Annotated in this window: 110 protein-coding genes and 1 tRNA gene (1 of these 111 running past the window's edge); 35 read left to right on the plus strand and 76 right to left on the minus strand. The window is 54.4% G+C overall.

Features of this window, described 5'->3' with window-relative positions:
- Positions 1-599 precede the first annotated feature (599 nt).
- The 3 genes from H7848_RS08015 to H7848_RS08025 all read left to right on the plus strand — a co-directional run bounded on the left by H7848_RS08015 (position 600) and on the right by H7848_RS08025 (position 3069).
- Entirely contained in the window at positions 600-1385 is a 786-nt protein-coding gene (locus H7848_RS08015) for a transporter substrate-binding domain-containing protein (RefSeq protein WP_208349868.1), read from the plus strand.
- A gap of 30 nt (positions 1386-1415) precedes the next feature.
- A complete protein-coding gene (locus H7848_RS08020; RefSeq protein WP_208349869.1) occupies positions 1416-2207 on the plus strand; it encodes an amino acid ABC transporter permease in 792 nt (263 codons plus the stop codon).
- A 139-nt stretch (positions 2208-2346) separates the two neighbouring features.
- Positions 2347-3069 (plus strand): substrate-binding periplasmic protein, encoded by a 723-nt coding sequence (locus H7848_RS08025; protein WP_208349871.1) that lies wholly within the window; start codon positions 2347-2349, stop codon positions 3067-3069.
- A 62-nt stretch (positions 3070-3131) separates the two neighbouring features.
- On the opposite strand, the gene H7848_RS08030 is transcribed toward H7848_RS08025, so the two are convergent.
- Complete coding sequence (locus tag H7848_RS08030; protein WP_208349873.1) at positions 3132-3806, minus strand: YiaD family glycine zipper/OmpA-like lipoprotein; 675 nt, start codon at positions 3804-3806, stop codon at positions 3132-3134.
- Between the two features lie 175 nt (positions 3807-3981).
- Here H7848_RS08030 and arfB point away from each other — a divergent pair, with 175 nt between their 5' ends.
- Genes arfB through H7848_RS08045 form a run of 3 tightly spaced genes read left to right on the plus strand, consistent with a single transcriptional unit; the run spans position 3982 to position 6604 of the window.
- Complete coding sequence (gene arfB, locus H7848_RS08035) at positions 3982-4401, plus strand: alternative ribosome rescue aminoacyl-tRNA hydrolase ArfB (protein WP_208349874.1); 420 nt, start codon at positions 3982-3984, stop codon at positions 4399-4401.
- Positions 4398-5666 (plus strand): aspartate aminotransferase family protein, encoded by a 1269-nt coding sequence (locus tag H7848_RS08040; RefSeq protein WP_208349877.1) that lies wholly within the window; start codon positions 4398-4400, stop codon positions 5664-5666. Before arfB ends, H7848_RS08040 begins: the two co-directional genes overlap by 4 nt.
- Positions 5663-6604, plus strand: a complete 942-nt coding sequence (locus H7848_RS08045; protein ID WP_208349882.1) for a phosphotransferase enzyme family protein — start codon at positions 5663-5665, stop codon at positions 6602-6604. Before H7848_RS08040 ends, H7848_RS08045 begins: the two co-directional genes overlap by 4 nt.
- Before the next feature lie 74 nt (positions 6605-6678).
- Here H7848_RS08045 and pncB read toward each other — a convergent pair whose 3' ends face one another.
- Positions 6679-7968, minus strand: a complete 1290-nt coding sequence (gene pncB, locus H7848_RS08050) for a nicotinate phosphoribosyltransferase (RefSeq protein ID WP_208349883.1) — start codon at positions 7966-7968, stop codon at positions 6679-6681.
- 63 nt (positions 7969-8031) lie between these two features.
- A complete protein-coding gene (locus H7848_RS08055) occupies positions 8032-8868 on the minus strand; it encodes a Bax inhibitor 1 family protein (RefSeq protein ID WP_208349886.1) in 837 nt (278 codons plus the stop codon).
- A 266-nt stretch (positions 8869-9134) separates the two neighbouring features.
- Between H7848_RS08055 and lon the strand changes: the two genes are divergently transcribed.
- The 3 genes from lon to H7848_RS08070 all read left to right on the plus strand — a co-directional run bounded on the left by lon (position 9135) and on the right by H7848_RS08070 (position 13542).
- A complete protein-coding gene (gene lon / locus H7848_RS08060) occupies positions 9135-11546 on the plus strand; it encodes an endopeptidase La (RefSeq protein ID WP_208349887.1) in 2412 nt (803 codons plus the stop codon).
- A 108-nt stretch (positions 11547-11654) separates the two neighbouring features.
- Positions 11655-12584, plus strand: a complete 930-nt coding sequence (locus tag H7848_RS08065) for an alpha/beta hydrolase (RefSeq protein ID WP_208349888.1) — start codon at positions 11655-11657, stop codon at positions 12582-12584.
- A 127-nt stretch (positions 12585-12711) separates the two neighbouring features.
- Complete coding sequence (locus tag H7848_RS08070) at positions 12712-13542, plus strand: methylated-DNA--[protein]-cysteine S-methyltransferase (protein WP_208349891.1); 831 nt, start codon at positions 12712-12714, stop codon at positions 13540-13542.
- 59 nt (positions 13543-13601) lie between these two features.
- Here H7848_RS08070 and H7848_RS08075 read toward each other — a convergent pair whose 3' ends face one another.
- From H7848_RS08075 to purM, 4 genes are all read right to left on the minus strand, one after another.
- On the minus strand, positions 13602-16745 hold the full coding sequence (locus H7848_RS08075; RefSeq protein WP_208349894.1) for a hypothetical protein: 3144 nt from the start codon (positions 16743-16745) through the stop codon (positions 13602-13604).
- Between the two features lie 139 nt (positions 16746-16884).
- Positions 16885-18048: a ribonuclease D gene (rnd, locus tag H7848_RS08080; protein WP_208349896.1), complete on the minus strand. Its 1164-nt coding sequence runs from the start codon at positions 18046-18048 to the stop codon at positions 16885-16887.
- A 94-nt stretch (positions 18049-18142) separates the two neighbouring features.
- Positions 18143-18730, minus strand: a complete 588-nt coding sequence (gene purN / locus H7848_RS08085) for a phosphoribosylglycinamide formyltransferase (protein WP_208349898.1) — start codon at positions 18728-18730, stop codon at positions 18143-18145.
- The gene (gene purM / locus H7848_RS08090; RefSeq protein ID WP_208349900.1) at positions 18727-19773 is read right to left on the minus strand and encodes a phosphoribosylformylglycinamidine cyclo-ligase; all 1047 of its coding nucleotides are present in this window, start codon (positions 19771-19773) and stop codon (positions 18727-18729) included. Before purM ends, purN begins: the two co-directional genes overlap by 4 nt.
- Before the next feature lie 174 nt (positions 19774-19947).
- On the opposite strand from purM, the gene H7848_RS08095 reads away from it, so the two are divergent.
- Together H7848_RS08095 and H7848_RS08100 are read left to right on the plus strand one after the other, a co-directional pair.
- Positions 19948-20024: transfer RNA gene (locus H7848_RS08095), tRNA-Ile, on the plus strand.
- A 102-nt stretch (positions 20025-20126) separates the two neighbouring features.
- Entirely contained in the window at positions 20127-21335 is a 1209-nt protein-coding gene (locus H7848_RS08100) for a 3-deoxy-D-manno-octulosonic acid transferase (protein ID WP_208349902.1), read from the plus strand.
- On the opposite strand, the gene H7848_RS08105 is transcribed toward H7848_RS08100, so the two are convergent.
- Both H7848_RS08105 and H7848_RS08110 read right to left on the minus strand, forming a co-directional pair.
- Entirely contained in the window at positions 21332-22426 is a 1095-nt protein-coding gene (locus H7848_RS08105; RefSeq protein ID WP_237072654.1) for an acetoin utilization protein AcuC, read from the minus strand. The genes H7848_RS08100 and H7848_RS08105 overlap by 4 nt on opposite strands.
- A gap of 20 nt (positions 22427-22446) precedes the next feature.
- Positions 22447-22986 carry a glutathione peroxidase gene (locus H7848_RS08110; RefSeq protein ID WP_336512075.1) on the minus strand — a complete coding sequence of 180 codons (540 nt, stop codon included), beginning with the start codon at positions 22984-22986 and terminating at the stop codon, positions 22447-22449.
- Positions 22987-23116: 130 nt separating this feature from the next.
- Here H7848_RS08110 and H7848_RS08115 point away from each other — a divergent pair, with 130 nt between their 5' ends.
- The 3 genes from H7848_RS08115 to H7848_RS08125 are packed head-to-tail and all read left to right on the plus strand — an operon-like array spanning position 23117 to position 24743.
- Positions 23117-23602 (plus strand): NUDIX hydrolase, encoded by a 486-nt coding sequence (locus H7848_RS08115; RefSeq protein ID WP_208349904.1) that lies wholly within the window; start codon positions 23117-23119, stop codon positions 23600-23602.
- A 53-nt stretch (positions 23603-23655) separates the two neighbouring features.
- Positions 23656-24090 carry a DUF1178 family protein gene (locus tag H7848_RS08120; protein ID WP_208349906.1) on the plus strand — a complete coding sequence of 145 codons (435 nt, stop codon included), beginning with the start codon at positions 23656-23658 and terminating at the stop codon, positions 24088-24090.
- A complete protein-coding gene (locus H7848_RS08125) occupies positions 24090-24743 on the plus strand; it encodes an SDR family NAD(P)-dependent oxidoreductase (protein ID WP_208349913.1) in 654 nt (217 codons plus the stop codon). Before H7848_RS08120 ends, H7848_RS08125 begins: the two co-directional genes overlap by 1 nt.
- A gap of 6 nt (positions 24744-24749) precedes the next feature.
- Here H7848_RS08125 and cysG read toward each other — a convergent pair whose 3' ends face one another.
- The 13 genes from cysG to H7848_RS08190 form a co-directional block, all read right to left on the minus strand.
- A complete protein-coding gene (gene cysG / locus H7848_RS08130; protein WP_208349914.1) occupies positions 24750-26138 on the minus strand; it encodes a siroheme synthase CysG in 1389 nt (462 codons plus the stop codon).
- 12 nt (positions 26139-26150) lie between these two features.
- Complete coding sequence (locus H7848_RS08135) at positions 26151-27134, minus strand: glycosyl transferase family protein (protein ID WP_208349915.1); 984 nt, start codon at positions 27132-27134, stop codon at positions 26151-26153.
- Positions 27131-29737 (minus strand): nitrate reductase, encoded by a 2607-nt coding sequence (locus H7848_RS08140; RefSeq protein ID WP_208349918.1) that lies wholly within the window; start codon positions 29735-29737, stop codon positions 27131-27133. The genes H7848_RS08135 and H7848_RS08140 overlap by 4 nt, the downstream gene beginning before the upstream one ends.
- Positions 29734-30066: a nitrite reductase small subunit NirD gene (nirD, locus tag H7848_RS08145; RefSeq protein WP_208349920.1), complete on the minus strand. Its 333-nt coding sequence runs from the start codon at positions 30064-30066 to the stop codon at positions 29734-29736. Before nirD ends, H7848_RS08140 begins: the two co-directional genes overlap by 4 nt.
- Positions 30063-32498 carry a nitrite reductase large subunit NirB gene (gene nirB / locus H7848_RS08150; RefSeq protein ID WP_208349923.1) on the minus strand — a complete coding sequence of 812 codons (2436 nt, stop codon included), beginning with the start codon at positions 32496-32498 and terminating at the stop codon, positions 30063-30065. The genes nirD and nirB overlap by 4 nt, the downstream gene beginning before the upstream one ends.
- Positions 32495-32917: a globin family protein gene (locus H7848_RS08155; protein ID WP_208349925.1), complete on the minus strand. Its 423-nt coding sequence runs from the start codon at positions 32915-32917 to the stop codon at positions 32495-32497. Before H7848_RS08155 ends, nirB begins: the two co-directional genes overlap by 4 nt.
- A 6-nt stretch (positions 32918-32923) precedes the next feature.
- Positions 32924-34606, minus strand: a complete 1683-nt coding sequence (locus H7848_RS08160) for an ABC transporter ATP-binding protein (protein ID WP_208349926.1) — start codon at positions 34604-34606, stop codon at positions 32924-32926.
- 6 nt (positions 34607-34612) lie between these two features.
- On the minus strand, positions 34613-35698 hold the full coding sequence (locus tag H7848_RS08165) for an ABC transporter permease (protein WP_208349927.1): 1086 nt from the start codon (positions 35696-35698) through the stop codon (positions 34613-34615).
- Positions 35699-35784: 86 nt separating this feature from the next.
- Positions 35785-37155, minus strand: coding sequence for a CmpA/NrtA family ABC transporter substrate-binding protein (locus tag H7848_RS08170; RefSeq protein ID WP_208349928.1), 1371 nt, complete (start codon positions 37153-37155; stop codon positions 35785-35787).
- A gap of 240 nt (positions 37156-37395) precedes the next feature.
- A complete protein-coding gene (locus tag H7848_RS08175; protein ID WP_208349929.1) occupies positions 37396-38574 on the minus strand; it encodes a CmpA/NrtA family ABC transporter substrate-binding protein in 1179 nt (392 codons plus the stop codon).
- Positions 38571-39155 carry an ANTAR domain-containing response regulator gene (locus H7848_RS08180; protein WP_208349930.1) on the minus strand — a complete coding sequence of 195 codons (585 nt, stop codon included), beginning with the start codon at positions 39153-39155 and terminating at the stop codon, positions 38571-38573. Before H7848_RS08180 ends, H7848_RS08175 begins: the two co-directional genes overlap by 4 nt.
- Positions 39156-39321: 166 nt before the next feature.
- Positions 39322-39528, minus strand: a complete 207-nt coding sequence (locus tag H7848_RS08185) for a cold-shock protein (protein WP_208349933.1) — start codon at positions 39526-39528, stop codon at positions 39322-39324.
- A gap of 224 nt (positions 39529-39752) precedes the next feature.
- The gene (locus H7848_RS08190) at positions 39753-39959 is read right to left on the minus strand and encodes a cold-shock protein (protein ID WP_208349936.1); all 207 of its coding nucleotides are present in this window, start codon (positions 39957-39959) and stop codon (positions 39753-39755) included.
- Positions 39960-40166: 207 nt separating this feature from the next.
- Here H7848_RS08190 and H7848_RS08195 point away from each other — a divergent pair, with 207 nt between their 5' ends.
- Complete coding sequence (locus H7848_RS08195; RefSeq protein ID WP_208349939.1) at positions 40167-40490, plus strand: arsenate reductase family protein; 324 nt, start codon at positions 40167-40169, stop codon at positions 40488-40490.
- On the opposite strand, the gene H7848_RS08200 is transcribed toward H7848_RS08195, so the two are convergent.
- From H7848_RS08200 to thrS, 5 genes are all read right to left on the minus strand, one after another.
- The gene (locus H7848_RS08200; protein ID WP_208349941.1) at positions 40487-41059 is read right to left on the minus strand and encodes a DoxX family protein; all 573 of its coding nucleotides are present in this window, start codon (positions 41057-41059) and stop codon (positions 40487-40489) included. The two genes, H7848_RS08195 and H7848_RS08200, sit on opposite strands and share 4 nt — an antisense overlap.
- A complete protein-coding gene (locus H7848_RS08205; RefSeq protein ID WP_208349945.1) occupies positions 41056-41805 on the minus strand; it encodes an HvfC/BufC N-terminal domain-containing protein in 750 nt (249 codons plus the stop codon). The genes H7848_RS08200 and H7848_RS08205 overlap by 4 nt, the downstream gene beginning before the upstream one ends.
- The gene (bufB, locus tag H7848_RS08210) at positions 41805-42662 is read right to left on the minus strand and encodes an MNIO family bufferin maturase (RefSeq protein ID WP_208349947.1); all 858 of its coding nucleotides are present in this window, start codon (positions 42660-42662) and stop codon (positions 41805-41807) included. The genes H7848_RS08205 and bufB overlap by 1 nt, the downstream gene beginning before the upstream one ends.
- Positions 42663-42727: 65 nt before the next feature.
- Positions 42728-43033, minus strand: a complete 306-nt coding sequence (locus H7848_RS08215) for a BufA1 family periplasmic bufferin-type metallophore (protein WP_208349949.1) — start codon at positions 43031-43033, stop codon at positions 42728-42730.
- Between the two features lie 316 nt (positions 43034-43349).
- Positions 43350-45299, minus strand: a complete 1950-nt coding sequence (gene thrS / locus H7848_RS08220; RefSeq protein WP_208349951.1) for a threonine--tRNA ligase — start codon at positions 45297-45299, stop codon at positions 43350-43352.
- A gap of 304 nt (positions 45300-45603) precedes the next feature.
- On the opposite strand from thrS, the gene H7848_RS08225 reads away from it, so the two are divergent.
- A complete protein-coding gene (locus tag H7848_RS08225; RefSeq protein WP_208349952.1) occupies positions 45604-46050 on the plus strand; it encodes a hypothetical protein in 447 nt (148 codons plus the stop codon).
- Positions 46051-46095: 45 nt separating this feature from the next.
- Here the strand turns inward: H7848_RS08225 and H7848_RS08230 are convergent, their stop codons facing one another.
- From H7848_RS08230 to ilvD, 4 genes are read right to left on the minus strand one after another with little or no spacing between them, the layout of a single operon-like run.
- The gene (locus H7848_RS08230; protein ID WP_237072655.1) at positions 46096-46425 is read right to left on the minus strand and encodes a hypothetical protein; all 330 of its coding nucleotides are present in this window, start codon (positions 46423-46425) and stop codon (positions 46096-46098) included.
- Between the two features lie 46 nt (positions 46426-46471).
- Positions 46472-47236 (minus strand): DUF6478 family protein, encoded by a 765-nt coding sequence (locus H7848_RS08235; protein ID WP_208349956.1) that lies wholly within the window; start codon positions 47234-47236, stop codon positions 46472-46474.
- A 34-nt stretch (positions 47237-47270) separates the two neighbouring features.
- Entirely contained in the window at positions 47271-47936 is a 666-nt protein-coding gene (locus H7848_RS08240; protein ID WP_208349958.1) for a hypothetical protein, read from the minus strand.
- 13 nt (positions 47937-47949) lie between these two features.
- A complete protein-coding gene (gene ilvD, locus H7848_RS08245; protein WP_208349960.1) occupies positions 47950-49683 on the minus strand; it encodes a dihydroxy-acid dehydratase in 1734 nt (577 codons plus the stop codon).
- Positions 49684-49771: 88 nt separating this feature from the next.
- Here ilvD and H7848_RS08250 point away from each other — a divergent pair, with 88 nt between their 5' ends.
- The 6 genes from H7848_RS08250 (at position 49772) to H7848_RS08275 (ending at position 55993) form a co-directional block, all read left to right on the plus strand.
- The gene (locus tag H7848_RS08250; protein WP_208349963.1) at positions 49772-50668 is read left to right on the plus strand and encodes a CPBP family intramembrane glutamic endopeptidase; all 897 of its coding nucleotides are present in this window, start codon (positions 49772-49774) and stop codon (positions 50666-50668) included.
- A 5-nt stretch (positions 50669-50673) separates the two neighbouring features.
- Entirely contained in the window at positions 50674-51567 is an 894-nt protein-coding gene (locus H7848_RS08255) for a CPBP family intramembrane glutamic endopeptidase (protein WP_208349966.1), read from the plus strand.
- A 56-nt stretch (positions 51568-51623) separates the two neighbouring features.
- Entirely contained in the window at positions 51624-52577 is a 954-nt protein-coding gene (gene accD, locus H7848_RS08260; RefSeq protein ID WP_208349969.1) for an acetyl-CoA carboxylase, carboxyltransferase subunit beta, read from the plus strand.
- Positions 52577-53842, plus strand: a complete 1266-nt coding sequence (locus H7848_RS08265; RefSeq protein WP_237072656.1) for a bifunctional folylpolyglutamate synthase/dihydrofolate synthase — start codon at positions 52577-52579, stop codon at positions 53840-53842. Before accD ends, H7848_RS08265 begins: the two co-directional genes overlap by 1 nt.
- A gap of 109 nt (positions 53843-53951) precedes the next feature.
- The gene (gene sseA, locus H7848_RS08270; RefSeq protein ID WP_208349973.1) at positions 53952-54809 is read left to right on the plus strand and encodes a 3-mercaptopyruvate sulfurtransferase; all 858 of its coding nucleotides are present in this window, start codon (positions 53952-53954) and stop codon (positions 54807-54809) included.
- Positions 54809-55993, plus strand: coding sequence for an amino acid aminotransferase (locus H7848_RS08275; protein WP_208349976.1), 1185 nt, complete (start codon positions 54809-54811; stop codon positions 55991-55993). The genes sseA and H7848_RS08275 overlap by 1 nt, the downstream gene beginning before the upstream one ends.
- Positions 55994-56026: 33 nt before the next feature.
- Here the strand turns inward: H7848_RS08275 and H7848_RS08280 are convergent, their stop codons facing one another.
- From H7848_RS08280 to H7848_RS08295, 4 genes are all read right to left on the minus strand, one after another.
- Positions 56027-57157, minus strand: coding sequence for an MFS transporter (locus H7848_RS08280; RefSeq protein ID WP_208349978.1), 1131 nt, complete (start codon positions 57155-57157; stop codon positions 56027-56029).
- A gap of 86 nt (positions 57158-57243) precedes the next feature.
- A complete protein-coding gene (locus H7848_RS08285; RefSeq protein WP_208349980.1) occupies positions 57244-58728 on the minus strand; it encodes a heme biosynthesis protein HemY in 1485 nt (494 codons plus the stop codon).
- 11 nt (positions 58729-58739) lie between these two features.
- On the minus strand, positions 58740-60218 hold the full coding sequence (locus tag H7848_RS08290) for a hypothetical protein (RefSeq protein ID WP_208349982.1): 1479 nt from the start codon (positions 60216-60218) through the stop codon (positions 58740-58742).
- A gap of 77 nt (positions 60219-60295) precedes the next feature.
- Positions 60296-60919, minus strand: coding sequence for a uroporphyrinogen-III synthase (locus tag H7848_RS08295; protein ID WP_208349984.1), 624 nt, complete (start codon positions 60917-60919; stop codon positions 60296-60298).
- A gap of 144 nt (positions 60920-61063) precedes the next feature.
- On the opposite strand from H7848_RS08295, the gene tsaD reads away from it, so the two are divergent.
- The 4 genes from tsaD to H7848_RS08315 are packed head-to-tail and all read left to right on the plus strand — an operon-like array spanning position 61064 to position 63800.
- Positions 61064-62158, plus strand: coding sequence for a tRNA (adenosine(37)-N6)-threonylcarbamoyltransferase complex transferase subunit TsaD (gene tsaD / locus H7848_RS08300; RefSeq protein WP_208349988.1), 1095 nt, complete (start codon positions 61064-61066; stop codon positions 62156-62158).
- Positions 62155-63111, plus strand: a complete 957-nt coding sequence (locus tag H7848_RS08305; protein ID WP_208349990.1) for an NAD(P)H-dependent glycerol-3-phosphate dehydrogenase — start codon at positions 62155-62157, stop codon at positions 63109-63111. The genes tsaD and H7848_RS08305 overlap by 4 nt, the downstream gene beginning before the upstream one ends.
- Before the next feature lie 3 nt (positions 63112-63114).
- A complete protein-coding gene (locus H7848_RS08310; RefSeq protein ID WP_208349993.1) occupies positions 63115-63387 on the plus strand; it encodes a YciI family protein in 273 nt (90 codons plus the stop codon).
- Positions 63387-63800, plus strand: coding sequence for an EVE domain-containing protein (locus H7848_RS08315; protein ID WP_208349996.1), 414 nt, complete (start codon positions 63387-63389; stop codon positions 63798-63800). Before H7848_RS08310 ends, H7848_RS08315 begins: the two co-directional genes overlap by 1 nt.
- Before the next feature lie 79 nt (positions 63801-63879).
- On the opposite strand, the gene H7848_RS08320 is transcribed toward H7848_RS08315, so the two are convergent.
- On the minus strand, positions 63880-65646 hold the full coding sequence (locus H7848_RS08320; RefSeq protein WP_208349998.1) for a PQQ-dependent methanol/ethanol family dehydrogenase: 1767 nt from the start codon (positions 65644-65646) through the stop codon (positions 63880-63882).
- A gap of 216 nt (positions 65647-65862) precedes the next feature.
- On the opposite strand from H7848_RS08320, the gene H7848_RS08325 reads away from it, so the two are divergent.
- The gene (locus tag H7848_RS08325) at positions 65863-66828 is read left to right on the plus strand and encodes an ABC transporter substrate-binding protein (RefSeq protein WP_208350175.1); all 966 of its coding nucleotides are present in this window, start codon (positions 65863-65865) and stop codon (positions 66826-66828) included.
- Positions 66828-67520, plus strand: coding sequence for an ABC transporter ATP-binding protein (locus H7848_RS08330; protein ID WP_208350001.1), 693 nt, complete (start codon positions 66828-66830; stop codon positions 67518-67520). The genes H7848_RS08325 and H7848_RS08330 overlap by 1 nt, the downstream gene beginning before the upstream one ends.
- Here H7848_RS08330 and H7848_RS08335 read toward each other — a convergent pair.
- The 6 genes from H7848_RS08335 to H7848_RS08360 form a co-directional block, all read right to left on the minus strand.
- Positions 67460-68005 carry a tetratricopeptide repeat protein gene (locus H7848_RS08335; protein ID WP_208350011.1) on the minus strand — a complete coding sequence of 182 codons (546 nt, stop codon included), beginning with the start codon at positions 68003-68005 and terminating at the stop codon, positions 67460-67462. The two genes, H7848_RS08330 and H7848_RS08335, sit on opposite strands and share 61 nt — an antisense overlap.
- Before the next feature lie 111 nt (positions 68006-68116).
- Positions 68117-68908 (minus strand): ABC transporter permease, encoded by a 792-nt coding sequence (locus H7848_RS08340; protein WP_208350012.1) that lies wholly within the window; start codon positions 68906-68908, stop codon positions 68117-68119.
- On the minus strand, positions 68905-69627 hold the full coding sequence (locus H7848_RS08345; protein ID WP_208350014.1) for an ABC transporter ATP-binding protein: 723 nt from the start codon (positions 69625-69627) through the stop codon (positions 68905-68907). The genes H7848_RS08340 and H7848_RS08345 overlap by 4 nt, the downstream gene beginning before the upstream one ends.
- Positions 69620-70060 (minus strand): hypothetical protein, encoded by a 441-nt coding sequence (locus H7848_RS08350; protein WP_208350017.1) that lies wholly within the window; start codon positions 70058-70060, stop codon positions 69620-69622. The genes H7848_RS08345 and H7848_RS08350 overlap by 8 nt, the downstream gene beginning before the upstream one ends.
- Entirely contained in the window at positions 70057-71028 is a 972-nt protein-coding gene (locus H7848_RS08355; RefSeq protein WP_208350019.1) for a YVTN family beta-propeller repeat protein, read from the minus strand. The genes H7848_RS08350 and H7848_RS08355 overlap by 4 nt, the downstream gene beginning before the upstream one ends.
- Entirely contained in the window at positions 71025-72188 is a 1164-nt protein-coding gene (locus H7848_RS08360; RefSeq protein ID WP_208350021.1) for an ABC transporter substrate-binding protein, read from the minus strand. Before H7848_RS08360 ends, H7848_RS08355 begins: the two co-directional genes overlap by 4 nt.
- Before the next feature lie 144 nt (positions 72189-72332).
- Here H7848_RS08360 and pedF point away from each other — a divergent pair, with 144 nt between their 5' ends.
- Complete coding sequence (gene pedF / locus H7848_RS08365) at positions 72333-73028, plus strand: cytochrome c-550 PedF (protein WP_237072657.1); 696 nt, start codon at positions 72333-72335, stop codon at positions 73026-73028.
- A gap of 4 nt (positions 73029-73032) precedes the next feature.
- Positions 73033-73932 (plus strand): substrate-binding periplasmic protein, encoded by a 900-nt coding sequence (locus tag H7848_RS08370; RefSeq protein ID WP_208350024.1) that lies wholly within the window; start codon positions 73033-73035, stop codon positions 73930-73932.
- Here the strand turns inward: H7848_RS08370 and H7848_RS08375 are convergent.
- Together H7848_RS08375 and H7848_RS08380 are read right to left on the minus strand one after the other, a co-directional pair.
- Complete coding sequence (locus tag H7848_RS08375) at positions 73907-74803, minus strand: FAD:protein FMN transferase (protein ID WP_208350029.1); 897 nt, start codon at positions 74801-74803, stop codon at positions 73907-73909. The two genes, H7848_RS08370 and H7848_RS08375, sit on opposite strands and share 26 nt — an antisense overlap.
- Complete coding sequence (locus H7848_RS08380; RefSeq protein WP_237072658.1) at positions 74800-76830, minus strand: 4Fe-4S binding protein; 2031 nt, start codon at positions 76828-76830, stop codon at positions 74800-74802. Before H7848_RS08380 ends, H7848_RS08375 begins: the two co-directional genes overlap by 4 nt.
- Before the next feature lie 148 nt (positions 76831-76978).
- Between H7848_RS08380 and H7848_RS08385 the strand changes: the two genes are divergently transcribed.
- Positions 76979-77749, plus strand: coding sequence for an ABC transporter permease (locus H7848_RS08385; protein ID WP_208350030.1), 771 nt, complete (start codon positions 76979-76981; stop codon positions 77747-77749).
- Positions 77750-77759: 10 nt separating this feature from the next.
- On the opposite strand, the gene H7848_RS08390 is transcribed toward H7848_RS08385, so the two are convergent.
- From H7848_RS08390 to H7848_RS08405, 4 genes are all read right to left on the minus strand, one after another.
- Positions 77760-78029, minus strand: a complete 270-nt coding sequence (locus tag H7848_RS08390; RefSeq protein ID WP_237072659.1) for a hypothetical protein — start codon at positions 78027-78029, stop codon at positions 77760-77762.
- Positions 78030-78186: 157 nt separating this feature from the next.
- Entirely contained in the window at positions 78187-80541 is a 2355-nt protein-coding gene (locus tag H7848_RS08395) for a TRAP transporter large permease (protein ID WP_208350044.1), read from the minus strand.
- A gap of 15 nt (positions 80542-80556) precedes the next feature.
- The gene (locus H7848_RS08400) at positions 80557-81552 is read right to left on the minus strand and encodes a TRAP transporter small permease subunit (protein ID WP_208350047.1); all 996 of its coding nucleotides are present in this window, start codon (positions 81550-81552) and stop codon (positions 80557-80559) included.
- Between the two features lie 88 nt (positions 81553-81640).
- Entirely contained in the window at positions 81641-82723 is a 1083-nt protein-coding gene (locus tag H7848_RS08405) for a TRAP transporter substrate-binding protein (protein ID WP_208350051.1), read from the minus strand.
- Between the two features lie 243 nt (positions 82724-82966).
- Between H7848_RS08405 and H7848_RS08410 the strand changes: the two genes are divergently transcribed.
- A complete protein-coding gene (locus tag H7848_RS08410; protein WP_208350055.1) occupies positions 82967-84370 on the plus strand; it encodes a cache domain-containing protein in 1404 nt (467 codons plus the stop codon).
- Positions 84367-85008, plus strand: coding sequence for a response regulator transcription factor (locus tag H7848_RS08415; protein WP_208350057.1), 642 nt, complete (start codon positions 84367-84369; stop codon positions 85006-85008). The genes H7848_RS08410 and H7848_RS08415 overlap by 4 nt, the downstream gene beginning before the upstream one ends.
- On the opposite strand, the gene H7848_RS08420 is transcribed toward H7848_RS08415, so the two are convergent.
- The 26 genes from H7848_RS08420 to H7848_RS08545 form a co-directional block, all read right to left on the minus strand.
- The gene (locus tag H7848_RS08420; protein ID WP_208350060.1) at positions 85009-86013 is read right to left on the minus strand and encodes a substrate-binding domain-containing protein; all 1005 of its coding nucleotides are present in this window, start codon (positions 86011-86013) and stop codon (positions 85009-85011) included.
- 32 nt (positions 86014-86045) lie between these two features.
- The gene (locus H7848_RS08425) at positions 86046-87623 is read right to left on the minus strand and encodes an FGGY-family carbohydrate kinase (protein WP_208350061.1); all 1578 of its coding nucleotides are present in this window, start codon (positions 87621-87623) and stop codon (positions 86046-86048) included.
- Between the two features lie 11 nt (positions 87624-87634).
- Positions 87635-88447 (minus strand): sugar phosphate isomerase/epimerase family protein, encoded by an 813-nt coding sequence (locus tag H7848_RS08430; RefSeq protein WP_237072660.1) that lies wholly within the window; start codon positions 88445-88447, stop codon positions 87635-87637.
- 35 nt (positions 88448-88482) lie between these two features.
- Complete coding sequence (locus H7848_RS08435; protein ID WP_208350067.1) at positions 88483-89469, minus strand: ABC transporter permease; 987 nt, start codon at positions 89467-89469, stop codon at positions 88483-88485.
- Positions 89466-90473 (minus strand): ABC transporter permease, encoded by a 1008-nt coding sequence (locus H7848_RS08440; protein ID WP_208350069.1) that lies wholly within the window; start codon positions 90471-90473, stop codon positions 89466-89468. The genes H7848_RS08435 and H7848_RS08440 overlap by 4 nt, the downstream gene beginning before the upstream one ends.
- Complete coding sequence (locus H7848_RS08445; RefSeq protein WP_208350072.1) at positions 90466-91980, minus strand: sugar ABC transporter ATP-binding protein; 1515 nt, start codon at positions 91978-91980, stop codon at positions 90466-90468. Before H7848_RS08445 ends, H7848_RS08440 begins: the two co-directional genes overlap by 8 nt.
- 72 nt (positions 91981-92052) lie before the next feature.
- Positions 92053-93039, minus strand: a complete 987-nt coding sequence (locus H7848_RS08450) for a substrate-binding domain-containing protein (RefSeq protein ID WP_208350074.1) — start codon at positions 93037-93039, stop codon at positions 92053-92055.
- Between the two features lie 196 nt (positions 93040-93235).
- A complete protein-coding gene (locus H7848_RS08455; RefSeq protein WP_208350077.1) occupies positions 93236-94003 on the minus strand; it encodes an amino acid ABC transporter ATP-binding protein in 768 nt (255 codons plus the stop codon).
- Positions 94004-94018: 15 nt separating this feature from the next.
- A complete protein-coding gene (locus H7848_RS19800; protein ID WP_237072661.1) occupies positions 94019-95560 on the minus strand; it encodes an amino acid ABC transporter permease in 1542 nt (513 codons plus the stop codon).
- Between the two features lies 1 nt (position 95561).
- Positions 95562-97082 carry an amino acid ABC transporter permease gene (locus tag H7848_RS08465; protein ID WP_208350081.1) on the minus strand — a complete coding sequence of 507 codons (1521 nt, stop codon included), beginning with the start codon at positions 97080-97082 and terminating at the stop codon, positions 95562-95564.
- A gap of 120 nt (positions 97083-97202) precedes the next feature.
- The gene (locus tag H7848_RS08470) at positions 97203-98219 is read right to left on the minus strand and encodes an amino acid ABC transporter substrate-binding protein (RefSeq protein WP_208350084.1); all 1017 of its coding nucleotides are present in this window, start codon (positions 98217-98219) and stop codon (positions 97203-97205) included.
- A 219-nt stretch (positions 98220-98438) separates the two neighbouring features.
- Complete coding sequence (locus H7848_RS08475) at positions 98439-99149, minus strand: ATP12 family chaperone protein (RefSeq protein WP_208350086.1); 711 nt, start codon at positions 99147-99149, stop codon at positions 98439-98441.
- A complete protein-coding gene (locus H7848_RS08480; RefSeq protein ID WP_208350088.1) occupies positions 99146-99823 on the minus strand; it encodes an HAD-IA family hydrolase in 678 nt (225 codons plus the stop codon). Before H7848_RS08480 ends, H7848_RS08475 begins: the two co-directional genes overlap by 4 nt.
- A complete protein-coding gene (locus H7848_RS08485) occupies positions 99823-100866 on the minus strand; it encodes an RluA family pseudouridine synthase (protein WP_208350090.1) in 1044 nt (347 codons plus the stop codon). The genes H7848_RS08480 and H7848_RS08485 overlap by 1 nt, the downstream gene beginning before the upstream one ends.
- Entirely contained in the window at positions 100863-101240 is a 378-nt protein-coding gene (gene crcB / locus H7848_RS08490; RefSeq protein WP_208350092.1) for a fluoride efflux transporter CrcB, read from the minus strand. The genes H7848_RS08485 and crcB overlap by 4 nt, the downstream gene beginning before the upstream one ends.
- A gap of 32 nt (positions 101241-101272) precedes the next feature.
- Entirely contained in the window at positions 101273-102580 is a 1308-nt protein-coding gene (locus H7848_RS08495; RefSeq protein ID WP_208350093.1) for a replication-associated recombination protein A, read from the minus strand.
- A 53-nt stretch (positions 102581-102633) separates the two neighbouring features.
- On the minus strand, positions 102634-103452 hold the full coding sequence (locus tag H7848_RS08500; protein WP_208350096.1) for an SMP-30/gluconolactonase/LRE family protein: 819 nt from the start codon (positions 103450-103452) through the stop codon (positions 102634-102636).
- Positions 103449-104054 carry a 2-dehydro-3-deoxy-6-phosphogalactonate aldolase gene (locus tag H7848_RS08505; protein WP_336512076.1) on the minus strand — a complete coding sequence of 202 codons (606 nt, stop codon included), beginning with the start codon at positions 104052-104054 and terminating at the stop codon, positions 103449-103451. Before H7848_RS08505 ends, H7848_RS08500 begins: the two co-directional genes overlap by 4 nt.
- Complete coding sequence (locus H7848_RS08510; protein WP_208350104.1) at positions 104051-104968, minus strand: 2-dehydro-3-deoxygalactonokinase; 918 nt, start codon at positions 104966-104968, stop codon at positions 104051-104053. Before H7848_RS08510 ends, H7848_RS08505 begins: the two co-directional genes overlap by 4 nt.
- Complete coding sequence (locus H7848_RS08515) at positions 104968-105732, minus strand: SDR family NAD(P)-dependent oxidoreductase (RefSeq protein ID WP_208350107.1); 765 nt, start codon at positions 105730-105732, stop codon at positions 104968-104970. The genes H7848_RS08510 and H7848_RS08515 overlap by 1 nt, the downstream gene beginning before the upstream one ends.
- A complete protein-coding gene (locus tag H7848_RS08520; RefSeq protein WP_208350109.1) occupies positions 105732-107438 on the minus strand; it encodes an IlvD/Edd family dehydratase in 1707 nt (568 codons plus the stop codon). Before H7848_RS08520 ends, H7848_RS08515 begins: the two co-directional genes overlap by 1 nt.
- Before the next feature lie 45 nt (positions 107439-107483).
- On the minus strand, positions 107484-108824 hold the full coding sequence (gene melA / locus H7848_RS08525; protein WP_208350110.1) for an alpha-glucosidase/alpha-galactosidase: 1341 nt from the start codon (positions 108822-108824) through the stop codon (positions 107484-107486).
- On the minus strand, positions 108821-109669 hold the full coding sequence (locus H7848_RS08530; RefSeq protein WP_208350112.1) for a carbohydrate ABC transporter permease: 849 nt from the start codon (positions 109667-109669) through the stop codon (positions 108821-108823). Before H7848_RS08530 ends, melA begins: the two co-directional genes overlap by 4 nt.
- 1 nt (position 109670) lies before the next feature.
- On the minus strand, positions 109671-110030 hold the full coding sequence (locus H7848_RS08535) for an MmcQ/YjbR family DNA-binding protein (RefSeq protein WP_208350119.1): 360 nt from the start codon (positions 110028-110030) through the stop codon (positions 109671-109673).
- Positions 110027-110968 carry a carbohydrate ABC transporter permease gene (locus H7848_RS08540; RefSeq protein WP_208350121.1) on the minus strand — a complete coding sequence of 314 codons (942 nt, stop codon included), beginning with the start codon at positions 110966-110968 and terminating at the stop codon, positions 110027-110029. The genes H7848_RS08535 and H7848_RS08540 overlap by 4 nt, the downstream gene beginning before the upstream one ends.
- Before the next feature lie 65 nt (positions 110969-111033).
- Positions 111034-112302: an ABC transporter substrate-binding protein gene (locus tag H7848_RS08545; protein WP_208350131.1), complete on the minus strand. Its 1269-nt coding sequence runs from the start codon at positions 112300-112302 to the stop codon at positions 111034-111036.
- 145 nt (positions 112303-112447) lie between these two features.
- On the opposite strand from H7848_RS08545, the gene H7848_RS08550 reads away from it, so the two are divergent.
- Positions 112448-113251, plus strand: coding sequence for an IclR family transcriptional regulator (locus H7848_RS08550; RefSeq protein ID WP_208350133.1), 804 nt, complete (start codon positions 112448-112450; stop codon positions 113249-113251).
- Between the two features lie 4 nt (positions 113252-113255).
- On the plus strand, positions 113256-114311 hold the full coding sequence (locus H7848_RS08555; RefSeq protein WP_208350135.1) for an ABC transporter ATP-binding protein: 1056 nt from the start codon (positions 113256-113258) through the stop codon (positions 114309-114311).
- A 115-nt stretch (positions 114312-114426) separates the two neighbouring features.
- Here the strand turns inward: H7848_RS08555 and H7848_RS08560 are convergent, their stop codons facing one another.
- Complete coding sequence (locus H7848_RS08560; protein WP_208350146.1) at positions 114427-115299, minus strand: dimethyl sulfoxide reductase anchor subunit family protein; 873 nt, start codon at positions 115297-115299, stop codon at positions 114427-114429.
- Positions 115300-115302: 3 nt separating this feature from the next.
- On the minus strand, positions 115303-115343 hold the end of the coding sequence (locus tag H7848_RS08565) for a 4Fe-4S dicluster domain-containing protein (RefSeq protein WP_208350148.1). 706 nt of this gene lie beyond the right edge of the window; the window shows 41 of its 747 coding nt (coding positions 707-747); the start codon falls outside the window, past its right edge; the stop codon is at positions 115303-115305.

Consider the following 115343-nt stretch of genomic DNA (forward strand, 5'->3'; position numbering starts at 1 on the left):
GCCAAGTCACGCTTCATGCGATTGCTGACGGCCCAACCGATCACACGTCGGGAATGCAGATCAAAGAGCACGGCCAAATACAGCCAACCCTCCCGCGTCCAGACATAACTGCCAACACGGCGGTGGCTTCCCAAGCCTGCCAGCCAGAGCGGCCTGCAAAAGGCCAGCCGCTTTTCGCGCCTCGATCAATGCACCGAGGACGGCTTTGTTCGCAGAGCAAATCTGGAACAGAGAGAGGCGATCAAACGAAAAACCATGAATAAACGGCGCTTGCGTCACAAAACTGAAAACGCATAAACTCAATCAAGGACGAGCAAGAGCCTCCGATCAAAAAACGCTCAGCTGTCCCAAATTATCTGACGAAGGACAGGGTCAAAGTTATCTGACGTTCCACAACTTCGCAAATAACGTATGCTGGACTTCACCCTGACCCCATTCATCACGTCAAGTCGTTGCGGGTCCTATTTTAGGGGCTGTAAATCGCCCGTTTTTCGGGCGTTCGTCCACTTTCGCAGCAGCTATTGTAAAAGAGGCTCATCACACGCCTTGAACATCCCATTTGCCGCGCCATAATCCGTCCAAACAAGAGGGAGATATAGATGAAACGGCTTGCCATCCTTATTGCGGCCTTTGTTGCAACCATCGGTTTTGCCTTTGCTGATTTGCCCGATCTGCAAGGTCGCGAAATTGTCGTCGTGACCGAAAACGCCTATCCTCCGTTACAGTTCGTCGATCCGGCTTCAGGCAATGCGATTGGCTGGGAATATGACGCCATGGCCGAGATCGCCGAGCGTCTAAACATGACCATCACCTATGAAAACATAAGCTGGGATGCGATGATCGCGGCCGTCAGTGAAGGTCAGTTTGATCTGGGGATGACCGGTATCACGATCCGTGAAGATCGCGCCGAAATGGTCGATTTTTCAGATGCTTACATGCGGTCCGAGATGGTGATGCTGGTGCGTGGCGATGAAGATCGCTTCACCGACGCCGCCAGTTTTGCCGTCGATGATGACCTGCTGATGGCAGCCCAGCCCGGCACGACGCCCTTCTATGTCGGCGTCTACGACGTGCTGGACGGGGATGAGGCGACCCCCCGTATCAAACTGTTTGAAACCTTTGGCGCAGGCGTTCAGGCACTTCGCACGGGCGATGTCGATCTGGTTCTGACCGACGGCACCGCGGGCGAAGGATACGTCAGTGCCAGCGATGGCGGGCTGAAGATCATTGGTGAAAAACTGGGGACCGAAGATTTCGGGTTCATCTTCCCCAAGGGCTCGGATCTGGTCGAACCGATCAACGCAGCCATTGCCGAAATGAAGGCGGACGGCACCATCGACGCGCTGAACACAAAGTGGTTTCTGGACTATAAAATTGGCGGCTAGACCAGTTCGGCCCCCAACCATGGGGGCCACATGATCCCCACACCTCCTCACGATAAGGATTTCCCCTACTGGCTGATCATAGCCGGTGCCATAGGGTTCTACTTTCTATACCGCATCATCGCGGATGATCTTTATTTTCAGGTCCTTACGACTCTTTCGCGTGGTGTCTGGATCACTATCTTCGTGACGCTTGCGGGCTTTGTCATGGCTTCAGCTCTGGGGCTTTTGCTGGCCATGGCATCCCTGTCGCGCTTCATTGTCCTGCGCCAGATTGCGCGGTTTTATATCGAGATTATCCGCGGCGTTCCGATCATCGTTCTGTTGCTTTATGTGGCCTTCGTATTGGCCCCAGCCCTGGTCGCCGGATGGAACTGGGTCGCTGAAATTGTTGGTTTCGATCCCATCCGCACCCGTGACTTCACCATGCTATGGCGGGCGATTGTGGCGCTGGTCATTGGCTATTCAGCTTTTATCGCGGAAGTCTTTCGCGCAGGCCTTCTGTCAGTCGACCCCGGTCAGATCGAAGCGGCCAAGGCTTTGGGCCTGCGCCCGTGGCATCGCTTTCGCCACATCGTCTTTCCCCAGGCCATCCGCACGATCATGCCGCCCCTAGGAAATGATTTCATCGCGATGATCAAAGATTCCAGCCTGGTTTCCGTCTTGGGTGTGCTGGATGTTACGCAGCTGGGTAAAGTCACTGCAGCAGGTAACTTTCGATATTTTGAGACCTATAACGTCGTGGCGCTGATCTATCTTTTCATGACAGTTACATTGTCGATTCTGCTGCGTAAACTTGAAACACGGCTTCGCGCAAAATATTGAAACGAAGCATATTTTTACGTATGCATCAAATTCAGTTCTAATTGAATATATATTTGTCCAGCTCTTTCTGCAGCGATTCATCTCAGCTTAACTGCCTACACCATATCGTCGCAAACCGATGGAGTTACGGAGCACAGTTATGCGAATTCTCAATATTTCTCTGATGGTACTGACTATTGGTCTTAGTGCCGCAACATGGGCCAAGGCATCGGAACTACGAGCTGTGGCTGCAAACCTGCCGCCTTACGCGATTGAAGATGGCGCTAAGGGTTTTAACCTTGAGCTGTCACGCTTGGCCGCCGAACGTGCGGGATACACGCTTGAAGTCGAGTTTTTACCATGGAAGCGCGCCCAAAAGATGGTGCAAGAGGCAGACGATCTTCTTGCTTTCAATCTGACGCGCACGGAAAAGCGTGAACCACTATATAAGTGGATCACGCCGCTGATCGAATATTCGAACGTTTTTGTGACAACGACAACATCAATTGATACGTTCGAAACTGCAGCAGAGCGTGGCGAAACACTGGCCCGCAGTGGAACACCGCAAGAGCGACGCATTTCGGGATCAGGAATTCCATACCGCGAAATCGGATCACCGGAACAAGCAGTCCGCATGTTAGACGCGGGGCGCGCTTCGGCCTGGTTCACCCACGATCGCCGTGCGGAATGGGTTTGGAAACAAGAAAAGCGCAGTAATCAGCTGGTTCTGGGCGCATCACAGGGTAGCGGGACGATTTATTTGGCTGCAAGCCCGAATTTCCCGGCTGACAAAGCAGATGCGTTGCGGGCTGCCGTCGAAGAACTGCGCGCAGACGGCACATATGACGCGCTGATGGAAAAATACTTTGGCCCAGTCCGATAAAAATGAAACGCCGCCTTGGTATGCAAGGCGGCGTTCACCATTTTTCCGTGAGTGACAGTGATTTACTGACCTGTCGGTTGGATCACAATCTCAACACGGCGGTTTTGCTGACGGCCTTCAGGCGTAAGGTTGCTGGCAACGGGCTGGTCTTCACCGCGACCAATTGACCGCAAACGCCCACCTCTGACACCATTGTTGATCAACACCGATGACACGGCACGCGCGCGACGCTCGGACAGGTCCTGATTATAGCTGGCGCTACCGACGTTATCTGTGTGACCAATGACAATCACATTGCTGTTTGGATAACGGTTCAAACTATCGGCCAGAACACCCAAGTCACGACGCAAGCTGGATCTTACAGCCGTACTGTCAAAATCAAACAGGATGTCTTGCGGCATCGTAACGATCAGTTGTTCGCCGGTATTCACCACGTCGATCGCGCCATTGTTGAAATCCTGTCGCAGTTCGGCCGCCTGCTTGTCAAGCTGACGTCCAATCAATGCGCCACTTCCCGCGCCGACAAGACCGCCAATAACAGCGCCACGACGGCGTTCATCTGCGTCGTCACCGACCGCTACGCCGATACCGGCGCCAACCAGACCACCAATCAGCGCGCCTTGCTTTGTATTCCGGTTCGGGTCATCACTGGCAGACGGTGAAGATGTATCCATACAGGCCCCCAGAAAAATCAGGGATGCCATTGCCGCCAGTGCTAAAGATTTACGTTTTATCATTTTTGCCTCGCTCATATCATCGCAGCGCGTACGCTGTCTTATTCACATATCGCCTATATTGCTTCTGTTATCCAATATCACCAGCTTTCTAAGCGAAGTTTTGCTGCGCTATCGGATAACAAGGTGCCGTCTAAACCGTTGTCTTCCGGCAGACGATACTGTCTATGATGGTGATATGCTACGCATAAATGATAATATCACGTTGCAAGACTGGGAGCTAAGCGAAAGTTTCAGCCGCGCTTCTGGGCCCGGTGGTCAAAATGTCAACAAGGTCGCAACGGCGGTCGAATTGCGGTTTGAAGCGCAGCGAAGCCCGCACCTGCCACCCCCGGTTAAACAGCGCCTGAAGCGCATCGCAGGTCGTCGTTGGACCACCAACGGTGCAGTTGTCATACAGGTCCAGGACACACGAAGTCAGGCCCGCAACCGAGATATCGCACGGGCGCGCTTGACCGAACTTATTCAAAAAGCGCTGATTGCACCGAAACGCCGTATCGCCACACGCCCCACTCTTGGAAGCCAAAAGCGCAGATTGGCACAAAAGACCCGGCGAAGTGAGGTGAAGGTCCTACGCAACAAAGTCACCGACGAATGACCAAAACTCTGACGGAACGCCGCGCCCGGCTGATGGGACCCAATGTCCCAACATTTTACGATGACCCCGTGCACATTGTCCGGGGTGAAGGTGTTTGGCTGTGGGATGCACAAGGGCGTAAATACCTGGATTGCTACAACAACGTGCCCCATGTGGGTCATTGTCACCCCCATGTGGTCGACGCGATTTCCCGACAAGCCGCCAGGCTGAATACGCATACGCGCTATCTGCACGACGGCATTCTAGACTATGCAGATCGGCTGACCGCAAAGTTTAATCACGACTTATCGCAGGTTATTATGGTCTGCACCGGTTCGGAAGCCAATGATATTGCCCTGCGCATGGCACAGGCCATAACTGGCAAGACCGGCATTATTGCGACCGACAACACATACCACGGCAACACAACGGCAACAGCGCAGCTGTCCACGCGACGCCCGCCTATTGGCGGCTATCCTGATCACGTGCGCCTTGTTCCCGCGCCCGATACTATCGGTTCACTTGGTGGAAGTTTGGCAAAACAACCCCAAGTCTTCGCGGAAAATATCGCCCGCGCCATCGGTGAACTTGAGCGTGCGGGGCACGGATTTTCTGGATTTATGCTCTGCCCGACATTCGCGAATGAAGGGTTTCCGGCCTTAAAACCGGGCTTTTTGGAGGAAACAGCCAAGCTGATCCGCGACACGGGCGGTCTCATCTTATGTGATGAGGTACAGCCCGGCTTCGGCCGTACCGGCCAGGGCTGGTGGGGGCACGATTGGCTTGGGTTTGCTCCCGATGTGGTGACACTCGGCAAACCGATGGCCAACGGACACCCCGTTGCTGCCGTTGTGACACGCCCCGATATCATGGCCGCGTTCCGCAACGCTTTTGGGTACTTCAATACGTTTGGCGGCAATCCCGTCAGCGCGGCGGCTGCATTGGCGACATTGGACATCATAGAACAGGAAGGATTGATCAAAAATGCAAAAAAAGTCGGAGCCTATGCATTGGAACGCCTGCGGGAAATCGACCACCCTTTCATCGCGCAGATCCGTGGTCTTGGGTTGTTCTTTGGGATCGAGTTCACACTGCCCGATGGCGCGCCTGCGATTGATTTCACAGCCCGTGTTGTTGAGGGCATGCGCCAAAACGGTGTGCTGCTGAACCGTATTGGTCGGCATATGAACACCCTGAAAATGCGCCCGCCAATGCCTTTTTCCCGCGGTAACGCGGATTTGGCTATTGGCACACTTAAGCAGGTGATAAAGGAAACAGCTCTTTGACCGATTGGACCAAAAGAGCTCAGCAGGCAGCCGCGGCATGGGGCGGTTTAATCGATCAACCGCGCCTTGTTGCACAGCGGGAAAACACCATCTTCGACGTTAGGTTACAGAGTGGAACCCGCGCCGCCCTGCGTTTTCATCGGGCAGGTTATCAGGACGCAGATGCGATCGAAGCTGAACTGCTCTGGACCGAGGCACTGGCAGATCAAGGCTTTCCCTGCCCGCGCCCCATTCGCACAACGTCCGGGCAGCTGACCAACGCACAGGATGTGATCATCAGTGTGGTCGAATGGATTGATGCGCCGATGTTGGCCAAGATCAACGACCCACGCCAACAGATCGAGTGCTTCTTAAAATTGGGCCGCCTGCTGGCCGATCTGCATAATCTAACTGACAGCGGCGCCAATCTTCCCGCAGAGAAACGCCCTGAATTGCAATGTGAGGTAATGACCGGGCCCAATCCACTGTGGGGGCGGTACTGGGAACATCCTATTTTAACATCAGATCAAAGCAACGCCCTCATCACGGCGCGGGACACTGCGCGTGATTGGCTGTCATCGCTTCAAAACGCGGATACGGGTGCAATCCACGCTGATGCGATCGGTGAAAATGTCCTGATAGATGACAATCACCTATGGCTGATTGACTTCGATGATGCCGGACACGGGTACCGCCTTTATGATCTGGGCGTCGCGCTGGTTCAGCACTGGGACGCGTCGCATTTACCCGAACTGATGCAGGCCATTTGCAGCGGCTACGCCCAAAAGCGCGCTGTTAACCTTGCACTACTTCTCGACGCTGTTCCCCGCTTTATGGCATTACGCGCGCTTCAATCCGCAGGCTGGATTATCTCTCGCGCACAGCCAGAGGACCGCCGACACACCTATTACGTAACTCGTGCTCTGCAGTGTGCAGAACGATACATCTTAAAGGATTAACCCCAACCTCATTGTTCCCCAAAATACTCCCGGGGGTGTGGGGCAGGCAGCCCCCACGTTCAGATCATCGAAGTCTATACAATTACTTCTAACGCTTCCTGCTGACCAACACCGAAAACACTCTTGTATCGCTGGATTTCGTCGTCCGGGCCCATGGCTTTGCGCGGGTTGTCACTCAGCTTGACTGTGGGTCTTCCATTCGCGCTAACGGCTTTGCAAACCAATGAAAATGGTGCCAGCGCGTCCCCGGGCACCAACCCGCGAAAATCATTGGTCAAAAGTGTACCCCAACCAAATGACACCCGTACGCGCCCGGCAAAGCGTATGCTTAATTCCTCAATCTTCTCAACATCCAGACCATCGGAAAAGATCACCAGCTTCTGGGTTGGATCTTCACCACGATCCTGCCACCATTTGATGGCAATCTCGGCGCCCTGAACGGGGTCGCCGCTGTCGATGCGGATGCCCGTCCAACCCGCCAGCCAGTCCGGGGCGTGCTGCAGGAAACCTTCGGTGCCATAGGTGTCAGGTAGGATGATGCGCAGATTGCCGTCGTGTTCGTCATGCCAATCCGCCAGAACCCTATAGGGCGCATCGCGCAAGGCGTCATCACTTTCAGCCAAAGCCGAATACACCATCGGCAATTCATGGGCATTGGTCCCGATGGCCTCAATATCCCGCTTCATCGCGATCAGGCAGTTTGAAGTTCCGACAAAACTGTCGCCAAGCCCCTCCATCATTGCCTGCACACACCAGTCCTGCCATAGATAGCCGTGACGCCGACGCGTTCCGAAATCGGCGATGCGCAGGCCGTTTACTTCACGAAGGCGTTCGATTTTACCCCACAGTTTTGTCATGGCCCGCGCATAAAGCACCTGCAACTCAAACTTGCGCAGGTCTTTCAAAACGGCGCGACTGCGTAGCTCCATCAGCACAGCCAAAGCCGGGATTTCCCAAAGCATCACCTCGGGCCAGCTTCCTTCGAATGTCAGCTCATATTGCCCGTCCCGCTTTTCCAGATAATAGGGCGGCAACCTAAGTGCTTCGAACCATTCCATAAAGTCCGAGCGGAACATCTGGCGTTTACCATAGAACGTGTTCCCGCGCAGCCAGGTGCTTTCACCGCGGGCCAGGGACAAGGACCGGATATGATCCAGTTGTTCGCGCAACTCGCCTTCGTCAATCAGATCAGCCAGACGAATGTCTTTCGTGCGATTGATCAGGCTGAATGTGACCTGAGTGTCCGGCTTATTGCGGAAAACAGACTGACACATCAACAGTTTGTAGAAGTCTGTATCGATCAGCGACCGCACGATCGGATCGATTTTCCATTTGTGGTTCCAAACGCGCGTTGCAATGTCCAAAGGCCTACTCCCCCATAGCGGCAACAGCTTTACGCGATTGCATCAGCCGGGCAAAGAGTTGTTTTAATAGGTATTTCTGATGGACCAGTCACTGCTTCCCAGAATATGCGCGCGGAAACTGTCATTGTCGTCACGGAAACTGTCATCCAGCCAGTAATCCAAAACCTCACGCGGGCGCATGGCAGTATGTTGCAGTTGCGTATCCACGCGTGACTTGCCGGATCTTAACTCACTGATCTCAATCTGAAATATCCCTTCGTCAAAGCTACGCGCATCTTCGACCCCGTCACCAACGAAATAGTATCTGCAGGAATTCGGCGGATCCTGATCCAGGAACGTAATCGACATATTTTCAAAACTGTCTTCACCCACCTGAAAGCGTAAATTGACCGTATCGGGATCTTCACGATCCTGATGAAACCCCGCCAGATTGCCCGTCCAATATTCATCGGGCGGGGCCGCACCTGGCACAATGGCTGACCATATCTCTTCGACACTGCGGCGCAATTTATATCGATGCCTGTTGCTGACACTCATGGTGATGCCCAGCCAATCCGACCAGCGCCCGTATAGCAGGACATAGGCAAGCAGTGTGGATAAAACAAAAACCGATCCGCCGATCAAAGTTTCGGACACATACTGATATTGTGACGGGAAAAAGTAATTCACCATCGACTCGGCCAAAAGGCCGATTCCTGTCAGTTCCAACAACCGCCGCCACCGCGGCAGCAGAATAATAAACAGCGAACCGATCAAAAAAACGGCACCAAAGACGATGGCGGCCGTGATCAGTCGTAACGTCAAAGCCTGCGCCTGGGTAAAGGCCAGAACACCTGCCAATGTGACAAGAAACGCAAATAAAATCAGACGACGCCTTTGGCGGAAAATACGTCTTATCATAGCCTTATCAGCCCCCTGATCCGGCTGGTTGGCCTGTTAATGTGGCATACTTTTGACAGCCTGTGGATAATACTGTGTCGCATTTTCATAATTTTCTTTGCACTTGTTGCCTTGTGCACGACACAGGCACCGTTATGCTAGAGGCAAATTCGATGCTGCGCTTGAATCTTAGCGGTCGATACCCCAAGTTACGCATCTTACCGGAGAAGGCCTTTATGTTGCCGCCAAGCGGGACCGGCGCCTTCTTGCAAAATCGAGGAATGAGCATGCAAGAGCCACTCAATCAGTCTTATCCCGTTCTGCCACTGCGCGACATTGTGGTCTTTCCACACATGATTGTGCCGCTGTTTGTCGGCCGCGAAAAATCAGTGCGCGCGCTGGAAGATGTGATGCAGGACGACAAGCAGATACTGTTGTCCAGTCAGATCGATCCAAGCGTTGATGATCCCGAAATTGACGGCATTTACAAAGCCGGTGTTCTGGCAAATGTGCTGCAGCTGCTCAAGCTGCCCGATGGCACTGTGAAGGTGTTGGTCGAAGGCCGTGCGCGTGTCCAAATTACAGAATTTCTGGAAAACGACAGCTTTTTTGAAGCCAGCGCCGAATATATGGAGGAATCCATTGGTGATGAAGCCGCTGTTGAGGCGCTGATCCGTTCTGTCGGCAAAGAATTCGAACGGTATGCAAAGATCAAGAAAAACATCCCTGAAGAGGCCCTGGCCGCAGTTGCCGAAACCAACGAACCTGCCAAACTGGCCGACCTTGTCGCGGGGCACCTAGGGGTGGAAGTCGCCCAAAAACAGGAACTTCTGGAAACACTGTCTGTCTCGGAACGTCTGGAAAAAGTCTATGGCTTGATGCAGGGCGAAATGAGCGTTCTGCAGGTCGAGAAAAAGATCAAGACGCGCGTGAAGTCCCAGATGGAGCGGACACAGCGCGAATACTATCTGAATGAGCAGATGAAAGCCATTCAGAAAGAACTGGGCGATGGCGAAGAAGGCGGCAACGAAGTGGCCGAGCTTGAGGCCCGCATTGCGGATACAAAGCTTAGCAAAGAAGCCCGCGAAAAGGCCGAAGCGGAAATCAAGAAACTGAAAAATATGTCGCCAATGTCGGCCGAGGCGACGGTCGTGCGCAATTATCTTGACTGGATGTTGTCAATTCCTTGGGGTGTCAAAAGTCGCGTGAAAAAGAACCTTGGCAACGCTGAAAAGGTTCTGGATGCCGATCACTATGGCTTGGAAAAGGTCAAGGAACGCATTGTCGAATACCTTGCCGTTCAGCAACGATCCTCCAAGCTGAAAGGCCCGATCTTATGTCTTGTGGGACCGCCCGGCGTTGGTAAAACCTCGCTTGGGAAGTCTGTGGCCAAGGCAACGGGGCGTGAGTTTATCCGGATTTCACTTGGCGGTGTGCGGGACGAAAGCGAAATCCGCGGCCACCGTCGGACCTACATCGGGTCGATGCCTGGCAAGATCATTCAGGCGCTGAAAAAGGCGAAGACAACCAATCCGCTGATCTTGTTGGATGAGATCGATAAGATGGGTCAGGATTTCCGCGGCGACCCGGCTTCGGCAATGCTTGAGGTACTGGACCCAGAACAAAACGGCACGTTTGTCGACCACTATCTTGAGGTCGAATATGACTTGTCGAACGTGATGTTCCTGACCACGGCCAACAGTTATAACATGCCGGGGCCATTGCTGGACCGGATGGAGATCATTTCTTTGGCCGGTTACACCGAGGACGAAAAACGCGAGATCGCCAAGCAGCATTTGATCGAAAAGCAGAAGAAAAATCACGGTCTGCGCAAGGCCGAATTCGAGGTCTCGGACGAGGTACTGCAAGAGATCATCCGCACCTATACCCGCGAGGCGGGCGTGCGAAATCTGGAACGTGAGCTTGCAAAACTGGCCCGGAAAGCCGTGACCAAGATCGTCAAGAAAGAGGTCGATACCGTGAAGGTAACGCCTGATAATCTTGAGGACTACCTGGGCGTCAAGCGCCACCGCTATGGTCTGGCCGAACAGGATGATCAGATCGGTGTTGTAACAGGTCTGGCCTGGACCAGCGTTGGTGGGGATCTGCTATCGATTGAAGCGCTGCGCCTGCCGGGTAAGGGTCGGATGAAAACAACTGGTAAACTTGGCGACGTGATGAAGGAGTCCATTGATGCGGCGTCCAGCTATGTCCGGTCGATTAGTCCGCAGATTGGCATCAAACCACCGCAGTTTGACAAGCTGGATATCCACGTCCACGTCCCAGATGGCGCAACGCCCAAAGACGGCCCTTCGGCTGGCTTGGCGATGGTGACGTCGATTGTTTCGGTGCTGACGCAAATTCCTGTGCGCAAAGACATTGCCATGACCGGCGAGGTTTCCTTGCGTGGAAATGCGATGCCCATAGGCGGTTTGAAAGAAAAATTGTTGGCCGCGCTGCGCGGTGGTATCAAAACGGTGTTGATCCCAGAGGAAAATGAAAAAGACCTGCCGGAGATTCCGGATAATGTGAAAGAAGGTCTTGAGATTATTCCCGTAAGCCACGTCAGCGAAGTTCTAAAACTGGCGCTGGTGTCTGAGCCCGAACCAGTCGAATGGGACGAGGCCGCAGAAGAGGCCGCGGCAGCACAAAAGGCCCTTGAAAAAGGCGGCGGCGGTTCTGGCGCGATTGCGCACTAGAGAGAAATGACACTCTTACAAGGCGCACCAATCACAGGTGTGCCTTGTATCTCCAAGAGTATAATGCGTTGATAGATCGCGTGGTTCGCCAGAATTGAGGCCAAGGCAATGCGATTATTCATTACAATCTGGATTTTCCTGTCTTCAATGGCAGTGGCAGAAACTTTACAGATATCTGGCCCCAACGGTCCGCTGGAAGGGGAAATTATCGTTGCGCCGGATGCACGCCATATCGTGATCATTATCCCGGGTTCTGGCCCAACTGACCGCAACGGTAATGCAATTCATATGGGTCTGCACAGCGATACTTATAAACTTCTTGCGGAAGGTCTGGCAAAAACGGGTATTACCACGTTACGCGTCGATAAACGGGGCTTTTATGGCAGCTCAGCCGCACTAGCTGATCCAAACGACGTAACGATTGATGATTATGCAACAGACCTCCGTAACTGGATTAAGCGCAGCTCTGAGATCGCACCATGTGTTTGGATTGCCGGTCACTCAGAAGGTGGGCTGGTTGCTTTGGTCGCTGCGCAAAGCGCACCGGAGACGCTTTGCGGCATTATACTGCTCGCAACCCCAGGGAGACCTGTCGGTCAATTGCTAACAGAGCAGTTTCGCCGCAATCCGGCAAATCTTTTTCGAATGGCCGAACTCAAGGATATCGTCACCGATATTGAAACAGGTGTTATGCGCGACCCTGAAACAATTTCACCTGCCTTGCGCCCGATGTTTGGGCTTGAGGTTCAGCGATATATGACTGATTTATTCGCATACGATCCGGCTATAGTTGCATCTGATTGGCAAGGCCCAGCTTTGATCATTCACGGGACCAAGGATATTCAGGTTTATAATTCGGACGCCGACAAGCTGCAGAATGCAATGCCTCAGGCTGTTCGCATAGACTTGTCAGGGGCCACACATATGCTGAAAGCTCATGTGCCTGGACAACAGTTAGCGACCTATTTTGAGCCTGAATTACCACTGCATGCAGATCTTGTTCCAGCGATCACAAACTTTATCACAGTTACTGATTAGCTTGATGCAGTCTTGTAGACAGACCGGTATAAAGATCGAGACGCTTCTTGCATAATAGCTTTGGAGCAAGAAACGGGTCGCATAGGCGGACAGGCAGGTTATATTTGTGGGAACAAAGGAAAACCCGATGCTTGAATCTGCCTATCATTATAATGTCATGCGCCGCGCGCTCGATGTGATTGACAGCGACGAGGGTGCAGCGAAATCGCTTGAGCAACTGGCCGACGAAATGCAGATGAGCCCATCACACTTTCAGCGCGTGTTCAGCCAGTGGGTTGGTGTATCTCCGAAAAGGTATCAGCAGTATCTGACACTTGGACATGCAAAATCTTTGCTACGTGATCATTTTACGTTGCTGGAAACCAGCAACATAACGGGACTTTCGGGCAGTAGCCGCTTGCATGACCTTTTCTTGGCCTGGGAAGCGATGAGTCCAGGTGAATATGCCCGCCGCGGCGAGGGTCTGACGATTTATTATGGTTGGTTTGACAGCCCCTTTGGCGAAATGCTCGCTATGGGAACCTCAAAGGGGCTATGTGGAATGGCCTTTGCCTCTGAAACCGGCAAAGACGCAGCGCTGGATGATATGCAATCGCGATGGCCCAATGCCACTTATATTAGCAACCCAGATGCCATTCGTCATTGGGTTGACGCGGCGCTGAAACGCAAGGGACATGCCGATCTGCATCTTTTGGGCGGGCCATTCCAGATCAAAGTATGGGAAGCTTTGCTATCGATCCCCATGGGGCACGTCACAACCTATTCTGAAATCGCCAAGGCCATCGGATCACCGAAAGCTGTGCGTGCAGTAGGGACGGCTGTGGGTCGGAATCCCATAAGCTGGTTAATCCCTTGTCATCGGGCACTCAGAAAATCCGGCGCGTTGGGGGGATATCATTGGGGCCTGCCGGTTAAACGAACAATGTTGGCTTATGAAACCGCCCAGGCCGAGGCCTAGTTATTTTGACCCGGTGCTGAATGGCTGAAAGTAAGTCTATTACTGATGGACGGACACGCTTACCAACCGAAAAGAAAATCATCCGCCGAGATCGATGAAAGGGCGATATCCGATATCGTGATTGTGCCTGTCCCCAGATTGATTTCGACGTTCGCACCAATTTGACGAATGTCCAAGGTATTAAAACTAAGAGAACTGTCGGCTATTCTGATAACATCCATGCCCGGCTGAAAATCCTGGATTTCGTCATTGCCTTGGCTAGGTCCAAAGATGAACTCATCTGCATCAGCTCCACCCAGCAGAAGATCGTCACCAGTTCCGGCCCATAACTGATCCGCGCCATCACCGCCGAAAAGTGTATCGTTTCCTGCGCCACCTCCGATCAGATCGTCGCCTGCACTTCCTTCAATTCGATCGTTCCCCTGGTTACCCCAAACCGTGTCGTTTCCGTTGCCGGCCAAAACTTCATCATCCCCATACCCGGCATCTACGCTGTCATTCCCATACGCGGCATCTATGCTGTCATTCCCGTCACCAGCAAAGACAGTATCGTTATCAGCACCAGCAAAGATCCTGTCATGCCCAGCACCGCCGCCGATCAAATCATTCCCACCGTCCGTTCGAACCAGATCATCCCCGATATTGGCCCAAACGGTGTCATTTCCATTACCTGAAATTATCTGATCAGCGCCGTGTCCCGCATCGATGCTATCATGACCATCGCCGCCAAATATCGTATCATTGCCACCGCCCGCAATAACGCTGTCATTGCCAGCACCGCCACCGATCAAATCATTGCCGGCATCGCCTCTGATCAAGTCATCACCAAAGCCTGCCCAAACTGTATCGTTCCCATTTCCTGCCAAGATAAGGTCGGCGCCATATCCGGCGTCGATACTGTCATGTCCGTCGCCGCCGTAAACAGTGTCAGCACCACCGCCGGCAAAAATGACATCGCGGCCGAACCCGCCGCCAATCAGATCATTCCCTTCATCACCTCTGATGGTATCATCGCCATGATTGGCCCAGATAGTATCGTCGCCCCAACCTGATAGGACAAGATCGGCGCCATATCCGGCATCAATCAAATCAGCTCCACCACCACCATAGATCGTGTCGTTGCCCGCACCGCCATTCAGCTGATCATTCAGGGCGCCACCGCCCATCAAGTCGTTTCCGTCATCACCGTAGATTACGTCCAGACCATCGCCACCCCATAACTGATCATTTCCTTCGCCTCCGATAATGGTGTCATTTCCGAAGAAACCATCAAGCAGGTCATCCCCATCACCACCATCGGCATAGTCATCCCCGTGACCGGTCAGAATTGTGTCATTACCGGCTTGCCCAAACACACGGTCCAGACCTGTGCCACCCATAATGCTATCATGATCCTCTCCGCCCAAAATGGTATCATTGCCATCACCACCCCAAAGCGTGTCCCGCCCCAAATCCCCCTCAATACTGTCATCGCCAACACCTGCAAAAACCTGATCCGCACCAGCGCCCGCCAATATCGTGTCATCACCATCTTCGCCAGCTAGCGCATCATTGCCGATCCCACCGTCGATGCTATCATCACCTGCACCGGCCAAGATTGTGTCATCGCCCTGATAGCCTGCAATGGTATCACCACCCTGCGATCCTATGATGAAATTCGCCGCCTCGGTTCCCAATATCTGGACGCCGCTCGGGGTGGACAAAACCAGCACACGATCAGGATGATCAAAACCAGTACCGAAAAGGTCAAACGCATCCAGCGGCTGGCCGTCATCTGAAAAGACAGTGATAAACGTATCACGAAAGCTGATGCGCGCGCCGCTCAATAGCGGCTCGATCGTCAACTGATAAACACCGCGCAGCATCTCAAATGCAGACATATCAAGCCGATCTATACCAGCTTGAAAGTCGGTGATTGTCGTTTCGTTTTCATTTTGCGCCAGAACAAAACGATCAGATCCAGCTCCGCCCGTCATTGTCACGTCAGAGTCGGACGCAACCAGTATGTCATTCCCTGCACCACCAGACAGCGTGTCATCACCGGAAAATCCGGCGATAATCAAATCGTCCTGGGCCGTTCCGATCAGCTGTTGGCCACCAACCCTTTGATCCAGGATCGTCACACCAAGACCCTGAAGCGGCAAAGCAAGATGGGACATGCCGCCAGCCGTTTCGCTGCCAACAAAAACCTGTAAAGTGTTATCGATGACAGCGGTCTGAATCTGATTGATATCCATCAGACCGTATTGTCCGGTTTCGACCAGCGTCTGCAGGTGGATCAAGCGGCCATCCGGCAACAAGGTGAATAGAGTGAGACCGCCATCACCGCCACCGGCCACAACAAACACGCGATCCCCCGACTGCGAGATGCTAAGCGATTGAATCCCGTCAAATCGCGACATCTGATTGTCGATAATGTGATCAGTGGCTTGCAGATTACCTTGATCATCAAGCAGCATGACACTGATGGAATTACTTTCGGCAGACGATAGAACGGCGAAGACGTGACCAAACGCTTCAACGATTTCAAGATCAGTAGGACCTTGAATGCCAAGTCCGTCATTTGAACCCAATCGGCTGGTTTCTGTCAGCTGCCCGGTCTCAGCGTTGACGCGGTACACGACAACCTCATTTGTTTCCGTCGCCAACAGGAAATTCGTCTGCCCGACCCGTGCGCTTTCAAGCAGTGTCTGGCCGGTAAATACGACCTGAGATACCGGTGCACCTGATTGCGCTGTATGCGTATTCTGTTCTGTATAAAGGCTAAGTTCACCCGTACGGCCATCAACGGTATAAAGGAAAAATCCGCCACCGCTTGCTATGCTAACCGCATCGGCGATGTCAGTTCCCGTTTGATAAAGCTGGATCAAGCTTTGCAGATTTTCGAAGTTTCCGTTTCCATCGATCTGAAAACTGCTTAGTTCGGATGCGCCTTCAGCAGCAACGATCAACTGCTGATTGCCGTTGATTTCGATAACCTGGGAAAAACCGTTATAGCGGCCCGAGACCGAGAAATATTCCCAATCAACGGCCTGAGGTAGATTACCATCCCCCGACAAACGATAACTGGTTACACCACCGACGGGGCCGTTCACCGTCAATAGAAAGCTTTCATCACCGATAGACACAATTTCCGTGTTGCGCAGATCAAAATCCAACGCATCAATACCGGTACCAAGCCGGCCAAGCCAACTAAGATACATTCACACCACCATCTCATTCCCGCAGTCAGTATTGCCAAAAAATGATGTACAGTTGGTTGATAGTGGCGCTTAAATGTTATGTGACTTCATACATTTAGATTTAAATTTTTACCGATGCTGTCTGTCCTGCGCGACAGCTTCAGTCGTCAAGGTCGACAATTATGACCCGACCATCGGTTGCAGCAAGCCCGATTTTACCTTCACAAAGACGCAAGGCATCCTGCCCGAAAACCTCTTTTCGCCAGCCCTTTAAAGCTGAAGTATCGCGGCAACCTGCAGATATCTCATCAAGGTCAGATGTAGACGCGATCAGTTTTTGGGCAACGCCTGCATCTTCGGACTTGGCTTTCAGTAGAACTCGTAACAAATCAGCCAATGCCGGGTTGACCTGCAGTTTGTCACGACTGCGGTCGGCCTGCGGTTGATCTTCGGGCGGGCAGGCCATACCAGCGGTCACAGCGGCCAGAATACCTTCGGCAACTTCACCCCTGCGGGCTTCACGCAACAGCAGACGTGACCGGCCAAGATCGTTCATCGTCGCAGGTTTGGTTGAAGCAAGTTCAAGCAAAGCATCATCTTTAAAGACGCGGTTGCGCGGAATATTTCGGGTTCGTGCATATAGCTCTCGGAATGCCGCCAATTCACGAACCAGCGCCAGAAACCGACCTGACTGTGTCCTAGTCTTGACCCTGCGCCAGGCTTCCTGAGGCTCAACAACATATGTTTCAGGCGTCAGCAGAACCTGCAGTTCTTCCTGAACCCATTTAGTGCGCTTTGTTTTTTCCAGTTCAGCTGACAGATATTCATAAATCTGCCGCAGATGCGTGACATCAGCCAAGGCATATTTCTTCTGCGCCTCGGTCAGGGGGCGGCGCGACCAATCGGTAAATCTGGACGTCTTATCAAGGGATTTCTTGGTGATCTTGCGGACAAGCGTTTCATAGCCCACCTGATCGCCAAACCCGCAGACCATCGCGGCAACTTGCGTGTCAAACAACGGATCAGGAAAAACCCCGGCCTCATTGAAGAAAATTTCCAGATCCTGGCGGGCTGCGTGAAACACCTTGACGATGGATGTGTTTCCAAACAGCTCATAGAGCGGGGCAAGCGATAGATCTTTCGACAGTGGATCAACCAGAACAGCATCATCGTCCCCGTCCCCCGGGACGGCAAGCTGTACCAAACAGAGTTTGGAATAGTAGGTCCGTTCACGCAGAAATTCGGTATCTACTGTAATATAATCGTATTTCCTGGCCTTTTTGCAGAACGCGGCCAGACCGTCCGTAGTTGTCAGTGTTTTCATTGGGGCCGTTCTTTTTGGTTTTCATCGCAACCCGTGCCTGAAAAGTCTTAATAAAACGCGGGGCAAAAGAAAAGTCTTGTGATCCCACCGGATACTACAACAGTACAAGCGTCCGATCTTGTGCTGAAAAACGGCGCAGAACCGTAGGGTACAAACGATGTTCCTGGACCAAAACGCGGGCGGCAAGGTCTTGCTCAGTATCATTGGGAAGGATCGGAACCCGCGCTTGCCCAAGAATTGGGCCGTCATCCAGTTCGGCGGTCACTTCATGAACAGTGCAGCCATGTTCAGTATCGGCTGAAGCCAGGGCACGGGCATGGGTGTTCAATCCGCGATACTTCGGCAGAAGCGACGGATGGATATTCAGCATCCGCCCCTGCCACTGACGCACGAAATCTGCCGTCAGAATCCGCATAAAGCCCGCAAGACAGATGATATCGGGCTTTGCCTCAAGCAGATGATCCTGCAGAGCTTTCTCAAAAGCGGCACGATCCTTGCCAAAGGGGCGATGATCAACGCCCACCGCTGGAATGCCAAAAGATCTTGCCTTGTCAAGACCTGCAGCGTCGGGATCGTTCGACAACACCAAAACCGGTCGCGCGGGGTGGTCACCGGTCATGCTTTCAACCAGCTTGACCATATTCGACCCGCTGCCTGAAATCAGGATGGCAACACGTTTCAAATCAGCGAACCTGTCGTGACGACACCGTCGCCCGCCTGCACCTGGCCCAGGATCGTTACTATTTCACCGGCATCCTGCAGCATCTGCGCGTGTTTGTGGTGCTGATGTTCATCGACAATCACCACCATACCGATGCCTGCGTTGAATGTCTTTAGAAGCTCGGCCTGATCCAATCCACCAGCCTTGACCAACCACTGAAAAACAGGCGGCAGGTCCCACGAGGACAAGTCAATCGAAGCGCTCAGACCATCCGGCAGAACACGGGGCAGATTTTCGGTCAATCCACCGCCTGTAATATGGGCCAAGGCCTTGACGCCACCGGCACGGATCGCGGCCAGAGCAGGTTTGACATAAAGCCTGGTGGGCGTCAGCAGCGCGGCACCCAGCTCCATATCGGCAAAGGGTGCCTTGTCATGCCAGCCAAGGCCCGAGATTTCGACGATTTTCCGCACCAGTGAATAACCGTTCGAATGCACACCATCCGATGCAAGTCCAAGAATGATATCCCCCTCTTCGACATTGGCGGGCAGCTCGGTGTCACGCTCCATCGCACCCACGGCAAAGCCAGCCAGATCGAAATCACCTTCGGAATACATGCCAGGCATTTCGGCTGTCTCGCCGCCGATCAGCGCGCACCCCGCGTGCAGGCAGCCTTCGGCAATGCTTTCAATCACGCGCGCCGCCTGATCCTGATCCAGCTTACCTGTCGCCAGATAATCAAGAAAGAACAGCGGCTCGGCGCCCTGACAGACCAGATCGTTGACACACATCGCGACCAGATCGATCCCGATGGTTTCAACCTCGTTCGTCTCGATAGCAATGCGCAGCTTAGTTCCAACCCCGTCGGTCGCCGCCACCAGAACGGGGTCCGTGTAACCCGCGGCCTTGAGGTCGAACAAAGCGCCAAATCCGCCAAGACTCGTCATGACACCCGGCCTGTTGGTGCGTTGCGCGGCAGGCTTGATCCGTTCCACCAATGCGTTGCCTGCATCGATATCCACGCCAGCATCTGCGTAGCTTAGTCCATTTTTATCGGCAGTCATGGCTTCCCCCTTGGCATCGTGAAATTGTGCTAACAGGGCGTCTGATCGTTGTCCATCTGGTTCAAACCATTGTCGCCCGCCCCATAATAATACTTGCTGTGAAGTCTGTTTGTGATAAATCGCAAAACTTGCCGCTTGACGCAGATCATTTGTCTGCTAGGCAAAAAACACTGGGGGCCTGTAGCTCAGTTGGTTAGAGCAGTCCGCTCATAACGGATTGGTCGCAGGTTCAAGTCCTGCCGGGCCTACCAGTTTTCAGATGACGAACACACGGAACCGGGACGGGGGCAATTGATAAATGACGTTGCTTGTGTGAGTTATGCCTAGATAAGGCACGGCACTGGAACCCCTTGATGATACTCTATCGGCTTTTGATTTCGGTTGTCACGCCGGTTTTGCTTTTACGACTTGGCGATATGTGTGCCCGCCTTGGTTTTCAGAAAGCCAAAGACACTTTTCCCCGGCTTTGGATACATGCGGCCAGTAATGGCGAACTGGCATCGGTCCGGTTTTTGATCAAGCATTTGGTGGAACATGATGAAACACTTCGTATTCTGATTACGACGAACACACAGACCGCCCGTGCGATGGCGAATAGATGGATGTTGCCGCGGGTCAGCTGTATTTTATCCCCTATTGACCTGCGCAACTGCACACGGCGTATTCTTCGCAATTGGCATGTGACGGGGTTGATCGTTGTCGAAAATGAACTCTGGCCTAATCGCCTGACGGTTTGCCATGCAGAAGATATCCCAGTCGGCTATATTGGTGCCCGCTTGTCTGAAAAAAGCGCCAAAACCTGGGGTAAATTTCCGCAGCTGATAAAAAACACGCTGCACTGCATTACCTGGGCCAGTGCACAGGATGAATTATCAAAAGACCGGCTGACCAAGCTGGGGTTGGCAAAGGACAAATGGCTGCCAACTATAGATCTGAAATCCTTCTTTGAGCCGGCAGATCAGCCTGTGCCAGTCGCGGTGGCGCAGCTTTACGATCGGCACAGCACCATACTGGCAGCCTCGACCCATGATGGCGAAGATGATCTGGTCTTGCAGGCCTTTAAGCAGGCGCGAGACTACCATCCCGGTCTGCATCTGATCCTTGCACCGCGGCACCCCAAAAGACGGGACCAGATCACGGCACTGCTGCATCAGCATGACCTAACCTATGTTCAACATTCAACCGGCGCACGGCGCGATGCAACGACTGCAGTTACCCTGGCGGATACCATGGGCGAGATGGATGTATGGTACCAACTGGCTAGCATCTGTTTTGTCGGGGGATCGCTGGTCGATAAGGGGGGGCATACCCCCTATGAGCCGCTAAGCTATGGATCAGCCGTTATCCACGGCCCCAGCACAGCCAACTTCGCGCGAATATATCAGCTGCTGGATCAGCAGAATGGCGCGATCTGCGTTGGATCGGCCGATCAGCTGGCATCGGCGATTGCTCAACTGCTGGACCCCTCCAAGCGTGAAGAAATCGTTGCAAATGCAGAAAAGCATATTGCCTCGTCTGCCGATTTGAAACACCTGATCGATGCCATAACGGATATGCTCTAGCGATTAAGCAGCATGTCGATGCGCTGACGGACGATATCGCGAACCGGGCCACTGCGCGGTCGATCTTCCAGGGTTGTATACCAGTGCTCGGGCCTATCGCCGGCGCGGCGATTGCCAGTCCATTGCAGATTACGCAAGACGCTTTCGGCCTGATCAGGCAGGCGCGTCGGGACGGGGATTTGGTTCAGAACCGCCCAGACGCCCGTCCAAAGACGGCCCACAGACCACGGATTGTAGCCACCACCGCCAAGCACAAGATACCTGCGGCTGAGCGGACGGAGTGCCGCGACAACGTTCCAATGCGCCTGATTTGACAACGACAGGTTAGACAGCGGATCATCTTCGACGGCATCTGCGCCACACTGCAGTACAATTGCGTCAGGCCCGAAACCCTGGGTCAAAGGCAGGATCAACCGGTCCAATATCATCTGCATTTCAGTATCATTCAGCCCCCGCGGAACCGGCAGATTGAAAACATTCCCAACACCGCAGTCAGAAATTGCCCCGGTTTTGGGCCAGCGCCCTTGTTCATGGACTGAAATCATCAGAACATCGGGATCATTTTGAAAAGCCAGCTCAACCCCGTCGGGGTGGTGGGCATCAATATCGATATAAGCAATCTTGCCGGCACCGTTTCGCCGCAGCGACAAGATCGCCAGAACCGGGTCGTTCAAGTAACAAAACCCATTCGCACGCGCTGGCAAGCCGTGATGCGTGCCACCGGCGGGCGAATAGACCACACCACCGTAGCGCAGCAGTTCACCCGCCAACAGTGACGCACCCGCAGCTGTAGCTGGTCTGCGATACATTTCGGGAAAGACAGGATTTGATGGTGTGCCCAATCCGAAGTGTTGCCGCGTATGATCATCAACGTCACCATCACGTTCAGCCTGTTGCAAGGCGCTAATATAGTCCGGCTGATGCCAGATATGCAGCGCCTTGGGCTTGGCCATCGGACTGATGACATATTGATTTCGCGGCAGCCAACCCAAAGCGCGGCTTAAATCAATAACAGTCGAAACACGTGGAATACGCAAAGGATGCCAGGCGCCGTAAGTCGATGTGCGATAGATTTCAGATCCAATAAACAAGGGCTTGTCAAAAGCATTCACTATGGCAACAGCGGCTCGATCCGGGTCGTTATGTTTGACGACATGGGGCGCACCGGACTGCGCCAGGTATCGACCATATCACCATCTGGCCCGATCAGAACCTTGTTGAAGTTCCAGTTTGGAACAAAGCCATGCTCTGAACGAAGCCATTGGTAAAAGGGATGGGCATCTGCGCCAAGCACTGGCGTGATCTCGCTCATGGGGAGGTCAAGATCGAAATTAACGTCGCAGAAGTCTTTTACATCCTCTTCGCTGCCGAGCTCTTGTCTGAAATCATTCGATGGTATGGCCAAGACAACAAGACCTTGATCACGATACTGATCATAAAGCGTCTGCAGACCATCGAACTGCCCGACAAAACCGCACAAAGATGCAGTATTGACGACTAATATAGGCCGTCCGGACCATTCGCGAAACGAAAGCTGGCCTCCATCGATTGAGCTGAATTTAAAATCCGATCTGGCAAAGGCTGGTGCAGTCAGGACCGCAACCGACAGAAGCACCCCCAAACCAAGCCAGAACGACGACCAAAACCGCACAACGATCACATTTTCAGCCCTTTGAAACCATCAAAGCGCCGGTTTTTGTTATTATGCTGGAAAAATTAGGTTTTTCAGCGTATCACTAACACCCGGCAAGACGAAAGAGTAGATAGAGCAGAGTCCAGGAATGGCCATCACTTTGTTAAAGTATGCACCGGCACCGGTTAACCTGTCGGGTGCTGATAAATATGCCGTACGAACCCAGTTCGCGACGCTCTGCTATCGGTTAAACAATGGAAAGCCGCAAATTCTGCTTGTGACCAGCCGCCGGACAAAACGCTGGATCATCCCCAAAGGATGGCCGATGGACGGCAAGACACCCGCCGATGCAGCCGCTATCGAAGCTTATGAAGAAGCCGGTGCAAAAGGCCGGGTGTACGACATCTGTCTGGGCGTTTATTCCTATGCCAAAACGCTTGAGTACGGTGACAATCTTCCAATCCTTGCAATGGTTTACCCTATGAAGGTCAAACAGATGCTAAAGGATTTCCCCGAGGCCGGGCAGCGCCAGCGAAAATGGTTTGGATTGAAAAAGGCAGCGTCGAGAATATCCGAACCCGAACTCAGACAGATTATTCTTGCGTTTGATCCGAAATCATTAAGACACCGTTGATATATGGATGCATCATTCCTATTGTCTGATGTCACCTTGGAAATGAGTTCTGAATGATACGGTATGCTTTGAAATGTGATCATGGCCACAGTTTTGTAAGCTGGTTTCAGTCTGCCACGGCGTTTGACACTTTGAAATCGGCGGGCCATCTGGCGTGTGCCATTTGCGGGTCGGATAAGGTCGAAAAAACGCTGATGGCACCGCGCATTGGGGCCGCTTCCGAAAAAACGGAAACGAAGGTCGAGGCGCCTCTTTCTGAACCCGCGTCACCGACCGAGCAGGCTGTGACAGAACTGCGCAAGCATCTTGAGACGAATTCTGAATACGTCGGCATGAACTTCGCGGCCGAGGCGCGCAAGATGCATGAGGGCGACAGCCAGGTCAGGTCTATACACGGCGAAGCAAAACCGGATGAGGCCAAGAAGCTTTTGGAAGACGGCATTCCGGTCGCCCCATTGCCCTTTATTCCAACGCGAAAGACAAACTGATGACAGTATTGATCACCGGGGCCAATCGCGGCATCGGACTGGCGCTATTCAATGCCTACAAAGATCGCGGTGAAGCCGTTCACGGAACGTCACGCGCACCCGTGACCGAAGAAAACTGGCATCAGCTTGAGGTGACCGATCCCGCTTCGCACGCCAAAATGTGCAAAGAGCTGGATTGCCAACCGATTGATCTATTGATCTGCAACGCGGGCGTTTACCTGGATCAGTCCGAAAATCTTGCAGATGGATATCCACCGCAGATGTGGGCCGATACTTTCGCGGTGAATGTGACCGGTGTTTTTCTGACAATACAGACCCTTCTGCCCAATCTGCAAATGGCATCCGGCGCTAAAATCGCGATCATCTCCAGCCAAATGGCGTCGCACACGCGCGCGCCGGGTGGCAGCTATATTTATCGGTCATCCAAGGCCGCTGTTCTGAACCTTGGGCGTAATCTGGCAACGGATATGAAACACATCGGAATCGCGGTTGGCATTTACCATCCCGGATGGGTGCGGACCGACATGGGCGGCGATCAAGCCGAGCTTGGCGTTACAGAAGCTGCCGCCGGTCTGGTTGAACGGTTTGCGCATCTTAGCCTTGAAACGACTGGCATTTTCGAAACATGGGATGGTCACGCCCACGCTTATTAAGTTGTGTCAGGCGACTACCAATCTGGGGTGTGTGGCCTCTTTAACCTTTTTAGGGCGCTTCAGAAAGATAATCGCAGGGTTTCTAAGGCCATTTTCGGATATGGACTTGGTCAAACTACGCGGGCTGCACGCAATGCGTTTTTCGTCTTGCGTTCCGGCATCACTGACCACATCGATACTGATCTCGTGCGAAAATCCCGTGGCCAGAAGGGCGGCCTCAATCCGCGGGGCCGCAGCAAGTCCCATATAAATCGCCGTGCGCGTGCCAGGCAAAAGGTTTTGAGTCAAATTTGGCAGATCATCGCCCGCTCGACAAGACGCTGTGGTCAGGATTAGTGTATCGGTCTGCCCCCGTTCGGTCAGAAAATCACCTGATGTCGCGGCTGCAACACTGGCCGCCGTGACACCAGGTACAATTTCATAGTCAATACCGGCTGCGGTCAAAGCGTCAGCCTCCTCAGCGCCGCGGGCAAATACACCAGGGTCGCCGCACTTTAGCCGGACAACCCGCTTGCCTTGCTTGGCCGCCGCAACGATGACGCCATTTATCCGATCCTGCGGCCAACTGCGATCACCGGGCGCTTTACCGACATAAACACGTTCTGCATCACGTCGCACCAGCTCTAGGATGCCGGGATCAATCAGTCGGTCGTAAAAGATGATATCGGCTTCCTGCAAACGATTAACGCCACGCAGGGTGATCAGATCAGCGCTGCCAGCCCCTGCCCCGACCAGTGAAACCTGTGGCAAGTTTTCGTCACCGAATTTTCCGGTGGTGATTGCAATTTTGACCATATCGGCTGCCTGCCGTTCAGAACCACGGGCATGGACGATACGCGGTGCGCCGCTAAAAACCCACCGCCAAAGATCGCGGCGATCGCGGGAGCCCAGACGTGCCGCCGCGCTATCACGCAGCCGCCCTGCAAGGGCCGCCAAATCGCCAAGACGCGGCTCAAGCATCTGTTCGACGCGGGTCTTGATCTGACGCGCTAGAACAGGCGCCGTCCCTTCGGTTCCGATCGCAACGACAACCGGGTCGCGATCCACGATCGATGGCGTGATCGCATCACAAAGATCGGGCTGATCGACGACGTTGACCAAGGCACCTCCCGCCTTGGCCAGATCGGCATGGGCGGCATCAGCGCCGGGGCAGCCAGATCCGATAAAAACCAGCGCGGCCCCTACAAAGATTTCTTTAGTGATGGGTTTGTCATCATGCAAAATACGGCCCGCATTTGCCAAAGCCTGCAGTTCGTCATCCAAACCGGTCGCCACCACAGTTATCTGTGCTTCGGTCTTTAGCGCCAGGCGGCATTTCTGTGCAGCCTGTTCACCACCGCCAACAATCACAATACGACGGCCTGTCATTCGTAAAAACATGGGAAAGGTCTTCATCGCGTTTCTCCTTCAGGCGGCATCTGCATGGTGGCGTCTTTGCCAAAATGTTCGGGCCATACTGTCAGCTTCGGCAATCGTTTTGGCGGCACCCAGGGTGTAAAACGCCAGTCCGGCCGTGCCGCAGACAATCGCCTCGGCAAATGTATTTGTGTCTGTGCCGTTCCAGACATCAGTCGGGGCTGGCAGCGGTGCGTCCGGTTCGTGCAGACGGCGTGCAGTATTCATCAGCGCCGGGGCAACGTCGTTCAAAGGCTGACCCCGCATCAGACCATGGACCGCAATGTCTTTACCCGGATGACGTTCGAATTCACCGCCGCCGCCCTTGATAACAGTGATCTTGTCGCGGCCCAGCAATCGACCCGCATCAGACTGCAGATCACGGTAAGATGGATGAAACACGCCTTGCACCGATGCCGTCGCACCCGACGGATTCAGCATGCGCAACACTGTGTTGATACAAGACCGCAGCCCAAGAACATCGCGTAGCAGCAAGAGATCGAACGCAGGCTGCGATATGTCTGGCAAGGTTACATAAACCAACCCGTCCTTCACCAACGCCTGATTGGCATCCGCAGCAGTCGTCGCCGTTACAATCCCAAGGGCGCGCACTGTATCACTGACCGATGCAAGGGCGTTTTGGTGACTATTCCAACCATGAACCAGAACGCTGTATCCAGCCTGAGCGATTAGTTTGGCGGACAGCAAAAAATATGGGGCGCCCCGCGATCGGCCCGCAGCATAGCTTGGCCAGTCCAGCGCCGGACGCAGCATTGTCCAGGGTACCAGATCAGACGAGAGCGCGTCGACAAAGCCCGCAATTTCATCCGCAGTTTCACCGCGATAGCGCATCAGCATCAGCAGTGCGCCCAAGGCCTCTGGCGCGGCCTTGCCATCCAAGATGATCTGCATAGCATGGCGCGCTTCGTCCCGGGTCAAGGACCGGGTCCGGCCTGGCCCGCGACCCATAATACGAACATACGGCGCCAAACTCATTCCGCGGCTACCTTTGGCTGTGAACTGGCGATCAAAGCGGCCAGCTCTGGCCTGCAAGACCCACAGTTCGTGCCCGCGCATGTATTTGCGCCCAAAGCCTCAACGGTCATGACGCCCCCCGCAATCTGGGTGCGCAGGGTGTTGATGCCCACATTGAAACAAGAACAGACAATGGCGCCCGGGTCTGCAAACTCACCAACGGGTCGACCCGCCAGCGCAACTTGAGCCGGTGTTTTCGTACCAATCAGCCCTGTGACATAACGACGGGAAACACTGACAGGCGTCCGCGCCGCAAACATCAGCGCAACAATCTGGTCATCCTGATGCAAAGCGACACGAGCCGTCCCGCGATTGACGTCACTCAAAACACTCGCCTGACCGCTGTAAATACCAGTCAGCGACCTTGCCTCGGCGACCCAGTCCCGTGGCACCTTCACGCCTGCCACCTCCGCCTGCCAGCCGGTTTCCGTTCGCCCAACGGCCGCATAAGGTCGCGCAGGCTGCACATGATCCGCGCTGACCACAAACCCATACCATCCCGCTTCAAAACGTTCGATCCGAACATTGCTTCCCTTAAGTGCCGGCTGACCCGAGACTGGATCGGTCTGCGCCATGACCATCGGGTTTGACCGCCCCGCAGGCGCAAAGCTGTTAGTCCAATGCATCGGAACAAAAACCTGACCGCGTTGAACCCGGTCCGATATCAAAACGCGGCAAATCGCCCGTCCTGCAGCGGATACCAGACGCGCCAGATCAGCATGACGCAGGCCGATCGCAAAGGCGTCCTGCGGGTGGATTTCGACATATGGCTCGGCCATGTGCTGGCTTAGACGTGCGCTGCGACCCGTACGGGTCATCGTATGCCATTGGTCACGGATCCGACCGGAATTCAGACGGAACGGGTATTCATCAGAGTGATTATGCCGTGGTGGTGTGATGGGCAACATTCGCGCGCGACCGTTTGCGGTATGAAAATTCCCTTTACTAAAAAAGCGTCCACCGGAAATCTGCCCTTCTGGCACGGGCCACTGAACCGGCATCAGTTCATGATAGGTCGCATCGCTGATCTGCATCAGTCCACTTATGTCGAAATCGCTGCCTAACTTTGCGGCAACCGAAGACAGCGTTGCGTACTCCCGAAAAACATAAGCTTCTGAGGAATAATCAAAGGCCTCGGCCCATCCCATGCGTGCGGCAACATCACAGATTATGCGCCAGTCTGGCCGCGCTTGACCCGGCGTTTTCGTAAATTGTCTCTGACGCGATATACGTCGCTCTGAATTAGTGACGGTACCGGATTTCTCGCCCCACCCCGCAGCGGGCAACAGAATATCTGCATGTTCGGTCGTATCTGTTTTTTCAAGAATATCGCTGACCACAACAAAAGGGACAGTCTTGATTGCTTTGGTCACAGCATCAGCGTCCGGCATACTGACGGCGGGGTTGGTTGACATGATCCATAGCGCCTTGATCTGACCTGACGCGCATGCCTGAAACAGGTCAACGGCCTTCAGGCCCGGCGTTTTACAGATGGTGGGGCTGTTCCAGGCTTTTTGCACAGCCTGACGGTGGGACTTGTTTTCGATATCCAGATGGCAGGCCAGCATATTCGCCAGGCCGCCGACTTCCCGCCCACCCATCGCGTTGGGCTGGCCTGTAACAGAAAACGGCCCACATCCGGGCAAACCAATCCGCCCGGTGGCCAGATGACAGTTTATAATCGCGTTGACCTTGTCGGTGCCGCAACAGGATTGATTGACGCCCTGGGAATAGACGGTCACAACATTGGGTGTGTCGATCCACAGACGATAAAAGTCGTCCAGTTCGTCGGGGCTTAACCCGCTTTCAAGCGGATCAGATACTTTCGCAGCCTGCAGAGCATCCTCAAAACCATCAACATGATCCAGGATATAGCGGCGATCCAACCGATCCTCAGCGGCAAGTTGCGCAAGCAATCCGTTGAACAAAGCGGCATCGCCATCGGGGCGTATCTGCAAATGCAGATCAGCCAGATCGGATGTTGCCGTGACACGCGGGTCGATATTGATGACCTTCATCTGTGGTCGCGCAGTCTTGGCCGCAGCAATGCGCTGATACAGCACCGGGTGACACCAGGCCAGATTTGAACCCACCAGAACGACCAGATCAGCCAGTTCCAGGTCCTCATAACAGCCGGGCACAGTATCGCTGCCAAAAGCCCGCTTGTGCCCCGCCACGGACGAGGCCATGCAAAGCCGCGAATTTGTATCGATATTGGCCGAGCCGATGTAACCCTTCATCAGCTTGTTGGCGACATAGTAGTCTTCGGTCAGCAATTGGCCGGACACATAAAAGGCGACACTGTCTGGCCCATAGTCCTGAATGGCCTGGGTGAACTTGTCTGCAACCAGATCTAGTGCGGTGTTCCAGCTTGCCTTTTGCCCGCCGATCTGCGGCGTGAGAAGACGACCCTCGGGTCCGAGGGTCTCGCCGAGCGCCGACCCCTTTGAACATAGCCTTCCAAGATTTGCGGGGTGGTCCGGATCGCCTTTTATAGAACCATCAGGACCAGCCAGAACGCCACATCCTACCCCGCAATAGGGGCATGTGGTGCACACAGTCATGCTGCAGTCCGGGCTTTCAGCCGATGTGCATCCAGCAGGATGCGACCGCCCTCGACCTTGGCGGGATAAGTGCTGACCTGACCTTCGTCCGCATCCTGAGCCAAGCCCGTTTCCAGCGAAATCACCCAATTGTGCAGAGGGCAGGTCACGGCCTTGCCGTGCACGATACCTTCGGCCAGCGGACCCGCCTTATGCGGACAGGCATTTTCAAGGGCAAAAACCTCATCCGCGCCGGTGCGGAACACGGCCACACACCCGTGGACCGTTTTAACAACACGTGCACCGCGTGCAGGGATGTCGTCCAGGGCACCGATATCAATCCAGCTCATTCTGCAGCCTCCAACGTCAGATTGGCCAGCGGCGCATAGATTTCGGCCTTGTCGCGCGCATGTTCAGCCCAGGGATCCTTGCGATAGATCGACTGTGATAGCTCAAACCGCTCGACCAGTGCACGGCGGCTGTCCAGGTCGTCGACGACAGTTGCCCTGATCCAGTCCAACCCGACCTTGGCCATCCATTTGTAAATCCGGTCCAGATATTTGCCGCCCTCGCGATAAGCCTGGGTGACGGCCATGACGACCTCGATCGCTTCCTCTTCGGTGTCGACCTGGCACAACAGTTCGGTTTCTTTCACATCCATGCCGGCGGCCCCGCCGATACCGATCTGATACCCGCTGTCCACACAGACAACGCCGATGTCCTTACAAGTCGCCTCGGCGCAGTTGCGGGGGCAGCCGCTGACGGCCAGTTTCAGCTTGTGCGGCGTCCACGACCCCCACAGCACCTTTTCCAGCTTGATGCCCAGGCCGGTCGAATCCTGCGTACCAAAGCGGCAATGATCCGTGCCCACACAGGTTTTCACCGTACGCAGCCCTTTTGAGTACGCATGCCCCGAAACCAGCCCAGCCTTGTTCAGATCGGCCCAGATATAGGGCAGGTCCTCGCCTTTGACGCCAAGCAGATCGATCCGCTGACCACCGGTGACCTTGACGGTCGGAACGTTGTATTTCTCAGCAGCGTCCGCAATAGCGCGCAATTCATCGGGGTTTGTAATACCACCCCACATTCGGGGCACGACGCTGAACGTCCCATCCTTTTGAATATTTGCATGCTTGCGTTCGTTTACGAAACGGCTTTGCGGATCGTCCTGATAGTCCAGCGGCCAGTCAGCCAACAGATAGAAGTTCAACGCAGGACGGCAGACGTGGCAGCCGCAGGATGTTTTCCAGCCCAGTTCCTGCCAGACCGCTGGCATGGATTTCAGTTCCTGAGATTTGATCAGACGACGCACGTCTTCGTGCGTCATATCGGTACAGCCGCACATGGGCTGGGCCGCAGGAATGACAAAGTCGTCACCCAGAGTCACGGCCAGTACCTGTTCCACCAGACCTGTGCAGGTGCCACAGGACCCGCTGGCCTTGGTCACCGCGCGCACAGCGCTCAGATCGGTCGCACCGTTTTCAATGGCCTCGACAATTTCGCCTTTGCAAATGCCGTTGCAGCCGCAGATTTCTGCGTCAGGCGGTAAGGCTGCAACGGCCGCCATAGGGTCCTGGGGAGATCCCCCTTGAAACGACGGCCCGAATATCAGGGTGTCGCGCATTTCGCTGATATCTTCACCATCGCGGATCAGACCAAAGAACCAGTTGCTGTCGGCTGTATCGCCATACATGACAGCACCGACAATCTGGTCGTCTTGCAACACCAGACGTTTGTAAACGCCACGGGCCGGGTCGCGGAACACGATATCTTCGCGCCCATCCGCGTCTGCAAAATCCCCTGCACTGAACAAGTCGCACCCTGTGACCTTCAACTTTGTCGAAAGCTCTTTGACCACAAAGGCGGCAGGTGACCCGACAAGCGTCTGCGCCAGCACCTTGGCCTGATCATATAACGGCGCAACAAGACCAAAGAGATGCCCATCGAATTCAACGCATTCGCCCACGGCAAAGATATCAGGATCGCTGGTTTGCATCTGGGCATTCACTTCAATCCCCCGCGCAACCTCCAGCCCGGCGTTATTGGCCAGCCGTGTTTCGGGTCGGATACCCACCGCCATGACGACCAGATCGGCCTCAACCCCGATGTTGTCTTCCAGCAGAACGCCCTCAACCCGGTCCTTGCCCAGAATGGCAGCGGTCGAGGCGCGGCACATCACCTTGATGCCGCGCTTTTCCAGATCACGGCGCAACAAGAAGCCCGCGCTTTCATCCAACTGGCGTTCCATAACATGGCCCATCAGATGCAAGACGGTGACATGCATGCCCCGCTCTTTCAGTCCTGCCGCAGCTTCAAGCCCAAGCAGGCCGCCACCAATGACCACGGCCTTGCCACCTTTTTCGGCAGCTGTGATCATCGCGTTGGTGTCATCCAGATCACGATAGGTGATCACGCCGGGCAAATCCTTACCCTCGACCGGAATGATGAAGGGCGCCGACCCTGTCGCAATCACCAGCTTGTCATAGGGGGTTTCACCGGCAGCGGTTACAACCACCTTTCTGGCACGATCAATGCCGGTGACGGCTTCGCCAAAACGGCAGGTCACGTTGTGCGTCGCATACCATTCAGCATCATGAGTGACGATTTCATCATATGTTTTTTCACCGGACAGAACCGGCGAAAGCATGATCCTGTTGTAATTTCCGCGCGGCTCAGCCCCGAAAAGGGTCACATCATAGGCATCAGGTGACAGCTTGAACAGTTCCTCAAGCATCCGCCCAGAAGCCATGCCCGCCCCTATGACAACAAGTTTTTCTTTCATGATGATACCTCGGTGGGATAGGCTGCGGCGATCATAACGCCCGAAAGCGTCTGATATGCTGCCAGCCAGCTGTCTTTGACATCATTGGTGAATTCGGCACCAAGACCCTTTTCCAGGGTCTCAAGCAGCGCTTGGCCAACAGACTGATAATGCCCGGCCTCGACCCCATAAGCGATGTGGCGGACTGCCAGATCCCGGGCCACCGGTACGATCTTTTCAACATCATTCAGACCGTTCACGACCGCACCCAGCATTGCCATCAGTTTGGCGCCCTGTTGTGTCATGTCGCCTTTGAAAAGCGGCCGTACTTCGGGTGCGATTTCAAACAGTCGCTGATAGAACAGCGCAGCGGCCTCGTCGCGGATGGGTACGACTTTGCCAAAGCTATCCTGCACAAGTTTGATTTGTTCGGGTGTCATTGGTTCCTACTCCGCCGCGATTGCTTTGGGTTTTGGCTTGGGCGTGGGTTTGGCCCCGTGTTCGTATTCTTCAAGGAAATCAAGAACCTCTTGCCGGTAGGCATAGTAGTCAGGGTGTTCCAGCAATGCTTTCCGGGTCCGCGGACGCGGCAGATCGACATTCGTGATCTTTCCGATGGTCGCGCGCGGACCGTTCGTCATCATGACAACACGATCCGCCAGCAGAATGGCCTCGTCGACATCATGGGTCACGCAGATGGTGGTGACCTTGGTTCGCGACCAGACCTCCATCAGCACTTCCTGCAGTTCCCATCGGGTCAGACTGTCCAGCATCCCAAAGGGTTCATCCAGCAGAAGCAGTTTCGGCGAAAGGGCAAAGGCCCGCGCGATGCCGACACGCTGCTTCATGCCATTCGACAGGCTAGCGGCATCTTTATCCATGCTGTCGACCAGACCGACCCGTTCCAGATAGTATTCGACAACATCCTGCCGCTCCGCCTGCGAGGCGCGCGGATAAACCTTATCAACACCAATCGCCACGTTTTCCTTGGCCGTCAGCCACGGGAAAAGGTTAGGCGACTGGAAGACCACAGCGCGTTCCGGATCGGCGCCTTCCACATGGCGACCATCCAGTTTGATCGCGCCTTTGCTGATCTCATTCAGACCGGCGGCCATGGTCAGCACGGTGGATTTCCCGCAGCCCGAGTGACCGATTAGGCTGATAAACTCACCTTTGTTGATCTTGAGGTCAAAGTCCTCAACCACCGTAAGCGGTCCCTTCGGGGTCGGATAAACCTTGTGAAGTTGGCTGAAATCCAGAAAACGATGTTCGATCAGGCCATCCTGCGCCTGCGCCACGGCTGTCGGAACGCCATGAATGGGTGTGACATCGGGCAGTTGTTTGGTGCCCTCGACCTTGGCTTCGATGCCGACATCCATCAGGTAATTCGTGACCTCGGCCCGCAAACGCTTGAACCCGTCGTGGTGATTCATTTCCGTGCGGTCACGGGGGCGCGGGATATTGACTGTGAACGCCTCGCCCAGTGTTCCGTCAGGGTTCAAAGGAATGATCCGATCCGCCAGCAAAATCGCTTCGTCCACATCATTGGTGATCAGGACACAAGTTTTTTTGTCGGCCTCCCAGATCGCCTCGATTTCATCGGCCAGATTGGCGCGTGTCAGGGCATCCAGTGCGGACAGCGGTTCATCCAACAACAGGACTTCGGGGTTCATCGCCAGGGCACGGGCCACCGCAACGCGTTGGCGCATACCACCGGACAGTTCGGCCGGGCGCCGGTCAACTGCATGGCCCAGCCCGACCATCTTGATATAGTGCAGCGCTTTTTCGGCCCGTTCAGCTTTGCTGAGTTTCGGGAAAACGGTGTCCACGGCCAGGCTGACATTCCCTTTCACCGTCAGCCAAGGCATCAGCGAATAAGACTGAAAAACCAACCCGCGTTCAGGACCAGGGCCGGTGATGCCCTGCCCCTTGAATGTGACTGCACCATGATCTGGGGTCTCAAGCCCTGCGATCAGATTGATCAGCGTTGTTTTGCCCGTGCCTGAAAACCCAAGGATGGCAACAAACTCGCTTTCCGCGACCTCCAGGTTGATGTCTTTCAAAACTTCGGTGCGGGATAACCCCTGACCATAGCCTTTATTTACATTGGTGAATTTCAGAATGCTCATCTGGGATCACCGTGTCGCGCTGTAGGTGAACATGGACTGGATCGCGTACATCAGCCGGTCCAACAGAAAACCGATGATGCCGATTGTGAACACGGCCACCATGATCCGCGCCAGCGATTGGCTGGAACCGTTTTGGAATTCGTCCCAAACAAACTTGCCAAGACCAGGATTCTGGGCCAGCATTTCAGCCGCAATTAGAACCATCCACCCCACACCAAGCGACAAGCGCAGACCGGTGAAGATCAGCGGCAACGCCGAGGGTAGGACCAGTTTGGTAATCTTGGTCCAGGTGTTCATTTTCAGCACTTTTGAGACGTTGACCAGATCCTTGTCGATGCTGGCGACCCCAAGGGCCGTGTTGATCAGTGTGGCCCACAGCGAACACAGCGTCACCGTGATAGCCGAGTTCAGAAAAGACTTCGAAAACCAGCCGTCATTGGTCACATAAAGGGCCGACACGACCATCGTCACGATCGGCAACCAGGCCAGTGGCGAGACGGGTTTGAAAATCTGGATCAGCGGGTTAAGTGCCGCGTTTGCAGTGGGGCTAAGGCCCGCCAGAATTCCCAAGGGAATGGCGATGATCGATGCGATCAGGAAACCGAAGAAAACCGTTTTGATCGATGTCCAGATCTGATCGTAATAGGTGGGTTTCCCGGTGTAGTCCCGCCATCTGACACGGTCTTCGTTTCCTTCCGCAATCAAGGATGCATTGCGGGCTTCTTGACGTTCATAGAATGCTGCGGCCTTTTCCCGTTCGCGCAGATGATCAGCATGAAGGTTGCCGACCTGTTCCCACACCTGAGCCGGGCCTGGTATGGCCCCCAGCGAGGTTTGAACTTGAGGCGCCAGGGTGGCCCAAAGCCCGATAAAGCAGATGATTGCCAAAACTGGCACACCAAGCAGCCGCCAGATTTCTTTGACCTGTGCCTTTGGATTATCACCGGCTGCGGCTTTCAGTACGGGCGTTACCCAGCTTAGACCAAGAACCTGAAACCAGGCGTCAGCTTTATTGATGCGGGTAAACAATCTGGCCCGTCGTGCCTCGCGCGTCTGATCGGCGCTCAGTTGATCTGGATCGATTGCGGTCATGGATTTATCCTTTGGATCCTTGGTCCCTGTTCAGTCACCCGACCAACTTCTTGATTGGCCACGTGTCCTGAACAGTGTCGCCTGGGTTAACCTTGAACTTCGTTGCCGATGACTTTTTGTTCGCCCTTCAGCCCAATGGGCAGGCTGTCGATATAGGCGTTGGGCTGACGACCGTCATAGGGAATACCGTCGATGATATCGGCTGCCGGTGTTGGCGCCTTGTAACCATCTGTATCCCAAGGAAAATCAACCTCATTCGCCAGTCCTTCGTCAACCAGCATACGGGCAGCTTCCAGGTAAATCTCGGGCTTATAGACCTCGCGGGCGACCTCATCATACCAGTTGTCTGGCTTTGCCTCAGAAATCTGGCCCCAGCGGCGCATCTGGGTCAGGTACCAGACCGCATCGGAATAATAAGGATAAGTTGCGTTATAGCGGAAAAACACATTGAAATCAGGGATGTCGCGTTTATCGCCTTTTTCAAACTCGAAAAATCCGGTCATCGAATTGGCAATCACCTCGGCATCAGCACCCACATATTCGGACCGGGCCAGAATCTCGACCGCCTCTTCGCGGTTGGCATTGTCATTTTCATCCAGCCAGATCGCCGCCCGGATCAGCGCCTTGGTCAGGGCCAATGTTGTGTTTGGGTTTTCTTCCGCAAATTCGGCCGATATGCCGAAAACCTTTTCAGGGTTATTTTTCCAGATCTGATAATCCGTGATGACCGGCACACCGATGCCCTTGAACACAGCTTGCTGGTTCCACGGTTCGCCCACGCAATAGCCGTGGATTGTTCCGGCCTCCAGCGTGGCAGGCATCTGAGGCGGAGGTGTCACAGACAGAAACACATCCGCGCCGATCTGGCCCGAGACATTCTCGGGTGAATAATAACCGGGTTCCAGCCCACCCGCCGCCAGCCAGTAGCGCAACTCATAATTGTGGGTCGAAACCGGGAAAACCATACCCATATTGAATGGGCGCCCTTCGTCTTTGAATTGTTCGACCACAGGCTTCAGGGCCGAAGCACTGATGGGGTGAACCGGACGACCATCATCCATGCTTGGGATATTAGGGCGCATCATTTCCCAGACTTCGTTGGATACCGTGATGCCATTGCCATTCAGATCCATCGAAAAGGGTGTGATGATATGCGCCTCGGTGCCGTATCCGATTGTTGCGGCCAAAGGCTGACCTGCCAGCATATGTGCACCGTCTAATTCACCATCAATCACACGGTCCAGCAGAACCTTCCAGTTGGCTTGCGGTTCAAGTGTGACGAACAAACCTTCGTCTTCGAAATATCCCTTCTCATAGGCTATCGCCAAAGGCGCCATGTCGGTCAGCTTGATGAAGCCCAACGTCAGTTCATCTTTTTCAACATCCAGAAACTCGGCAGATGCTGCAGTTACAAAGATCGCTGTCGCTGCAAAGGTCAGGGTTAAGGTCTTTTTCATATGTTTGTCCTTCTTCGCCATCTTGTCAGGTGAAAAAAATAAAGCCGCACGATCTGGCCACGGAGAGTACCGTGATCAGGTCGAGCGGCTTTGCTCAGGAATACTCAATTTCGATGAGTCTACAGAACGCCTTTGCCCTGTGTTATGTCATGCATAAGACAATTATTGATGCTGTCTAAGCCTAAGATCCGGAAACTGCATCTTTGATCCTTGGAATTGCTGCAGATGCACAATAATTAGTCAGCCAGCCGCATTTGGATCAAAAATCTGGCCGTCAAAAAACGCATCTGGCCCCAGAATCAGCTCACCCCGCTCAGATGCAACGGCCTCGGGATGCACCAATGCGCCCTCGAGTTTTTCTGAAGCTCCGGGCATATCGACAGAAATCTCGGACAGATAATCGCGGTATAAGTCCGCCCGAAAACAGCTTTTTGCAATCTGTATCGCCTGGGATCGGTCCAGTTTCATCCGGCCCGCCAGGTTACTGGCAATCCAGGCGGCCTGACTGCGCCAGGGGAAATTCGCAGCGCCGCCGTGGAACCGCAGGAAATGCGGAACCTGCTGAGCAAAAGCGCGCCTGCGCATGATCAAACGGCCGGCCAAGGCGCGATCAATGATGTCATCTGCGACATCAAGATGTTCGCTGCGGGCCAGTACCTCGGCCGCCATCATTCGATTGTCATGATCCCCCAGCCATTTCGCCGCACGCGCAACGGCACGCATTAACCGGCGCGTCAGATCTGGGTTTGTAGTGATCCAATCACGGCGGGCTGCCAGCACCTTTTCCGGTGCAAAAGCCCAGATCGCGGCACCCGGCAAAATCAATTCAGCGACACCTTGTTCGACCGCAATCGATCCCCAGGGTTCACCCACACAAAAGACATCGATTTCACCCTGGGCAATGGCATCTGCCATCTGAGGGGGCGGCACGATGCGTATGTCAAGCTGGTTGCCCACATCGATGCCAAGATGACCCAGCCAGTAATACAAAAGTTCAGAATGCATCGAAAAGGGAAACGGCACACCGATCCGCAAATCTGGTCCCGCGGAAGCAATCAGATGTTTGCCGGTTTCAGACGGGGTCAGAAAATCGCCTGACCAACCGTTTTCGCGCATCTGATCCGCCAGCGTGTTTGAAACCCCGATGACGTTACCATTGGCGGATAATACCATCAGAGCATCGACCTGCGCTGGTAGCCCTCCAAGCCCTAGCGACATTGCAATGGGCAAAGGCGAAAGAATATGAGCCGCGTCCAGATGACCCAAAGCCAACAGATCGCGCAATGCCGACCACGATGGCTGCTTTAACAGCTGAAGGTCCAAGCCCTCTTCCTGTGCAAAATTCAACTCGCGTGCGATGATCAGCGGGGCACTGTCAACCAGCGGAACATAACCGCAATTGATCCGATGGGCCCTCATTTCAGCAAATCCGATGCTGTGACAAGCGCTTCGGCAATATCGATCAGTTTGCGTCCCTGATCCATCGCCGTCTTGCGCAGCAGGCCATAGGCTTCATCCTCGCTCAGACCCCTTGCCTGCATCAAAAGGCCCTTGGCACGGTCGATCGTCTTACGTTCAGACAATGCGGCCTTGGCAGCATCCAGTTCAGCCCGCATTTGGCTGACCATCTGAAAACGCGCAATCGCTGTTTCAAGAACGGGCTTGATCCGATCTTTTTTCAAACCATCAACAACATAAGCGCTTAGACCTGCCGCAATCGCGGCCCGGGTCAGTTCATCGTCAGAATGATCGACAAACATCGCGACAGGCCGCTGTTTGGCCCCTGATGCAATGCTTAATGTTTCCAGGGCGTCCCGGCTGGGATTGGCCAGATCGATCAGAACCAGATCAGGGTCCAAATCAGCCAGATTGCGGGCCAAAGCATTGGTTTCACCAATCACCTGAATGTCAGGCCAGCCACTGTCGCGAAGACCATCTGTTATTTCTTTTGCGCGCGCTGCATCCGGTTCAACAACGACAATTCTAAGCGGATTTGCCATATCTGACCCATACTGTCATGCCGACTTCGAACAAGAGCGGGGCATCGCGATACATCATCGTTGCAGAATAGGTGCCCAAAATACAAGCAAAGTCACGAAATATGATAAAAAACAAAACAGATAAAAAAGCAGCCAAAAACAGGCTGCTTCCAAGTACATAATGCGCTTATATGACTTTTATTTCGCCTGCAGATTTGCGGCCATCGCGGCCTTCTTGCAGTTCGTATTCAACCTTTTGGTTATCAGCCAGCCCAGTCAAACCCGCACGTTCGACGGCCGAGATATGTACAAACACATCCTGTCCGCCACCCTCGGGTGCGATAAAGCCGAAGCCTTTTGTCGTATTGAACCATTTCACGGTGCCAGTGGCCATTTCCGTTTTCCTTCTTTTGGACCGCCCGCAGCATGCGGCGGCTTGGTGTTGCAGGCTGTAGAGGTAACCGGCTGCTGAAAAGAAGGCGGGAACGTATAGTCTGTTATCACACGACAGTAGATGTAGTATTTCGGCAATTATAGCAAGAGTTGTTAACAAAATAAGCCTTAAAACGAAAAACGGCCCGCTTGAACGGGCCGTACAAAACCACAACTAGCGCCTGCTTATAACGCTTTCAGCTCACCGGCGGATTGTCGCCCATCGCGACCTTCTACCATTTCAAACTCGATCTTCATGTTGTCCGCCAGTCCAGTCATGCCAGCGCGCTCAACAGCCGAAATATGCACAAATACATCCTTGCCCCCATCATCAGGTGCAATAAACCCATAACCCTTTGTCGTGTTGAACCATTTTACGGTTCCAGTCGCCATTCATCTTCTCCCTCAGGTGGTCCGCCCACGGTATTGCGGCGGGGTGGTGCAGCCTAGTCTTCCATCGTTGCGGCTGCCTCGAAGAGGCTGGCATCAGGAATTCCATTGTCACACGTTAAAAATTAACCAACGACCTTGAAATGCAAGCGACTCTGCCTGGACGCGCGCAAAACCGGCAGTATAGTGCCGATAAAAACGGGGGATCAAATGAAGCTATATGGGTTGAAATCCTGCGACACCTGCAAAAAGGCTTTGAAAGCGCTAACCGCCGCTGATCGGCCCGTTTCGTTCGTCGATGTCAGATCAGATGGCGTGCCTAAAGATCAGTTGAAACGGTTCCACGACACCTTTGGCGACGCCATTGTGAATAAGAAATCGAAAACCTGGCGCGAACTGGATGATGCCGCACAACAGCTTGATGTCGTTGACCTTTTGGTGACACATCCTTTGGTCATGAAGCGGCCCGTTATCGACAACGGATCGCTTTATCTGGGCTGGGCGCCAGATGTTCAGAAAGAATTGACAAGTTAAGCCAGCCGAAGGTCTGCTTTATTCACCCCACCGCCCGTGATTTTGCTGAACAGCCAATCCAGCGACAGTGGACCGGCCCCACGGATCACAAGAACAAGCAAGGTAAATACCCAAAAGGCCCGTTGATCCAGGATAATATCGGCTGATTGTCGATCAAACCAAAGTCCTGCAGCAACGCCATGTCCCGTAATATCGACCACGCTTTGCACAATCACAAATCCGATCATGCCCAGTGCCGCAAGGCGCGTCAGCAAACCGACCAAGATCAGCGCGGGCAAGATAAACTCGGCCCAGGTGCCGGCTATGACGACCAGCTTGTGAAACAGGCTAAGCTGACTGGCATCGTAACTGACCGCCTCCATCGCTTTTGGGAAAATCTGGGTGTAGGCCCCAAACGAAGGCTGAAACAGGCCTGCAAAACCGTCGCCCAGCTTCGTCATCGCTGAATTCCAGTAATAGACCAGCAGGACGGACGCGAACAGAAAACGGGCCAGTGTGGGCGTCACCCAATCCCCCGCGCGTTCAATCGGGCTAAAGACAGCAGTGTAGAGTGCGGCAAGGCGGTTCATTTTGGGATCTCACTTATGGCGGTGATGGCGCCACCGGCAATCAAGGCACCAAGCGTTGAGGTTAGATCGAAGTCAGGTACGATTTTGGTGGCCTGTTCATAGGCCTCGCCGAAGGACATGTCTTTCGAAGCCTCTAAAAACAGGGTGGCACCGGGTGGCAGCAACGTCAGATAAGGATCGTATTCAGGACGGGTTATCAAAACATCCTCGGCCCGCATTTCGGGCTTGGGTGCATCAGCTGCCATATTGAACTGCCAGATCGCATATATCGGCCAGGGCGAAGATATCACCCTAACGGCAGGTGCCAGATGCAGGTAAGACCCCATCAGTTGGTCAGGCGGCATATCCTGCAAAACGCTGGGCTGAATTGGTTGGGCATCGGCGGCGTGATAGGATTGGCGCATCGCCTGTTCCAATCGTGCGATATCCGGCAGATACGGTATCTTCTGCGCAGGCTCAAAAGTTTTCAGAAAATCAGGCATCTGATCGCCGTAGAACATCATAAGCGGCGATGTCGGTGGGTATTGCCGCAGATAGACACCAACCATGGCGCGAAAAAACTCTGGTCCGACCAGTTTGACGATGACTGGAAACGCGGCCTCTAACGCGTCGGTCAAACTGACAGCGACGTTGTTGCGATAAACCGCAAAACGCTTTGGCGTTGGCAAGCCTTGCGGGTCGATCACGCCATTCGGAATAGCGGCCGCAGGGTCCAAAAGCGCGTGAGTGAAGTCTGACTGACCCATCACGCAAGCACTTTGGATAGGGCGCGTTCAGCGCGGGCGGCTTCGGACGCAAGGGGCTGCCAATCAGGTACATCTGTGTCCCATTCAATCAGCGTTGGGACAGGACCTGTGCGCGTCAGAGTGTGATCATAGAGCGCCCAAACCGGGTCCACGACTTCACGACCGTGACTGTCAATCAAAAGCGGTGCGCCGTGGTCATCGTGGTCTTCGTCATGACCGCCCAGATGAATTTCGCCGACATATTCGACCGGAAAATCATTGATATAGCTGATCGGATCGGTCTGCTGGTTCGTCGCAGAGACAAAGACGTTGTTCACATCCAAAAGCAAACCGCACCCTGTGCGCTGCACAATCTGCGCCAGATAGTCGACCTCGGACATCGTGGTTTCTTCGAAAGCCAAATAGGTCGATGGGTTTTCCAGCAACATCCTGCGACCCAGGGCATCCTGAACTTGATTGATGTGATCGACGACGCGGTTCAGCGTAGCGTCGTTATAGGGCACGGGCAGCAGATCATTCAGGAAGTGCGTATCGTGGGTCGACCACGCTAAATGTTCGGAAAAGCTGGCAGGGTTTAACCAATCGATCAAATGCTTCAAGCGCGCCAGATGATCCTGATCCAGCGGTGTTTCACCGCCAATCGATAAGCCGACACCATGAACCGAAATCGGAAACCGTTGGGCAAGATGCTTTAGCTGCGCAATCGGGCGACCACCGTCCCCCATGTAGTTTTCGGCATGTATCTCAAGCCAACCAACCGGGCCTGCGTCCGCCATGATATCCGCAAAATGCTGCGCCTTATAGCCAACACCGGGCTGCGTGGGCAGTCGATCAAAGGAATGGCTGATATCAAGCATCGTGACCTCGGCAAGTTTGATCTGTGTCCCCCAACCTGTGCGGGGGACACGTGGTATGATACCATTTATGCTGGTAGGTCGCGATCCAGCGCTTCCAGCGATCCTTCGCGGGCGGTACCGTCGGCCATCGCAGGCAGTTCGATGTCAGAGCACGTGCCAGCTTCAACCAGTGTCCAAGCGTTGCCTTGGTAATCAACAGTCGATGTACCGGCGCAAGATGTACCTGGGCCAGCGGCACAGTCATTTTCGCCAGCCAGCGATACGCCAAAGCATTTTTCCTGAGCCTGAGCGTTTACGGCTGTTGTCGAGTGTGCAGTCAAAGCAGCGGCAACAGCACCGGCGACGGCAAGGGTTTTAACGTGTTTGGACATGTTGTTCCTCTCGGGTTTTACTGTCATTCCCGCTTGTTGCGGTGATTGAAGACTAATCAATCGGTGTGACAGTTTGCCACTCACGTCGCCGTGTGTCGCAGGTGCGTCAGTCTGTGTGAGGTTTTCGTGAGGATTATTTCAGCGCTTAGCGCAATATTCTTTATTTAGTGGCCTTGGTCTTTTGGGCAAGGATGCAGACCTGCGACAGAATGGCCGAATTGTTACAAATCCTGGCCAGGCGCAATGGTCACTTACCGAAATGTTTCACCGCCACAGACAATTATATGTCTGTGGCACACGATTTTTCATACTTGGATTAAACGGCCATATCAGGTGGTATGGTTTCAGCAGCCAGCGACGTGACAACTTCATCCAAGGCAACTGTCTTGGTCTGTTTTTCACCAAGACGGCGCAGCGATACAGTGTGATCATCGACCTCTCGCATACCGCACGCCAGAATGACGGGAACTTTCCCCACCGAATGTTCGCGAACCTTGTAGTTGATCTTTTCATTGCGCACATCCGCTTCCGCACGCACGCCTGCGGCCTTCAGCTTGGCCACGACCTGATGCACATAGTCATCTGCATCGGACACAATCGACGCGACGACAACCTGCCGTGGCGCCAGCCAGAAAGGCAGCTTGCCTGCGTGTTCTTCGATCAGAATGCCAATAAAACGTTCAAAAGACCCGACCACCGCACGGTGCAGCATAACGGGCCGGTGTTTTTCACCGTCTTTACCGATGTAATTGGCGTTCAGACGTTCGGGCAGAACAAAATCGACCTGAAATGTGCCGCATTGCCAGTCCCGTCCGATTGCATCGGTCAAAACAAATTCCAGCTTCGGACCATAGAAAGCCCCTTCGCCCGGATTGACTTCGTAATCATTTGTGACGCGTCTGACGGCGGTTTCAAGTGCGGCTTCCGCCTTGTCCCAGACCTCATCCGATCCTGACCGAACTTCGGGACGATCGGAAAATTTGATGCGATAGTTATCAAATCCAAGATCACTGTAGATCTCTGACAGCATCTTTATGAAATTCTCGCACTCATCCTCGATCTGACTTTCTTCACAAAAGATGTGGGCATCATCCTGTTTGAACCCCCGCACGCGCATAATGCCATGTAAGGCGCCCGACGGTTCATACCGATGGCAGGCGCCAAATTCGGCCAGACGCAACGGCAGGTCGCGATAGCTTTTCAGACCCTGATTGAAAACCTGCACGTGACACGGGCAGTTCATCGGTTTCAGAGCATTGATCGCCTTTTCACGGGCGTGTTCTTCGTCAACTTCGACGATGAACATGTTTTCCTGATATTTGTCCCAATGGCCCGAGGCTTCCCATAGTTTGCGATCAACGACCTCGGGTGTGTTGATTTCCTGATAACCATGGCGCCGCTGCTGACGACGGATGTAATCCTGCAGCTCGGTATAAATCGTCCAGCCATTTGGGTGCCAAAAGACCTGACCGGGCGCTTCTTCCTGCATATGGAACAGGTTCATTTCCCGACCTAAACGACGGTGATCGCGCTTTTCGGCCTCTTCCAGAAAGTTCAGATACTTCTTCAGATCATCGCGGCTTTGGAAGGCCACACCATAGATGCGTTGCAGCATCGGGCGGTTGCTGTCGCCGCGCCAATAGGCCCCCGCGACAGACATCAGCTTAAAGGCATCGGCGGGTACCTGGCCGGTGTGCTGCAGGTGCGGCCCGCGGCACAGGTCCTGCCAATGGCCATGCCAGTACATGCGGATCGGCTCATTGCCCGGAATGGCCTCAATCAGCTCAACTTTATAAGGTTCGTTATTGGCGTGATAGAATTTGATCGCGCGGTCACGCGCCCATACCTCGGTCGTGACGGTATCGCGGCGATTAATGATTTCTTTCATCTTGGCTTCGATCTGGCCAAGATCTTCGGGTGTGAATGGCTCGGCCCGGTCAAAATCGTAATACCAGCCGTTTTCGATGACGGGCCCGATGGTCACTTTCACATCCGGCCAGATTTCCTGCACCGCACGCGCCATGATGTGCGCCAGATCGTGGCGGATCAGCTCAAGCGCCTGAGGTGCGTCTTTCATGGTGTGGATCGCGATGGCTGCATCTTGCTGGATCGGCCATTGCATGTCCCAATGCGCACCATCGACAGTCGCAGAAATCGCTTTCTTGGCCAGTGATGATGAAATATCAGCAGCGACGTCCGCAGGCGTTATGCCAGCCGGGTAATCACGTTTGTTACCATCGGGAAGGGTCAGAGAAATTTGGGCCATCTTACGGCTCTCCTCGTCAGTTTGGCGCCCACGGAACGCCCGGTTGCGGGTTATGTCGAGCAACCTTCTGATATGGCGACAACATCAAGTCAAGGTTTTATTCGACAGCCCTTTATTTTGGGCCTATCCAAACCTGCAATCATATATCGAATTCATTTTTTGAAAAAAAAATATATAATAAAAACATATATTTACGATATTTTATCGAGAAAGTGCCATCTTATTTGGAACTTCGACACTCTGCGCCGTGTTGATATCGCGAACGACGCAAAGAGCGTCTTAACAACGTAAGAAGGAGATCGATATGAAACGCCTTTTGACAACAACAGCATTTGTTCTGTCAGCTTCCGCTGCCGCTTTTGCAATGACCAATGATCAGCTGAAAGACGCAGTCGAAAACGAATTGAACACCTATGACAAAGAAGTCAATGTGGATATGCTGACCGAAGACCAGATCAGTGCAATCTACATGACGATGACAACCGGTGACAGCCCGTTGGACAAACAGCGTCGCATTGAGCAAATTCTGGAAGATGCTCCAAGTGCAGCAATTCGTGACGAAAATGGAGTTTTGATCGAACTACCGGAAAATAACGTACGTGCGCAGCTGCAAAGTCGTCTAGCCATCCGCGGTTTTGACGTTGATGTGGCAGAGCTTGACCGTGACACGGTAATGCAACTTTATGCCGTTGTGACATCCAGCGAAAGTCCCGCTGAAAGCAATTCGACAATTGAGTCGTTGTTGCAGTAGTTTGAAAATCTGTTGAGCGGGGGCATAATGCCCCCATTTTCGTATTTACTTGATCAGATACTTTCGAAAGCTGCGCTTTAGCAAATCCAGTTCTGCCCTCAGCAAGCTGACCTCGGCGCGCAGATCATCGGCAAGCGGATCGCCAGATACCAGTGAAATACTGTTCAGTAGCTGATCTGTTATATCGTCTTTTATCAAGATTGTCTGAATACCATCGGTGATGGCCTGGCGTGGTATCGGAATACGAATGCGCCAGCCATCATTATGCTTATCCACATCAACGCCTTCAACCTCATCATCCAGGAATAACACTTTGATCTGCGGTGCGTGATCACTGGCAGTTTTCAAGATGCCTTCCCAGATCCCGTCCTGCATGCGTGTTTTCGTTAACGTCATCTCTGACAAGTAAAGGCCCCCTCTGCTAAAGTTCTGCACGTGGATGTCTTGTGAACACCAGATCGTATATCGTTATCTCATTCAAAGATGGATCAGTAAAAATGATATCGACCCACATCGCTTCAACCCGATGATGATTGATTTTCAGATGGGAAACATCGAATTCCGCTGACACTGTTGCCGAGGATGCGTCGTAATACTGGCTGACTTGTTCAGTGTTTGGACCATGCCTGATGTTCAGGCGAAGCAAAACAGGCAAGGTCCTTTCGTATTTACCACTCAGATCAAGCCGGATGATGTTGTCCTTATTGAATTGATCGGCCAGCACTTTGGGCAACTGAACGACCAATGACAGATAATCCCCGGTCATTTGAAAAATGTCCAAACGCAAACCAAAGGGGGCATGGCCCTGTCCATCATGGTTGCGCAACTGTCTGGTGATGATTTCCGGCGCTTTGCAGTCATGATAAAGGTGCAGATGATCGCCCAAATTCGTTCCGCTTACCACACCAACCTGATCGACACCCGGAATAGGCCCGCGCCACAGTTCCGGCCGCCATATCCAATCACTGTTCTGGGCCGCAAGGGCCGGTACAGTGGTCATCGTCGATGCCGCCAGCCGACCATCGGCAATATGCAACACCTCATTTATCTGCGCGCGCAATTCACGCGCACGGGCACGATGATAACGCAGACTGGCCAAATCCGCATCTGCCGCGTTCGCAGCGATACGGGCCCAGTGTTTGCGGGCCCAGCGGTGCAGCAGATTTTGCGTTACAGTCTTAGCCATGGTGCCACTTCAAAATACACTGCCAGATGTTCTGTTATTGTTCGACAAAAAACGGTATCATCCCTGCGCGGGTCACAGCCGTTTCCACATAGTCACTGTTTTCTGCACGAAGACGTTTAACAAAGGCTTGCAAAAGGGCAAAACCATTATCTTCCGCCAAGTTGATATCCCCATACCCTGTCGCAACAATTGTCGTCAGATGGCCATTCAACAGTGTGAAAGCACGCCAATTGCGCAAATGGTTCTGACCGAAGGGATTTGGACTTTGATCCTGCACCAAGATATAGATGGCATCGTTGCGCGATATCAGCCGTGTGACATCGATAGTTTTCGGATCATTTGTCCGGCTTAACATCCGACGCCCTTGCGTCGACTGCAGAAAAACTGCCGTTGCATCTGGCGCCAGCAGAATATCGGCACCACCCTGCTGACCGACTGTCACCAGAAAAGCCGCACGAGTCTTTGGCCAATCAGCACGGCGCGCGCCCAGATTTGCACAGGGCATTATGACTGCCGCGTTCGCCTGAACACTGGATCGATCAACACAATAACCAGACAGGCCCACAATTCGCACGGCACCATCGGCCAGCCGCGCCTCTCGCAGGGCTGTGACGCCCACGGACCGCATTATGTTTGACTGGCTGAGAAAAGCCATCTGCTGGCCGGTGTCGGAACATCCGGCCAAAACAAAAACCAGCAAGAAAACTGCTGTTCTATATATCCATGTAGACATGCCGTTCGGCTTTGCCCCCTGGGTGTGTCACCGCCCCCTTGTTCGCCCCACCAACAAGCTGGGCAAACTTCCACAGTGCCCCACTGGCATAAATGGTTTCACGCGGGCCTGTCCAGCCTTCCTTTCGGGCAGCCAGTTCATCATCGCTAAGGGCGACACTCAGGGACCCTTCAATCGCGTTGATCGTGATAACATCGCCATTCTGGATCAGGGCGATCGGACCACCATGCGCGGCCTCAGGCCCAACGTGGCCCACGCAAAACCCTCGCGTGGCACCGGAAAAGCGACCATCTGTGATCAGCGCAACTTTCTTGCCCATACCCTGGCCCGACAGTGCAGCCGTGGTCGCAAGCATTTCACGCATGCCTGGGCCACCGGCGGGACCTTCGTTGCGAATGACGATCACTTCGCCTTCCTCATAGGCGCGCTTTTGGACAGCCTCAAAGGCATCTTCTTCGCATTCAAAAACACGGGCCGGACCGGTGAAAATCTGATGTTGGCTATCTATGCCAGCGACCTTAACAATCGCACCTTCCGGTGCCAGATTGCCTTTCAATCCGACAACGCCGCCGGTTTTGCTTAGCGGGCTTTCAACCGGATAGATTACAGTGCCATCGGCTTCCTTGGTGACAATATCCAGTTCTTCGCCCATGCTGCGACCGGTCACAGTGATACAGTCTTCGTGGATCAGGCCCGCCTTGCGCAGTTCTTTCATCACAACCGGCACACCGCCCGCCTCGTACATATCCTTGGCCACATACTGACCACCGGGCTTCAAATCCACGAAATAGGGCGTGTCACGGAAAATCTCACAGACGTCGTCCAAGTCGAAATCAATCCCCGCCTCATGCGCAATTGCAGGCAGGTGCAACCCTGCGTTGGTTGAGCCGCCTGTGCAGGCCACGATCCGCGCGGCATTTTCCAGCGACTTACGCGTGACGATATCGCGCGCGCGGATATTCTTTTCCAGAAGCGCCATCACCGCCTCACCCGAGGCGACACAATACTGGTCTCGGCTCTCATAAGGCGCGGGCGCACCTGCGGAATTCGGCAACGCTAGACCAATGGCTTCAGATACACAGGCCATCGTATTTGCCGTAAACTGGCCACCACAAGCCCCCGCAGATGGACAGGCCACGCGCTCTAGCACCGCTAGTTGCTCGTCCGAGTAGTTCCCCGCCTGATGCTGGCCAACTGCCTCAAACACGTCCTGGACGGTGACATCTTTGCCATCCAGACGACCAGGCAGGATCGAGCCGCCATAGATAAAGACCGACGGCACATTCAGCCGGACCATGGCCATCATCATGCCTGGCAAGGATTTGTCACACCCCGCAAGCCCCACAATCGCGTCATAGCAATGCCCGCGCATCGTCAGTTCGACCGTATCAGCAATCGCTTCACGACTGGCCAGAGAAGACCGCATCCCTTCGTGACCCATGGCGATGCCGTCGGTCACTGTGATCGTTGTGAATTCACGCGGGGTGCCAGCGGCACTTTTCACCCCCAGCTTGACCGCTTGCGCCTGACGGTTCAGGGCGATGTTGCAGGGGGCAGCTTCGTTCCAGCAGGTCGCCACACCGACGAAGGGTTGGGCAATCTCATCCTCGCTCAGACCCATGGCATAATAATACGACCGATGCGGCGCGCGCGATGGGCCTTCGGTCACATGGCGACTTGGTAGTTTGGATTTATCGTGCTTGCCCTTCAGCATCGCTGGCCTCCCCGAATTTACAATATGTTGGGAATAAGATAGCGCTGGCCCTTGCACAAGCGGCTTTGCGTCATCAAGAGTAGAGTGCATGAATTATAGTAACCACGATTTTCTTGTCGAACCGGCGCGGACCTATCCGCAATTTTGGCGTACGGCCTTGGGCATGGTGCTTTCAGCCCTGTTTTACATCGCGCTGATTGCAGTCTTTTTCGGGGCCATGGCATTGACGATCCCCGATTCCGAAGTTCTTCCAGCGCTGGCTGACCCAACCGCGCCCGCCACCCCAGGCAGCACCATGGCGATGCTATACAGCTTTGTCTGTATGATGCTGGCAGTTGTCCTGTCAGCACTGATCATGCATCGGCGTGGTTTAGCGACTTTGCTGGGGCCCTGGGACATGCTGATCAGCGACTTTTTTCGGGTGATGGGTGTGCTGCTGGTCTTATCCTTTATCACCACTCTGCTTCCGCCTTACGGTGGTGATGATCCCGCACGTGAACCTACCCAGAATATGGCCGTAAATGTCTGGCTTTGGCTATTGCCATTCACGTTTTTGGGTATTCTGATCCAGGTCAGCGCCGAGGAAATCGTTTTTCGCGGATACCTTCAAAGCCAATTGGCCGCGCGGTTTAAAAATCCGGTGATATGGATGCTGGCCCCGGCGTTAATCTTTGGCAGCCTGCATTTCGCACCATCCATGCAAGGTGGAAATGCGATTGTTGTCGCCATCTGGGCAACGCTGTTCGGTGTCATCGCCGCCGATCTGACAGCCCGCGCAGGCAATCTTGGTCCTGCAATCGCCATGCATTTTATAAATAATTTCATTGGGATCGCAGTTTTTTCGGCCCAAGGGCCACTGTCAGGTCTTGCGCTTTATGTCTATCCCTTCGGCATGGACGATCCGGAACTGCGCGCCTTTCTTCCAATGCAATTCCTAAGCATGCTTGTCGCGTGGCTGGCGGCGTGTCTGGCCATCCGGCGGTAAGGCCAATGCCATATGCCGCTCATGAACAGCTGGTCCACCCGGCGCGCGCCACCGCTGGCCTGCATTATCTGATTGCTGGCATCATCTTTATCGAACTGGCCTTTATGCTGAGTGCCGGATCACTGGCCATGATGCTGGATCAGACGGGAACAGGCATTGATGGGAATGGCAGTGTCGGCCTGGCCCTTCTTGAGTTGTTCGTCTTTGTCTTTTTCGGCATCGCCGTTGTTGCAGTTGCAGAACTGCATCACAATCGCAGTTTTGGGTCATTGATCGGACCCCTGGCCCAAGTCGTTTACGATCTGCGTCAGACACTGATCTGGATGTTCAGCATTCTGATGATCATCGAAGCGGTATTCGTTCTATCCTATACCAGCGATATCGTTGAGATGAAAAACATCCTGGCATGGCTGATCATCCTGCCATTTGCCATGCTGGGACTGTTGATCCAGACAGGTTCGGAAGAGCTATTTTATCGTGGCTATATCCAACAACAGCTGGCGGCGCGTTTCGACAGCCCGTTGGTATGGCTGATCGTGCCCAACTGCCTTTTTGCGCTGGCCCATATGAGCGGATCCGCAAGTTTTACCGAAAATGCCCAGATCATCATATGGACCTTTTTCTTCGGTCTGGCCGCATCCGACATAACAGCGCGTGCAGGCAATCTTGGACCAGCCATTGCAATGCATCTGGCAAACAACACAGTGGCCATTTTGCTTTATGGTGAGATAAACGGTTTTGGGTCGGCGCTGGCGCTGATCTTATTTGAACCTTTCGCAAATGGCGACGGCACTGGGGCGTCGGGATCAAGCGACCCGATACTGACCTATAATCTGATCTATCAGTTGGGGTTTGTCTTTGTTCTGTGGCTAACAGCCCGCAATGCGATACGACGCTGATTGCATTTTCCCGTGACCCCGCTTAGATGGCACTAAATGCAAAATAAGGTTCGCCAATGAACTGGATTTCCAACTATGTCCGCCCGCGGATCAACTCGATCTTTTCGCGGCGCGAGATACCTGAAAACCTCTGGCATAAGTGTGATGCCTGCGGCACGATGCTGTTTCACCGTGAACTGACCGACAATATGAATGTCTGTACCAACTGCGGACATCATATGGGGATTTCACCCCGGGAACGGTTCCATGCACTGTTCGATGGCGGTATCTTTTCCGAAGTTGAGGTTCCCGCCCCCTTGGCCGATCCGCTGCATTTTCGGGATCAGAAACGCTATCCTGACCGGATGCGGGCCGCGCAAAAGGCCACTGGTGAAAAAGAGGCCATGCTGGTCGTCGAGGGCGAAATTGGTCGGACCCCGGTAGTCGCTGTGGGACAGGATTTTCGCTTCATCGGCGGATCGATGGGCATGTATGTTGGCAATGCAATGATCGCGGCTGCGGAACGTGCGGTCAGCCTGGGCCGACCGATGGTGCTGTTTTCTGCCACTGGCGGCGCGCGCATGCAGGAAGGTATCCTTAGCTTGATGCAGATGCCCCGCACCACTGTCGCAGTCCAAATGCTGAAAGAGGCGCGCCTGCCATATATCGTCGTGCTGACCAATCCGACGTCCGGCGGTGTGACAGCCAGCTATGCGATGCTGGGCGATGTGCACATTGCAGAACCCAACGCACTGATCTGTTTTGCGGGCCCAAGTGTCATCGAACAAACGATCCGTGAAAAACTGCCCGAAGGGTTTCAACGCGCGGAATATCTGTTGGAACATGGTATGGTCGACCGTGTGACGCCGCGTACAGAACAGCGCGATGAGCTGATCAAAATCATTCGAATGATGATGAAGATGCCCCGCGCAATCAAAGCTGACTTACCCGCGCCGGGCCCGGATACAGCGGGCGAACCCCTACAAGTAGCCCCACCAGAACCTGCCCAAGATCAGAGCGACCCCAAGTGATGGCAAAATCAGACATCATCCTGGAACGGATGATGTCGCTGCATCCGAAAATCATCGACCTCACGCTTGATCGCGTGTGGCGCCTGTTGGATGCGCTTGGCAATCCGCAGGATCGACTGCCTCCGGTCATTCATATTGCCGGAACAAATGGCAAAGGCTCAACCCTGGCCATGATCCATGCAGGACTTGAGGGCGCTGGTCTGACCTGCCACGCTTATACCTCGCCGCATCTGGTCCGATTTCACGAACGCATCCGTGTCGCAGGTGATTTGATATCAGAACCCACTTTGACCGAAATTCTGGATCGCTGTTATCAGGCCAATGACGGCGCCCCGATCACTTATTTTGAGATTACAACGGTTGCCGCCATTCTGGCCTTTTCCGAAACCCAGGCCGACTTCACGTTACTTGAGGTGGGTTTGGGCGGGCGACTGGACGCGACAAATGTTATCGAAAAACCTGCTATAACAGCCATCACGCCTGTCGATATGGACCACCAACAGTTTCTGGGTGACACATTGCCCGAAATTGCTGCAGAAAAAGCCGGCATCATAAAACGCAACACACTTTGTGTGGTCGGCCCGCAGCATGATGCAGCGCTGGATGTGATCGAGGACCGTGCGATGCGTCTTGCGGCGCCCTTACGGGTGCACAACCAGCATTGGCATGTCTATCGCGAACACGGGCGGCTGGTTTTTCAGGATGAGATGGGCCTTCTGGATCTGAAATTGCCCGTGTTGCCCGGCCCCCATCAAATTCAAAACGCAGGCATCGCACTGGCGGTGCTGCGTGAATTGGGCAAAGGCAACCCGGATGCCGCGATGGAACGCGCCGAATGGCCCGGACGGCTGCAAAAGATCACTGATGGGGCGCTAAAAGCGATTGTGCCCGATGCCGAGCTTTGGCTGGACGGCGGTCATAACCCGGCGGCCGGTCGCGCCCTGGCGCAAACATTATCGGCGATGCCCAATCGCAAGACGCATATTATCTGCGGCATGTTGAAGACCAAGGACATCAATGGGTTTCTGACCCCACTTCGCGATCTGACCAGCGCCATGACCGCGATCAGCATTCCCGGTGAGGCCAACACTTTATCAGCAGATGAAACCGCCAAAGCGGGGCAAGATGCGGGTTTCGACGCCAAAACGGCCCACGATATCGAAACTGCCCTTTCAGATATCCAAAAAACATCCCCAACCGCCCGCATCCTGATCTGCGGGTCACTCTATCTGGCCGGTCACGTTCTGCGAAAGAATGAAAACTAGCCAGCCATTGCAAAATCGACCCGGTTTTCTTCCAAGTGTTTTCAGCGTGGCTCTTGCAAGCAGTTGACGCTACGTCTACTCAGAAAGACAAAGATTTTGGGGGTTATGAATGTCTGCTGATGATCCAAGAACGCTTGTCTCGACCAATTGGCTTGAGGATCACCTGAAAGACCCTGATCTGCGTGTTCTTGATGCCTCGTGGTATTTGCCGGACATGAAACGCGACGCCAAAGCCGAATACGAAGCGGCCCATATCCCAGGTGCGCGGTTCTTTGATCTGGATGAGATCAGCGACCAAAGGTCTGACATGCCGCACATGGCGCCCCCGCCTGAAAAATTCATCAGCCGTCTGCGTGCGATGGGCGTTGGCGACGGGCATCAGGTCGTTGTTTATGATGGCGCCGGGATCTTTTCCGCCGCACGTGTCTGGTGGCTGTTTCGGCTGATGGGAAAACGCGATGTTGCCGTGCTGGATGGCGGGTTTCCCAAATGGCAGAAAGAGGATCGACCGACCGAGGATCTGCCCCCCATTGTTCGTGACCGCCATATGACCGTTCAGAAACAAAATCAGCTATTCAAGGATGTAACCCAAGTCGCGTCGGCTTCTAAACTTGGCGATTATGAGATCATAGACGCGCGCAGCCCCAGTCGTTTTCGTGGCGATGATCCGGAACCCCGCCCCGGTCTACGTGCGGGCCATATCCCGAATTCGAAGAATGTGCATTATTCCAGTTTGCTGAACGACGATGGCACTATGAAAGACGACAATGGCATTCGATCTGTCTTTCGCACCGCTGGCGTGAACCTGAACAAACCCGCCATTACAACATGCGGATCAGGGGTGACGGCGGCAATCCTAAGCCTAGCGCTGGAAAAGATCGGGAAAACTGATCATGCATTATACGATGGATCATGGGCGGAATGGGGCATGTACAAGGACCTGCCTGTCGCAACAGGGGATACGTGATGTTTGAAAAGCTGACAGAACAGCCAAAAGACAAAATTCTGGCTTTGATGCAGATGTATCGTGATGATCCCAGGCCAACCAAAATCGATCTGGGTGTGGGCGTCTATAAAAATGCAGATGGCGTTACACCCATCATGCGTTCTGTTAAAACAGCCGAGCAAAAATGGTGGCAAAAAGAAGACAGCAAATCCTATGTTGCCATTGCAGGCGATGCCGGTTTCAACGACGTCATGGTGGATCTGGTTCTGGGGGATGCGGTTCCACGGGATTCTGTCGCTTCAGTCGCAACACCTGGTGGAACAGGCGCCGTCCGGCAAGCTTTTGAATTGATCCGCATGGCTGATCCGAAAGCCACTGTCTGGATCTCGGACCCCACATGGCCAAATCACGTCAGCATCCTGAAATACCTCGGGATCTCGATGCAAACCTATCGCTATTTCGATAGCGAAAGCGGAGCCGTCAATTTCGAAGGCATGAAAGAGGATCTGGACGAGGCCAGCCCAGGCGACGTGATCCTACTGCATGGCTGTTGCCACAACCCCACCGGCGCAAATCTGACGCAGCCGCAATGGAATGAGATCATTCGGATTATGCAAGAAAAAGGCCTGGGCGCTATGATCGACCTGGCCTATCAGGGATTTGGCGACGGTCTGGACGATGATGCACTGGCCACGCGTCTGGTTGCTGCATCACTGCCAGAAACCCTGATTGCCGCAAGCTGTTCCAAGAACTTTGGTATCTATCGCGAACGGACAGGCATTCTGATCGCTGTTTCGCAGGACGCCTCGCTTCGGGCGATGACGCAAGGCACACTTGGCTTTCTGAACCGGCAAAACTATTCATTCCCACCGGATCACGGCGCACGCCTGGTCACTTTGGTTCTGAAAGATGACGCCCTTCGTACCGACTGGCAGGCCGAACTGGAAGAGGTTCGCAATGGCATGCTTGGCCTGCGCAGTCAGTTGGCGGCTGAACTGCAGCGATATACCAATTCTGATCGGTTCGGCTTTATCGCAGAGCACCGCGGTATGTTTTCCCGCCTTGGACTGACGCAAGAACAAGTCGAAAAACTGCGTTCGGACCACGCAATTTATATGGTGTCCGACAGTCGGATCAATATCGCGGGACTCAACACGGACACTGTGCCAATCCTGGCCAAGTCGATTGTGGATGTTCTGGACTGACCGCCGCTTATTTTTGTGTAAGATGGATCGGGTTTAGGCCCATCCAAGCCTCTTGGCCCTGAACCCGATCCACAAGACACAGACCAGACCAATCAGACATATCAGGGCTGTTGTCACGATAACAGCAGTCAACCCGCCATAGGCAATCGCCAACGCAAAAAGCGGTGTACCACTGGCCGTTCCCAGATTGCCCAACTGCGCTATGGCACCATTCGCCCGCGCAATCGCGGCAGGGGAATGATTGAAATAAGGAACACTGGCAAAGCTGCCACCGGGCTGTAGCCCAATGACGAAAAACGCCAACAAAGCAACCGGAAGGATCTGACAGAACGGCATCAGGATGATCGTCAAACCCATCGCTACAGCAACAATTCGATCAGCAGGTATAAATCGGGCGAGGACACCTGCAGTGAACGTACCCGCAAGACTGACAAGCGGTAAGGCCGCTGCGACCCAAGGGCGGTCACTGATCAGGTCCGGCAAAAACGTCAGCAGCGCGACAAAGATCAGCGTATGCCAGAAAAACCCAAGGGCCGGCGCCACAACTCGCGCATCAGAATAAAGCTGTACGTGTTCTTTCACCCATTTTATATCAAACCGATTTCGCGGCGTGACGGGCAACAATGCCCAAAGCAGGACGGCAAGCACCATCAAAGCCGCGCCGTGCATGATAAAAACAAACGGCAACCCGCCAATGCCAATCAAAGAAGGCAAAATCCATGCCGTTACGGCAAAGCTTAGGCCAAAAAATGTACCCCAAAGCCCCATGATCGTGCTTTGGTCTTTGGGCCGACTTAGCTGCAACATTAACGTGGGCGCAGCGACAACCAATGCCAGATGCGACGCACCCTCAATCAGGCGGGTTCCCAGCAAAACCGGAAAAGGCAGCAGAAAACTTTGCAAAACAGACAAAGCCGCGCCTACGATCAAAGCGATTAGAATGATCGGCCTGGCCCCAAATCCAGCCACCAGGATACCCGCAACCGCGCCTAATAAAATGCCGACAACGCTAAGGCATGAAATAGCCAAAGACATTGTCGCTTCAGACAGATCATAGGCTAGCGCCATTTCTGTCAGTACCAGTGAAATTTTACCAAACTGCGCAGCTGCCAGAATGCCGGCAAACCATAGTAATAGCACGACTGCCCAGTTGGTCTGTTTCACCGTAACTGTTCCTTTGCCTTAATACGGCTTTATTGTCAGGCCAAGTTGACATAACCGTCTAAAACGGTCACCCAGTCTGTATCTTGCTAAGTCGACGATTTTTCCAGGCGTTCTTCTTCCAGAACCTCGGCATCGGTGATTTCTTCGGATGTCGTCAACTCAGACTCGTCTATAACATCGACCGCGGGCACTGCAGGTTGGCCCACAAGCAGTGGCAACATCTCGGTTGATGTGGGCATCACGCCCTCTGAGACGGTGGGTTCGCGCCAACTTAGGGTATCGAAAGACCCGCAGTTTTCACAAACGGGCACCCAGGCCGCATGGATGTTCTGACAGTTGTCACATACCCATTGCGGACCGCGTGACGCCGTCAAAGCCTTGGTCAACCAACCGCGAACAACGCTGTCGTCGGCCCCTTCGCCGCGTTCAACAGCCGCCATAATCGTCAGATTACGTGCCGTCGGATGGTCCAGCACAACTTTTGACACCGCCTGACGCGCCGCCGGAAAATCCTCGGCCGCGATGTAAAGTTCGGCCAACAGCATCTGCGTTTCAGGATGGTCGGGCTGCAACCGGGTCAGATCATGAAACCGTTTGATCCGCTGACCGGCTGTTTCTTCCGGTTCGATATCGGCAAAAGCGGCAGCCAGATCGGGGTGGGGTTGGACTTCCCATGCTTTTTTCAAGACACGTGCGGCATAACGCTTTTTACCCTGCTCAGTATAGGTTCGTGCGGCCAATGTCGCAGCAGGGATCAGATCAGGGGATAGACGGTTCGCTTCGATCGCGGTTTCCTGCGATTCAATTGAACCCTGCAAGGTGGCGATTTCCTTGGCCTCGGACAAAGCCAGAACAGCATCGCGACGCTTATGCACATCCCGCGGCAAGGCACCATATTTCAGCTTTGCATTCAGCGTATTACGTGCGCCGGACCAGTCTTCTTTTTCGGCCTGTAAGCGTAGCAGAACATCTTGCGTTTCCTCATGCCGGGGCTTCAGCGCAAAAGCCTTTTCAGCCAGGGCCAGCGCGGTTTCGGTGTCGCCTTCGGCCAATTTCTGTTTCATGATACCCCGCACGCCCACGAACCGTGTCCGGTCATCCTGCAACAGCCTTTTATAGACCTCGGCCGCCTGCTTTGTATCACCGACCATTTCAGCGGCCTGCGCGGAAATCAGGTTGGTCAGTTCAGGGCGGCGCAGATATTTTTCGGCCTTCGACGCTTTGGCCATCGCCAGACGGCCTTCACCCGAAGCCAAGGCCATCAGACCATCTGACAGTGCCTGAAATCCCTTGCGTTCACGATTCCGGTCAAAGTACCGCGAAATGGCGGTTTCATCGCCGTTGATGAACCGCAAGGTTGCGATCAACAGCCCGAAAAGTTTAAGAAACAGCCAGACCGTGAAGACCAGCGTGACGACACCAATGATGCTTAGCAGCGGGCCAAGCGTGTATTCCATGCCGCCAAATGTGATCTGAACGCTACCATCCATTTCCAGCAATAGGACTGCGCCATATGCCAGCAATGCAACGATTGTGACAAAGAGTAATATTTTGATCAGGGACCAGAGCATTGCTGTTGTCCTTAGTTTGAAAAGAGCTCTTGTGATAATGTCTCGGCCGCGGCCAGGGCATCTAATCGCGCTTGTGCCTGTTCAACCCAGGCCGCCATCTGCGACCGCGCAATATCAGGAAGGGTTTCGATTTCGGCCAAGGCATCGGTCAGGTTGTCATTGCGCGTCGCCGCTTCGGCACGGGACAAAATCGCATCAGGGTCATCGCCTTCGCGTGGCTCAACGGATCTGGCACCGGTCTGGGTGCGCAGAAAGTTTGTCAAACGGCTACCGGCGGTGTCACCCGTATTAATACTGCGATACTCGGCCAGCGCAGAACGGGCTGCATCAGGGAAGCTGTCCTGCAGTTCAATGACTGTTGCAACACCAGTCTGCGCTGCATTGCTCAGGGCATCTGGAACGTCGATATCGCTTATCTGCTCTAGATCGCCCAAAGCATTCGCATACGCACTTCCGCTTTCCAATGCCGCCTGAATCCGTCCCATGGCAGCGCGGGCGGCCGCTGTATTTGCAGCATCTTCGGCGCTATCCTCCATCGCTGCAGCTTCGGCAGCAATACCTTCGATCGCCTGTCTTTCGTCGGCGACCTGATCACGCAGGCTTTGAAGTTCACGTTCAAAAGCCGCGATTGCCGCCTGAGATGTTTCCGCGACCGGACGGGTTTCAACATCGGTAATTCGTTGATCAAGTTCGGTTAGCCGATCACTTAGCGATGAAAGCTGTGCGCTGAGTGATGCCGATTGTTCTGAAACAGCCTGAACCGAAGACGCCAGTGTCGTATCATCATAGGCCGCTGGTATGTCGTCACGCAGATCATTCACCGACCCCTCAAGCTGGCTAATCTGCTGCGACAGCGCTTCGATTTCGGGGGCATTCGAGTTTGAGAAATTCAGAATGTAAGCGGCGCCAAATCCAATGGCGGCGGCGATACCACCACCCAGCAACATTGGAACAAACCCGCCCTTGCGTTCGGCCTGAACAGGCTGAGGATCAGGTTCGGGTGTGTAACTACGGACGTCTTCACCCTCATCAGGTTGCTTGTCTGGATCGTCTACTTCGTCGTGATGCTCAGATGTCTGATCCATTTCAACAGCTTCGTCGGTCTGGGCTTCCGATATCGTCTCTTTGTCCACGGCTTCCGAGGTATCGTCAGTGTCTTTTTCCTGAACCTCATCAACCGGAGGGGTATCCCACGGGGTGTTCTGACTTTCGGATGCCTCGACAGTGTCGTCCAAAAACACATCCGCTTCAGTCTTTGTCAGCGATATCTCCGCATCGTCATCAACCGACTGCGCAGCGACGCTGTCCTTAACGTCTTTGCCAAGCTCATCTGCCGCGTCCTGATTATCAGGCGACGTTTTCTCTTCGGCCTCAGCCGGTGCGTCGGCAACTGACTCCGCATCTGCCGCACCATCAGGTTTTACGTCGTCGTCTGCTTTCGATGGTGCATCATCTGTCTGATCTTTGGTTGGCTTTTTGCGCTTGGCCACTCGTCCCACCCTTTCGAATCTGGCAGGTTTGGATTTTCCGCACCCCCACAACAGCTTATCTTGGCCTGCCCGTTGCCTCAAGCATTCTGACGGCAGGCCACAATTTCTTTAATTCGATCAAAAACGCCATCCGCATCCGGCCGCCTGGCAACCAAACTGCTGTCCGTCCATATAGGTTCCAAGGCAGCTTTGACAGCATCGCTTATTGCAACAAAATCAATCCGGGCGCGAATATCCTGCAGGTATGGGACAAGCAGCCGTGCGCTGCGGGGTGAAAAAACGGGCAAGATCAGGTGAGTGTCGCGCTGTAGCAGCGCCATAGCTGCATCATTCAGAGGTTCTTCAAGTTGTTGGTACAAGGTTTTCGATCGGATTTTCAATCCGGCCTCTGTCAATCTTTTGTCCAGATCACCGACCGAGTGTTCACCCCGAATATGAAGCAACTCGCCACGCGGATTAGCTTGCACGATCGTTTTCACCAAATCATCAACCGTCGGCGCGGTCGCGGCCACCTGAAACCCGGCTTGCCGCGCCAGATCACTAGTTTTTTGTCCGACACAATATGCACCCCTGGGGCCATCCATCGCCAAACGAAGAAAGGCTTCGACACCGTTGCCTGATGTAAAGATAAATGCCGAATAATGATCAAATTCGTCATCTGTTGTTAAAAACGATATCCTGATGATAGGCGATATTATCACCTGAACCTGCTCAATCCGATCATGCAACAACCGGGCAAACATCTCTGACTGTGACCTAGGTCGCGTCAACAGCAGATGTGGGCGGGATTGATCATTCATGACCAAGGGTGTTACCTGCACAGCGATGACAAGGCAACGCGGCAGATGACCAAAACACTGACGGCTCTGGGGCTTGAAAGCAGCTGTGATGATACGGCCGCCGCGGTTGTGCGCCTGGATGCCGACGGGCCTTCGATTTTGTCTTCTGTCGTCGAAGGTCAGACGGATTTGCACGCGCTTTACGGCGGCGTTGTGCCCGAAATTGCCGCGCGCGCGCATACCGAAAAGCTGGACTATTGCATTGAGCTGGCCTTGCAGAATGCGGATATGACGCTGACTGATCTGGATGCCATTGCCGTTACGGCTGGACCCGGACTGATTGGCGGTGTGCTGTCGGGGGTCATGTGTGCCAAGGGGCTGTCGGCGGCGACTGGCCTGCCATTGATCGGTGTCAATCATCTGGCTGGCCACGCCCTGACCCCGCGGCTGACAGATCAGTTGCAATATCCCTATCTGATGTTGTTGGTGTCAGGCGGACACTGCCAGTTTCTGATCGTTCGGTCGGCCACCGACTACACGCGCCTTGGCGGCACGATTGATGATGCCCCGGGCGAGGCATTTGACAAGACCGCACGGCTTTTGGGCCTGCCGCAACCCGGCGGCCCGTCGGTGGAACAAGAAGCCCTGAAAGGCGATCCCAAACGCTTTGCCTTTCCCCGTCCGCTGTTAGATCGCGACGGATGCGATATGTCTTTTTCCGGGCTGAAAACAGCCGTTCTGCGCGCGCGGGATGCGGTTATCGCTGAACATCAGGGGCTTCCCACCAAAGATCGCGCCGATCTTTGCGCCGGATTTCAGGCCGCCGTGACCGACGTTTTGGTTGAAAAAACACGTCGCGCGCTTCGAATATACCTGGACGAAAAACCGGACCATCCCGCCCTGGCGGTCGCAGGTGGGGTGGCCGCCAACCAGACTATCCGTACCGGGCTTTTGCATCTGACGGAACAGTTGAACACCCGATTTGTCGCGCCGCCGCTGGCCCTTTGTACGGACAACGCAGCGATGATTGCCTACGCTGGGGCCGAACTGTTTCAGCTTGGCCATTCTGACGATCTGACCTTGTCGGCCCGGCCGCGCTGGCCGCTTGATCAAAGCAGCGCGCCGATGCTGGGGTTCGGAAAGAAAGGTGCCAAGGCATGAATGTCGGCGTAGCAGGTGCCGGGGCCTTCGGTACGGCGCTGGCCATCAGTCTGTCTGCGCGTGGGCCTGTCACGCTTTGGGCACGTGATCCGGGTGCTGCCCAATCGATGCTTGAAAACAGGGAAAACAAACGCCGGCTGCCCGGCGTCAAGCTGCCAGATAGCGTTCATATCACCGGCGACCCCGAACGGCTTGGTCAATGCGACACCATCCTGGTGTCAGTCCCCACACAAAAGCTGCAGGATTTTGTTCAAAGCCATCAAGCTGTTCTGAAGGATCGGCAGCTGATTTCGTGCTGCAAGGGGGTCGACCTGCAAACCGGACGCGGCCCGGCGTCCATTCTGGCTGAATTGTGCCAAACACCGGCAGTCCTGACAGGCCCCAGCTTTGCCACCGATATCGCGACCGGACTGCCGACAGCGCTGACGCTAGCCTGTGCAGACGCCAGCGTCGCGCAAGCACTGCAAAAGGGTCTATCGACAGACACACTTCGGCTTTACGTTACCGATGATGTAACCGGCGCCGAATTGGGCGGGGCATTGAAGAATGTGATCGCCATCGCCTGTGGCGCCACCATGGGCGCAGGTTTTGGCGAAAGCGCACGGGCCGCGATCATGACCCGCGGCTTTGCCGAACTGCGTCGCTTTGCACTGGCTTTGGATGCGAGATCTGACACATTAACCGGGCTGTCGGGCTTTGGGGATCTGGTGCTGACCTGTACCTCGGACAAATCGCGCAACTATCGCTTTGGCCAAGCCCTTGCCCGTCAGACATCCTGGACCAGCGATGAAACCGTCGAGGGTGCAGCGACTGCCCAGGCCGTCGCAAAAATTGCAAAAGATAAAAACATCGATATGCCCATCACGCAAACAGTGGCGGCAATGATCAGGAACGATCTGACCGTCCAGGATGCGATGCTTGCCCTACTGAACCGCCCCTTAAAAAAGGAATAAGAAATGGCCTACGCCCTGATCGCCCTTGATAAACCAAATGCTCTGGACCTTAGGATGCAAACACGAACCGCCCATCTTGACTATGTCGCTGAGACGGGGATTGTTCAGCAGGGCGGACCCTTCATTGATGAGGCCGGGGATATGTGCGGATCGATGATTGTTCTGGATGTCGATACCCTGGCCGAGGCACGGGAATGGGCCGATAATGATCCCTATGCCAAAGCAGGGCTGTTTGCTTCGGTACAACTGTTTCGGTGGAAGAAAGTGATCGACTGATGGCGTACTGGCTTTTCAAATCTGAACCTGATGTCTGGTCGTGGGACGATCAGGTCGCCAAGGGCGACGCGGGCGAAGAATGGGATGGCGTGCGCAACTACCAGGCGCGGAATTTCATGCGTGAGATAAAGATCGGCGACCGCGGTTTTTTCTATCATTCTCAATCGGATAAAGCGATTGTGGGCATTGTGGAAGTCATCGCCGAGGCACATCCAGACAGCACAACCGATGACGACCGATGGGAATGTGTTGATATCAAAGCCATCGAACCGCTTCCCAAACCTGTGACACTGGCCATGTGCAAAGATGACAGCCGGCTGTCTGATATGGCCCTCGTCAAACAGGCCCGCCTGTCGGTGCAGCCAGTGACCGAGGATGAATGGCGGATCGTTTGTGAGTTGGGCGGGCTTTAAAGCATGTAAGCTTTGAGCGGGTCCAGAAAACAAAAAGGCGCACCTTGGTGATGCGCCTTTCCAGCGATATAACGAAGGATCAGTTCGCGTCTGCCATCTGCCGCGGCAGCTTGAAAGTCCACAGCATACCGCCCTGGTTCAGATAGTTGACCTTGCTGGCCACCTCACCGCCCCAGAGCGGAACGGCCCCGCCCCAGCCTGAAATCACGCTGACGTATTGTTCGCCATCCTGTTCCCAGGTCACCGGCTGACCTACGATGCCGGACCCGGTCTGGAAGCTCCAAAGCTCTTCCCCGGTTTCGTCATCAAAGGCAATAAAGCGGCCTTCGGGTGTGCCGGTGAACACCAGACCACCCGCTGTTGTCATAACGCCAGCCCAAAGGGGTGCTTCATTCTTGTATTCCCACTTGATTTCGCCAGTGTCGGGATCAATCGCCTTTAGACTTCCGATATGGTCTTCGTAGTTGGGCTTGATCGTAAAGCCAGACCCAAGATAGGCCGCACCTTGTTTATAGGTGATCGGCTCGTTCCAGATATCCATGCCCCATTCGTTGGACGGCACATAGAAGTTGCCCGTGCGCTGTGAAAACGCCATGGGCATCCAGTTCTTGCCACCCAGGAAGCCCGGCGAAGAAAACACAACCTGCCCCTTGTTGCCATCGGCAGATTCAGCCGGATCACCAGGGCGGTTTTCTTCGACAAAGACCGGTCGGCCATTTTCATCAATGCCACTGGCCCACGTGATGTCTTTCACAAAAGGCACCGCGCTGACAAAGGCCCCATCTTCACGGTTCAGCACATAGAAATAGCCGTTCCGGTCTGCAGTGGCATAGCGCATATTGCCATCGCGGTCGGTATAGGACACCACTTCGTTGGTGCCGTCATAATCCCAACCTTCACGCGGGGTGGTCTGGAAATGCCACTTGATTTCACCGGTGGCCGGATCAATGCCCAAACGGCTGGCCGCATAAAGGTTGTCGCCTGAATTATCGTCCAACGGTTGCCCCGCATTGCGCAACCAACTGTTCCAGGGCGCGGGGTTGCCCGTGCCGAACACCAGCGTATCTGTATCGGCGTCGTAAGATCCGCCCAGCCACGTTGCACCGCCACCGGTTTTCCACATATCGCCCGGCCAGGTCGCGTTCAGTTCACCGGTCATGGTGCTTTCTTCACCGTTCAGCGTGCCCATATGCCCTTCGATCACGGGACGGGTCCAGACCAGATCGCCAGTTTCGGCATCGCGCGCCTGCACTTCGCCCACAATCCCGAATTCACCACCGGAATTACCTGTGATCACCAACCCGTTGACGATCAGCGGAGCTGCTGTATAGCTGTAGCCCGCCTTGTAATCTGCAATCTTCTTGCGCCAGACCACATCGCCGGTGTCCTTGTTCAAGGCCACAATCCGCGCGTCGAGGGTGCCGAAGTAGATATTGTTGCCATAAATCGCGGCACCCCGGTTGACGACATCGCAGCAGGGCAGAATACCTTCGGGCAGACGTGCATCATACTGCCAGATTTCGCGACCGGTTTCGATATCGATGGCATAGACACGGGAATACGACCCGGTGATATACATCACGCCATCGTGGACGATCGGCTGCGTTTCCTGGCCGCGCTGCTTTTCGCCGCCAAGCGAAAAGGCCCAGGCGGGCACCAAATTCTGGACGTTATCTTTGTTCAACGTATCTAGCGGCGAATAGCGCTGCAGATGTCGCCCCATCCCGTTTGTCAGCACATCGCCAACAGTCGCTTGATCATTTGCAAGATCGGCTTCAGTGACCTCGGCCTGCGCGACACCTGTCGCCAAAAGCCCAACGGTTACAGCCAAGACAAACCTGTTCATCGGTTTCCTCCCCTTCTAATTTGCAAGGCTGGGCCGGGACAACCGACAGCAATCAGCCCGTTTTCAGTATTCGCGGAATGCCCGGATGCCGGTATTGAACAATGGTCGTACGACCTAAAAACGCTTGACAGCGCGCCCACTGTGCTTTGGTCGCGGTTCACCTGCGGCGGCGACTTGTTAACATCCCCCAACACTGGGAGGCGTGCCATGTCATTCATGAAATCAATCGCCGCGGCGTTGGCTGCGGCCCTACTGACAACAGCATTGGCCTGGGCCGAAACACCGACCCTGCGGGCCTCGGTTCTGAAGTTCGGGACCGTGAACTGGGAATTGGATGTGATCAAGCACAACGGTCTGGACACCGCGAATGGTTTTACGCTTGAGGTTCAGGGCGTAGCCAGCGGATCAGCTGCAAAAGTGGCGTTTCAGGGGGGCGAGGCGGATGTGATTGTCAGCGACTGGTTGTGGGTCGCCCGTCAAAGGGCGGCGGGGAAAGACTATGTTTTCATACCTTATTCCAAATCCGTGGGCGGTGTCATGGTGCCTGCGGACAGTCAGGCGCAGTCACTGGCTGACCTAAGGGGTGGCAAGATCGGCATTGCGGGTGGGCCATTGGACAAAAGCTGGCTGATCCTTCAGGCATATGCGGAACAGGTTCATGGCATGGACCTGAAGGCTGAGACCCAACAGGTATATGGCGCGCCCCCGTTGATCTTCAAAACCGCCCTGGGGGGTGAGCTGCAGGGCGCAATCAACTACTGGCACTTCGCGGCCAAGATGGAAGCCGCTGGTATGCGCAAGTTGATCGACGTTGATACCGCCGCAACTGCATTAGGGCTTGATCCCAATACACCGTTGCTGGGCTATGTCGTCAAAGGCGAGCTGCTGCGTGAAAACCCAGACTTGGTGAACGGTCTGGCCGCTGCATCCCGTGCCGCGAAAGACATCTTGGCAACAAATGATGCAGAGTGGGACAGACTACGCCCCAGAATGAATGCCGATACTGATGCGCAGTTCGCAGCGCTCAAGGCAGGTTTTCGCGCAGGTATCCCAGACGCGGCCCCCGTTGATGAAACCGCGGCTGCCAAGATGCTGGAACTTATGGTATCATTGGGTGGAGAAGAGCTGCTGGGTCAGGCCAAGACCCTGCCAGACGGGGTGTTTTTACAAAGCGGAAGCTGATGCATCTAAAATTGGTTGATACTGGAACATCCGGACCGCTGCTGTCGGTGCAGCTGTCAGGCTGGTCTGCAGCCGAGCGGCGGGTTCTGGGGTCAATCGATCTGATAGTACAACCTGGTGAAACACTGGCACTGGTGGGTCCATCAGGTGTTGGCAAAACAACGCTGTTGCGGATCATCGCGGGGCTGGAGGTGGACTATCAGGGCCATCTGTCCGCCCCTGACAAGATCGCGATGGTGTTTCAGGAACCTACGCTTTTGCCTTGGCGCACGCTTGCCCAAAACATCACAATCACAACCGGCCTGTCCGATCATCAGACCAGCCATTTACTAGCCGAGGTCGGGCTTGGCGGTCGTGACACTGAATTCCCCAATCAGCTTTCACTGGGGGAACAGCGCCGCCTGGCACTCGCGCGTGCCTTTGCGGTCAAGCCGGATCTTTTGCTTTTGGATGAACCCTTTGTCTCGCTGGACCCGCCGCTGGTGAAAGAAATGATGCGCCTGTTCGCCGTTTTGCGGGCAAAGTATTCCGTCACAACGATCTTTGTCACCCATGTCGAAGACGAAGCCAAAAAACTGGCCAGCCGCATCGTCGAACTGCGCGGGAGTCCAGCCCAGATTGTCTCGGACCGTCAGAATAAGGGCGCGTACTTCCAGTTGTCGGCGTCTGGCGTGACCTCATCCAGATCATAATCAGCGCCCTGCAGACGTTTGGCAATCGCCAGGCCATCGGCTGCCGCCTGATCCACATATTGCTGACCTAGTTCTGTGTCTTGCGGCACGCCATGACCACGCATCAGATCCAAGCCATAGTTGAACTTGCCCACGGGATCACCAGCTTCGGCCGCGCGCCTGTCCCATTCAGCGCTGGCACCCGGATCATAGTCACCACCAAGACCGTTGTTTTCCATCTGGCTCATCCAGGTCATCGCACCGGGATACCCGGCTTCGGCGCATTGCTGAAAAAACTTCCGCGCCAGATCATGATTGCCCGACTTGGTGACGTAATATCCCATTGAACAGGTCACCATATCAGTCATCCCCAACTCGATCTTGCGTTTCAACATGTTCAACCCGGTGTCTTGCGGATTAAGAGTTCCTGCGTCGTCTTCGATTGTCTCAACATCAGCAAACGCAGGCCAAGTAAATGCGATAAGGACCAATATTATTACACGCATGGATGTCTCCTTTCGGTGCAGTCTAACAGAAGTTACATAATCTGACAGTCTGCCAATGGTCGTAAGAACCAGCCGCCTCGGGCGAGAGCATTTAAGGAACAATAAACCCGTTTAACCTTTTCGACGGATCAGACTACGCGCCGGATCATACCCCCACAGGGCGAGTGCCATGAAGAGCGCTGTTGCAAGCAGCGTCCAGATCAAAGCAGTCAGGTTGAACTGCCCATAAAGCGCAAAGCGGACCAGTTCAACAGCATGGGTAAACGGGTTCACCGAACAAATCTGATACAACAGAACCGAGCTTTCCTGCATCTTCCAAAGCGGATAAAGCGCCGATGACAGGAAAAACATCGGAAAGATGACAAAGTTCATCACACCCGCGAAATTCTCCAACTGCTTGATAAAGCTGGACAGTGCCAGACCCAAAGCACCTAACATCAAACCCGCAATCAACAGCGCTGGAAAGACATAGATATAGCCAAGTGGGTCAAAGGTGATGTCAAACAGCCAGGCGATGAACAGGAAAGTATAAACCTGCAGGATCGAAATCATCGTGGCCCCAAGCAGTTTGCAGGTCAGCAGCCACCACCGGGGCAAGGGCGCCGTCAGCAAAAGCCGCATGGAACCCATTTCACGGTCATAAACCAAGCTGAGTGAGCTTTGCATGCCATTGAACAGCATGATCATGCCGCACAGACCGGGGACGATGTAAATCTCGTACGTGATATAGGTCTGATAGGGCGGTGTGATGGACAGCCCCAATGCCGCGCGAAAGCCGACTGCAAAGACCAGAAGCCACACCAGCGGACGGACAAGTGCCGCAACAAACCTTTCGCGTTGATGGATGAACCGCAGCGCTTCGCGTTTCACGATGGCGATTAGGGCGATTAGAAAATGGCTCATGCAGGTTGGCCTGTCAGCTGCAGAAAACGGGTCTCAAGCGGGCTGCCTTGCGCGATTTCATCAGCCTGCCCATCGACCAGAACCCGGCCCCGATGCAGGATCACAACCTGATCGGGCGATGTGATCTCATCCGTTAGATGCGTCGCCCAAAGCACTGTTATGCCATCCTGATCGGCCAGTTCATGGACATGATCCGTGATGGCCCGACGTGTCGCCGCATCAAGTCCAACCGTTGGTTCGTCCAGTAACAGGATACCGGGGGCATGCAGCAATGCGCGTGCGATTTCAGTTCGGCGTTTGTGCCCGCCGTTCAGTGTACGCGCCTTTTCATCAGCACGATCGGACAATTGAAGACGGTCCAGAACAGCATCGATACGAACGGTACAATCGCGGCCCGATATTCCGTGCAGCGCTGCAAAATACCGCAAGTTCTGACGGATCGTCAGATCCAGGTCCAACGTCGTTTGCTGAAAGACCACCCCCATTTTGGCAAGGGCCGCACGGGGTGTCTTGGCCAGATCATCACCACCGATCAGAATCTGGCCTGTCGGGGTCGTAAATAGCCGCGTCAGCAGCGAAAACAGAGTCGACTTGCCAGCGCCGTTTGGTCCAAGCAGCGCGCAGAATGTGCCAGGCGCAACAAAGAAAGATACATCGTCCAGGGCCAGCTTACGTCCAAAGGAAAAGCTGAGGCTCTGAACCGAAAGACCGTTATTCAATTGTGATTTCAAGGCGTTGCGTTTCACCGGTTGAGCCAGGTATCTTCATGTAATAGCGGCCGGGCTTGATGGCCAGAAAGCCGATCTCCATCTCGCCGGCTTCGTCAAATTCGATGGAATCCAGACCAAGCGGGCGGATTTCCAACCCTTCCACGACGATCTCATCTATCCAGATCGCGCGAAAAAACTCAGGTCCAATCAAGGCCAATTCCTGGCTGCCGTCGCCTTGGATCTCGAATTCATAATATGTCCCGGATTTCAGGACCCAAGGGGCCGAGGTCAGCGGCATACCCGCACTCAGTTGAACCGGCTCAAGATCCTCTTTGTTTTTTGCCGACAAAATACCTGCCAATCCGAAGCCAGCATCATCTGCAAAGGCGGTAAACGGCAAAGCCAAAGCCAGCATAAGTGACAGAACGTATTTCATCATCATCCCCCTGATTGATCTGTTGGTCGGAAAGCCGCCCCCCAAGGGAAACGACCCACCTTGATTGTTTTCACCGGTTTGCGGCTGGCCACGTCAATGACTGTGACATCGCCCGACACACCATTCGTTGTGAAAAGCTGCGACCGGTCAGCGTTGAAATCCATATGCCAGACACGACGACCGACCAGGATATAGTCCTCAACTTCGTAGGTTTCGGCGTTCACAACGGCCACATGGTTTGACGGGCCAAGTGCGACAAAGGCATGCGTATCGCCGGTCGTGAACTCAAAACCAACCGGCTGAACACGGTCAGGATGCACGCCGGTGACCTCAAAATCGATCTTTGCGATTTCGGACTGATCCGCGACACTGAACACCGTAATTGTGCCACCGATTTCCGAACTGACCCAAAGTTCGCTGCCCTCTTTGGCGAATTCGGCGTGTCTGGGACGGCTGTCGACAAGCGTATTGGCAAAAAGCTGTTGTGTGCTGGTATCGATCCAATGGGCCATGTTTGTCGTTTCAGATGTCGTGATGGCGATTTTGCCGTCGGGTGACACGGCCATGCCTTCGGGTTCGATGCCCACATCGATTTGGGCGACAACCTTGCGGGTTTCAGTATCGACGACGGTTGTGATCGCATCATCTTCATTAGCGATGTAAAGGTGCCTGTTGTCAGGGTGCAGAACGAACTGTTCAGGGTCTTCGCCCGAGGGCAGTTCAAACAGAATTTCCCCGGTGTTCGGGTCCATGACCTGAACGGTATCACTGTCGGACGCACAGATATAAAGACGGCTGTAGTCCTTGGAAAAGGTGATGCCGCGGGGCCGTTCGCCCGTCGGATAGGTCTTGATCACCTCAAGGGTTTCAACATCGATCACGCTGATCGTGTCATCCTTTTCGTTCGACACCCAGATTTCGTCGGCAAAAACAGGACTTGCTGTCAGGGTTAATGCAACCATCAGACGTATCATTGGGCAAACTCCGTGCAATTGCTTTCAGGTTCATCAAGGCCAAGTGTGTCCAACTCGGTCCGTTGGTGTAGGAAGCCTTCCAACGGGGCTTGGGCGACCAGAGCACGCGGATGAACCAATGGGATCGGTTGGCGTAGTTGACCGTTCCATGCGCGAAATGTCAGCGGACGCCCCTTGAAACCTGCCAATTCAAATTGATCAGACAGCATGTAGCTGCGTAACGTCGCCGCATCGGCGCTGTTGGTTCGAGTGACAGCTTCACCCAAGGCGCGGACGGCGGCCCAAGCTGCATAATCTTTCGGTGCCATATCGCGCCCGAATTCATCGGTGAACCGGTTTTGCAATTGCACCGCACCCCATTGTTCAACAACAGGTGCCCATGTTGCAGCCGCCAGCCCTTCGGACCCGACTATCGGACGGGCCTGCCAGGTGTTGTAAAGGATGTAGCGCCCGAAATCCCCCAACTCATCCGCAACGATCAAAGCATCGTAATCGCCAAATTCCTGAGTGAACAAGGGAACCTCTTGCGCTGCATTACGACGCATGTCAGCATCAAAGGCCCATGTTTTCTGTGCACCCAATTCAAGCCCGAATTTCTGCAAAGATCGCTGCATGGCGTTGGCATAGGCTACATCGTCGGCGTGTGTTCCGGCGATCATCACCAGATCGTCCCATCGTTTTGTGACAAAAAACTGCGCCAAGGCATCGGTCCGCATAGCCATTGACGAGACGGTGTGCAGAACATTTGCCCGGCAGTCGTCACTGCGCAACGCGGCATCCGGTGCAGCGACATTCAGCAAGATTGCACCGTTTGCCTGTGGCAGATCAGCGATTGCCGTCAGCGCCTCAGCAGGTCCGTCGATCAAGACGAAAGCCGTTTCTGAAAGCGCTTGTTGCGCGGCAGCGATCGGATCATCCCCATCTGCAACACGGGCCAGTTCCAACGTATAGTTATGCCCCAGAAAACGACCCGTAGTGATGTTGTCTTGCAGACCAACCTGCGCGCCATCAACCCCCAAAGACTCCGGCAAAGGATCAAGGTTTGACAAAGTGGGCGGGCGCGGCTGTTCAATCAGCAGATAGCGAATGTCCAACGTCAGCTCGGCCATGGCGGTGCTGGCGCTTAACCAACCGGCAAGCATTGCGTAGATCAAACGCATCGAAATCCTCCCACCTTGGTACGCTACACGGTAGAAGGGAAAAGGCGCAGTCCGACTTTGGTCTAAATTGAAACCAAAGTCCAATACCACTCCAAAATTCAGGCCGCTAGAAAAGGAAAAAGTTCAGGCACAGGGGATCACGCGATGACACTTGGAATGAAAATGACATGGGGCGCCAGCGCTGCAATCTGTCTGGCCGCAACGATGGCATTGGGTCATGGCGATGTTGCACCGCAAGCCGTTGACACCAGCGGGCTACCTGAGCTTGGCGAAGAATGGTTGATCGAAAACCCCTATCGCGCGGAAACGGCCGGGCAGGATGTCTGGGCCCGCGCGGTCGAGATCGGCGCATCTGGATACAACCAGAACTGCGCGCGCTGCCATGGGCTAGAGGTGGTGTCCGGCGGGCTGGCGCCCGATCTGCGGTTTCTTGAGGCCGAAGAATATGGCGATGAATGGTATGCCGAACGGTTCCAGACAGGATATACTCAGAACGGGATCACGAAGATGCCTGCTTTTGGGGAACTATTGGGGCAGGAAGCTGCTTGGGCGATCCGCACCTATATCGAAACTCGTCCCGACGATGCCGCCATGGAAGAGGCCAGTGAGACATTGAAGGGCCTGCGGGATCAGTTGGCCGGTTTGGCAAATGGTGCCGATGGGGATGGTGAGGCTATTCAAGACCAATTGTTTGAAATCGCAGTCGAAATCGAAACCCTGTCAGGCGCACCCGTCGCAGACAGCGTGGCGTATCGTGCGGCCAACCTGTTGGAAAAGCGCCCCGATGCCTATAAGGAAGCGGCCGAAATTCTGACCATTGGTCTGTCTGCTGCGAACTAAGCCCATGAAAAGGCGCATTTTCTATGGCGCTTTACTGGCCAGCCTTTGGGCGGGCCAAACTGTTTTGGCCAATGACCCCTGTGCCGACCATATACCCCAGGCAAAGCCACAAAACGCGTCCCGCGATATCGTCGGGCAGGAACTGGATCAGATCGTTGATCAGGGCCATATGCTGTTTGCGGTTTACGAAGACTTTCCGCCCTATTCGTGGGAAGAAGCGGGCCAGCCCCGCGGTGTCGATATTGAAATCGCCCGGCTGATCGCAGACTACATAGGGGTCGAGGCCCGGTTTAACTTTGTGGATGCGAGCGAAACGCTGGAAGCTGACCTGCGCAACAACATCTGGAAGGGTCCAATTATCGGTGGCCGTGTGTCGAATGTAATGATGCGTGTGCCTTACGATTCCGCCTTTGCATGCCGGGTTGAGCAGGTGGTTTTCACAGGTCAATACGCGGCCGAAAGCATCGCTATTGCGTATCGCAAGGATCAGTATCCAGATGAAAAGCCCGTGCCTGCCTACTTTCGCTATGACACGGTTGCGGTTGAAAATGACTCGATTTCCGATTTCTATCTTAGCTCATTTGCTGGTGGGCAGATGCGATCGAACGTCCAGCACTACACCACGATGGCCGATGCGATGGCCGCCCTTGCCAATTCCGAAAGCATGGCCGCCATGGGTCCGCTGGCGCAACTGGAACATGCGGGCACGGAGGATATCGGTATTCATCAACCCCCACTGCCCGGCTTCGCAGTTGGTAAATGGACCCTAGGCGTTGCTGTGAATTTCCGCTATCGGCCGCTGTCCTATACCGTTGACGATGCGATTTATGCTGCGCTGCAAGATGGCCGGATTGAGCAGATCTACAAGGATTACGGGCTTAGTTTTCAACCGCCTGAGCGGTAATGGTCTGCACATCACCATTTTGATCAACCAGAATAACGCGACTGATCTGGGGCAACCGCGCCATAATGCGCCGGATCTGCGGTTTGCTGGCCAAAACCATCGCCGTTGAAACACCATCCGCCACAACGGCGTCGCGCGCCATAACTGACACAGTGGACCAACGCGGTTGCGCCAAGGGATGCATAATATGCGCGCGACCGTTGATCAGCGTAGCCCTTGGACTGGATGTTGCAACAGCCTGATCCATCAATGTGATCTGTCCCAGAACCCCATGATCGGGATCCTCAAGGCCAAGCCGAAACGCACCACCGATGGCCGCATGTTCACCAATATTCACCAAGGTTTGCTGAACGCCGTGCGCGCGCAGCAGGTCACAAACCGCATCCGTCGCAAAACCCTGTGCGATGCCATTAAAACTGATGCTTTGCCGCTTGGCCAAAAACAGATCGCGCTGCTGGCGGTTTCGTCTTGCCCAACCCAAATCGCCCGTCACATCATTGGGTGGGCGACCATCGGCAACGGCCTGCCACAGCATCTGAACGGTCGGGTCGAAAAGGCCTTCGGTCGCCTGATGCAGATGATCCACCTGATCTAACAACGTCAGCCATTCGTCGGGCATATCGCGCAAAAAGCCGGTCTGATTAAGCCTGACCAGCCAGGAATTCTGGTCATACAAACTGAACAACATCTCAATGTGGCGTAGTTTTTGCTCAATCTGACGTGTCAAATCGACGGCATCGCTGTGGGGCATATCCAGGATCAATTCGACATCCGTTCCCAAGGCAAAACACCGCCAGCGATGTGCATGTGTCAGGGACGGTGTCACCGTAACCGACGCCGCAATCATCAGAAATCGACGTCGTGATATCATCGGGCCGCCACCCCGCGGGTCTTTTTGCGCCTAGCCAGGATCAGCGGCACGCATTGTTCGGCATCGTCGTGGATCTTCACACAGTCCAGGCAACCAAAGCATTCAGAATACTGCACCTTGCCTGACTTTTCGATGGCCTGATAGGCGCATTTCACCTTGCATAGCTGGCATGGCGTTCCGCATTCCTGCCGCCGTTCAATCCAATTGCGCCTACGGATCAAACCCCCGATCGCCATCAAAGCGCCCAACGGGCAGACGTATCGGCAAAAGCCTTTGAACAGGACCATAGACAAAACCAGCCAAAAGACCGCATAGACAACATAGTACCATTCGCGGATGAAAAAGGTCGTTATGGCGGTTTTGAAGGGCTCGACCTCGGTCGCTTTATCAACGTGATCGGGCGCAATGAAAACCACCAGAACCAGGGATAGCAAGACAACATACTTGAGCCATTTCAGACACGCATCCCAATCGCGTGACGGTTCGATCTGTGGCAAGCGGACCATGCGCCCGATATAGCTGGCAAATTCCTGCAACGCGCCAAAAGGGCAAAGCCATCCGCAGAACAGCGCACGTCCCCATAGGAAAAAGCCGATGATAGCCGCGAACCAGATCAACAATGAAAACGGATCATATAGCAAAAAGCTGTAACTGCCGCCGTCGACCGCGGTGCGAAGCGTGGCCAATGGCGTGACAATAGACAACTGGCCCTGCCCCCACCAACCGACGAAACCGGTCATAAATGCCAGAATGGTTAACCTTATGGCGGTGAAGTTTGGATGCGCCGCCAAGGCATTCATTCCGAAGGCAAGTATTCCCACCAGCCCGGCCAGAAAAACGGCCAGAGTAATCAGATCAGACGACCGCGCGCGCAATGCCTCTAACCAGGGCGGCGCGGGTTGAATCACCTCGGGTCTGGTGAAAAAGCGATCATCTGTGACATGCGTTGCTGAAAGCGTCACCGAACCGATGTCAGGGTGGAACATCCCATGTTCGCGCACGGCCTGAACTTTCAGCGTCCATTCAGTTGCGGGGTCGAAACCCAGCCTGCGATCCGTTCGTAAAATCAGCGCGACCCCATCATGCAGTTCAATCGGCAGGTCATCTGACAACTCGACAAAAAGGTCGCTGTCACGCAACGCGATCGGGAAGCCGTTTTGTTCAGCACTGATCCAATCGGGCGCAGTGTTTCGGACAAAGTCGTCAGACACCAGCCCATGGCGTGCCGTTTCAATGACCAGGATCGGTTCATCATCGCCCGAGATTTCAAGGAACCGTTGCAGATCATCATAGCTGTCGCCATCCAGAACGGCGCGCGCAATCGCGGGTGGGCCCAGATCGACAATCCACAGGTCAAGATATTCCGCGTCAGGCTCGGTCAATGCAATCGGATCATCATCTGCCCAGACCGTTCCGGAAAATTCCGCCTGGACCTCGCTGTTCAGAACAGTCTTGCGGGTCACAAGCCCCTGCTGAATAAGGTCATCCCATGTCAGGTCTTCCTCATACGCTTTATTCGGAAAAGCCGGTGCGCTGACGGCGACACCGCCCATCTTTTCCCGCGCGACCTGCAGGGCCGCAGCCAGAACGCTTTCATGGGCGATCCGAACGCTGGCGGTCGCCTTGGTGACGCCATCAAGATAAATCAAAGCACTGCTATCTGAACCCGACCCATAGGGCGATCCGACAACCAGAGTGTCAGAAATCGAATGGCCCCGATATTGTTCGAAAAATTTATGAAAAGGTGCCGGACCCAACCCGGATACGAAAATAGGTTCATTGTGTGAAATCAGTCTGACATCCAGAAAGCGCCCCTCCAGATCCAGCACGACCAACACATTTACCGGCGCGCCGGAAAAACCCGGCAAGGGCGCCATTGGTTCTGTTTCAAAGACATAGCCTGCGTGGGCACCGCCGGAATTCAGCAGTTCATAGACACCCTTATCATTGACAGCGGCACCCAGCTCCATCGGTGGAGCGACAAATCCGGCGATAACATCGCGATCAAGCGGTTCAGCAACAGCCATACCGCCCGCGCAGATCAGTAACGCGGCAAACCAGCAAAATATGCTGCGCAAACCCTTCATGTTGAAACGATAAGGGGGTGTCAAATTCGGCTCTATGGGACAATAGTATCACTGGTATGTCGGCAACCCTGTAGCAATCATAAACACCATGAAGCATAGAAAACGTACGGACCAGATGCATCCGGTGATCTTTGCGACCTCGATCTTTGCACTGATCGCTCTTTGGCAAGTTGCAGCAATCTTGACAGCGGATCCCAGTATCATGCCGTCGCCTTTAGCTGTTTTGCAGATTTTTCAGGCCGAGGCGCTGAGTGGTGAACTTTGGGTCCACCTGATTGCGACACTGACCCGCGTTCTTATCGCGTTTTCGCTGGCGATGATCGCGGGCTGTCTGATTGGAATTGCCCTTGGCCTAAGCCACAAGGCCAATCTGTGGTTTGGACCCTGGATCGTGGTTTTTCAGAACATTCCAGCGCTTGTCGTCATAGTGCTATGCTATTTGTGGATCGGTCTAAACGAAACGGCTGCTATTTTGGCAGTCGCTGTAAATAAGACAGCTATGGTGGCCGTGACGCTGCGCGAAGGCGTACAGACCCTTGACCGCAAGATCGAAGACATGGCGCAGAATTTCAAACTGAGCAGGCGCGCCTGGGTTCGCCATATTCTGCTGCCGCAACTTACACCGTTTATTGCGGCCAGTACGCGAAACGGGCTGGCGATCATCTGGAAGATTGTTCTTGTCGTCGAATTTCTGGGCCGATCCAATGGCGTTGGCTTTCAGATACACCTATATTTCCAGCTCTTTGAAACCGGCTATGTACTGGCCTATGCGTTCAGCTTTATCACGATAATGCTGTTTATCGAATACGCGATTGTTCGATCATGGGAAAGAAAAGCAGTCCGATGGCGGCACGCATAAGCCCATAGATCTACTGAGCGACCGGTTCGCCCTCAATCACAATGTATCCCTTGGCCGCACTACCGTCGCATCGCGGGGTACCATCGCGGTTCAGCCGTGGCGTCATGTAACCTTCGAAGCCGTCGTCAATGTACCAGTGCTGACAGCCATCTGGATCAACCCAAAGCGCCGCAATACCATCGTTCAGGCGTCCGCCGTCAACACCCTGATCTGTCACGGTCGAGCGATCCGAAGAAACCTCACTACATGCAGCAAGCAGCGGAAGCGTCAGAAACAGCATTTTGCATGACTTAGACGAAGTAATCATTTCTACACCTGTGCTTGATCCGTATATTGGCCTTAGCAGACCAAAGGTTTTCAATCAATTAAAACCCATTTTGTTTATGAAATCGAAGCATTTCGGGGGATGATACCCCCGAAATGTCAGACGGCATGAGTCAGTTGCCGATCAGATTTGGAACAATTGTCACGATTTCAGGGAATAGAGCCAAAAGACCAAGCCCAAATACCTGTATCAGAACAAATGGGATAACGCCCTGATATATATGACCTGTGGTGACCTCTTTCGGGGCAACGCCCCTGAGGTAGAACAGCGCAAATCCGAATGGTGGCGTCAGGAAACTGGTCTGTAGGTTGACCGCAATCATGATCGTCACCCATTTCGGGTCCATCGTACCACCATAGATAACCGGGCCAACGATGGGGATCACGATGTAGATGATTTCCAGAAAATCCAGCACGAAGCCAAGGATGAACAGCACCAGCATCACGATCAGGAAGACTGTGAATTCGCTGTCAAAACTGCGTAGGAATTGTTGGATATAGTGTTCACCACCAAAGGAAATCACTACCAGGTTCAACAACTGTGACCCGATCAGAATGGTAAACACCATACTGGTCACTTTGGCCGTTTCGCGAACAACTGGTGTCAGAACACGGCCCGCAAATAGTGTCCAGCAGGCGTATAGAATACCGAAAATCGCAAACAGGTAGGCGCCGTAAGCCACCATGAAAGCAAGTCCGTTTTCGACACTGACATTTTCCTGATTGATCCGCAGGTCAAAATTCACCCCGACCAGGATCATGATGATGATCGCAAAGGTTGACATGATGATGATCTTGCCGGACCGGTTCTGATCGTGAAGCTTGCGATAGGCGGCCAACATAATGGCCCCACCGGCGCCCAGTGCCGCCGCAGGGGTAGGATTGGTAATGCCGCCAAGAATTGAGCCCAAAACAGCGACGATCAGGACAAGCGGCGGGAAAACCACCCGCAGCAGTTCATTCTGGCCCAGCATTTGCGTGGCATGCCAACAACCATAAAGCGTCAGAGCAAGTGGCAGTGCCATAACCAAGACTGTGGCGCCGGGCGATGTCAGCGGACCAATGAACAGAACGTCAAACAGCAACGCCAGTGCAACACCCGCGCCCCCGATAATCAGGGGCATTGCATCTGCAGTCGGGCGTACACCGCGGGCAGTTGTCAGCATCAGCGCCAGCAGCAGGAACCCGATTGCGATACCATCGCCAATCGGCGCGGCGTTCTGCACAAGTTCAGCCCGTGCCGCAACGCGCTCTTCCAGCGTCAGTTCACGACTTTGCTGAACACCGCCGGCGGCAACAATTGCAGCGGTTTCGGCAACGGCCTGATCCCAGGCTTCTTGCCCATGCAGATCAATCATTGCCTCCTGACACTGGGGCGATACATTCGTGCGCAAGCTGGCTGTCTGACCGGCATCGGTGAAGCTATCAACGATAATGACCTGATTGCCGATCAGGCCGACCTGACCCATTAACAGCACACCGCCGATCAGGCCAACCGGGGCCGCGACGAACCAGCCAAGTGCCTCGTTCCGAGTAATAACTTCGGAATTTGCAGCACCCATTTCGACCGCAGGGGCTTTGGATGGATTGAACAACGCATAGCTGAAGGCATAAAGCCCGTAGAGGAATGCCAGCATAATACCTGGCAAAAGTGCCGCCTGGAAAAGTGTACCCACGGAAACGACCGCAGGCTCGCCCAGATAGGTCAACGCGTCAGAGCATCCGACAAGCTGCGCGCGCTCTTCCTGGGCGGCCGAATAAAGATCCCCGGCCAGCGTACCCAGCAGAACAATCACGATCGAGGGCGGAATGATCTGCCCAAGCGTCCCCGAGGCCGCGATAACCCCCGTGGCCAACTGAGGTGAATAGTTGTTTCGCAGCATTGTCGGCAAGCTCAGTAGCCCCATTGTGACCACCGTCGCACCAACGATGCCGGTCGATGCCGCCAGAAATGCGCCAACAACGACAACCGATACCGCCAGACCACCGGGCAGCGGGCCAAAGACGCGGGCCATGGTCTGCAATAGATCATCGGCGATTTTGGATCGCTCTAGCGTGATGCCCATGAGGACAAACATCAAAACCGCCAGAAGTGTTTCGATGGACTGCCCCGCCAGAACCCGTTCGTTCATACGCAACGGGAAGCCAGAGATCGTCTTTCTAAGGGCGTCTTCAACGCCGCCAACAAAAACCGGCTCTTCTATCCTTGGTAACTCCGGGTATCGGAATATTGATACCGCATCCCTGGGCACACCTTGCGCCAATAATTCGGCGTATTGCGCGGAATTCGTATCAATGGCCTGGTGTATCAACAGGCCCGAGCTATCCAGTGCGGCAATAATCGCAAAGGAAATAACCGCTGACCCGCCGATTGAAAACGCCACCGGAAAGCCCGACAGAATACCGGCAAACAGGCACAGGAAAACAATGATCAGGCCAATTTCTACGCCATCAAGTCCGAAAAGCATGTCTGTCCCTGCCCCTTAGTGAATATTCGCCGCGAGTTCAGCCTCGGGGTCGCCCAGTTTATCTTTATCAAGGTGCTTGCCTTCGCTGGCGGGGCCTTCCTTGAACTCAAGGTAAGACCGGTAGAAAAAGGCGATTGCCTGCAGAAAGATCATCGCGGCAAAAGTGACCAAAAGCACTTTGAAGATGAAATACCCCGTGAAGCCATTCGGCGAAAAGCCGATGGTTTCGACATTCCAGCGCAGTGCCCGGGCACGGTTCAGCAATACGTCCAGATCATAGTTCCAGGCCGCGACATTCGGTACGACCAGATGCCGCCACATGTAATACCAGCCATAAAGCCACGTCACGACGGCAACCGGCATCATGAACAAAAGGCTGCCCAGCATATCGATTACCCGTTTTTTGCGATAGCTGATCGCTGAATAAACCAGATCAACGCGTACATGGCCGCCTTGAACAAAGGTATAGGTACAGCAAAGCGCGACAACCAAGGCGTTATAAAGCTTTAGTTCTTCGGACCACCAGCTGATGTCAAAAGTAATCTGTTTACCAAATCCGATCGAAATTTCAGATGCCGCAAAGATCCTTTGCATAAACACAATGACGATCTGCTGGATCACCATGATCAGACCAGCCCAAGCAAAAAAGCGACCGACCCAGTTTGCAAAGAACTCAAGCCCGATCACACATCCCCACATGATCTTATTACGGATCACGCCAGCGATTGTGACAAGAAGAAAAATCGTAAAAACAACAAAGAAAAATTCAACCGAGCCGCCGTAGAATATAAAGCGCATCATGGATTGTTTGTCTTCCAGGGTGGTCAGACCGCCCATCCATGACAACCACGATCCTGGGTTCAGTACGGCGTATCCAAAGCTGTAAAAGGCTTCCAGGATATTGCCCGCGACCCACTGTATGGCACCAGAGTTCTGAAAACGTTCAAGGCAGCTGATCGTATCTTCCATACGGGCTGCGAAAAAGCCTGAGCAGGCGGTTTGCTCTTCCATGGGGCGCTCTCCGACGATTGGCCGATCAAGTACACGGCGAAAGCCCGCCCGAAAACCGGGCGGGTCAAGTCATTTGAGTAGAAGTCTGTTAGGCCAGAACGCGATCGCGCTGTGTACGATAGACGCCCTCGGACTGTGTCAACCAACCGGACGAAGAGCGCATGGACGCCATCGCGCTGTCGTAGATCTTGTCGTAAAGATCACCATCACGGTTTGCCTCCAGCGTTTCCATCGCAGCGGCACCCATCGCATCCCAGACGCTGTCAGGGAATTCCAGAACCTTGACACCACCCGACTGCAGGCGCTGCAAAGCAGAGCCATTGTTGGCCAGGAATTGGGCCAGGTTCCACTGGTGCGCCTCGGCTGCGGCAATCTCGATGATCTTCTGATGCGCAGGGCTTAGATCATCAAAGACTTCGCGGTTTGTGGCCAGCGAAAGGCCTGCACCGGGTTCATGGAAGCCAGCTGTGTAATAGAACTTGGTGATTTCCTGGAAACCGGCTTTTTCATCAGCCCATGGGCCGATCCACTCGGTTCCGTCAATCGCACCGGATGCCAGTGCCTGATACACCTCGGCACCGGGCAGGTTCTGAACCGATGCCCCCATGCGACCAAGGGCTTCACCACCCAGGCCAGGCATACGGAATTTCAGACCCTGGAAATCCTCTGGGCCGTTGATTTCCTTGCGATACCAACCACCAGCTTGTGCGCCTGTGTTGCCGGCCAGGAATGATTTCAGGTTGAATATCTCGCCCAGTTCATCATGCAGTTCCATACCACCGGCGTGATAGTACCAGTTTGCCAATTCCTGCGCCGTCATACCGAAGGGCACTGACGTAAAGAACGCATAACCAGGATGCTGACCCACAAAGTAGTAGTCGGCCGCGTGATACATATCGGCCTGACCCGAGCTAACAGCGTCGAAGACTTCGAATGCGCCAACCAGTTCACCGGCTGCCTTAACGTCGATGGTCAATTGGCCGTCTGACATGGCAGTGATGCTGTCGGCTGCGCGTTGCGCGGCATCAAACACACCAGCCAGGCCGCGACCCCAGCTTGTAACCAGTGTCAATGTGCGATTGCCCTGTGCATAAGCAGGTGCGGCAAGGGTGCTGGCCGCGGCGACTGTACCACCAACGGCGGATGTTCTTAGAAAAGAACGACGATCCATATGGTTATCCTCCCAAAACTTATGGATGCCCGCCTCGTTTCAGTCGGGCGGATCGTTGCAAGTGCAGTGAACCTAACGTCACTTGGCCCGTGAAGAAATACCTACTAATGCGTAGAGCGATAAATTTTGCGCCGAAAAGCCTGATTTTACTGCAGCAACACATTTCATGCGACACGCTGTGACACAGCAAAAGCTTTGCTTTACCGCGATTCTTTCGTATCGAATCATGTCATGCGTTTCAGGATGCCATCACTCCAGATCAGCTATAGCCAGAAAATCTTTCTTCTGGCGACCGTTCCGCTTGTATTAGCGGCCACCGCTATCGCGATACTTGTCGCTGTACAGTCCCGGCAATTGGCTGAGCGTGAGATCAAGGCCCTGGAAACACAATTGATCGAAGCCAAGCGCGCCGAACTGAAAAACTATATCTCAATCGCGCGCACGGCTTTTGTGAATACATACGGTCGTGCCGCCCCTGATGATCGTGCTGCTCAGACCGAGGTGATGCAAACACTGGCAGCCATGTTGTACGGTCAGGACGGCTATTTTTTCGTGTTTGATTATGATGGTACAAATCTGGTGTCGCCGCGGCAGACCTATCTGATCGGTCGCAATTGGAGCGGACTGGAAGACGTGAACGGCGTTCCGATCACAGACGAATTGATACGCCTTGCACGAACCGGCGGCGGATATCACAGTTTTGTCTGGCAAAAGCCATCAACGGGGGAAAACGCACCTTTTGTCACCTATGTCGCGGGCTTGCAAGATTGGCAGTGGGCGATTGGCACGGGGATATTCATCGACGATGTCCTGGACACCGTTGCAAACGCACGCGCCGATGTCGAAGCGCGGGTACGTCGTACTTTTGTTTCGATCATCGCAATCTCGGTCACGGCTTTGCTGATCGTTTTCATATCAGGACTGGTGATCAACGTGCGCGAACGGCGATTGGCAGACGCAAAATTGAAAGAGCTTACGCAGCGCATTTTTGACACGCAGGAAGAGGAACGCGGGCGCGTTGCACGCGAATTACACGACTCGATCAGCCAGATGCTGGTGGGTGTGAAATACGCGCTGGAACTGGCACGCAGGCGTGTGCAATCGGGTGACGTGCGCGCGTCCGACCATATGGACAAAGGTATCGACAGCCTGAACAGCGCCATCATCGAAGTGCGGCGGATCAGCCGCGACCTGCGTCCTGGCGTGCTGGATGATCTGGGGCTTGGACCGGCGCTGCAGGCATTGACCGATGACTTTAGCGCGCGCACCGGTATCGAAACGGAGTTCCAGACCGTTGTCTTCCGAAACCGACTGGATGAGGAAGCCCGCATCGCGCTTTACCGGATTGCGCAGGAAGCACTCACAAATATTGAACGGCATTCCGGCGCGACAGAGGTCAAGATGGATTTGAAGGGTCATAAGAAAGGCGCCACATTGCGGATTGCTGACAACGGTCGAGGTCTTGACCACAAAGGTGGCAATCAGGATGGACGGCGCGGCCTTGGTCTGCGCAATATGCAGGAACGGATCGAACAACTGAACGGCGCGCTTAGAATACTGTCGACCAAAAGTGGCACGGTGATTGAGGCCCAGGTGCCCCTTAGCCACATGTTGCCGCCAGAAGGAAAAACAAAGGTGCCTGCATGACAGCGATCAAAGTCGTCATCGTAGATGATCATCCCATGGTGGCCGAAGGAATTCAGGCCATTCTGGAAACCTATGACGATCTTGACGTCATCGCCACGCTGGTCAACGGGCAGGAAGCCATTGATCAGGTCGAAGCTCTGGCCCCCGATGTCATGCTGCTGGATCTGAATATGCCGGGTGTAAACGGTCTTTCAGCAACTGAAATCATATTGGAACGGCGCCCGGAAACGCGTATTCTGATCCTGTCAATGCATGACAGCCCCGAATACATATCATCCGCGCTTAGCCATGGGGCCAAGGGCTATGTTCTGAAGGATGTACCGACTGATGAAATCAAGACGGCCATCGATACAGTGATGCAAGGGCGGCAATATCTGTGCACCGGCGCGAAAGGATCGCTCAGCCCCAAGATCGCAGATGGGCGTGAGGCGTTGACAAACCGTGAACAGACAATCCTGCTGCAACTGGCGCAGGGTAAGTCGAACAAAGAGGTCGCCGCCGAACTGGATATTTCAGTACGCACCGTCGAAACGCATCGCAAAAATATCAAACGCAAACTGGGGATCAGCAGTACAGCAGGTCTGACGCGCTATGCGCTAGAACATGGTGTGCTGCAGGGCACCGGGCTGCCCTCGTAATCAATTCCTGCTGGTCGCCAACTGCAAGATAGGCGCAATTTCGATCAGCGCAGCATCTCTTTCCCGGTTGTCGTATAATTGGAAAAGGCATTCCATCATCTGGGGTACATTCTGCCGAACCATGTGAATGTTATGCGCCAGAACTTGCACGAACGGATCCCAATCAAAACAACCGATACTGACCACTGATCTTGAGACATCGGGTCTATCGCCCAGAAAACGAATGACGCCCTCAAGCGAAATCGTGGAATTCACGAACAGCCCACTGGGTAGTGTTCCGGTCTGATCAAACAAATCGGCCATCGCACGATAGGCCTTATCAGCAGCATAACCGCAGGTTTCGATCCGCGTTTCTATCTTGGCCTTGCTGGCATCGTTAAAGCCACGAAGTCTTTCCTTTGTGTTGTGGTCGGTGTGCCTGCCGCCAACGAACGCCAATTCCCCATGCACGTCCAAGTCTTCAAGATCGCGAATGATCTGGGCCGTCAGATGATAAGCACCTGTATAATTGTCCGAGATGACAGACGGCGCCTTCGTTCCAGGCAAATCAAGGTTCAGACTTGGAACGTCTTCTTCGGCGCAAAGATCGTGGATCTGATCAGGTGCCGTTGTGCCAGCGCAGACCAGATATTCAACACGATAGGACAACATGGCGCGGGCGGCCTCAGCCTCCAGCTCAGGATCACGACGCGTGCTGGTGATCACCGGCAGCAGCCCACGATCACGGGCCATCTGTTCAAAATGCTCGGCGATCGATCCGAAATAGCGGTTGTCATACATAGGCAGGATCATCCCGATGATCCCGGACCGATCCTTGCGCAGGGCACGTGCCTGCCTGTTCAGTGCATATCCCTGCTCATGTGCAAGTGTTTTGATAGAGCGCGCCAGTTTTTCGCTGATACGGCGCTTGCGCCAATTGCCGTTCAGAACACTGCTGACCGTACTGGGCGACGTCTTTGCCAGCCGGGCCAGGTCATAGATCGTTGGGCGTTTGTTCTGTCGCATCATGTTTCGCCAATCAGTATACGTGCGCGATATTATTGGGCGGCGGCGGTCTGCAAGGCTAGAAACCGATTATACCTTTCGTCGTGTGAACCACGATCTGAGTGCGGATAAACCACTGCACCATCCGACGACATATTTTCCATTGCATCAGGCACATCACGATAAAACCCGGATGCCGTTGCCGCCAACATCGCACTGCCCAGAAGCACAGGCTCGGGTGATGTGGGCAGAACCACCTGAACACCAGTTGCATCGGCAATCGCTTGTCGCACAAAAGGATGCGCGCCTGCACCACCACTGATGACGATTTCATCGACTTGTATGCCATTTACCGCCTGCGTCTCGATAATCTGGCGCAAGCCGTAACCAATACCCAAAAGACCAGCAGCATAGAGCGCGCGCAAACTCTCGATGTCTGTATCAGTCGATAGTCCGGCGATCACCGCACGAGCATGCGGATCGGCATGGGGGGAACGATTTCCGTTGAAGTCAGGTACAACTGTTAAATCCCCCGCGATAATCAGCGTATTGCGGTTTGTCGGCATCGTATCGGCAAGCCACTTTGCCACGGATTTCCCTGCGTCCTGTGCTTTTTGCTTTGCTTCCCTGTGACCGGGATGCAGATCAATCAGCCGCGCAATAGCCGCGCCTGCCGCTGACTGGCCGCCTTCGTTCAGCCAAAGCCCCGGCACCATCGCACTAAAGTAAGGCCCCCAGACACCCGGAACAAAAGCGGGTTCAATGGTCGATGTCATCGTGCAGGCCGAAGTACCAAAGACATATGCCATTCTGTCCGTGGCACGCCGCCCCCCGACGGTGCCGACACCGCCCGCATGGGCATCAATCAAGCCAATCGCAACGGGTGTTTCGGGGGTCAACCCCATATCGCCCGCAGCACTTTGACCAAGACCGCCGGGGATGGCACGGCCTGGCTCAAGCACACTGGAACCTATCCGCGCAAAGCTATCCACTGCCAGATCCCCCAGACCTAACTGTTCGAAGTACCCGGCATCCCATCGGCCTTCGTGCGCAAGATACGTCCATTTGCAAGTCACAGTACAGGTTGAGCGTGTCGTCTGACCCGTGGCGCGCCACGTCAGGTAATCAACAAGATCAAAAAAATGCGCGGCCTGTTGATAGCTGTTGGGTAGATTTTCTTTCAACCACAGCAGTTTTGGGGTCTGCATTTCAGGCGAGATACGCCCACCAACGTATTTCAGAACATCATGATCTTGATCGTTGATCCGCTCGGCCTGTTCGACGGCACGATGGTCCATCCAGACAATAACGTCCCGCGCGGGATCACCCGAACTGCTGATAGTGACAGGATCATCTCCAGGCCCGACGACCACCATGGAACAGGTTGCATCAAAACCAAGGCCGGCGACACGTTCAGCGGTGACGCCGGCTTTGTCCATCGCGGCGCGAACCGACGCGCAGACAGCGCGCCAGATATCTGCGCTGGACTGCTCTGCAATACCACCAGCCATCTGAAACAACTGAATATCGGATGAAGCATGGGACAGATATGTGCCCGTCTGATCAAACAATCCTGCACGCGCACTGCCAGTGCCGACATCAATACCAATGAATACAGGATCAGCCGACACCTCGTTCCCCCTTAAATCAGACGATACTGGCTGGCTTTGTTCCGCAGAAAGGGCAGACCTTTATCCATGACTTCCTGATGGCTTTCTGCGACGGGACGCCAGACCGACAGACCATAGGCAATCTCGGGCGGCATATTGATAAAGCTTTCCATGGCCAGACCACCCTTAAATTCTATGGCAGACAACGCCGCAAAAATCTCATCCCAGTCGCAACATCCCTCGCCCGGCGTGCCGCGATCACTTTCAGACAGATGAATATATCGAAGGTGTTCGCGCGCGTCCAAAATACCATTCGCTGCGCCTTTTTCTTCGATGTTCATATGATAGGTATCAAGATGGATAAAAATATTATCCGCTCCGATCCGTTCGATCATATCGCGGGCCTGCCAGCCGGTGTTGATCAGATGGTTTTCATAGCGATTGACGGGTTCTATCCCGAAACCAAGCCCCAAATCAGCCGCATAGCGCGCAGCCGCTTCAAGGGTCTTGGCGACATTTGACAGTTCTTGTTCGGTCGGCGGTTGCCCCGTGCGTTCGCCGATCCCGCCGTAAGTCACACCGCTTAGGGCCTCGGCCCCCATTTCCCTGGCCTTATCAAGGGCCAGTTTCAGATGATCGACTGCTCCGTCAGGGTTGACGGATGCCCAAACAGACTGCGGCAAACCAAGGGAACACACAGCCCGCAAGCCATGCTTTTCCAACAGGTCGCGCGTATGTTTCGCATCGACCGACGGCGCATCAAGCAGGGCTATTTCGATAAAATCCATGCCGTATTCAACAGCGCCCGCAACCGCTTTTTCGGCACCTTCCCGATCCCAGGTCATCGTCCACATGCTGGTATGTACGCCGAACCCTTCCATCACATGATCCCCCATTTTCGTGTGCGCGCCAGCCACGAAACCAGCCACCGCAAAGCCATGACGCCAATCAGGAACAAGCCCCAGACAGCGATCGACAGAAACTGATTGGCGCCCAATAAATTCAAGCCCGAGGACAGGACCTGTAATATCACAAGCGCGATCACAACTGGCAACACGCGACCGAAGCCGCCAAAGGGGTCAATGCCGCCCAGGAAACACGCCAGAACCGTCACCAGCAACAACGCCTCACCATGACCGACACGAACCGAATTGAACTGCGCTGCCATTACGATGCCAGCCACAGCGCATATCGCGCCCGAGATTGTGTAGATCAGCGTCAAAGTGCGTTTGGTCGGTATGCCGGAATACTCGGCCGCCTTGATATTTGACCCGATCATGTAGACCGAAAAACCATGGCGCGTGCGCTTTAGCATGATATGCCACAGGATTGCTGCCGCCAGAAATATGATCAACGGTACTGGGATACCCAATAGCGTACCGTATCCGATGGTGTTCATGAAATCGGGAAAGCCGGATACGTCGCCGCCACGTGTCAGAAATTCACCCACGCCGCGCAGGAAAATCATCATCGCCAGTGAAACGAGAATGGGGTGGGCGCCGACATAAGCGATCACAAGCCCCATGATCAGGCCAGACAACGCGCCGACGATAATGGCCGCGACGACACCAAGTGCGAATGCGCCATAGCCGGCCTCGACCCCACCAAAGGCAATCAGAATCCAGGCCAAGGTCAGCCCCGACAGGTTCGCCTGAAAAACAATGGCCAGGTTCAAACCGCCAGACAGGATCGGCACGAGCATCGCCAACGTCAATAATCCCAAAACAGGCAACTGCGACGCCATCGAGCCAAAATTGGCCCCGGTCAGAAACCGTGGACTGGCGAATGAGAAAACAGCGATAATCAGAACCAAAACCGCAATCAGTGGTAATGTCTCGGGGCCTAGATGACGTTGTAGCTGCTTCATTTCGCGGCCTCTTGCAGTACGGCCCGCCTTGACGGTCGAATGTCGAATGAAAGGTTTGAGGATGAGATCGCGATTAGGATCGCCGCCCCGATGATCATGTTGAAAGCAAAGGGTGAGATGCCCAATAAATTCAGACCATTCTGTGTAATGGCCACGAACATGACCCCCAAAATACAGCCCAAGATCGACCCGCGCCCGCCACCCAGACGCGCACCACCCAGAACGACGGCAGCCAGAACCTCAAGCTCTCGGCCGTAAAGAGCATTTGGGACGACCTCTTTCACGATATTGACCTGCATCAGCCCGCCGATACCGGCCATCATACCCATCCATCCAAAGGCCAGGGCCTGCATCAATGCGATATTCACACCCGCCCGACGGGCCGCTTCGGGATTGTCGCCAAAGGCATAAAGCTGACGCCCTAGGTTCGTAAACCGGATCAAAATCCACGTCACCAGAACACAAGCAACCATGACACCCACGGCCAGATTAAGTTCAGACCAGACACCGCTTGCGGATTGATGTTCAAATATGAAAATCCGATCCGTCCACCAGTCTGGCAACAGATAAACCGACCGACCACTACTGAAAAACATCAAAAGGCCAAAAAACGCGTTAAAGGTCGCAATGGTTATGACGATCGAGATAACTCGAAATCCATGGATCAGAACCGCATTGATCAGGCCAAGCCCGATGCCGATGACACCGCAAACAACAAAGCCAAGAAACCAGTTGCCGCCACCCATCAATCCGAAAACATAAACGGCAAGATATTGCACGACAGAAGCGGCAACAGCAAAACTGATGTCGATCCCGCCTGCAATCAGCACAACCAGCAGCCCGACAGCCCAGATCAGATTGACGGCATTGTTGTTCAGCAGCGACGTCAGATTCGCCAGCGTCAGAAAGCTGTCGGTACTTAGGCTTAAGCCAACGAACATCAGGATTATGACGAACAGCAGACGACCCTCGACCGTTCCTAATTCGCGAAGCACCCTAGGCATAGATTTGCACCTCTAACGCATCGACCGAGGTCTGTCTTGGGTCATATTCATTGACAATCCGGCCACCGTTCATGTGCAAAATACGATCCGAGTTGAACAGCACCTCGGTGACCTCATCGGAAATCAGCAAGATCGCCAGCCCATTTTCGGCCAAATGCCGTATAATACGAAAGATGCCAGCACGCGCACCGACATCGACGCCGACCGTAGGACTATCGAGGATCAGAAGCTGCGGTTCCGTTGCCAGCCACTTGGCCAGAACCACCCGTTGCTGGTTTCCCCCTGACAGTGTCGATACGGCATCATCTGGATCACCGATCTTGATCGACAATTCATTGATCCAGTGCCGGACCATCTGACCTTGCTTATCAGGTGACAAAAGACCGATCTGGTTCAGCAAGGACTTCAGAACTGAAATTGAGCTGTTATCCGAGATTGACTGCGGCTGGATCAAGCCAAGTGACAGCCTGTCTTCAGACACATAGGCGATGCCCAGATCAATGGCTTGCCGGATCGACTGCGGCTTTATCTGGCGACCTTGCAGGTAAATTGCGCCCTGATCCGGCTTGGTCATACCGATCAGACTATGTGCCAGTTCAGTTCGGCCTGAACCGATCAACCCTGTTAATCCAAGAATTTCGCCAGCGCGAATTGTGAATGAGATATTTTCGAATTCACCGTGTCTGGTCAGATTTTCTACGGCCAACACGGGTTTTGCGGCACTGCGATCACGGGCAGCAACCGTTTGCTGCAAAGACGCACCTGTCATCAGCTCGGTCAGGCGTGCCTGGGTCATGCCTTCGGTCGGGAAAACCCCCACCATCTTTCCGTCACGCAACACGGTCACACGCGACGAAATCTCTAGAACTTCAGCCAGCCTGTGGCTGACGAAAACCACAGCAACCCCTTGGGCCGACAGATTGCGCACAATCTCAAGCAGGTGATCTGTTTCCGACTGTGTCAGCGATGCGTTGGGTTCATCCATGAAGATCAGTCTTGCGTCACCCATCAGCGCGCGGGCAATCGCCACGATCTGGCGTTGGGCGATAGGTAAGGTATTCAGAGGTGCATCCAGATCAAGCTGAACACCAAGTCGGTCCAGAATGGATTTCACCTGATCCAGCCTGCTGCCGACCCGAACAAAGCGGGGCAGATTACCAACCATCTGATCAAATGCGATATTTTCGGCCACCGACATATGCGGAAATAACGCCAGATCCTGCCAGATCACGGCGATGCCCATAGCGCGGGACTGCTTGGGGGACATCGACCTGATGGATTGGCCAAAGCATTTGATATCCGCGCTTGGCTCGGGCGTGTAAACACCGGTCACGATCTTGATCAAAGTGCTTTTACCGCAACCATTTTCGCCGGCAAGACAATGCACTTCACCTTCACGGACCTCGAATGACACATCGTCAAGGGCCCGAACACCACCGAAAGTCTTTGAGACCGAAAACATCTGCAGCACATAGGGCGTACCGGCATCTTGCGCGCTGGATTGCATGAAGAAATGAACCTGTCTGAATATGTTCTGTGTATGGATCGCGCCCGCGAATGCAGGCGCGATCCCTATAGCCTACAAACCTTTTGCGGCCAGTTCGTCGACGGTATCGGTGTTGATTTCCAGTAGGTTATCCGTGATGATATTACGTGTCTCAACATCCGGGCTGACAACACCTAGGCCTTCAATTTCAGTGCCCTCGGTGATCTCTTCACCATTCGCCAGCATATGGCCCAGCGTGACAAAAACACGGCCCGCTTCGGCGGGGTTCCACATATAGCCCCCCGAAATCACACCGTCTTTCAGCATGGCGCGCCCCTGACCGGGTGAGAATGGACCAAGTACGTGAATTTCACCGCCCTTTCGGCGTTCCTCAACAGCGCGTCCGGCACCGATAGGCCCCTGACTGCCAAAGGCCAGAAAACCCTTCAGATCTGGATGGGCGGCGATCAGGTCCAAGGCGGTGGATCGGCTGTCATCGACGCTTTCCGCCACGCCATACCGTTCGCCAACCAATTCGATTTCAGGATGGTTTTCCTGCATGTATGCAATAGCTGCGTCGGCCCAGGCGTTATGCAGCGGTACGGTCAGCGACCCGACATAGACGGCGTATTTGCCCGGCCCGTCTATTTTTTCAGCCAGAAGCCGCGCGTGCGCTTCGCCAAACCCGTCTGATGACGCCAGTTCGAAGTTCCAGTCGACATTTTGCAGTCCGGGTCCCTCGTGCGCGATCACCTTGATGCCCGCGGCCCGTGCTTTAGCCAGAACGGGTTCCAGCGCCGCCTCGTCATTGGGTACGACACCGATGATATCGACACCCTTGGCGATCAGGTCCTCAATCGCGCGGACCTGCAATGCGGGGTCTGCTGAGGTCGGGCCAATCATCTCGGCCTCAACACCCAATTCAGCGGCGCGTTCCTTGATGCCCTCTTCCATCGCATTGAACCACGGAATACCACCGATCTTGACAACGACACCCATGCTCGTCGTTTCAGCCGCAGTTGTCATGGCCATGGCTGCAGACATGGCGATACCTGTCGCAAACGTTTTGAATGCTTTCATAATTTTCCTCCCAGTTTTCAGCACCGTATAACCGGTCTAGCTGACGATCGTGCTGTTCTTTTAACGATGATTCTGATTTGCACAATCGATGGTGCAAAGTATCCCAGACGATCCTGACGTCAAGACAATTGCGGATCAGAAATGACAAAAGCCGACGCAAGATGCACCGGCTTTCAAAACTGAGTATCCGAAGTTATCAGTGACCTAGGATCTGACTTAGGAACAGTTTGGTACGATCCGACTGCGGGTTGTTGAAAAACTCTTCAGGTTCGTTTTGCTCGACGATCTGACCCGCATCCATGAAAATCACACGGTTGGCGACCTGACGTGCAAAACCCATTTCGTGGGTCACACACAGCATCGTCATGCCCTCTTCTGCCAGTTCGATCATCGTATCCAGAACTTCCTTGATCATTTCGGGGTCAAGGGCCGATGTCGGTTCGTCAAACAACATAATCCGCGGGCGCATGCACAGCGATCGTGCAATGGCCACACGTTGTTGCTGGCCGCCCGACAACTGACCTGGATATTTGTCAGCCTGTTCCGGGATTTTGACCTTCTCCAGAAAATGCATCGCAGTCTCTTCCGCCTCTTTCCGCGGTGTCTTGCGCACCCAGATCGGGGCCAGCGTACAGTTTTCCAGAATGGTCAGATGCGGGAACAGGTTAAAGTGTTGAAACACCATCCCGACCTCAGACCGGATTTTGTCAATGTTCTTCAAATCAGACGACAAACGTGTACCATCCACTTCGATCCGACCCGCCTGATGTTCTTCCAGTGCGTTGATGCACCGGATCAATGTCGATTTCCCCGACCCGGATGGCCCGCAGATCACGATACGTTCACCGCGATAGACTGTCAGATTGATATCACGCAGAACATGGAACGTACCGTACCATTTGTTCATCTGATCGATTGAGATTGCCACCTCATCCGAGACTTTCATTTTTGCAGCTTGGGTCATTTTATCAGCCCTCTTTTAGCGGTGGCCGGTCTGAAGCTTACGCTCCAACCATTGCGAATATTGCGAGATTGCATAGCAGATGACAAAAAACAGAAGTGCGGCAAAGCCGAACAACTCCCAATAGACCCCATTCCAGTCGGTCGAAGCCAGGATGGGTCCGCGGATCAATCCAACCAGGTCAAACATAGAGATAATCGACACAAGCGTGGTGTCTTTGAACAAGCCCACAGCCACATTCACGATTCCAGGAATCGAGATTTTCAATGCCTGGGGAAGGATGATCAAACGCATGGCTTGTGCGTATTCCAAGCCCAAGCTATCCGCTGCTTCATACTGACCGCGCGGTAAAGCTGCCAAACCACCGCGCACTACCTCGGCGATATAGGCCGAGGCAAAAAGTGTAATCATGATCATGACACGTATAATCAAATCCGGATTGGATTCGGGTGGCAGGAAGTATGCAAGAACGACATTTGCAACGAAAAGAAGTGTAATCAGTGGTACACCACGGATAAACTCGATGAAAATTACACAAACCCACTTGATCAGCGGCAGATTAGACTGCCGCCCGAGTGCAAGCAGGATGCCAAGTGGCAAAGACAGTGAAACACACACGGTTCCCAAGATCATATTCAACATGAAACCGCCTAATTCGCGACTTGGCACAGACGCAAGGGACACCGACGATATCGTCGACAAACCCTCAACCACATGAGCATTCAGCGGAAAGATATTCATCAGCCATGGATAGTTCTGCTCCATAACCGTCACCCACGGCAGTGCATTCTCAGCGCGCTGCCATCCCAAGAACGCCAGACTATTTCGACCAAACTCGGCTGCGTTGATAAGCATGGCGATGGGATCAAACAACAAAAGGATCAGAACAGCCAGAAAGCTGAGCGCACCTAAAAAGAATGAGCGGTTCACAACAAAACTGTAAGCAAAATATGCGATAGCAAGACTGGCAAGAATTGTGACGGGAACCCAGAGCGATCCACCCCAAACCAGCCAGAACGCTGCAAACGGGTAAATGGCCGTTGTGATCAACATCTTTCTGGGTAACTCGGAAAACAAGACAGGTGCGATGGCAACAAATAGCAACACAAAGGCCAGAACCGGCCGCCAATAGCCAAAGAAGAACTCCTGGAAGAAATTGGTGTTTTCGCGGACCCCTCCGGGTGTAACCAGATCAGCCACCGGTACGCCGGTCATTGTGCTCAGAAAAAACAGATCACGCGGATAAGCCGCCCCAAACAACAGTTGGTGCCAGCGATCCGTAATAACAGAAAAACACGCCCCTGTTTTACCCCCAAGCACTTCACGGCAGTTTGTCAGGCTATCAGCCCCCCAAACCCCGTTCCATATCCAAGGCACAACAAAGATTGACAGCCGAATGATAAAATAAAGCGCAACGATGGTCAGGATACCACTCAGCACGTTTGGAAACAGGTTTTCCCGTACCCATTTGATCACCCCACCTTCGGTATCTGGCGGTAAGGATGGGGGGATTTCAGTGTTGCGGACGAAGGCTACGGATTGCGCATGGGTATCTGACATCCTACCGCTCCTTCAGCTTGACGGAATTGTTGTAGATATTCATGAACAGCGAAATGCTGAGGCTGATCGTCAGATAGAAGATCATCAGCAATAAAACAGATTCGATCGCACGACCTGTCTGGTTCTGGGTGATGCCACCCAACGTGCCTGTCACATCCATATAGCCGACCGCAATCGCCAGAGACGAGTTCTTGGTCAGGTTCAGATATTGTGAAATCAGCGGTGGTATGATCACCCGCAGCGCCTGGGGTAAAATCACCAGGTTCATGATACGGCCCGGACGCAACCCAAGCGACGCTGCTGCTTCTGTCTGACCCTTGCTGATGGCCTGAATGCCGGCACGGACGTTTTCCGCGATGAAAGCGCCTGTGTAGATTGCCAAAGCAAACCAAAGCGCGATCAACGATCCACGGATTGTTAAGCCACCCGCGAAGTTAAAGCCGCGCAACGCCGGGTAATCCAGATATGCCCCTAAAAGATAGAATATCAGTATCAGCGGCACGAAGACTACACCAAGCCGCCAATACCATACCGTTGGACGTTCGCCGGTCTGTTCCTGCGTTTTATCCGCCCAGTCCCGGATCAGCCGCGATACGTAAAGCCCCAGAAGAAGAACCAGCAATATGACGATCAGATTTAGGCTGAGCGAAAATCGCAGTGACGTTGCAGGCTGTGAACCATTCACATTCAAAAACAACGAATAAACGATGACAAACGGTGTGAATGCAATGATTGCATAAACCAAAAGCCGCACAAATGCGGGCAACAATGCAAAAACCTCAACGTTGTTTGCTTTGATATATTTACCGGCTTGAATAGCAGCGTAGATCCCCCCGCCCAAAGCGAAAAGCACAAGCCAGACGGTTACATTGATATTAAACAGGCCAAAAAAGCTGAAACGTGTGGGGTCATCGAACACAGGCGGTATGATCGGGATGCTTTCGAACCCATTCGAAAATTGCACCCACGGGATATAGACGCCGCGGTTCGTTATCGCGATTGCATCAAATAGCATTGATGCAGACGGATCATCGCCCCTGAATGCACTTGGCGGCGGCGTCGCCGCGATCATTATGAAAAAAATGATCAGAATCCAGATCAGAACAGGCACGTTGCGGAAGGCTTCGACATAAACGGCCATCAGCTTTGCAACCAGCCAGTTGTTAGACAAACGCAAAACACCTGCGAACACACCAAATATCGTCGCAGTAACGCACCCCAATGCGGCAACAATCAATGTGTTGATGATCCCGATCAGAGAGGCCCGCAGATGGCTGTCGTTATTTGAATACTCCAGGGGACGCTGATTGATATCATAGCCCGCGGGATTGCCTAAGAAGTCAAATGACAAAGTCAGACCTCGCTGTTCAAGGTTGGTGACCAGGTTTCGACCCAATAGGGAAATACAAAAAATTATGGCCAGTAGTGCAATGAACTGAAAGGTATAAGCACGATAACGCGTGTCGTTGATCAACATCGACAAACGAAACGACTCCGGCTGTGGGTCCGTCAGTGTCGTCATAAGTATCCCTGCAATTGGTCTGAGTTGTCCCCTGGCGGATTTTTCCGCTCTTGTGGCTCAGGTCTTTATTTTAATGGAAAGAGGGCGCAGATGATGAACTGCGCCCTCTTCAAGATCAGCTTAACGGAAGGGTGGCGAATAGATCAGACCACCTTCGGTCCATTGTGCATTCAGACCGCGAGCCAGACCAATCGGTGTATTTTCACCAATGTTCTTTTCAAAGATCTCGCCGTAGTTGCCGTTTGCCATAATAGCATTTTTCGCCCAGTCCGCTTCCAGACCAAGCATTTCGCCCAGATTGCCTTCGGATCCCAACAGACGGTTCACCTCTGGGTTTTCTGTTCCTTCAGCCAGTTCTGCAACATTGGCCGATGTCACGCCCAGCTCTTCGGCTGCGATCAGGGCGTTCAGCGTCCAGCGGACGACATCGCCCCATTCTGGATCACCATGACGAACCAATGGACCAAGAGGCTCTTTCGAAACGATCTCAGGCAGGATGATGTGATCATCAGGGTTTTCGAAAGTTGCCCGTGTGGCAGCCAGGCCCGATGCGTCTGTCGTGTAAACGTCACAGGCGCCTGCCAGATACTGTTGCTGTGCTTCAGCATTGGTTTCGATTGGAACGGGTTCGTATTCCAGGTTGTTCTCTTCAAAGAAGTCAGCCAGGTTCAGTTCGGTTGTCGTACCGGTCTGGATACAAACTGTAGCGCCGTTCAGCTCCTTGGCGGACGATACGCCAAGTGATGCAGGCACCATAAAGCCCTGACCATCGTAATAGTTGATGCCGATGAATTCGAACTTCAGATCCACGTCGCGTGAAAATGTCCAGGTCGTATTCCGGGCCAGCATATCGATTTCACCCGAAGCCAGCGCAGTAAAGCGTGTTTTACCGGTTGTTGGTATAAATTCGACCGCAGTCGGATCACCAAACACAGCGGCAGCAACAGCACGGCAGACTGAAACGTCGAACCCCTGCCACTGGCCATTAGCGTCTGGCGCACCGAAACCGGCAAGACCGGTGACAACACCACAGTTCAGTGTGCCGCGCGCCTTGACATCGTCAAGCGTTCCCGCAGCAGCTGCGCCGGCCACAAGACCGACGGCTGTCAGTGTGCCAAGAAAAATGGTTTTTTTCATGTTTACCTCTTCCTGATTATCCACCCCTGTCCAGGGCGGTTCATTTCCAGACCCTGTCAGTCCAGACGTGATCCGTTGAAGGGCCTCACCCCTTCGGCGTCACAACATTGGGCAAATTCATTGTCAATCGTCAAGTCCGCTTCATGGTCCGATGCATAACTTTTGAGCATTTATTTCGCTTATGCAAAAACAATCTGCCGCAACACTGTGCAATTGGGATCAATTCTGCGTCAAATTGTAAAAACGATGGGCATGCAGGAAGGCGTTGCGTTTGTTTTGGGCAGTTTCGGCGGCTTCTTCATCAACGCCCCATTGTTCGATCTGCCAGTCTTCATCGATTCTTGACAGCTGCCAAAGGGCCGACGGATCGAAATGATCATGCGTTGCAGCCAGTCCAATAACAACCGATCCGGTCAGGCTGACCAGATCGTGAACTGCCGTCAGCGCAAAATCGTCGAAGGAATGCACCTTATCTGACAGTACCCTGATCGCATCGGGTGGCTGGGTGTGATACATGACCCCGCTAACAGGCTGCAAACGCGCACCATAGGTTTCTGCGGCCCAATCCAGCAGTGGGTCCCAGCCATTCATTTGCCGGTCAATCAGACCCACTGGTTCAGCCGCGCGGTAGCACAGCAAATCCGTTTCCGCATAGGCTGCGATCAGGTCGGCGACCTCTGACTTCTGACTGGCAACCTTGTCGATTGCAGCATTGGCCGACCGCGTAAACGGCATTGAAAGCGGGTCGACAAGGTCATTCTGGCGCTGCCATTCATCAGCGATAGCTTTGGCCAATGCTTCGGTCGGAACGACCAATGGGCGCTTTGCTGGTGTCTTTAGATGCCGGCCATCCAGTACGACGGTAAAGCCCGCGCCATCAGCCACAACATCAGCTGACGTCCAGAACCGTTTCTGTTTCCACTCGCTCACGCGACCCTCTTTTCAAGCGCTTCCGCCAAGGATTGATAATCGGAAACAATGGTACCTGCACCCGCCTGCCGCAGATGCTGTTCCGGGTGACAGCCCCAGGTCACACCAATTGTGTCCACCTGCGCGGCCCGCCCCATTTCCATATCAAAGCTTGTGTCGCCAATCATCACAGTCCGCTCGGCCATCGCGCCAGTTTCTGACAAAGCCGTCAGGATCATAGACGGATGGGGTTTTGAAGGATGATGATCGGCCACCTGTTCGGTTACGAAATAATCGCGCAGATCATGACCATCCAGCAGCACATCCAAACCACGGCGCGACTTTCCCGTGGCAATGCCCAACAATACATTCGGACGGTCGCGCAGATCGTCCAAAACCTGCTGAGCACCGGGATAAAGTGGCGAGGTCATCTTGATATCGCCTTCGGATCGCAGGCGGGCATAGGCGTCTTTATAAGCCTCGACCATCATCACCTGCTGCTGGTCTGATGTACCCGCCGCCAGCCGCGCCATCGCAACGGGTAACGAAAGCCCCACAATGGACAGGATCTGGCCCCGCGTCGGGACAGGCCGTTCGATTGTTTTGAACGCAATCGTCATTGCAGCAACGATATCGCCCTGACTGTCAACCAATGTTCCATCGACATCAAAAAGGATCAGGTAGGGATCCGACATCACACAATATCCTCAAACGGATCGGCGGGTACGTCAGACGGGCTCCAACCGAATGTGTCCCACGTGCGCGCCATATGATCGGGCAACGGCGCCGTCAGTGACAAACGCGCACCTGTCACGGGATGGGTCAGCGACAAAGATCGCGCGTGCAGGTGCAATTTGCGAGAGATATCCCCGCCCAGTTGCGCGCCCCATCCATCGCCCAGATTTTCCTGACCCGAACCACCGTATTTTCCATCACCAACAATAGGATGGCCCAGTTCAGCCATATGCGCGCGCAACTGATGGGTACGGCCCGTAACCGGCACCAGGGCAACCCAGGCCGCCCGTTTGGCAAGGCTGCTGAGCACGGCATAATCGGTCGTCGCATATTTTGCGCCGGGTGTGTCATCGACCTGGTCGGGGTGAATACACAGCATCTTTTCAGCCTCACCCTGTCGACCATGCCCCGGCGCCTTGACCAGACCATAACGCACCGTGCCCATATTTGGGCTGGGGACACCGGCGACGATCGCCCAATAGATCTTGCGGGTATCACGGGCGCGGAACGCTTCGGTCAACGCACCCGCCATCGCGCGGGTCCGGGCCAGCAGCAAAACACCGGATGTGTCTTTATCCAACCGGTGGACCAGCCGCGGCTTATCCTCAAACCCGAATTTCAACGCCTCTGCCATACCATCGATGTGCCGGACCTGTTTGCTGCCACCCTGCGTTGGCAGACCCGGCGGTTTGTTCAAAGCTATTAGGTGATCATCGCGGTAAATCACGCAGGACCGGATTAGTTCAGCATCAGCATCATTGACCGTAGGCTTCGGGTTTGATGTGACCTGCCCCGGTTCCGGCAATGGCGGCACGCGCACCGACTGCCCCACTACGACCCGGGTTGAGGATTTGACGCGACCACCATCGACCCGCAATTCGCCCTTGCGACACATCTTTTCGATCCGGCTTTGCGCCAGATGCGGAAAGCGTCGGCGCAACCAGCGATCCACACGCTGATCGGCCTCATCCTCGGTCACGGTCAGGGTCTGCACGCCACTCATGCAAACGCCCCCCGTCCGATCATCACGCCGACAAAAAGTGCCAGCAACGAAACTACAACCGATCCCAGGACATAGCCTGCTGCTGCGGCCATGTCGCCGCGTTCATAAAGGCTGAAAGCATCCAGCGAAAAGGCAGAAAACGTCGTGAACCCGCCCAGTAGACCAATCATGACGAAAGGACCAAGGTGGGTTGCTGCACGTTCAGCCGCATAGACGACAAATACACCCATCAGAAATGATCCAAGACCATTTACCAGCATTGTTGCCCAAGGGAAGCCGGGGCCCACGACGCGCAGCATCGCAATGCCTGTCAGATACCGGCAACCTGCACCAATCGCGCCACCGGCAGCCACTTGTATCAGGGTCATCCACATGCGCCCGTCTGTCCACGGTTAGGCCAGCGATGTCAACTCTGGCGCTTAGTGCGCAGCTTGACAAAGTAATCCAGCCGACGCTTCAGTTCACGCTCAAACCCGCGTTCCACCGGGTGATAGAACACGGGGCGCTTCATACCATCGGGAAAATAATCCTGACCCGAAAAGCCATCCTCGGCATCGTGGTCATAGTCATACCCGGCACCATATCCCTGATCTTTCATCAACGCGGTTGGCGCATTCAGGATATGCTTGGGCGGAGGATTTGAGCCGGTTTTCTTGGCGGACTTCATCGCCTCTTTATAAGCCACATAGCCCGCATTCGACTTTGGCGCCAAAGCCAGATAGGCCACAGCCTGCCCCAAGGCCAGTTCACCTTCAGGGCTGCCAAGACGTTCGTAGATCTCCCAAGCCTGCAAGCAAAGCGCCTGCGCTTGCGGGTCGGCCAGCCCGATATCCTCAATCGCCATGCGCGTGATCCGACGGGCCAGATAACGCGGGTCTTCGCCGCCGTCCAGCATCCGCGCCAGCCAATAAAGTGCTGCGTCCGGGTCCGACCCGCGCACAGATTTATGCAAGGCCGAGATCAGGTTGTAGTGTGCATCGCCTGATTTGTCATATTGTGCGGCGCGGCGCATCAATCGTGTGGTTAACGCATCTGTGTCAAGCTTGTCGGTCGCGTTCCAGGCCATGACCTGTTCAGTCAGATTTAGCAGCGCCCGTCCGTCGCCATCAGCCATATTCAACAGCGCCTCACGGGCCTGGCCTGTAAGTGGTAATGGTTTCTGCAGCTCTTTTTCCGCCCTTTGCGCCAACAGTTCAAGATGCGCGGGCGTCAACCGCTCAAGCACGATAACCTGTGCCCGGCTCAGCACCGCTGCATTCAGCTCAAAAGACGGATTTTCTGTTGTGGCCCCAACCAGAAGAATCGTTCCATCCTCCATATGAGGCAAGAAACCATCCTGCTGTGCTTTGTTGAAACGGTGGATTTCGTCGACGAACAACAGCGTCCCACGCCCTTGGGAACGGCGCAGCTTGGCGGCCTCAAACACTTTGCGCAGATCAGGAACACCGGTAAAAATAGCACTGATCTGGACGAAATGCAGGTCGGTTTCATCGGCCAGCAGACGGGCAATGGTCGTTTTACCCACGCCGGGCGGCCCCCACAGAATGATCGATGATAGCGCACCCGAAGTCAGCATCGTACCAAGCGGACCATCGGGCCCAAGCACCTTGTCCTGGCCAATGACCTCAGACAGCGCTTTGGGCCGCAGCCTATCCGCCAGGGGGCGCGGGGCGGTGTCGGGCGTTTGAGCCGCGGTATCGAAAAGATCAGCCATAGGGTATAGTTACGTCTTATGCCGCGCGGGTAAAAGGGCTGGTGTATCTTGCGCTAAATCAGCACCCTGTGTTCCGGTTGTCCCGCGACATCAATTTCTATGCAAAATGTCTTGCCGTCATGGTCTTGCGGGTCTTTCAGACCAATCGTAGCCGATGTCGCAAACAGTTTGTCATCGGCCAGCGCGGGGCAGGAAATCTGACTGGCTGGAAATTCGACTGCCCTTAGAAACGAACCATCCTGATCATAGGCCGCAACCCGCGACACACCCCATTGCGCGCACCACAAGACCCCATCCTGATCCACCACTGCGCCATCGGGGTTCAATCCCTTGCCCCGCAGATCAATATGCGCCCTGGGCGCATCTTTGGGCCAACCATCATAGTCTAATGGTTGACGCATGATCCGCTGTGTCGGGGTGTCGGTGAAATAGGCGTAATGCCCATCCGGCGTAAAGCAAATCGCGTTCGAGATCGTGATGGGGGCAAAAAGCTGACGCAACTCACCCTTATAATATCGGTAAATCGCGCCCGCATCCGGTTCAGCGTTTTTGCCCATCGTGCCGATCCAAAACCCACCCCAGGGGTCAGAACGCCCATCGTTTGAACGCGTAATTGGGTTTTGGGCCTCAAGATCACAAACATGCACGCGATGGCCCGTCGTTAGATCAAACGTGAACAGCGCGGTTTCCGACGCCACGAGTAAACGATCCTGATCGACCCAACCGGCGGCAGAGACATGTTCGTCAAACTGCCACTCTTGCCCTTTGGTTAGCAACTTTTTCGATAGAATATCAAACCAGAACAATTGGTTACGCTTGGGGTGCCAAAGCGGTCCCTCACCCAGTTTGCACGAACGGTCATCGTAGATCATCTGACCAGCGCATCATAAGTGGCCACCAGATCATGCGCCCGTGTCGCAATATCACCAAGACTCATTCCCGGTTTATAAAGCGCAGATCCGATACCAAAGCCATCCGCTTCAGCATCGATCCAGTCGGCCAGTGTATCGGCACTGACGCCCCCAACGGCATAAACCTTTGTGCCCACTGGCAAAACCGCACGCAAAGCTTTCAGGCCAGTAATGCCTGCCAGATCACCAGGGAACAGCTTCAACCCATCAGCCCCGGCCCTAAGCGCCGCAAAGGCCTCGGTCGCCGTAAAAATCCCAGGATAGCTCAGCATCCCCACATCTTTGGTCGCATGTATCACATCGGGGTCGCAGTTGGGCGATACGATCAGCTTTCCCCTGACACGCGCAACCTGCTGGACCTCATCCACGGTCAGAACGGTGCCCGCACCAATCAGCGCATGGTCCTCGAAAGCATCCACAAGTTTTCCGATACTGATCAAAGGATCAGGCGAATTCAACGGCACTTCGATCTGGGTGATACCCGCATCAATCAGCGCCTGCCCCACATCAATAGCCTGATCCGGTGTCAGTCCTCGCAGAATGGCAATGAACGGGCGCATTATCCAGTGTCCTTCATAGTCATATAAGCCTTTGTTAATCCACCCAAAGTCATCCGGTCTGCATTCGTCACAGTGGCCTCAACGCCTTGTGCCCGCAGGGCGGCGGCATAGCGCCCGGAAATACTCGAAGAACCGATAATCGCTATCTGCTGCCCAAGCCAATAAGGCCGGGCCGCTGCCAGTTCTGCCCCGATCAGTAACCCTGAGAGATAGGCACAGGCTTGACCTGGCGCGCGGTCGTGCAGCAGATCATCGGCGCGAATGGAAAATAGCCGCGCGGCGATGGCTTCGGGTCGGGAAATTGCCTCCGACACGGCGGTTTGAAAGGCGTCATCGTCCCAGCCATCGGTATCAATGGAATGACGCAGCACGCTGTGATGGGTTAGCAGATCAAACAGCTCGCCCGTCAGAAAGGTCTTGAAACTGATGATCTCATCCGCGCTGATCTGCACCCATTTCGTGTGTGTTCCGGGCAGGCAGATAACGCCATCCCAATTTTTGTTCAGGCTTAGGAAACCGGCGATTTGCGTTTCTTCGCCGCGCATCACGTCTGCGGGATCTTTTTGGCAGACGCCGGGGATGACATACACCTGAAGACGGGGATCTTGCAAAAAGTTGACAGCTGTCAACTGATTAACAAAAGGTTTACAAGGGGTTGTCTGATACGGCGCTTCGACCCAGCCCTGACGCGCGCCGACCATGCCGCAGGCGATCACCGGTGTTGTACCAGACCCAAGCCAATCGCCGATCAGATTCAGCAAGGCAGGCTCAAATCCATCGCGGGTCAGTTTGCCCATGCCTTGATCAGACACCGCCTGATCCAGAACCGTTCCACTGGCGGTCATTACCCAGACCCGCAGGTTTGACGTGCCCCAGTCGACCGCGAACCAGTCGGGATATGATTTATCCTGTGACATCAGCCCGTTACCACCACGCCGCCATCGATGACCAATGCTTGTCCTGTCATCATTTTCGATGCCTTTGAGGCAAGAAAAAGTGCGCCGCCGACAATATCATCAGGCTCAAGCGGGTCTTTCAGACATTGACGATCCAGATGGGCGGCCAGACCTTCTTCGGTCACCCACATATCCTTTTGCTTCTGCGTCAACACCCAACCGGGGGCCAGCGCATTGACGCGTATTTTGTCGGGGCCGAATTCACGGGCCAGACTGCGCGTCATGCCGTTGATCCCGGAATTCGCGGTGGTATAGGCGGGATAGCCGGTGTTGCCCATCATATAGCTGATCGATGTGAAGTTGATGATCGACCCGCCGCCTGCGTCGCGCATGCCACCGATCACGGCCTGACAGGCAAAGAAATAGGCTTTCAGATTAATGGCTTGGGACCAGTTCCAGAAATCCTCGGTCACCTCTTCGGTGGTGTGGCGTTTGTCGTTGGCGGCGTTGTTGACCAGCGTAGTGATCGGTCCATGGGCCTGCGCGGCCTTTGCGATGGCATGTTTCAGCGCGGAGATATCAGTGATGTCGCATTGGATGAACAGGGGTCTGACCCCATGTTTCTGTTCCATCTCATCACAAAAGGTGGTGGCATCCGAGCGCCCGACAAACGCGACCTTGGCGTCTTGTTTCAGGAAACCTTCGGTCAGGAACGCACCGATGCCGGATCCGCCGCCGGTGATGAAAACGGATGTATCTTTCAGATCAGGGAAAACAGCGGTCATCAGTGGCTTTCCCGTGTGACAGGGCGTGTGTCTTTGCCGACAAGGAAATCCAGATCGGCCCCCTGATCAGCTTGCAGAACATGGTCCACATACATCTTGGCATAGCCTCGCGTATAGTGCGGCGGATCAGGTTGCCATGTGGCGCGACGGCTGCTCAGTTCGGCCCCATCCACCAACAGATCCAGCGTGCCGTTGCTGGCCGATACACGGATGCGGTCGCCGGTTTTGACCAGTGCCAGCGGGCCACCCGCCTGGGCTTCGGGGCTGACATGCAGGATCACGGTACCATAGGCCGTCCCTGACATCCGCGCGTCAGATATCCGGATCATGTCGCGGACGCCCTGCTGCACCAGCTTTTTCGGGATCGGCATATTGCCGACTTCGGGCATGCCGGGGTAGCCTTTTGGACCGCAGCCCTTGAGCACAAGGATTGTGTCTGCAGTCACTGGCAGATCATCGCGGTCGATGTTGGCTTTCACGTCTTCGATATTTTCGAAAACGTAAGCCTCACCTTCATGTTCGAGAAGTGCATCAGTTGCGGCTGAGGGCTTAATGATGGCCCCATTGGGCGCAAGGTTGCCACGCAGCACGCGCAGGCCCGCAGCGGGTTTCACCGGGGCATCAAAGGCATGGATTACGTCCCGGTTAAAGCATTCAGCACCGTCGGCGTAATGGCTGATATCGCCGCTCAGAATGGTGTTTGCGGGGCGCAGATGGTCTTTCAATTCGGCCAGAACGGCGGGGACGCCGCCTGCGTAACAAAAATCCTCCATCAGGTATTTGCCGGAGGGCATGCAGTTGACCAGCAAGGGGATATCGCTGCCGATTTCGAAATCGCTCAGCGTCAGATCAACACCTGCGCGGCCAGCCAGTGCCAGCAGGTGAACAACCGCGTTGGTTGACCCGCCGACAGCAGCATTCGCAATGATCGCGTTTTCGAACGCAGGTTTCGTCAGGACCTTCGATAATCTCAGGTTTTCCTCAACCATCTCAACTATGCGCTTGCCGGTCAGATGGGCCAGCGCCATGCGGCGCGCGTCTACGGCGGGCAGGGCGGCGTTGGTGGGCAAGGACAGACCCATCGCTTCGACAATAGACGCCATGGTCGACGCGGTGCCCATGGTCATGCAGACGCCCGCGCTGCGCGACATACCGGATTCGGCGCTCATGAAATCCTGCAGGGTCATTTCGCCCGCACGAACCGCTTCGGAAAACTTCCAGACGTCGGTGCCGCTGCCGATATCCTGACCGCGATATTTGCCGTTCAGCATCGGGCCTGAGCTGACGACGATACTGGGCAGATCAACGCTGGCCGCACCCATCAACTGGCCAGGTGTGGTCTTGTCGCAGCCACCAAGAAGGACAACGCCATCAATGCCGTAGGCGCGGATTGATTCCTCAACATCCATTGCCAACAGGTTGCGGAATAACATCGCCGTGGGCTTCATCTGTGTTTCACCCAGGGACATGACGGGGAATTCGACGGGAAAGCCGCCCGCCTCCCACACGCCGCGTTTGACGCCTTTGGCCAGGTCGCGCAGGCCGCTATTGCAGGGGGTCAGTTCGGACCATGTATTGCAAATGCCGATGATCGGGCGGCCATCGAAGGCGTGATCGGGAAAGCCTTGATTTTTCATCCAACTGCGATGGATGAAGCCGTCTTTGTCCAGTTTGCCGTACCAGGCTTTTGATCTGCGGGTGGTCATTTATGGGTCCGCCTCCGGCGGGAGTATTTTGGGAACAATGAAGGGTCAGGCGGCTTTGCGGGGGCGGGCCCAGTCAGGCAGCCAGTCGGCATGTGCCGCAAGCAGGTCAGTGATCAGGTCGCGGATCTGTCGCAGGTCCAGCTCGGCAGCAGTGTGGGGGTCCATATAGGCGGCGTGATAGATGTGGTCGATGTTTTCATCAAGAAGTGCGCGCACGGTCAGCTCTTGCACATTGATCTGGCTGCGCATGATCGCGGTCAATTGCGGGGGCAGGTCGGTGACGGTGGTAGGCTGGATGCCGTTTGCGTCGACCAGGCAGGGAGTTTCGACCACGGCGCCCAGTGGCAGCGCGGGCAGTTGGCCGGTGTTGGGCAGATTGCCGTAGATCACATAGGGCGTGTTGGTGAGTTGTGCGTTCATGATCTCGGCCGCGAATTCGTGGCTTTTGGGCACATCGATGCTAGCCGCGGTCTTCAGGGTTTCGGCCTGGGTGGACCAGTTAGCGATCTGTTCTTCGCAACGTTTGGGGTATTCGTCCAGCGGGATACCGAATATTTCGATCAGGTCGGGGCGGTCTTGTTTGATAAACCAAGGCACGTATTCGGCCAGATGTTCCGAGGATTCAGTGCAGAAATAGCCAAAGTGATCCATCACCTCGTAGCGGACATGGTTGGGACAGCGGGGCATTAGCAGCGGCGGCTTGGGCAGGCGGCCGGTATGATACCCCGTGCGCAAATCGGGATACAGATCACGGCCCTGATGGGTGAGATCAAGGAAAAACGCGACATGGTTCACACCTGCGACGCGATAGCGGATTTCATGTTCGGGCAGATCCAGATCATGGGCGATTTCCTGAACGGTATTCTGGACCGAATGGCACAACCCCACCTGTTTGATATCCGGATAGCGTTCCGCCAGCGCCCAGCAATTGATCGCCATTGGGTTGACGTATTGCAACAGCGTCGCGCCCGGACACACAGCGCGCATATCTTCAGCCACTTTCCACAGATGCGGGACCGTCCGAAGACCGCGCATGATACCCCCCACGCCGAGCGTATCGGCGATGGTCTGGCGCAGGTCGTATTGTTTGGGGATTTCGAAATCGGTGACGGTGCAGGGCTTATAGCCCCCAATCTGAAAGGCTGTGACGACAAAATCAGCGCCATTCAGGGCTGCGCGCTGATCAGAGTGGGTTTCAACCGTCGCATCGGTGTCCATCGTCGCGATCATCTTGCGGGCAACCAGCGCACTTTCCTCAAGCCGGGTCGCGTCGATGTCCATCAGGGCAAAGGTGGCATCACGCAGCGCATCGAAGTGCAGGCAGTCGCCCACGATGTTCTTCATGAAGATGGTCGAGCCAGCCCCGATAAACGCGATCTTGGTCATTTGACTGCCCCCAGGGTTAGACCCGCGATGAAGTGCCTTTGCATCAGAAAGAACATCAAAACAGGCGGCAGGGCAGCCACAATACTGCCCGCTGACAGCATGTTATAGGCCACGCCGAACTGCGCGTTGAAGCTGGTGATGCCGGCGGTGACGGGCTGCGCACCAGGGCCTTGGGTCAGCACCACGGCCCAGAAATAATCGTTCCAGATGAAGGTAAATATCAGCACGCTGAGCGCGGCGATGGCTGGACGCATAATGGGCAGGACGATGTACCAGAAAATCTTGATTTCGCTGACCCCTTCAACCCGCGCGGCCTCGATCAGTTCATAGGGCAGCGCGCGGATGAAATTGCGCATGAACAGCGTGCAAAATCCCGTTTGGAACGCGACATGGAACAGGATCAGACCGGCCTTGGTGTCATAAAGGCCCAGATCAATCGTCAGATCGCGCACGGGCACCATCAGAATCTGGAAGGGCACGAAGTTCCCCGCGATGAACATGAAAAAGATCAGGAAGTTACCGCGGAATTTATAGACCCCAAGTGCGAAGCCCGTCATGCAGGACAAGGCCAGCGCGCCCAGAACGGTGGGGATGGTGATCAGCACCGAATTCAGCAGATAGCGCGGCATGTCGCTGTCAAAGAAGACGCGGGTATAGTTTGTGACCCCTTCGAAGGATGAGGGCCAGCCCCAGTAGTTGCCCGTCGTGAAATCCGCCGCAGGTTTGACTGAGAAGATCGCGACTGCAATCAGCGGCAAAAGCCACAGGATCAGAGAGATCGGCAGAAGCGTTTTATATGTGATCTGCGCTGCGGGTGACGCTTTTTGTATGGGTCGCGGAAACATGTTAGCCCCCCTGACGCCCGGGAAGGGTGTCGCGCAGCTTTTTGGGCAAGGACTTACGGATGATGTCGTAGGATGCAGTCAGGCGGTGGGTGACCTCGTCAATATCAGTATCGGAAAACTGCAGCCGCACCCAGCTTTTGTGGAAATAGGGCGCGCGGATGGCTGCGGTGGTTTCAATCAGCATCTCGGCTGTAGCAACGTCCTGACATTTGACCGATACGCCGTTCATTTGACCGTCACCCCCAAAGCAAGCAAACATCTTGCCGCCGACCTTCCAACTGACCAATTCGGGCGGATGCGCCAACGTCGTACCGGTCAGGCCCGTGCAAATCTGATCAACCTGATCGCGCGTCACGCTCATCCTGCGCGCTCCTCTTTGTACATAGACCACAGGAAATAGGCGATGAAGACCAGCATGATCAGGAACAGGACCACCGCGATGGCCGAGGCATAGCCATATTGAAAGCCACGTTCGCTTAGGGATTTTTCCCAGACATAAAAGGACAGAACACGGGTGCTGCCAAAGGGGCCACCATTCGTCATGATGCTGATCAGGTCAAACGACCGCAGCGCGCCGATGATCGTGACCACGAAGGCGATAAATGTCGCGGGTTTGAGTTGTGGCAGGATCACATACCACAACATACGCGTCCCCTTGGCACCATCCAAACGCGCGGCCTCGACCTGTTCAGGATCAACAGCATTCAGCCCAGTCAGGTAGAGGATCATACAATAAGCCGTTTGCGGCCACAGCCCCGCGACGATGATACCATACGTTGCCAGATCTGGGTCACCCAGCACGTTCAGTGGCCCCAGGCCGACCAAGCCCAGCATACTGTCCAAAAGGCCGTTGCTGGGCAGGTAAAACCACTGAAAGACCAGCCCCACAACCACCTGGCTGATCACGAACGGGAAGAAAAATAATGACTTATAGATGCGAATGCCTACGACATTCTGGTTCAGGAACAAAGCGATGAACAATCCCGCTGGAATGGCCAACAGATAAAGCACCAGCCATTTCAGGTTGTTCCACAGCGATATCTCGAAATTCCGATCACCCGCCAATTCAACGTAGTTCTGCACGCCGACATAGGTGCCTTGTTCGTGAATATCGCCCAGTCCGTTCCAGTCGTAAAGCGAGATATAAAAGCTCTGCGCGATGGGCCAGATAACATAGATCAGGAAAAACAGAATGCCCGGCAACAGAAACAGCCATGGCGCCAGCTTTAGCTGATTACGCTGGAACCATGATCTTTGGACCGGTTGATATGCACTTTGGGGAACGGCCGGCGTTTCCATCGGCGTTTATCCTGCCTGATTGCGGGTATGGGGGAAGGCGACCAATGCCGCCTTCCGGGTTTGGTTTAATAGATCGACTGACGCGCGGCTTCTAGCCGCTGCAGAATGTCCTCAAGATTGTCAGGGATGACCATGAATTCCTGAAATCCCTCCATCGCGACACTGGCCATTTCGGCTGGTGCGTCGCGGTCAAAGAATTGCGCGATACCACCTGGGCTGTTGCTGCTGAGCATTTCAAAACCCTGCTCCAGGAATTCATCCTGATCGATTGAGGATGACGCATTCACAGGCAGTTGGCCCAGATTTTCACCGTTGTTGATGATCGTTTGCTGTTCAGCCGAAACGACAAAGCGCAGGAATTCGCGCGCTGCTTCCTTGTTTTCAGCCTGTGAGGGGATGTGGAATGTATCGGTCGGCGCATCCTCGGCCTTTTCCAGTCCCGGGGTGATTTCAACGAACTGATAGAAGTCGATCTGATCGTCGGTCAAACCAGCCTCACGCATGTGGGCCACCGCAAAGTTACCCATCAGATAAGCCGTTGCATCGCCATTGATCATAAAAGGCAATGCCTCTTGCCAGCTATAGGACTGGTGGTTGTCGATAAAGGCGCCCATATCGATCAGCTCGCGCCAGTTGGCAAAAGTCTGTTTCACACGGTCATCCGTCCAGGCAATTTCGCCGTTGGCCAGGGCCATGTGGAAATCAAAGCCATTCGTCCGCATGTTCAGATAGTCGAACCATCCACCGGCGGTCCACAGGAACTTGCTGCCGATGGTGTAGCACTTGCGACCGGAATCGAGGATCACCTGGCAGTTGGCCTTTTCCTCTTCCCATGTAGTGGGTTCGGTCAGGCCAAGTTCGTTGAAGATATCTTCGCGATAATACACACCCCACTGATAGTAGGTGTAGGGCACGCCCCATTGCTTACCATCAATGGTCAATGCGCCTTTGGTTGAGGCAAGGTTTTCCGCAATCGCGGGTTCGGCCCACAGGTCAGATATATCCTCGAACAACCCGGCCTCGACATAAGGGCGCATGCGGTTGGCGGCGTACCATGTGGCCACATCGGGGGGATTTGCGGTCAGAAAGTTACGGATTTGCGTCTTGTAAGCCTCACGATCAATCACCGTTGTTTCAATGTTCAGATCAGGGTGCATTTCCTGAAACCGCGCGATCATCTCTTCCATCGTCGCGCGCGGTGCGGGGTTTGAGGTATCAAGGAAGATCCGCAGATCACCGGTCAGTTTGTCGTCATGACCGCCAGCAATCGCCGACCCAGCCATAACGGCGGTCGTCGCCAGCGCAGCAATGGACGCTTTGAACATGGAATGCATGGTATCCTCCCTAGATGCTTGCATTCTGGTTTCATTATTTGAAACTTAGTTTTGTATATTGAAATCATAATGCCGACTCGCCTAGTGTTGTCAACAGGTCCAAAGCGAACCGGTCACAAATTCGCCGGACCTAAGGGAGGAACAGATGACGACAGCCCAGCCGGGCGACGGCACCGTTGGAAAGGCATTGCAGGTTCTGGATCAGGTCGCGGGCTTTGGCCGCCCCGTGCGTTTTGGTGAACTGCTCGAAGGATCTGAGTTTCCCAAGGCCACGCTTTACCGCTTTGTCCAGACGCTGACCAATCAGGGCATGCTGATGTTTGATCCTGACCGTCAGACATATGCGCTTGGGGTGCGGCTGGTGCGGCTGGCCCATGCGGCCTGGCAGCAATCCAGCCTGGCCCCGATCGCGCGGCCGCATCTGGATGCGCTCAGCCGGGACGTAGGTGAAACCGTCCATCTGGCACAGATCGACAATGCGCATGTGCTTTATGTCGACAAAAGAAATGCCGCCGTACCGATTGAAATGTACAGTCAGGCAGGCAAGATAGGCCCCGCCTATTGCACCGGTGTCGGGAAGGTGATGCTGGCCTATCTGGCCGAAGATGAATTGCAGAAGATTTTGCCGCTTCAAGCGTTTCACCAATTCACGCCCACAACCTTGACGAATGAAACCGATCTGCGCGCCGAACTGCAGAATATTCGCTCCAACGGCTATGGGTTCGACCGGGAAGAACACGAACCCGGAATCATATGCGTCGCCGTCCCGATCCTGTCAGCCCGCGGGCGGCTTTTAGGGGCCCTGTCGGTCACAAGCTCAACGGATCGAAGCTCACTGGCCACACTGGAACGGTGGGTTCCAAAAATCAGACAGACAGCCGATATGATCGCGGATGAAGTCCAGACCTGGCGCTTTCCCGATCAGACGGAAATGGAAACAAGGGGGTAGGTCGATGTCCGGTGTGACGCTGAATAACGTGATCAAGCGATACGGTAATGTGCAGGTGGTCCACGGCATTGATCTGCAGATCGATGATGGTGAGTTTTGCGTTTTCGTTGGCCCCTCGGGCTGCGGTAAGTCGACGCTGCTGCGGATGGTTGCGGGGCTTGAGGAAACGACCGAAGGTCAGATCAACATCGGCCCCCGCGATGTGACGCATATGGACCCGGCCCAGCGCGGCGTTGCGATGGTGTTTCAGACCTATGCGCTTTACCCGCATATGACGGTGGAACAGAATATGGGCTTCGGCCTGAAAATGAATGGCCATCCATCGCGGGAAATCCAAGAAAAGGTGCGCGAGGCCAGCAGTATTCTGAAACTGGACGATTATCTGGACCGCAAGCCCAAGGCCCTGTCAGGCGGGCAGCGCCAACGGGTTGCGATCGGTCGTGCGATTGTACGGGGGCCTGAGGTGTTCCTGTTTGATGAACCGCTTTCGAACCTTGACGCCGAACTGCGGGTCGAGATGCGGGTCGAGATTGCCCGCCTTCACAACGAAATCGGCGCCACAATGATCTACGTCACCCATGATCAGGTCGAGGCGATGACGCTGGCGGACAAAATCGTTGTCCTGCGGTCGGGTCGGATCGAACAGGTCGGTGCGCCGATGGATCTGTATCGCGACCCGGACAACAAATTCGTCGCGGGCTTTATCGGTTCGCCAGCGATGAATTTCCTCGACGGCCAAGTGGCAGGCGGTGCAGTGACCGTGCCGGGGCTGGATCAGACCGTGCAAATGAACCTTACCCTACCCGCTAATGAGACGCGCGTTTCATTAGGCCTGCGCCCCGAGCATCTTGAAATCATTCCTGGCGAGACACACCAGGTCGAACTGACCGAAGCGCTTGGTGGTGTGTCCTATGCCTATCTTGTCGCTTCGACCGGCGAACGCTTGATTGTCGAAGAACGGGGCGACCAACGCTCAAAAATCGGCGATACTGTCGGCCTGCAATTCGACCCCGCCCGAGCGATGCTGTTTGACACAGAAAGCGAAGCCAGGATCAGGTGACAAATACCCGATATGATACGCTTAGCCGACATCGCACCAATAAAGTCGCGCGAAATTCATTGTTGCCCAAATACTCACGACGCATTACCTGCCATCGCTGTCCTGCAGTCAGGACCTAGCGAATCCCATAATATAGGCCGACAACATGTTCAGCCTCGGCAAAGAACAGCCACCGGGATGCAAGGACGCCCGCCAAATGGCTTAGAACGGCGACAGCCGCCAATGCGTGCGAGAATGGCAAAAGCAACAGCAGGACGGGCAAAACCACCATCAGGGCAAGCGAGATGATCCGCAGTTTCCTGCTATGCTTACGACCGACCACATGGACCATTTCTTTCAGCAAATAGTTTGTGCCCGTATGTGGTGGTTCGAATGCGGTGACCTGACCGATATTTCCAAGACCCGTCGCCGTTTCCATCGTCGTGCCGCGCTCCGCAAAGCGCTGATCGCCCAGATACCAGACCACAGCCTGCAAAACCCCGGACAGCGCTAGCAGACCAATGGCATAGGTCACTTGACCCGCCAACAGCGCCCCGCCCGAGACAGACAGTAGCAAAAACAGTGCGGGCGTTGTGGGATGGTTCCAGCGCGGTACGGTTTTCAACTGACCATAGATCATCGACGTGGCATAGACTGTGGCCAGCGCAAGTGCGCTGCCGATCCAGCCAAGGGGCGCGATGCGCGTCGCGAAAAACACAGCACCAATGGCGTATAACCCCATGAACGTCAGGGCAAAAACGGACAGCCACGCTTCGCGGCTAAGCCAGCTGGTTTGCCATTGCGTAAAGGCCTTGAGCGCACGTTGCGGATTGCCCAAGTGAAAGGTTGAACTGATCAGCCCGCCGATGGCCAGCAGGTAAGCGATTGTAAAGAAAGCAAAAGCTGAAAACCCAGTGACGGGCGGAAAGCCAAGGCCCAGCCAGAACAGCAGGCCAAATCCAAGGCCGGACAAAACGGTGAACAGAATAATTGATGGGGCTGGATGCATTTTTTACAGTTTTTCCAATGTCTTATCGAGCCAACCCAGAAAAC

Source organism: Pseudaestuariivita rosea (assembly GCF_017592335.1).
Taxonomy (GTDB): Bacteria; Pseudomonadota; Alphaproteobacteria; order Rhodobacterales; family Rhodobacteraceae; genus Parasulfitobacter; species Parasulfitobacter rosea.

Bases quoted from the DNA above. Each gene is read 5' to 3' on its own strand.
- sseA (WP_208349973.1), top strand. From the start codon at position 53,952: ATGTCTGCTGATGATCCAAGAACGCTTGTCTCGACCAATTGGCTTGAG.
- H7848_RS08185 (WP_208349933.1), bottom strand. From the start codon at position 39,528: ATGGCCACTGGCACCGTGAAATGGTTCAATACGACAAAAGGCTTCGGC.
- cysG (WP_208349914.1), bottom strand. From the start codon at position 26,138: ATGAAGACCTTTCCCATGTTTTTACGAATGACAGGCCGTCGTATTGTG.
- H7848_RS08140 (WP_208349918.1), bottom strand. From the start codon at position 29,737: ATGACTGTGTGCACCACATGCCCCTATTGCGGGGTAGGATGTGGCGTT.
- H7848_RS08195 (WP_208349939.1), top strand. From the start codon at position 40,167: ATGAAGCTATATGGGTTGAAATCCTGCGACACCTGCAAAAAGGCTTTG.
- rnd (WP_208349896.1), bottom strand. From the start codon at position 18,048: ATGAAAACACTGACAACTACGGACGGTCTGGCCGCGTTCTGCAAAAAG.
- nirD (WP_208349920.1), bottom strand. From the start codon at position 30,066: ATGAGCTGGATTGATATCGGTGCCCTGGACGACATCCCTGCACGCGGT.
- H7848_RS08370 (WP_208350024.1), top strand. From the start codon at position 73,033: ATGAAAAGGCGCATTTTCTATGGCGCTTTACTGGCCAGCCTTTGGGCG.
- H7848_RS08075 (WP_208349894.1), bottom strand. From the start codon at position 16,745: ATGTATCTTAGTTGGCTTGGCCGGCTTGGTACCGGTATTGATGCGTTG.
- lon (WP_208349887.1), top strand. From the start codon at position 9,135: ATGCAAGAGCCACTCAATCAGTCTTATCCCGTTCTGCCACTGCGCGAC.
- nirB (WP_208349923.1), bottom strand. From the start codon at position 32,498: ATGAAAGAAAAACTTGTTGTCATAGGGGCGGGCATGGCTTCTGGGCGG.
- H7848_RS08025 (WP_208349871.1), top strand. From the start codon at position 2,347: ATGCGAATTCTCAATATTTCTCTGATGGTACTGACTATTGGTCTTAGT.
- pedF (WP_237072657.1), top strand. From the start codon at position 72,333: ATGACACTTGGAATGAAAATGACATGGGGCGCCAGCGCTGCAATCTGT.
- H7848_RS08230 (WP_237072655.1), bottom strand. From the start codon at position 46,425: ATGCAGGACGGGATCTGGGAAGGCATCTTGAAAACTGCCAGTGATCAC.
- H7848_RS08120 (WP_208349906.1), top strand. From the start codon at position 23,656: ATGATACGGTATGCTTTGAAATGTGATCATGGCCACAGTTTTGTAAGC.
- H7848_RS08250 (WP_208349963.1), top strand. From the start codon at position 49,772: ATGAATTATAGTAACCACGATTTTCTTGTCGAACCGGCGCGGACCTAT.
- H7848_RS08355 (WP_208350019.1), bottom strand. From the start codon at position 71,028: ATGATACGTCTGATGGTTGCATTAACCCTGACAGCAAGTCCTGTTTTT.
- H7848_RS08555 (WP_208350135.1), top strand. From the start codon at position 113,256: ATGTCCGGTGTGACGCTGAATAACGTGATCAAGCGATACGGTAATGTG.
- H7848_RS08435 (WP_208350067.1), bottom strand. From the start codon at position 89,469: ATGAAGCAGCTACAACGTCATCTAGGCCCCGAGACATTACCACTGATT.
- H7848_RS08405 (WP_208350051.1), bottom strand. From the start codon at position 82,723: ATGGATCGTCGTTCTTTTCTAAGAACATCCGCCGTTGGTGGTACAGTC.
- H7848_RS08510 (WP_208350104.1), bottom strand. From the start codon at position 104,968: ATGTCACAGGATAAATCATATCCCGACTGGTTCGCGGTCGACTGGGGC.
- H7848_RS08450 (WP_208350074.1), bottom strand. From the start codon at position 93,039: ATGAAAGCATTCAAAACGTTTGCGACAGGTATCGCCATGTCTGCAGCC.
- H7848_RS08440 (WP_208350069.1), bottom strand. From the start codon at position 90,473: ATGCCTAGGGTGCTTCGCGAATTAGGAACGGTCGAGGGTCGTCTGCTG.
- H7848_RS08215 (WP_208349949.1), bottom strand. From the start codon at position 43,033: ATGTCCAAACACGTTAAAACCCTTGCCGTCGCCGGTGCTGTTGCCGCT.
- H7848_RS08520 (WP_208350109.1), bottom strand. From the start codon at position 107,438: ATGACCACCCGCAGATCAAAAGCCTGGTACGGCAAACTGGACAAAGAC.
- H7848_RS08015 (WP_208349868.1), top strand. From the start codon at position 600: ATGAAACGGCTTGCCATCCTTATTGCGGCCTTTGTTGCAACCATCGGT.
- H7848_RS08395 (WP_208350044.1), bottom strand. From the start codon at position 80,541: ATGCTTTTCGGACTTGATGGCGTAGAAATTGGCCTGATCATTGTTTTC.
- H7848_RS08430 (WP_237072660.1), bottom strand. From the start codon at position 88,447: ATGACCTGGGATCGGGAAGGTGCCGAAAAAGCGGTTGCGGGCGCTGTT.
- H7848_RS08175 (WP_208349929.1), bottom strand. From the start codon at position 38,574: ATGAGGGCCCATCGGATCAATTGCGGTTATGTTCCGCTGGTTGACAGT.
- H7848_RS08350 (WP_208350017.1), bottom strand. From the start codon at position 70,060: ATGATGATGAAATACGTTCTGTCACTTATGCTGGCTTTGGCTTTGCCG.
- H7848_RS08515 (WP_208350107.1), bottom strand. From the start codon at position 105,732: ATGACCGCTGTTTTCCCTGATCTGAAAGATACATCCGTTTTCATCACC.
- H7848_RS08135 (WP_208349915.1), bottom strand. From the start codon at position 27,134: ATGAGTTTGGCGCCGTATGTTCGTATTATGGGTCGCGGGCCAGGCCGG.
- H7848_RS08165 (WP_208349927.1), bottom strand. From the start codon at position 35,698: ATGACCGCAATCGATCCAGATCAACTGAGCGCCGATCAGACGCGCGAG.
- H7848_RS08255 (WP_208349966.1), top strand. From the start codon at position 50,674: ATGCCATATGCCGCTCATGAACAGCTGGTCCACCCGGCGCGCGCCACC.
- H7848_RS08415 (WP_208350057.1), top strand. From the start codon at position 84,367: ATGACAGCGATCAAAGTCGTCATCGTAGATGATCATCCCATGGTGGCC.
- H7848_RS08385 (WP_208350030.1), top strand. From the start codon at position 76,979: ATGAAGCATAGAAAACGTACGGACCAGATGCATCCGGTGATCTTTGCG.
- H7848_RS08455 (WP_208350077.1), bottom strand. From the start codon at position 94,003: ATGACCCAAGCTGCAAAAATGAAAGTCTCGGATGAGGTGGCAATCTCA.
- bufB (WP_208349947.1), bottom strand. From the start codon at position 42,662: ATGCTTGATATCAGCCATTCCTTTGATCGACTGCCCACGCAGCCCGGT.
- tsaD (WP_208349988.1), top strand. From the start codon at position 61,064: ATGACCAAAACACTGACGGCTCTGGGGCTTGAAAGCAGCTGTGATGAT.
- H7848_RS08530 (WP_208350112.1), bottom strand. From the start codon at position 109,669: ATGTTTCCGCGACCCATACAAAAAGCGTCACCCGCAGCGCAGATCACA.
- H7848_RS08040 (WP_208349877.1), top strand. From the start codon at position 4,398: ATGACCAAAACTCTGACGGAACGCCGCGCCCGGCTGATGGGACCCAAT.
- H7848_RS08100 (WP_208349902.1), top strand. From the start codon at position 20,127: ATGATACTCTATCGGCTTTTGATTTCGGTTGTCACGCCGGTTTTGCTT.
- H7848_RS08560 (WP_208350146.1), bottom strand. From the start codon at position 115,299: ATGCATCCAGCCCCATCAATTATTCTGTTCACCGTTTTGTCCGGCCTT.
- H7848_RS08465 (WP_208350081.1), bottom strand. From the start codon at position 97,082: ATGACGACACTGACGGACCCACAGCCGGAGTCGTTTCGTTTGTCGATG.
- H7848_RS08020 (WP_208349869.1), top strand. From the start codon at position 1,416: ATGATCCCCACACCTCCTCACGATAAGGATTTCCCCTACTGGCTGATC.
- H7848_RS08320 (WP_208349998.1), bottom strand. From the start codon at position 65,646: ATGAACAGGTTTGTCTTGGCTGTAACCGTTGGGCTTTTGGCGACAGGT.
- H7848_RS08065 (WP_208349888.1), top strand. From the start codon at position 11,655: ATGCGATTATTCATTACAATCTGGATTTTCCTGTCTTCAATGGCAGTG.
- H7848_RS08235 (WP_208349956.1), bottom strand. From the start codon at position 47,236: ATGGCTAAGACTGTAACGCAAAATCTGCTGCACCGCTGGGCCCGCAAA.
- H7848_RS08420 (WP_208350060.1), bottom strand. From the start codon at position 86,013: ATGCGACAGAACAAACGCCCAACGATCTATGACCTGGCCCGGCTGGCA.
- melA (WP_208350110.1), bottom strand. From the start codon at position 108,824: ATGACCAAGATCGCGTTTATCGGGGCTGGCTCGACCATCTTCATGAAG.
- H7848_RS08390 (WP_237072659.1), bottom strand. From the start codon at position 78,029: ATGCTGTTTCTGACGCTTCCGCTGCTTGCTGCATGTAGTGAGGTTTCT.
- H7848_RS08335 (WP_208350011.1), bottom strand. From the start codon at position 68,005: ATGCGTGTAATAATATTGGTCCTTATCGCATTTACTTGGCCTGCGTTT.
- H7848_RS08400 (WP_208350047.1), bottom strand. From the start codon at position 81,552: ATGGAAGAGCAAACCGCCTGCTCAGGCTTTTTCGCAGCCCGTATGGAA.
- H7848_RS08030 (WP_208349873.1), bottom strand. From the start codon at position 3,806: ATGATAAAACGTAAATCTTTAGCACTGGCGGCAATGGCATCCCTGATT.
- H7848_RS08535 (WP_208350119.1), bottom strand. From the start codon at position 110,030: ATGAGCGTGACGCGCGATCAGGTTGATCAGATTTGCACGGGCCTGACC.
- H7848_RS08190 (WP_208349936.1), bottom strand. From the start codon at position 39,959: ATGGCGACTGGAACCGTAAAATGGTTCAACACGACAAAGGGTTATGGG.
- H7848_RS08155 (WP_208349925.1), bottom strand. From the start codon at position 32,917: ATGACACCCGAACAAATCAAACTTGTGCAGGATAGCTTTGGCAAAGTC.
- H7848_RS08340 (WP_208350012.1), bottom strand. From the start codon at position 68,908: ATGAGCCATTTTCTAATCGCCCTAATCGCCATCGTGAAACGCGAAGCG.
- H7848_RS08500 (WP_208350096.1), bottom strand. From the start codon at position 103,452: ATGATCTACGATGACCGTTCGTGCAAACTGGGTGAGGGACCGCTTTGG.
- H7848_RS08305 (WP_208349990.1), top strand. From the start codon at position 62,155: ATGAATGTCGGCGTAGCAGGTGCCGGGGCCTTCGGTACGGCGCTGGCC.
- H7848_RS08170 (WP_208349928.1), bottom strand. From the start codon at position 37,155: ATGAAAAAGACCTTAACCCTGACCTTTGCAGCGACAGCGATCTTTGTA.
- H7848_RS08480 (WP_208350088.1), bottom strand. From the start codon at position 99,823: ATGTCGGATCCCTACCTGATCCTTTTTGATGTCGATGGAACATTGGTT.
- H7848_RS08470 (WP_208350084.1), bottom strand. From the start codon at position 98,219: ATGAAAAAAACCATTTTTCTTGGCACACTGACAGCCGTCGGTCTTGTG.
- H7848_RS08485 (WP_208350090.1), bottom strand. From the start codon at position 100,866: ATGAGTGGCGTGCAGACCCTGACCGTGACCGAGGATGAGGCCGATCAG.
- H7848_RS08445 (WP_208350072.1), bottom strand. From the start codon at position 91,980: ATGCAATCCAGCGCGCAAGATGCCGGTACGCCCTATGTGCTGCAGATG.
- ilvD (WP_208349960.1), bottom strand. From the start codon at position 49,683: ATGCTGAAGGGCAAGCACGATAAATCCAAACTACCAAGTCGCCATGTG.
- H7848_RS08225 (WP_208349952.1), top strand. From the start codon at position 45,604: ATGAAACGCCTTTTGACAACAACAGCATTTGTTCTGTCAGCTTCCGCT.
- H7848_RS08115 (WP_208349904.1), top strand. From the start codon at position 23,117: ATGGCCATCACTTTGTTAAAGTATGCACCGGCACCGGTTAACCTGTCG.
- H7848_RS08330 (WP_208350001.1), top strand. From the start codon at position 66,828: ATGCATCTAAAATTGGTTGATACTGGAACATCCGGACCGCTGCTGTCG.
- H7848_RS08410 (WP_208350055.1), top strand. From the start codon at position 82,967: ATGCCATCACTCCAGATCAGCTATAGCCAGAAAATCTTTCTTCTGGCG.
- H7848_RS08545 (WP_208350131.1), bottom strand. From the start codon at position 112,302: ATGCATTCCATGTTCAAAGCGTCCATTGCTGCGCTGGCGACGACCGCC.
- H7848_RS08495 (WP_208350093.1), bottom strand. From the start codon at position 102,580: ATGGCTGATCTTTTCGATACCGCGGCTCAAACGCCCGACACCGCCCCG.
- H7848_RS08285 (WP_208349980.1), bottom strand. From the start codon at position 58,728: ATGCTCTGGTCCCTGATCAAAATATTACTCTTTGTCACAATCGTTGCA.
- H7848_RS08360 (WP_208350021.1), bottom strand. From the start codon at position 72,188: ATGCGTTTGATCTACGCAATGCTTGCCGGTTGGTTAAGCGCCAGCACC.
- H7848_RS08070 (WP_208349891.1), top strand. From the start codon at position 12,712: ATGCTTGAATCTGCCTATCATTATAATGTCATGCGCCGCGCGCTCGAT.
- H7848_RS08325 (WP_208350175.1), top strand. From the start codon at position 65,863: ATGAAATCAATCGCCGCGGCGTTGGCTGCGGCCCTACTGACAACAGCA.
- H7848_RS08180 (WP_208349930.1), bottom strand. From the start codon at position 39,155: ATGGCAAATCCGCTTAGAATTGTCGTTGTTGAACCGGATGCAGCGCGC.
- H7848_RS08310 (WP_208349993.1), top strand. From the start codon at position 63,115: ATGGCCTACGCCCTGATCGCCCTTGATAAACCAAATGCTCTGGACCTT.
- arfB (WP_208349874.1), top strand. From the start codon at position 3,982: ATGCTACGCATAAATGATAATATCACGTTGCAAGACTGGGAGCTAAGC.
- H7848_RS08315 (WP_208349996.1), top strand. From the start codon at position 63,387: ATGGCGTACTGGCTTTTCAAATCTGAACCTGATGTCTGGTCGTGGGAC.
- H7848_RS08205 (WP_208349945.1), bottom strand. From the start codon at position 41,805: ATGGGTCAGTCAGACTTCACTCACGCGCTTTTGGACCCTGCGGCCGCT.
- purM (WP_208349900.1), bottom strand. From the start codon at position 19,773: ATGACTGCCGATAAAAATGGACTAAGCTACGCAGATGCTGGCGTGGAT.
- H7848_RS08540 (WP_208350121.1), bottom strand. From the start codon at position 110,968: ATGGAAACGCCGGCCGTTCCCCAAAGTGCATATCAACCGGTCCAAAGA.
- H7848_RS08375 (WP_208350029.1), bottom strand. From the start codon at position 74,803: ATGATATCACGACGTCGATTTCTGATGATTGCGGCGTCGGTTACGGTG.
- thrS (WP_208349951.1), bottom strand. From the start codon at position 45,299: ATGGCCCAAATTTCTCTGACCCTTCCCGATGGTAACAAACGTGATTAC.
- H7848_RS08265 (WP_237072656.1), top strand. From the start codon at position 52,577: ATGGCAAAATCAGACATCATCCTGGAACGGATGATGTCGCTGCATCCG.
- H7848_RS08200 (WP_208349941.1), bottom strand. From the start codon at position 41,059: ATGAACCGCCTTGCCGCACTCTACACTGCTGTCTTTAGCCCGATTGAA.
- H7848_RS08275 (WP_208349976.1), top strand. From the start codon at position 54,809: ATGTTTGAAAAGCTGACAGAACAGCCAAAAGACAAAATTCTGGCTTTG.
- H7848_RS19800 (WP_237072661.1), bottom strand. From the start codon at position 95,560: ATGTCAGATACCCATGCGCAATCCGTAGCCTTCGTCCGCAACACTGAA.
- H7848_RS08550 (WP_208350133.1), top strand. From the start codon at position 112,448: ATGACGACAGCCCAGCCGGGCGACGGCACCGTTGGAAAGGCATTGCAG.
- H7848_RS08380 (WP_237072658.1), bottom strand. From the start codon at position 76,830: ATGGCTGTTGCTGAACCGCTTGATCGCGATGTTATCGCCGGATTTGTC.
- crcB (WP_208350092.1), bottom strand. From the start codon at position 101,240: ATGTGGATGACCCTGATACAAGTGGCTGCCGGTGGCGCGATTGGTGCA.
- H7848_RS08055 (WP_208349886.1), bottom strand. From the start codon at position 8,868: ATGATAAGACGTATTTTCCGCCAAAGGCGTCGTCTGATTTTATTTGCG.
- H7848_RS08160 (WP_208349926.1), bottom strand. From the start codon at position 34,606: ATGAGCATTCTGAAATTCACCAATGTAAATAAAGGCTATGGTCAGGGG.
- H7848_RS08125 (WP_208349913.1), top strand. From the start codon at position 24,090: ATGACAGTATTGATCACCGGGGCCAATCGCGGCATCGGACTGGCGCTA.
- accD (WP_208349969.1), top strand. From the start codon at position 51,624: ATGAACTGGATTTCCAACTATGTCCGCCCGCGGATCAACTCGATCTTT.